Source organism: Streptomyces pseudoechinosporeus (assembly GCF_054783935.1).
In genome coordinates, this window is record NZ_BAAGPS010000003.1 from 110,325 (window position 1) to 224,665 (window position 114,341).

Consider the following 114,341-nt stretch of genomic DNA (forward strand, 5'->3'; position numbering starts at 1 on the left):
GTGACGCGTACGCGCTGCTCGCCGTCCAGGGCCCCGAGTCCCCCGGCATCCTGAAGTCCCTCACCGATGCCGACCTCGACGGCCTGAAGTACTACGCGGGCCTGCCCGGCACGGTCGCCGCTGTCCCGGCCCTGATCGCGCGCACCGGCTACACCGGCGAGGACGGCTTCGAGCTGTTCGTCGCCCCGGCCGACGCGGAGAAGCTGTGGCAGGCGCTGACCGAGGCTGGCTCCTCTGCGGGCCTCGTCCCCTGCGGACTGTCCTGCCGGGACACACTGCGCCTGGAAGCGGGCATGCCGCTGTACGGGCATGAGCTGTCGACCTCGCTCACCCCCTTCGACGCGGGGCTCGGGCGGGTCGTGAAGTTCGAGAAGGAGGGCGACTTCGTGGGGCGCGAGGCGCTCACCGAGGCCGCCGCCCATGCCGAGTCGTCGCCGCCGCGCGTCCTCGTCGGCCTGGTCGCCGAGGGCCGCCGCGTCCCGCGCGCCGGGTACGCGGTCGTCGCCGACGGCAAGGTCATCGGCGAGGTCACCTCCGGCGCGCCCTCGCCGACCCTCGGCAGGCCGATCGCGATGGCGTACGTCGACGCCGCGCACTCCGCGCCCGGCACGCCCGGTGTCGGCGTGGACATCCGGGGCAGCCACGAGCCGTACGAGGTCGTGGCGCTGCCGTTCTACAAGCGCCAGAAGTAGTCCCGCCGGCGGTTCGGCAGCGCGGCGACGTGACGTACGTTCCCGTGTGCCGTCTCGTATCCGACGTCTCTTGTCCGGCGTCTCGTAACGCAAGACCATCCGTTGATCACCACTCCCCCGTGTACAGGAGAATTCAGGCCATGAGCAACCCCCAGCAGCTGCGCTACAGCAAGGAGCACGAGTGGCTGTCGGTCGCCGAGGACGGCGTATCGACGGTCGGCATCACCGAGTTCGCGGCCAACGCGCTCGGCGATGTCGTGTACGTCCAGCTCCCCGAGGTCGGCGACACGGTGAGCGCGGGCGAGACCTGCGGCGAGCTGGAGTCGACGAAGTCGGTCAGCGATCTGTATTCGCCGGTCACCGGTGAGGTCACCGAGATCAACCAGGACGTGGTGGACGATCCTGCGCTGGTGAACACCGCCCCGTTCGAGGGCGGTTGGCTGTTCAAGGTGCGTATCGCGGAGGAGCCGAAGGACCTGCTCTCCGCGACCGAGTACACCGAATTCTCCGGCTCCGACTCCAGCTCCTGAAGGACTCCTGACTGATGTCGCTTCTGAACCAGCCCCTGCACGAACTCGACCCGGACGTCGCCGCCGCCGTCGACGCCGAGCTGAACCGTCAGCAGTCCACCCTGGAGATGATCGCCTCGGAGAACTTCGCTCCGGTCGCGGTCATGGAGGCCCAGGGCTCGATCCTCACCAACAAGTACGCCGAGGGCTACCCGGGCCGCCGCTACTACGGCGGCTGTGAGCACGTCGACGTCGTCGAGCGGATCGCCATCGAGCGGATCAAGGAGCTCTTCGGCGCCGAACACGCCAACGTCCAGCCGCACTCGGGCGCCCAGGCCAACGCCGCGGCGATGTTCGCGCTGCTCAAGCCCGGCGACACGATCATGGGCCTGAACCTCGCGCACGGCGGGCACCTGACCCACGGCATGAAGATCAACTTCTCCGGCAAGCTCTACAACGTCGTCGCGTACCACGTGGACGACGCGACCGGCCAGGTCGACATGGCCGAGGTCGAGAAGCTGGCCAAGGAGTCCAGGCCGAAGCTGATCGTGGCGGGCTGGTCCGCGTACCCGCGCCAGCTCGACTTCGCCGCCTTCCGCCGCATCGCCGACGAGGTCGGCGCGTACCTGATGGTCGACATGGCGCACTTCGCGGGCCTGGTCGCGGCGGGCCTGCACCCCAACCCCGTCCCGCACGCGCATGTCGTCACGACCACCACTCACAAGACGCTGGGCGGTCCGCGCGGTGGCGTGATCCTTTCCACGGCCGAACTCGCGAAGAAGATCAACTCTGCTGTCTTCCCAGGTCAGCAGGGCGGCCCCCTGGAGCATGTGATCGCCGCCAAGGCCGTCTCCTTCAAGGTCGCGGCCTCGGAGGAGTTCAAGGAGCGCCAGCGGCGCACGCTGGAGGGCGCGCGGATCCTCGCCGAGCGCCTGATGCGGGACGACGTCACTTCGGCCGGCGTCTCGGTGCTGTCCGGCGGCACGGACGTACACCTCGTACTCGTCGACCTGCGCCACTCCGAGCTCGATGGCCAGCAGGCCGAGGACCGCCTCCACGAGGTCGGCATCACCGTCAACCGCAACGCCGTCCCGAACGACCCTCGCCCGCCGATGGTGACGTCGGGTCTCAGGATCGGTACGCCCGCCCTCGCCACCCGTGGCTTCACGGCCGAGGACTTCGCCGAGGTCGCGGACATCATCGCCGAGGCGCTGAAGCCCGCGTACGACTCCGATTCGCTGAAGGCCCGGGTGTCCGCGCTGGCCGACAAGCACCCGTTGTACGCCGGCCTGAAGTAGGTCCGTACGTTCCGGGCGCCTTCTTCGGGCGCCTTATTCGGGGCACCGCGCACACTGGAGGTGCGTGCGCGGTGCCCCTCCCACCCGTCTCCCACCACCGCCCTGTTCGAAGCGCTACGCGCCCCTCGATCTATGTTCCACCCCTGTTGTGAGGAGTCACCGTGGCCATCTCGGTCTTCGACCTTTTCTCGATCGGCATCGGCCCGTCCAGCTCCCACACGGTCGGCCCGATGCGCGCGGCGCGGATGTTCGCCCGCCGCCTGAAAAACGAGGGCCTGCTGGCCCCGACGGCCTCGATACGCGCCGAGTTGTACGGCTCCCTGGGCGCGACCGGGCACGGCCACGGAACCCCGAAGGCGGTGCTGCTAGGCCTGGAGGGCGCTTCCCCACGGACTGTGGACGTCGAGTCGGCGGACGAGCGAGTGGACGCGATCCGCTCCGAAAAGTCCCTGAAGCTGCTCGGCAAGCATCGAATCCCCTTCTCTTTCGACGACGACCTGATCCTGCACCGCCGCAAGACGCTGCCGTACCACGCGAACGGCATGACGCTCTGGGCGTACGACGCTTCCGGCGCCGAACTCCTGACGAAGACGTACTACTCCGTGGGCGGCGGCTTCGTCGTCGACGAGGACGCGGTCGGCGCGGACCGGATCAAGCTCGACGACACGGCGCTCAAGTACCCCTTCCGCACGGGCGACGAGCTGCTGCGCCTGACGCGGGAGACGGGCCTGTCGATCTCCGCGCTGATGCTGGAGAACGAGCGGGCGTGGCGCACGGAGGAGGAGATCCGCGAGGGGCTTCTCGCCATCTGGCGGGTGATGCAGGCGTGCGTCGCACGCGGCATGTCCCGCGAGGGCATCCTGCCCGGCGGCCTGAAGGTCCGCCGCAGGGCCGCCGTCTCCGCACGCCAACTCCGGGCGGAGGGCGACCCGTTGGCCCACGCGATGGAGTGGATCACGCTGTACGCGATGGCCGTGAACGAGGAGAACGCGGCGGGCGGCCGGGTCGTGACCGCCCCGACCAACGGCGCGGCGGGCATCATCCCGGCGGTCCTGCACTACTACATCAACTTCGTGCCGGGTGCCGACGAGGACGGGGTGGTCCGCTTCCTGCTGGCCGCCGGAGCCATCGGCATGCTCTTCAAGGAGAACGCCTCCATCTCCGGCGCCGAGGTCGGCTGCCAGGGCGAGGTCGGCTCCGCCTGTTCCATGGCGGCGGGCGCACTCGCCGAGGTCCTGGGCGGCTCCCCCGAACAGGTCGAGAACGCCGCCGAGATCGGCATGGAACACAACCTCGGCCTCACCTGCGACCCCGTCGGCGGCCTCGTCCAGATCCCCTGCATCGAACGCAACGGCATGGCCGCGGTGAAGGCGGTCACGGCCGCGAAGATGGCCATGCGCGGGGACGGCTCCCACAAGGTGTCCCTCGACAAGGTCATCAAGACCATGAAGGACACGGGCGCCGACATGTCCGTGAAGTACAAGGAGACGGCGCGGGGTGGGCTGGCGGTGAACATCATCGAGTGCTGAGGTAGCGGTGCCGGCCACCTCAGCACTCGGGCCCGACCCGGCACTTCCAGCCGTCCAGGAACACCTGAGGGCCACCCTTGAGGTAGCTGTGGAGGGCGCTTGCGGTGGAGCCCACGAACTCGTCGGGGATGGCCTCGACGCCAACCCAGCGGACCTGGGCGTGCTTGCGCGGTTCTCGGTTTTCGGGTTCGCCGGACCATTCGTGGGCGGCGAAAACGACCGTGAGGAAGCCATTGGGGGCTTCGACGCCCCAGGCGCAGTGGATGATGTGGGCGACCTTCAGAGACTCCGGCTTCACGGTCAGGCCGGTTTCCTCGTAGAGCTCGCGCACGGCGGTTTCGGTGATGGGTTCGCCGGGTTCGCTCTTGCCGACGGGGAGGTCCCACATGCCCTGGGCGAACTTGGCGTTCTGGCCGCGCTGGAGGAGGACGACGCGGTTGGTGGCCTTGTCGTGGACGATGACGGCGGCGACCAGCCGGGTCATCGATTCGAGGGCGGGCTTGAGGGCAATGGGCTCGTCCTCGGTTGACCGCTGAGCCACGGTTACGTCCCTTCATCGGCCGGTGGGTGGGCAGTTTAGGCTTTGCGGCTGCGTTCGACAGAACATCCATGCGAGGGTGGGGCGACTGAAGTAAGGGAAGACGCAAGGTAGTTGCGGCTTTCCTGGCCCCCACTTCCCTCTCCCCCACCGCACGGAGGATCCCCCCATGCTGCGCGGCATCGATGTCAGTTCCTACCAGTCGTCCTCGTACGACACCGATGGCCTGTCCTTCGTCTTCGTCAAGGCGACGGAGGGCCGTTCGTACGTCAACCCGAAACTCGGCGCCCAGACGAAGACCGCGCGAGACGCCGGCTGCGTGGTCGGCTTCTACCACTTCCTCTGGCCCGGCAACCTCACGGCCCAGGCCGAGTACTTCGTCAGCAAGGCCCCGGAAAAGGCGGGCGACATCCTCGCCGTCGACTGGGAAACGACGAGCGAGGGCACCCACGCCACCAACGCCGAGAAGGACCGCTTCATCCGCAAGGTGAAGGAACTACGGCCGAATCATCGGACCATTCTCTATTGCAATCGAAATTTTTGGTTGAATGTCGATTCCACCTCGTACGCAGGTGACGGGCTCTGGATCGCCGACTACGTAACGGCGGGCAAGCCGCGCATCCAAGCGAAATGGCGCTTCCACCAGTACACCGACGACCCGCTGGACAAGAACGTGGCGGATTTCGTGAGCAAAGCCGCCCTGCGCGAGTGGGCCCAGAGCGGCTGACTTCTGCTCCCGCGAATCCCTCTCCCGACAGCCGAATCAACTGCGCGCCGCCAGAGGGTCAGACCTTGGCGGGCGTCCGCTCCTCCTCGGCGGGCGCGCCCTCGGTGAGGCCCAGCCGCCCGTGCACCGCGCGCAGCGGCTTCGGCGCGTACCAGGCCGTACGGCCGAGGAGGCGCATGGCCGCCGGTACCAGTACCCCGCGTACGGCCACCGCGTCGATCAGGATCGCCAGGCCGCTGCCGAGCCCGAACATCTGGATGAAGCTGACCTGGGCCGTGCCGAAGGCGAAGAAGCTCACCGCTAGCAGCCCGGCGGCCATGGTCACGATTCGTCCGGTGTGCGAGAGCCCGCTGGTGACGGCGGTCTCGGTGTCGGCGCCCGCGTCGTGCAGTTCCTTGATCCGGCTGGTCACGAAGACCTCGTAGTCCATGGACAGGCCGAAGGCGATGCAGAACATGAGCACCGTCATGGAGGTGTCCATGGGTTGGGGGGTGAATCCGAGTGCGGACGACAGATGGCCGTCCTGGAAGATCCACACCATCACGCCGATGGCCGCGGTGAGGCTGATGGCGTTGAGGACCAGCGCCCGCAGTGGCTGGATCACGCTGCCGGTGAAGAGGAAGAGGAGCACGAACGTGGTGACCCCGACGAGACCGATGGCGGCCGGGAGCCGGTCGGCGATCGAGTCCTTGGAGTCGACGAGGCGCGCGTCGGTGCCGCCGACCAGCGTCTCGGTACCGGCTGGCGGATCCACCGCCCGTACGTCCTTGACCAGGTCCTGGGCTTCGTCCGACTTGGGGGTGAGACCGGTGACGACCGTGATCCGCTGGGCGTCGGGGCGGCCAAGTACGGCATTCGCAGGCCCTGGCGGGGTGGCGCGGCCCTCACTGAATGTGCCGGCGGACGTCTCGACCCGTACGGCGCCGTCGAGCCGCGACAGCTCGGTCGCGTACGAGCGCAGCCCGTCCGCGGCCACCGGCCCGGTCGTGACGATCTGCACCGCCGACTCGTCGCTGCCCGTGAAGTCGCGCTGCACCGTGGTGGCGACCTGCCGGCTCTGGGCACTCTCCGGCAGCACCCGCTCGTCCGGCGTGCCGAAGGTGACACCGAGCAGCGGGCTCGCGGCGAGCAGCAGGATCCCGAGGACCGGAAGTGCGGTCAGCGCGGGCCTGCGCATGACCGTGCGGGCCAGCCGGCCCCAGAAGGGCGCCTCGGCGCTGCGTACGGTCTGCGCCCAGGGCAGGCGGCCGCTGTTGACCCGGTGGCCGAGCACGGCGAGCAGCGCCGGGACGACGAGCAGGGCGCTGACGGCGGCGATGACCACCACGCCGATGCCCGCGTAGGCGAAGGAGCGCAGGAAGAACTGCGGAAAGACCAGCAGGGCGGCCAGCGCGGCGGCGACGGTCGCCGCCGAGAAGACGATGGTCCGCCCGGCCGTTCGTACGGTGTGCCGGAGTGCCTCGGGAACGTCGGCGCCCTCCGCGAGGTGCTCGCGGAACCGGCTGATCATGAGCAGGGCGTAGTCGATGCCGAGGCCAAGACCGAGGGCGGTGGTGAGGTTGATCGAGAACACCGACACGTTGGTGATGCTGCCGAGCACATAGAGCTCGGCGAAGGTGCCGACGATCGCGATCAGCCCGATGACCAGGGGCAGTAGTGCCGCGACGAGACTGCCGAAGGCGATCACGAGCAGGATGAGGATCAGGGGCACGGCGATCGTCTCGGCCAGGGCGAGGTCCTTGGCGACCTGGGTGGGAACTTCGTCGCCGACCGCGGCCTCTCCGCCGGCCTGCACGGTCAGCCCGTTCCGGTCGCCGGTGTACGCGTCGATGAGCGCCGAGGCGTTGTCACCCTGCTCGGTGTCGTCGCCCTTGACGTGGGCCAGCACCAGCGCCGCGTCGCCGTCCCGAGAGGTCAGCGTGGCGGCGCCGGTGTCCCAGTACGAGATCACGTTCGCCACGGTGGATTCGTCCTTGAGCTCCGAGGTGAGGGTGCGGCCCGCGCGTTCGGCGGCGGCGGAACCGAGGTCGCCGTCGTCGGCCCGCACCAGCAGGACCAGATTGGTCTCGCCGCCGAAGTTCTCGTCGATGAGCTCCTGGGCGTGGGTCGAGGGCGCGTTCGGATCCTCGAAGCCGCCGCCCAGGAGCTTGCCGAACGCCCCGAAGCCGATGGCCCCCATGGCGACCACGGCCACCACGGTCAGTGTCAGTACGAGTCGGCCCCGGTGGAGGGCCAGCCCGGCAATTCGATCGAACACGGTGATCGCCTCCGGATGTTTATGCCGTTAACATCGACAGTGGCACAGGATGTTAACGGCGTCAACTTGGGGCAAGATGGAGTCATGGAACGGATCACGGACGGCAAGTCCCGCTACCACCACGGCGACCTCCGCAACGCGCTGATCGAAGCCGCCGTCCAACTCGCGGCCGAAGGAGGCCCCGAACGGGTCGTACTGCGTGAGGCGGCCCGCAGCGTCGGCGTGTCGCCCACCGCCGCGTACCGCCACTTCAGCGGCCACGGAGATCTCCTGCACGCCGTGAAGACCCGCGGCCAGCAGGCGCTCGCCGCGTCGATGACCGAGACCCTGCACGCACGACCCCGGCTCGACGACCCCGGGGAGGAGGCCGTGCGCAGGGCCGAGGCGATCGGGCGCGGGTACGTACGGTTCGCGATCGAGCACCCGGGGCTCTTCCGCACCGCCTTTTGCCGTACGGCCCCGGAGGAGCCCGATGACTTCACCGGCCTCGAAGCCCCCGACGACAGGCCGGAGTTCGCGGCGTTCGTGGAGCTCTCCGACACGCTCGACGCGCTCGTGGCCACGGGCCGGATGCGGCCGGAGAACCGGCCCGCCGCCGAGGTCGCCGCCTGGTCGACCGTCCACGGCCTCTCGCTGCTCATCCTTGACGGGCCCCTCGCCCGCCTCCCCGCCGATCAGCGCGACACGGTCGTCGAACGCACCCTCACCACGATCGTGGCGGGCCTTGTCCGCTAAGTGTCATGTCTCAGGGTGCTGGTTCCACAGCGTCGTCGAATGAGCGGGAAGGTGCCGAGCCATTCCGAGAGTTGATCGATACGGACCGGGCGACGCGCATGACGAAGGGCGCCCTCCGCATCCCGCGGTGGGCGCCCCAAGTTGCTCGGCTCACTTGTTCAGGTACGCCCAGAACTCGTCGAACGAGAGAAGCTTGTCGCCGTTGAGGTCTCGGTCGGCGATCACGGCCTCCGCCACCGCCTCGGTGACGTTCCAGTCCCCGCCCTGGGCGAGAGCGGTCTTGAACTCGGCCGCGGTGATGAACCCGTCCCCGTCCACGTCGATCCGCTCGAACGCCTTGCGTGCTTCCTCGATGTCCGCCACCGGGCCCGCCCCTTCGTGCTGTGTCGCTGTCAACCATGCCTTGCTGTCGGGGGTCAGATTAACCGCCCGGCCGGGAGCAGAGTGCGGCGACCACCCGGGCCGGAGTGGACAGCTAGCAATTACTAGGTAATGCTAGCCAGCGGCAGACCGCACACCACACCAGGGAGCAACCATGCAGGCCCAGGACACGAAACAGCTCAACGTGCGCCTCCCCGCCGAGTTGGTCGACAAGGCGAAGGCCATAGCGCACGAGCGCGGCATGATGCTCTCCGGCTATATCCGCACACTGATTGAGCGGGACCTGGAGGGCAAGGACACCCCCGACGAGAACGTGCCGCCGCATGTGCTGGCCGCCGCGAAGGCCTTCGCCGAGGCGCTGGAGGCCGGGCATAGCTGATGGAACTCAACGTAGATCTGCGCTGGGCTCTCGTCATCGCGGACCAGCTGTCCAGCGCACCGGAGGTGCAGGACATCCCCGCGCTGGAAGCGGCGATCGCCCGGCACGCCAGCAAGAACCAGCCGGAGGCGGACAACGCCTGGAGAGCGGCCACGCTTGCCGCGACCGTGGCGCAGTTGCATCCGTTCGCCTGCCGTAACGATGAGGTGGCGGCCCTCTACGCGTACACGTTCATGGTGCACGCGGGCGAGCCCCTCACCGTCGAGGCGGCGCACCTGGTCGCAACCCTGGGCAAGGTGCGCACCGGTGAGATCGGCATCGACATGCTCGCGGCATTCCTGCGCAGCGCCCGCACCGCATGACGGAGGGGCGCTCCCGTACAACCGGCGGACGCCCCATACTCAAGCCCGTGGAGGGAACCTCGTGTCTGACACTCTGCGGGACATTCTCGACGCCGCAGCCCGTGGGGAGTTCCCGCCGGCGGACGGTGGCGTCACCGTAGTGCCGCAGCATGGTCGGCGGGACGCGGGCGTCATCGCCTTCACCGCGCACTCCGTTGTCTTCACGGACGAGGATCCGGAGTGGGTGCGTGCACAGTTGAGATCCCTGGACTGCGATGCCCTCGCGGCGACCATGAATCCGCGGTTCCTGGCCGCCTTCATGGACCGTACGGGGCGTACGACGGACACCATCGATCTGCTGGCCGTCGCGACGCCCGTGCCGGGTCCGCCGTCGCTCGCGCTGTCGGAGCTGCGCGACCCCGACCATCCCCGGGTCGCCCGCGCCCGCAAGCGGCGTGACGAGGTGCGCGTATGGGCCGTCGACGGTGGCGTACTCGTCCTGGGGCGCGGGGTCGCGGGACGCCTGGAGGCCGCGGTCGAGGTGGAGGAGTCCATACGGCACCGGGGGCTGGGACGTGCGCTGGCCTCGGCGGCACGGCACCTCGGCGCGGGCGAACCCGTCTGGGCGCAGTTGGCGGCCGGGAACGCCCGTAGCGTAAGGGCCTTTCAGGCGGCCGGGTTCCGCCCGGTCGGGGCGGAGGCCCTGCTCGTCGCGCAGTGAGCGGTGCTCGTCAGCGGTCGGTGGTCACCCGGATCTCGAACCATGTCGTCTTGCCGCGGGGCAGCAGGTCGACGCCCCAGCGGTCGGAGAGTTTGTCGACGAGGTCCAGGCCTCGGCCGCTGGTGTCCATTTCCTGGACGGGCATGAGGCAGGGGAGGCCGCGGGAGGGGTCGCGGACCTCGACGCGGATCCAGCCGCGGCGGCTGCGCATACGGAGTCCGAAGACGCGGGCGCCGGTGTGGCGTACGGCGTTGCCGACAAGTTCGGAGACCAGGAGTACGGCGTCCTCGGTGATCTTCGGGGAGAGTCCCCACTCGCGCAGGACGACCACCTGGGTCAGGCGGCGCGCGGTGGCCGCCGACTCGGGGCGGGACGGCAACGGAACCTCGGCCTTTGTCGGGTTGCCGAACAACTCCAGTGCTCTCAGTGCGCGTTCGTCCTCGACACCGGGCGACCAGCGCGCCGCGGTCGCACTCGCGTGCCGCCGCGGCTGTTCCCTACCCTCCAGCCCCGCCATGACCCCATCATGGCCGCCCAGAACGCCTTTCGGGGCCGTTCCAGGGGAATACGCCCCCGGGAACCCTCCGTTCCAAGCCATCCGAACGGCATATGCCGCAGGTAGTTCGTGGGGCAGTGCAGACCGATTGACCTGCGACGACAGCACAGTTGAGGGCAATCGCCGATACCCCCCGACCAGGTGACCTCGAGTTCGACTCAAGGCTCATATAAACCGCCCCATCGGGGGACACTGACGTAAGACGCCGCGTCAACTGCCAGTTGATCAGGGCAAGTTGATCAGAGGAACTTGGCCTTCCCAGGCCCCTCCTCCACAAAGCTCCGCATCCCCCGCTCCCGGTCCTCCGTCGCGAACAGCCCCGCGAACCAGTTGCGTTCCACCGCGAGCCCGGTCTCGAGGTCCGTCTCCAGCCCCACGTCCACCGACTCCTTGGCGGCCCGCAGTGCGAGCGCCGGCCCCTGCGCGAGCTTGGCGGCCCACGTGTGCGCCTGCTCGTACACCTCGGCGGCGGGCACGACCCGGTCCACCAGGCCGAGCGTGAGTGCCTCGTCGGCCCTGACCATACGGCCGGTGAAGATGAGGTCCTTGGCGCGCGAGGGCCCGATCAGCCGGGACAGCCGCTGGGTGCCGCCCGCCCCGGGGATCAGCCCGAGCAGGATCTCCGGCTGGCCCAGCTTCGCGTTGTCTGCGGCGATCCGGTAGTCCGCGCAGAGCGCCAACTCGCAGCCCCCGCCCAGCGCGTAACCGGTGACCGCGGCCACCACCGGCTTGGGGATACGGGCCACGGCGGTGAAGGAGTCCTGCAGGGCCCGGGACCGTACGACCATCGCCGTATGGTCCATGGCCTGCATCTCCTTGATGTCCGCGCCCGCCGCGAACACCTTCTCGCCGCCGTAGAGGACCACCGCGCGCACGTCCTCGCGACGCGTGGCCTCCTCCGCGAGTTCCTTGAGCCTGTCCTGTGTGGCGACGTCCAGCGCGTTCATGGGCGGACGGTCGAGGCGAATCGTGCCGACACCTTCGGCGACTTCGAGATGCACAGTCATGAGGGAAGGTTAACGGGCACTAACGACAACAGGCCCGGTGTGCTCAGTCACAGCACACCGGGCCTGTCGCAGCACACCGGACCTTCTCGGTCTACGACCGACAGCCGCTCACCACTTGTCCCACGGCATGTTCCAGCCGTTGAGCCCGTTGTCCGGGTCGATGATCCGGTCCTTGGAGTTCTTCACGATCACCACGTCGCCGATCATCGAGCGGTCGAAGAACCAGCCCGCCGGACTCGAGGAGCTGCCGCCCTTCAGGTCGCGCAGGCCGATGCAGCCATGGCTGGCGTTGTAGTTGCCGAAGGCGTCGCCGCCCCAGTAGTTGCCGTGGATGAAGGTGCCCGAGGTCGACAGGCGCATGGCGTGCGATACGTCCTTGATGTCGTACTCGCCGCCGTAGCCGACCGTTTCGCCGTTCATACGGGTCATTTCGTGGCGCTCGGTGATGACCATCTGGCCGTTCCAGGTTTCGTAACCCGGCTTGCCCGTGGTCACCGGGATGGTCTTGATGACCTTGCCGTCGCGCTTGACGATCATCTTCTTGGACTTGACGTCCACGGTGGAGATCTGGCTGCGGCCGATGGTGAACTCCACGGTCTTGGCCTGCTCGCCGTAGACGCCGGGCCGGCCCTTCACGCCGTCGAGGTCGAGGTCGACCGTGACCTTCGTACCGGGCTTCCAGTATTTCTCCGGACGGAAGTCCAGCCGGTCGTTGCCGAACCAGTGGCCCTTGACCTCCACCGCGGGCTCCGTCTTGATACGGATGGCCTTCTCGACGTCCTCGGGGTTGGTGATGCCCCGCGTGAAGTTGAGCGAGAAGGGCATTCCGACGCCGACCTTGGAACCGTCCTCGGGTGTGAAGATGCCGACGAAGGTGTTCTTCGGGGTCAGCGTCGTGAAGCTGGACTCTTCGGTCGCCTGGCGGCCCTCGGGGTCCTGGGCCGTGGCCTGGACCTTGTACTTCGTGTCGGACGCCAGGTGGTACGTGGGCGTCCAACTCGCCCCGCCATCAGTGATGTTGCCCTCTACCGCCTTGCCCTTCGAATCTTCGACAGTGACCTTGGTCAGCTTGCCCTTGGCCGCGGATATCTTCAGGGTGCCGCTGGTGTCCACGTCGTCGGCGCCGTCCTTGGGCGCTATGGTCACGACGGCCTGTGAGGTCTTGGTCTCGGCCTGGTCGGAGCCGCCCTTGCCGTTCTTGTCGCCGTCGGAGCCCGGGTTCGAGTCGGACCCCCCTCCGCCGCCGCACGCCGTCACGGCGATCAGCAGCACGCCGAGTATCAGCGCCAGAAGCCCCGTACGCCCCGTACGTCCGCGCCCCCGTGCGCCAACCGACGCCCCCGGTATCGGTCGCCCGTTGTTCAACTTGCTTCTCCCCTCGCACGGCCCGTCAACCGGGCCCGCACTCCTGCGCGTCGCACACGCGCACCGCGCCAATTAACCATATGACCAGCAGCGGTGGCTCCTCGTAATTGTCACTTTTCAGTCGCAAGTTCAGCTGAAAGTGATCTCGTGTTCACCCCCCTCTGTCCGTGTTATGTCCTGCCCATGGCCGTCTAATTCACGGCGGAGCCCGCCTTCCACTCCTTCCATGCCATGTTCCATCCTCCGAGCCCGTTGTCGGGAGCGACCTTCTTGTCATCGCTGTGCACGACTTCGACGACGTCACCGACCAGGCTGCGGTCGAAGAACCAGCCCGCCGGGGTGGCGGAGCTGCCGCCCTTCACATCGCGCAGGCCCACACAGCCGTGGCTGACATTGGCGTTGCCGAAGACGCCCCGCGCCCAGTAGTTGCCGTGCAGGAAGGTCCCGGAGTTGGTGAGCCGCATCGCGTGCGGGACGTCCGGGATGTCGTACTCGCCCTTGCCGTCGGCGTCCTTGAAACCGACCGTGGCGCCGTTCATCCGGGTCACCTCGAGCTTCTCGGTGACCACCATCTTCCCGTTGTACGTCGTCGTCTTGGGGGCGCCCGCGGTGATCGGCACGGTGGCGAGGAGCTTGCCGTCGCGGCGTACCTTCATGGTGTGCTCGGCGGCGTCGACGAGGCTGGTCTGGCTGCGGCCGACGGTGAAGGAGTAGGTCCGGTGCTGGACCCCGTAGACGCCGGGCGCCGCCTCGACGTCCCGCAGCCGCAGGCCGACGGTGACCTTCGTACCCGGCTTCCAGTATTTCTCGGGCCGGAAGTCCAGCCGGTCCTTGCCGAACCAGTGCGGGCGGATCTCGACGGCGGGACGGGCCCGTACGTGGATCGCGCGCTCGACGGCGGCCCGGTTCTGGATCTCGCGGTTGAACTGAAGCGAGACGATCATTCCGGTGCCGACGGTCGACCGGTGCCCGGGGGCGATGTGTCCGATGAGCCGCTTGTCAGGGACGTGCGTCCGGAACGTCGTATGCCGCGCCACCCGCCGTCCGTGCCCGTCGAGGGCGACCGCGTCCACGGTGTACTTGGCGGCCGGTTCCAGCCTCCGGTCGCCGTCCGGCCGCCAGGTCATGCCGTCTGCTTCGATGCGCCCGGGGACCGGGGACTCCTGCGCGTCCTGGGACTTGACGACCTTCACGGACTCCAGGCGCCCGGACTCCACCAGTACTTTCAGCTCCTGGTCCGGGCGTACGGCCCTGCTGCCGTCGTCGGGCAGGATGCGGATCATCTCCTCGGGCGAGCGGGGCTTGCCGAGCATGCCGTCGAGCCCGTTGGGGGTGCATGCCGTGGCAGCGGCCAGCAGCCCTGCCCATGTCAGTACGGCGGCCATCACTGACCGTGCGCGCCGCGTGCGCCTGTGTGCGTCCATCACGTGCACACAACGATCTGTCCCCTCCTGGGAAACGTGAGTGCGAGCCCTGCTCTGGGCAGAACAGTGGGAAGGACGACGCGACGATGAGCCACCACGGCAGGGACGCCGTGAGCTCTTCTTGGCGCCGTTCAACCGAGCCGCTGGAGGTTGAACAGGTGTCGAGCGCACCCGAGCAGGAGATCGAGCAGCAGAAGGGGCGCGCGCCGGGCGACGGGCTGCCCGGTCAGCAGAAGCTCGCCCCGGGCAACGGGCTGCCCGCTTCCGCTCCACAGGGGCATGCCCCGTCCCCCGTGCTGAACGGCGCTGCGCGTACGGCGCCCGCCGTGCCCGTATGGCCCGGTGCCCCGACCCCGCTGGGGGTGCGCTTCCGGGTCGGTCCCGACGGTGTCGCGGGCACCAACTTCGCACTGTGGGCGGGCGGCGCGGAGTCGGTCGAGCTGTGCCTCTTCGATGACGAGGGCGCGGAGAAGCGGCTGCCGCTCACCGAACTGACCCACGAGATCTGGCACGGTTTCGTGCCGGGCGTGCGGCCGGGACAGCGGTACGGCTTCCGTGTGCACGGCCGCTGGGACCCGTGGACGGGCGCCCGCTGGAACCCGGCGAAGCTCCTCCTCGATCCGTACGCGCGTGCCGTCGACGGCGACTTCGGTCTGCCGCCCGAGGTGTACGGGCACGTCCGCGACTGGCCCCAGCAGCAGGCCGCCGACACCGTGCGCGACGACCGGGACTCGGCGCCGTACGTCCCGAAGGGTGTCGTCGTCCACGATGACGCACCCGACGACGAGTGGGCGGACGACCGCCGCCCGAAGACGCCGTGGGCGGATTCGGTGATCTACGAGGTGCATGTGCGCGGCTTCACCCGTCTGCACCCGGACATTCCCGAGGAACTGCGGGGTACGTACGCGGGGTTGGCGCACCCGGCGGCGATCGAGCACCTGGTGAAACTGGGCGTGACGGCGGTCGAACTGCTGCCGGTGCATCAGTTCGCGCACGAGGACCATCTGCTGCGGCGGGGCCTGAAGAACTACTGGGGCTACAACTCCATCGGCTACTTCGCCCCCCACGCGGCGTACGCGGCCTCCGGGACGAGGGGCCAGCAGGTCGGCGAGTTCCGGCGCATGGTGCGCGCGCTGCACGCCGCCGGTATCGAGGTCATCCTCGACGTGGTCTACAACCACACGGCCGAGGCAAGCGAGTTGGGCCCGACGCTGTCGCTCCGCGGCATCGACAACCGCGGCTACTACCGGCTCCAGCAGGACGCGCGCCGGTACGCGGACTACACGGGCTGCGGCAACACCCTGCACGTCGTCCAGCCGCACGTCCTGCGCCTGATCACGGACTCGCTCCGCTACTGGGTGACGGAGATGGGCGTGGACGGTTTCCGCTTCGACCTGGCGGCGGCGCTGGCCCGCTCGATGCACGACGTGGACATGCTGTCCCCGTTCCTGGCGGTCATCGCGCAGGACCCGGTGCTGCGCCGGGTGAAGCTGATCGCGGAACCCTGGGACGTGGGGTCGGGCGGCTATCAGGTCGGGGCGTTTCCACCCTTGTGGACGGAGTGGAACGACCGCTACCGGAACGCGGTACGCGACTTCTGGCGGGGCGCCCTGCCGGACGTACGCGACCTGGGGTACCGCCTGTCCGGCTCCAGCGACCTGTACGCCTGGGGCGGCCGTCGCCCCTACGCCTCCGTGAACTTCGTGACCGCCCACGACGGCTTCACCCTCCGCGACCTGGTGTCCTACGAGCACAAGCGCAACGCGGCGAACGGCGAGGGGAACCGGGACGGCACCGACGACAACCGTTCCTGGAACTGCGGGGCGGAGGGCGAGACGGACGACCCGTCCATACGTGCCCTGCGGCGCCGCCAACTGCGGAACCTGCTGACGACTCTGCTGCTCTCGACGGGCGTACCCATGCTGCTCGCCGGCGACGAGCTGGGGCGGACCCAGCGGGGCAACAACAACGCGTACTGCCAGGACAACGAGCTCAGTTGGGTCGACTGGTCGCTGCTGGACGACCCCGACTGGCGGCCCCTCTTCGACCTCACCTCCCGCCTGATCGCCCTCCGCCATGAGCACCCCGTGCTGCGGAGCCGGGCGTTCTTCTCGGGCAAGGCCCATTCCACGGACGGGCTGCGCGACTTGGCCTGGTTCACGGCCCACGGCAAGGAGATGACGGAACAGGACTGGTACGCCCCCACCACCACGCTCGCCATGTACCTCTCCGGCCGCGACATCCCCGGCCGGGACGCCCAGGGCACCCCGATCACGGACGACAGCTTCCTCGCGATCCTCCACGCGGGGGATCGCCCGGTGGACTTCGTCCTCCCCGGGTCGCCTTGGGCGGAGAGCTACGAGGTCGTGGTCGACACGTCGCTGGAGGAGCAGGGGGTGGCGCCGGGGGTGGTGCATCGGGCGGGGGCGGGGATTTCAGTACCGGGGCGGGCGGTTTTGCTGCTTCGGGTGGTGGGGTGAACCCAAGCGCTCACCCGCCGGACGCCTGTCCGTGCCAAGACCCCCAAAGCGCCGCATACGCCCCGCCCGCCGCCACCAAGCTCTCATGCGTGCCCACCTCCGTCAGGCACCCCGCCTCCATGACAGCCACCCGGTCCGCGTCATGGGCCGTATGCAGGCGGTGGGCGATCGCGATCACCGTGCGGCCGGTGAGCACGGCCGCCAGGGCGTGCTCCGTATGGCGAGCCGTGGACGGGTCCAACAGCGCCGTGGCCTCGTCGAGGATCAGCGTGTGCGGGTCCGCCAACACCACCCGCGCCAGGGCGAGTTGCTGAGCCTGTGAGCCGTCCGGGCGGTGCCCGGTGGGGCCCAGCTCGGTGTCCAGGCCCAAGGGCAACTCGGCCACCCAGTCCGCGCCCACCGCCGCCAGCGCCGCCCACAACTCGGCGTCTCCAGCGGACGGTTCGGCGATCAGCAGGTTGCCCCGGACCGTGCCCAGGAACACATGGTGCTCCTGGGTGACGAGCACGACCTGCCGCCGCAACTGCTCCGGACCGAGCGCAGCGATCGGCACCCGCCCCACCGTCACCGTCCCCGAACTCGGCGCATCGATCCCCGCGAGCAGCCGGCTCAGCGTGGTCTTGCCCGCACCGGACGGGCCGACGATCGCCAGCCGCTCCCCGGGCCGCACCGTCAGGTCCACTCCGCGCAGCACCTCGCCCCCACGGTCGTACGCGTACCGCACCCCCGTGACATCGATCCGGTCGTCCTCCGGCGTGGGAGAGGACACCGCCGAGGCCTGCGGTGCCCGCCCCAGCCCCTCCACGCGGGCGAACGAAGCGCCGCTGCTCTGCAACTGCTCGACCCGCATCAGAATCGTGTCGAGCGGCGACTCGAGCTGACGCAGATACAGCGCCGCCGCGATCACCGCACCCAGGCTCATCAGACCCCGCTCGTGCAGAACGCTGCCCGCCAGCAGCACGCCGACCACGGGGACGATGTACGAGACCTCCACGACCAGGAAGAACACACAGCGCAGGAACAGCGTGTACATCCGGGTGCGACGGGACGTCTCCAGCGCGTCCCGGCTCGCCGCGATCCGCCGCGCCTGCAGTCCGAAGGCCTCGACCGTACGGGCTCCCGCGGCGGTGGCCGCCACGATCTCGGCGACCTCCGACGTGGCGGCGCCCTCGGCGAGATACGCGGCGCGCGCCCGGCGCAGATACCAGCGCAGCACGAACCAGATGCCGGCCTGACCGAGCAGCGCACAGGCACCGAGCAGCGGATCGAGGACGAAGACCGCGCCGAGGATGAACAGGCACTGCACCGAGGAGATCAGCAACTCTGGACCGGCATCGCGCAGCGTGGTGCCCACCAAGGCGACATCGGCCGTGCCCCGCGCGGTCAGATCACCCGTGCCCGCCCGCTCCACGACCGAGGCGGGCAGCGACAGGGCCCGCTCGACGAACTGCTCGCGCACCCGCGCCAGCGTCCGCTCCCCGAACCGGTGTCCCACATACCGGGCCCACCGCGCCAGCAGCAACTGCGCCAGCGCGCACAGCAGAATGGCAAGCGCCAGCCGGTCCACGACGTCCACGCCGCCGCCCGCCCGGACCTCGTCGATGATGCGGCCGAGCAGCCAGGGTCCGACGAGTCCGACGGCGGCGGCCAGCGCGTTCAGGGCGAGCACGGCGGCGAAGGCGCGCCCGTCCGCCCGGATCAGCCGCCCCGCCGCCCGCCGCACATCGGCCGCTTCGGCGACGGGCAGCTGACCAGAGGACTGCTTCGTCACCGATGTCACCGAACGGCCTCCTCTGCGTCCACGTCCGCGTCGCGAGCCACGAGCGCCCGGTATCCGGGCTCCTCATCCAGGAGCCGGTGATGGCTCCCGCTTGCCGCGACCTTGCCGTCGACCAGGTAGAACACGGTGTCCGCCCGGTCCAGTACGAGCGGCGAGGTGCTGGTCACGACGGTCGTACGGCCCGCCCGCCCGGCCCGCAGCCGGTCCGCGACGGCGGCCTCGGTGTGGGCGTCGAGTGCCGAAGTGGGTTCGACGGCGAGCAGCACCTCGGCGTCGGCCAGCAGCGCCCGTACGAGCCGTACGCGCTGGCGCTGGCCGCCGGACAGGCTGCGGCCCTGTGCGTCGACGGCCGAGTCGAGTCCGTCGGGCAGGCCGAGGACGATGTCGTCGGCCACGGCCGTGTGCACGGCGCGTGCGATGTCCTCCTCGCCTGGGTCCCGGTTGCCGGACACCAGCTCCCGCAGTGTTCCCGCGAACAGGTCGGCCTCGTTGTCCGCGACCAGGATCCGCTTGCGCAGCTGCGCCAGTTCGATCTCGTCGAGGCGTACGCCGCCCCAGGTCGCCGCCGACTCGACGTACCGGCCGAGGCGGTCGATCACGGCCGCGGACTCGGCGGGGCGGGCACCGGCCAGCGCGGTCAGTCGGCCGGGCACCACCCGAACTCCGGACTCCGGGTCGTGCAGCACCGAGGGCTCCGCGGGAGCGATGGGGGTCCCCCCGCGCGAGTCGGTTCGAGCGTGGGGGAGGGTGCCGTGGTCGGCGGGCGGCTCCAGCCGCAGGAAATCTACGACGCGCCGCGCGGCCACCAGTCCGCGGCTGATCCCGTAGCCGCACTCCACGAAGAACCCCACCATCGGCACCAGGACGGCGACATAGCCGTACACCGACACCAACTCGCCCACGGTGAGCTTCCCTTGAGCGGCCTGCCGGGCCGCCAGCCAGGTCACCACGGCGAGGAACACCGTCGGCAGCCCGATACCCAGCGCCTGGAGCCAGCTGGTCACCGCCCCGACCCGGTAGCCCTGGGCCCGCAGCCGCTGTGAGTCCCGGTGGAAGGCGTCGGCTATCAGGCCTTTGCCGCCCAGGCCGTTGAGGACGCGCAGTCCGCTCGCGAGGTCGCCGATGCGTGCCGTCAGTACGCTCTGCCGTTCGCGGTAGGTGGTCTCCGCGTTCTGCAGCCGCCCCAGCAGCGGACCGGCCACGACGGCCATCGCCGGGATGCCGAGCAGAACGACTCCGGCGAGCAGGGGCGAGACCGTCAGCAGCAGCCCGGCGACGACCAGGTAGGCGACGATCGCGCCGACGCCGGGCCCGACCACGGTCAGGGACTGGCTGATCGTGTGGGCGTCGCCGACGCCGATCGTGACGACCTCCCCGGCCCCGGCTCGGCGCGACAGCGCGGCGCCCAGCCGGACCGCATGGCCGACCACGACCTTCACCGTGCGGAAGTTGGCGTCCATCCGGACCCTGGTCATCGTGCGGTGCCGCATGATGCTCAGCCAGGCGTTGAACGCCCCCATGCCGAGCAGTGCGGCGGCCCAGCCGATCAGCGCGGCCCGGTCGCCCGGCTCCAGACCGTCGTCGATCGCGCGGGCCAGCAGGTACGGCGCCAGCGCCATCAGCACCAACCACACGCTGCCCAGCAGCGCACCGGCGGCGGACCGGCCCGGCTGGACCCTGACCAGCCACCACAGATACCGGCCGCCGCTTCGACAGTCGGGCGTACCCGGATCCCCGTACGCATCGATCTGCCCCACCCGTTGACCACCCTCCCCATCGACCATCAACCGTCCGCTGACATGCCCCATCGCCAGCCCGCCGCTAGACCAGGCTTTCCCGCCACGCCTGATGCAGATCCGCGAACCTGCCGGTCGCGGCGACGAGTTCGGCGGGCGAGCCGTCCTCGACGATCCGACCGTGTTCCATCACCAGCACCCGGTCGGCGATCTCCACCGTCGACAGGCGGTGCGCGATGACGACCGCCGTGCGGCCCCGCAGGACGGTCGACATGGCGCGCTGGACGGCCCGTTCACCGGGGATGTCCAGGGAGCTGGTCGCCTCGTCGAGGATCAGGACCGCCGGGTCGGCGAGCAACGCCCGGGCGAACGCGACGAGTTGGCGCTGGCCTGCTGAGATACGGCCACCCCGTTTGCGTACGTCGGTGTCGTAGCCGTCGGGCAGGGCGCTGATGAAGTCATGGGCGCCGATGGCCTTCGCGGCGCGCTCGATCTCCTCGCGGGGGGCGTCGGGGCGGCCGATGGCGATGTTCTCGGCGACCGTGCCGGAGAAGAGGAAGGCCTCCTGCGTCACCATCACCACCCCGCGCCGGAGTTCGGGCACGGCGAGCTCGCGCAGGTCGACGCCGTCCAGGAGGATGCGGCCGGCCGTGGGGTCGTAGAAGCGGGCCAGGAGTTTGGCGAGTGTCGACTTGCCCGCGCCCGTCGAGCCGACCACGGCGACGGTCTGCCCGGCAGGGAGTGTCAGGTCGAAGCGCGGCAGCACTTCGCCGCCCGTGCGGTAGCCGAACCGCACGCCGTCGAAGACGACCTCGCGGCCCGGCTGTGCGGAGGCGAGCGCGGGCAGGGGCTTCGGCTCGGCGGGCTCCGGCACGGTGGGGGTCTGGGCGAGCAGGCCCGCGATCTTCTCCAGTGAGGCGGCGGCCGACTGGTAGGAGTTGAGGAACATGCCCAGCCGGTCGATGGGGTCGTACAGACGGCGCAGATAGAGGACCGAGGCGGCCAGTACACCGAGCGCCAGCGATTCCGATGCCACCCGGTACGCGCCCCACAGGACGATCGCCGCGACCGTCGTGTTGGCGACCAGCCGGGACTTGACGACGTAGCGGGCCATTTCCAGCAGGGCGTCGCCGTTCTTGCGCTCGTGCCGGTGGTTGAGGACCCGGAACTCCCTGTCGTTGCTCTCCTCGCGGCGAAACGCGCGCACGGGCCGGATGCCGTTCATCGTCTCGGCGAACTTCACGATCACGGCGGCGATCGCGGTCGAGCGGATGGCGTAGACGCGGCCGGCGCGGCGCCGGTACTGGCGGATGAACAGGTAGAGCGGCGCGAACGACGCCACGGCCACCGCCCCGAGGCCCAGATCGAGCCAGAGCAGCATCGCCGAGATGTAGACGAAGGAGATGATGACGGTGATGAGTTCCTGCAGGCCCTCGTCGAGCAGTTCGCGCAGGGACTCGACGTCCGTGGTGGAGCGGGAGATGAGGCGGCCCGAGGTGTAGCGCTCGTGGAAGTCGATGCTCAGCGCCTGGGCGTGGCGGAAGATCCGGCCGCGCAGGTCGAGCAGCACGTCCTGGTTGACGCGCGCGGACGCGGTGATGAACGCGTACTGGAGCCCGCCCGAGGCCAGCGCGCACAGCAGATACCCGACCGCGACCGCGATCAGCGGCCCGTGCCGGTCGTCCCGGAACGCGGGGACGGCACGGTCGATGGCGTACGCCACGAGCAGCGGGCCCGCCTGCACCGCCGCCTGCTGGAGCAGGAGCAGCAGGGAGGTGAGGGCGACGCGGGCTTTCATCGGGGCGAGCAGGGAGCGCAGCAGGGCGGCGGTCGCGCCCGGTGGGGTGGGGAGGGCGTCGCGGTCGAAGGCGTCGCCTGCCTCCGGGGGGTCGCCGACGGGCCGGTCCTTGCGCGGTTCCTGGTTCGGCGCGGTGGTCGTGGGCGCCGCGGTCATCGGTCGTCCTCCTTGTCCGCGACGGTCTCGCCGTACTCGCCGTCGGCTTCCGGGTGTTCCGTGCCGGACATCAGTCGGGCGTACTCGGCGTTCGTGCGCAGCAGCTCGTGGTGTGTGCCGGTCGCGGCGATCCGGCCGCCGGAGAGCAGGGCCACGCGGTCGGCGAGCAGGACCGTGGACGGGCGGTGCGCCACGATCAGAGCGGTCGTCTCCGCGAGTACGCGGCGCAGGGCGGCCTCGACGGCGGCCTCCGTGTGCACGTCCAGGGCGGAGAGCGGGTCGTCGAGCACGAGGAAACGGGGGCGGCCCACGACCGCCCTCGCCAGCGCGAGCCGTTGCCGCTGACCACCGGAGAGACTGAGGCCCTGCTCGCCGACCTGGGTGTCGGTGCCGTGCGGGAGGGCGTGGGTGAAGTCGGCCTGGGCGATGGCGAGGGCACGCTCCAACTCCCGTTCTCCCGCGTCCGGTGGGGCGCCCATGAGGACGTTCTCCCCGACGGACGCCGAGAACAGGGTGGGCTCCTCGAAGGCCACGGCGACCTTGGAGCGCAGCTCCTCGCGGGGCATCGCCGTGATGTCCTCGCCGTCCAGCGTGATCCGGCCCGAGGTCACCTCGTGGAGGCGGGGGACGAGGGCCGTGAGGGTGGTCTTGCCCGTGCCGGTCGCGCCGACGAGAGCCATGGACTCGCCCGGGCGGATGTGGAGGTCGATCCGGTCGAGTACGGGAGGAGCGTCCGCGGGGGCGTCGGGATAGCGGAACGATACGGAGTGGAACCGGAGACCGCCCACGCTCTGTACGGAGGCGGCGTCCTCGGGCGACACTCGGCTGCCCGTGCTCTCGGTACTCTCCGGCTCCGCGTCCATCACCTCGAAGTACCGCTCCGTCGCCGTAGCCGCCTCCTGGGTCATGGCCAGCAGGAATCCGATGGAGTCGACCGGCCAGCGCAGCGCCAGCGCGGTGGAGAGGAAGGCGACGAGTGTGCCCGCGGACAGCGCACCGTCCGCGACCTGCACCGTCCCGAGAACGAGCGCCGCCCCGATGGCCAGCTCGGGCAGCGTCATGATGACGGCCCAGATCGCGGCGAGCAGCCGGGCCTTGCGCAGCTCGGTGCCGCGCAGGGTCCGGGACAGCTTCCGGAAGGCCCGCGACTGGCTGCGGTGCCGCCCGAACCCCTTGATGATCCGGATCCCGAGGACGCTCTCCTCGACGACCGTCGTCAGATCGCCCACCTGGTCCTGCGCGAGCCGCGCCACATCGGCGTATCGCTTCTCGAAGACGGAACACACGACGATCACGGGTACGACCGGCCCCAGGATGACCAGCCCGAGCGTCCAGTCCTGCGCCAGCATGATGAGCACGCCGACGATGATGGTCACGCCGTTGACCAGCAGGAACGTCAGCGGAAAGGCCAGGAACATGCGCAGCAGCATCAGGTCGGTCGTGCCCCGCGACAGCAGTTGTCCCGAGGGCCAGCGGTCGTGGAAGGCCACCGGCAGCCGTTGCAGATGCCGGTACAGATCCGCCCTCATCGACGCTTCGACACCGGCCAGCGGCCGTGCCACCAGCCACCGCCGCAGCCCGAACAGCAGCGCTTCGGCGAGCCCGAGCAGCAGCAGATACAGCGCCCCCAGCCACACCCCGCGCGGATCCCGGTCGGCCACAGGACCGTCCACGATCCACTTCAGGACGAGCGGGATCACCAGCCCCGTACACGAGGCGAGGATCGCGACGAACGCCGCCGAGAACAGCCGCGCCCGCACGGGTCGTACGTACGGCCACAGGCGCAGCAGAATCCGTACGACGGAACGGTCGCCGTCGGGACGACCGGCCAGGTCTTTGTCCGTGAGGTCCTTGTCATCGGTGACTGCGGGTGTGGTGGCCATCAGTAGTGAGCCTACGGATCGGCACTGACACCGCCCACCGAGTTTCGGCCGGTCCTGCGCTCGTCCGATGGTCCTAGGCCCTGTCCGACCTGCGGAGTCGTACCTCCGCATCAACCGATCGGCCGATGCCCGTTCGAGCGAGACGGCCGATGTGCGCGGCCCCGGCTGCCGGGGACCCTCGATGCATGACCAGCGAACCCGTCATCGAAGTCACCGGACTGCGCAAGTCGTACGGAGGGAGGGCCGTCGTCGACGGCGTCTCCTTCGCCGTCGAGGAGGGGGAGATCTTCGGCATCCTCGGCCCGAACGGCGCCGGCAAGACGACCACCGTGGAATGCGTGGAGGGCCTGCGGATCCCGGACGCGGGCCGCGTACGCGTCACCGGCCTCGACCCCGTCGCGGACCACGACGCCGTCAGCCGCGTCCTCGGCGCCCAGCTCCAGGAGAGCGAACTCCAGGAGAAACTCACCGTCCGCGAGGCACTGGAACTGTACGCCGCCTTCTACCCGAGCCCCGCCGACTGGCGCCCGCTCGCCGAACGCCTGGGCCTCACCGGCAAGTTGGACACTCGATTCGCAAAGCTCAGCGGCGGCCAGAAGCAGCGCCTGTTCATCGCGCTCGCGCTGATCGGCGATCCGAAGGTCGTCGTGCTCGACGAGCTGACCAGCGGACTCGACCCGCGGGCCCGCCGTGACACCTGGGAGCTCATCGAGGACATCCGGGCGAACGGCGTCACCGTCCTCCTCGTCACCCACTTCATGGAGGAGGCGCAGCGCCTCTGCGACCGGATCGCGGTCATCGACCAGGGCCGGATCGCCGCGCTGGACACACCCCAAGGGCTGATCAGCCGCGCCGCGAACTCCACCGTCATCAGCTTCACGCCCTCGGCGCCGCTCGACGAACGCGAGCTGGCCGCGCTGCCCGCCGTGGCCTCCGTCGAGTACAAGGACGGCCGGATCACCCTCGGCGGCACCGACGAGACCGTCAACGCCGTCATCACACTGCTCGCCCGGCAGCACATCACGGCCCATCAACTCCGCGTCACCGACGCCACGTTGGACGACGCCTTCCTCGATCTGACGGGAGTCGCACGATGAGCAGCACCGCCGTACTGAAGGCCGAGGCCCGGCTCTTCGGCCGCGAACCCGGGGCGCACTTCTGGATCCTGGTGTTCCCCACCCTGCTCCTGGTGATCCTCGGCAGCATCCCGGCGTTCCGGACCACCCAGGACGACCTCGGCGGCATCCGGATCGTCGACACGTACGTACCGGTGACGGTGCTGCTCGGCATGATCGTGGCCGGTCTTCAGTCCCTGCCGCCGGGCATCACCGGTTACCGCGAGCGCGGCATCCTGCGCCGTATGTCGACGACTCCGGTACGCCCGAGCGCGTTGCTGTCCGCGCACATGGGGCTGCACGGCGCCGCCGCCGTACTGTCGGCGCTGCTCGCGCTGTCAGTGGGCCGGATCGTGTTCGACGTGGCCCTGCCGCGCCAGCCCTTCGGATACGTACTGGCGCTGCTGCTCGCCGTGGCGGTCGCCCTGGCCATGGGCGCCCTGGTGTCGGCGCTGGCCCGCACCTCGAAGGCGGCGACGGCCGTCGGTACCGCGGCGTTCTTCCCGAGCATGTTCTGCGCGGGTGTCTATATACCCGTCCAGACGATGCCGGATGTCCTCGCCCGCATCGTCGAGTTCACCCCGTTCGGCGCGGCGGCCCAGGCTCTGAACGAGGCGGCGGCGGGCGACTGGCCGGGCTGGGACCACCTGGGCGTGCTCGTCGCGTGGACGGTGCTGCTCACGGCGGGGGCCGCGCGCTGGTTCCGCTGGGAGTAGGCGAACCTCCGTGCAGACTGGGTGCATGACCACGGTGGACACGCAACTCGACCGGCGCTGGGAGCAGTTGCGCACCTGGGGGCCGTACGGGCTGCTCGGCGTCGGTGTCGTCCTGTCGGCCGTCACTGTCGAGCTGATGGACAGCCCCGTCGAGTGGTACGCCGCCGGGGCCCTGGTCGTCGCCGCGATCGCCCTCCAGCTGTGGTGGCAGCGTATCCGCCTCGGCCGGACGGAGCACGGCCGGACCCCGTCCCGGGCCGGGACGGCGTACTACGTCGTCCGCTGGGCGATCGCCTTCGCGCTCACCTGGATCAACCCGTTCTTCGGGTTCTATGCCGCCACCGGCCTCATGGACGCCGACGAACTCCTCCCGGTCAGGTGGCGGCGGCTGGGACTGTTCGCCAGCGCGATCTCCCTGGCCGGCTCGCAGTCCGGCGGGCTGCCGCCGAAGAGCCTGATCCAGTTCATCGCGTTCCTCGGGCTCCTGGGCGCCAACGCCGGCCTGCATATGGTGGTCGCCCACCTCATGGAGCAGGAGGACGAGCGCTCCCGCGCCAGGTCCGAGACCATCGCCGAACTCGAGCGCACCAACACCGCCTTGCAGCAAGCCCTCGACGAAAACGCCGCCCTTCACGCCCAACTCCTAGTCCAGGCAAGGGAAGCGGGCGTCGCCGACGAACGGCGCCGACTGGCCGCCGAGATCCACGACACCATCGCGCAGGGCCTGACCGGCATCATCGCCCAGCTCCAGGTCGTCGCGAACGCCCCCGACCTGCCGACCGCCCGCACCCACCTCGACCGCGCCTCCGACCTCGCCCGCCACAGCCTCGGCGAGGCCCGCCGCTCCGTGCAGAACCTCGCGCCGATCGCCCTGGAACACGACGGGCTGCCCCAGGCGCTGCGGAAGACGGTCGCCGAATGGGCCGAACGTACGGGCATACGCGCCGAGTTCACCACCACGGGCACCGCCGAGCACCTGCACGAGGAGGTCTCGGCGACCCTGCTGCGCATCGTCCAGGAGGCCCTGTCCAACGCCTCCCGGCACGCCGACGCCGGCCGCCTCGGCGTCACCCTCTCCTTCATGGGCGACGAGGTCGTCCTCGACGTACGCGACGACGGCCGCGGCTTCGACCCCCTCGCCCTCCCCTCCCGCAACGGCCACGGCGGCTTCGGCCTCGACGGCATGCGTGCCCGCGCCGAACGCATCGCGGGCTCGCTGACCGTGGAGTCCGAACCAGGGCACGGTACGGCGGTGTCGGCTCGCGTACCGTTGGTACGCCATGACCGATGACGCCATCACGCTTCTCATCGTCGACGACCACCCCGTCGTACGGGACGGTCTGCGCGGCATGTTCGAATCGGCACCGGGATTCACGGTGCTGGGCGAGGCGTCGAACGGCGTGGAGGCCGTGACGCTGGCCCAATCCCTGGACCCGGACGTCGTGTTGATGGACCTCCGCATGCCCGGCGGCAACGGCGTAGAGGCCATCGCTGAGCTGACCCGCCAAGGCGCCCGCGCCAAGATCCTGGTCCTGACGACGTACGACACGGACTCCGACACCCTCTCCGCGATCGAGGCGGGCGCGACGGGTTACCTCCTGAAGGACGCCCCGAGGGAGGAACTCTTCAGCGCGGTCCGCGCGGCGGCGGAGGGCCGTACGGTCCTGTCTCCAGCGGTGGCATCCCGCTTGGTCTCGGCGGTCCGGGCCCCCGCCAACGAGCCGCTGTCGGCCCGCGAACGCGAGGTCCTGGCGCTGGTCGCCAAGGGCACCTCGAACCGCGAGATCGCCCGAGTCCTCTTCATCAGCGAAGCCACGGTCAAGACGCATCTCACGCACCTGTACGCCAAGTTGGGAGTCAAGGACCGGGCGGCTGCGGTGGCGGTGGGGTACGACCGGGGGATTCTGGGCTGAGTTGAGCGCGTGCCGGAGGCACGCGCACCCTCCAGCCGTCGGCTGTAGGTGCCACGGACGATTTCTGGCCAACATCCGTTTGCCCCACTGACATGTACGCGTCTCACCTGGCACTCTTCACCTCACGCGGCACTCCCACATAGCTGCCGCACAGCACCCGCACGCCCCTTCCCCCGTCCGACGGGCCGCCCATGCCTGTCGAGACCCCCCACAAAGGAGCTTGTGTGACCCCCCTCTACGCGCGTCACAAGCGCACAACTCTGGCCATCGCCACCGCCGTCGCGGCCGGAGCCCTCCTCACCGCCGGTCTGACCACCGGCGCCACCGCCCAGTCCGGCGCCGAGCCCTCCGCCGACACGCAACTCGCGGGCGCTCCGGTCCAGTTGTCGGCGGCAGCCCGTACGAGCCTGATCAAGAAGGCCGACGCGGCGACCACCGAAACGGCCGACGAGATAGGCCTCGGCGCCAAGGAGAAGCTGGTCGTCAGAGACGTCATCAAGGACGCCGACGGCACCACGCACACCCGCTACGAGCGCACGTACGACGGACTCCCCGTCCTCGGCGGCGACTTGGTGATCCACGAGACCAAGTCCGGGAAGACGGAAGGCGTGACCAGGGCGACGAAGGCCGACGTCAAGGTCACCGACGTCACGCCCGACATCGCCAAGTCCACCGCGGAGAAGCAGGCGTTGAAGGCGGCGCAGGCCGAGGGCAGCAAGAAGTCCGCGGCCGACAAAGCCCCCCGCAAGGTCATCTGGGCGGCGAGCGGCAAGCCGGCCCTCGCGTACGAGACGGTCGTCGGCGGCTTCCAGCACGACGGCACCCCGCAGGAGCTGCACGTCATCACGGACGCCACCACGGGCGAGAAGCTGTACGAGTGGGAGGCGATCAAGAACGGTACGGGCCACAGCCAGTACAGCGGCGACGTCACCATCGGCACCTCGCAGTCGGGCTCGACGTACCAGCTCAACGACCCGACCCGGGGCGCCAATAAGACGTACAACCTCAACCGCGGCACCTCCGGCACCGGCACCCTCTTCACCGACGCCGACGACACCTGGGGCACGGGCGCGGCCTCCAACGCCCAGACCGCCGCCGTCGACGCGCACTTCGGCGCGCAGGTCACCTGGGACTTCTACAAGAACGTCCTCGGCCGCAGCGGCATCAGGAACGACGGCGTAGCCGCCTACTCCCGCGTCCACTACGGCAACGCGTACGTCAACGCCTTCTGGTCCGACGCTTGCTTCTGCATGACGTACGGCGACGGCGCGGGCAACGCGAAACCGCTGACGTCGATCGACGTGGCCGGCCACGAGATGACGCACGGCGTCACCTCCAACACCGCGGGCCTCAACTACAGCGGTGAATCAGGCGGGTTGAACGAGGCGACGTCCGACATCTTCGGCACGGCGGTGGAGTTCTACGCGGCGAACTCGTCGGACGTGGGCGACTACCTGATCGGCGAGAAGATCGACATCAACGGCGACGGCACGCCGCTGCGTTACATGGACAAGCCGAGCAAGGACGGCGACTCGGCCGACGCCTGGTCCTCCAGCCTCGGCGGCATGGACGTCCACCACTCCTCGGGCCCGGCGAACCACTTCTTCTACCTGCTGAGCGAGGGCAGCGGCACCAAGACGATCAACGGAGTCACCTACGACTCCCCCACCTCCAACGGCTCCACCATCACCGGCATCGGCCGCGACAAGGCGGTCCAGATCTGGTACAAGGCGCTGACCGAGTACATGACGTCGACGACGCGGTACGCGGGCGCCCGCACCGCGACACTCAGCGCGGCGAGCGACCTCTACGGCTCAACGAGCACGGAGTACAAGGCGGTTCAGGCGGCCTGGGCCGCGGTCAACGTGAACTGACGCTCAGCCAGTCACCGCACGCACATGGGCAGCCCCCGAAAAGAAGGCGCTCCGGGGGCTGCCCTACGCTGCTTCCATGCCCTCCACGGAAACGCCCTTCACGTACGACGACGTGGGCGCGACCCGCGAGAACCGCACCCCGCCCGGCTTCCACCCCCTGCACGTCAGAACGCGCATCGGCGAGGGCCGCAAAGTCTTCGAGGCATCCTCCCAGGCAGTCCTGACCTGGGAACTCCACCGAGCGGTAGGCGTAGGCATCACCACCGAAGCCCCCAAGGCCGCCCCCGGCGTCGAACTGACGGTCACCCTGGGCGGCCTCATCAAGGCCCCTTGCCGCATCGTCTGGACGGTGGAAGAACCCCGCCGAGCCGGCTGGGCCTACGGCACCCTCCCCGGCCACCCCGAATCCGGCGAGGAAGCGTTCCTGGTCGAAATGACGGGCGACGGCACGGTCTGGCTGACGGTCACGGCCTTCAGCCGCCCGGCGAAGTGGTACGCGCGGGCTGGTGGGCCGGCGACGCGGGGGTTGCAGCATGCGTATGCGCGGAGGTGCGGGACGGTTTTGCGGAGGATGTGCGCAGAGTTCGAAGAGTGACAGGTACGAGAGTCCGCACCCTGCGGCCTCTGGCTGACGTAGAAATGGGCGAACCCGACTTCGCCCACGCGCCGGAGCCCGTATGCACCACCTTCAGCCGCAAGTTCTCCGTGCCGTGGTGGGGCGAGACCGCGAGTGCGCCTCGCTCTTCGACTTCCTTGCCGACCCGTCCCCGGCCATGCGGCTCGGCGTCGTGTCCGGGCGACGGCGCCATGGGAAGTCGTACCTGCTCCGTGCACTCTGCGAATCCGTCGGCGGGCTGCGCATCACCGCGATCAGCCAGGAGGGCCGCTTCACGGCCCTGCGGCGCTTCAGAGAAGCGACCGCCGCGTACGCGGGTCTTGAGGCCAGCACCCTGAACCTACCGGATTGGCGAGAGGTGCTGACTACTGCTCTGGAGGTCACGGCGCGGCACTCCCTTTCCTCAGAGCATGTGGCGGAGGTCAAGGTGGTAGCTCGGCAAGCAAGTCATATTCCCTGGTTGTGGCGGCTTCTGTGCCCGTAGCCTGCGCCCATGGTGGAGGAAGACGAGACGAGTCCGGCCGTCCACGTGGGTGAGGGGCGCCCGCGAGCGATCAAGCTGTGCTTCCACCGGCTGACGCACTCCTTCCCGGAGGAGCAGGACGACCCGATGCGCGACTTCCTAGTGACGGCACACAGTGAAGCAGTGCAGATCGAGGTCACGGTGAGGACCTGGGGCGGTGACGGCCTTGACGTATTTCTGGCCGAGCTCGCAGAAGAGTTCCGCGGGTGGAACGGTGCTCGAATCTGGCGTTCTCTGGAACGCGACCTGACGCTCTCGGCAGAGCACGCAGGATCGCACGTTCAGTTGACGTGGGGGCTACACGACCGACTCCCCGACGACAAGTGGCATTTTGAGGCGACGACCGATCACGCCCCTGGAGAAGCCATGCGCAACCTCGCCATCGAGATGCGCACCTTCCTAAAGTCTGAACCGCTGGAGTGACTGTCCCACCACGCACTCACGGGTACTCCTCACTTCGGCAGACACAGACCGGCAGTCATGGTCCCGAGCACTCATCATTCTTCTCGCGGGACACAGCCCACCAGACACCGCTTCACGCGAGGGCGCGCACGAAGGCCTGGAACACCGACGGACCTATCAACAGCACGGGCCCGTCCGGCGCCTTGGAGTCGCGAATGGCCACGCCTGCGTAGGAGGTCGAGGTGAGGTCGGCGACCTCGACGCAGGCGTTATTGCTGTCACTGCTGTACGACGACTTGAACCAGTGCGCACCGGACAGCCGCTCCTCATTCATGGTCAACTCTCAGATCTCTCGGGTTAGTTGCTCCAGGAACCGAGGCGTCTCCTCCGGAGCGAGGGCGCCTGCCCTCATGGCCTCGAACCTACGCGAGTACTTGAGCACCTCAAAGGGCTTGTCGATCACGGATACGGCACCAGAGGCATCATCGGCCTGCACCACAGACGGGAAGCGAGTGCCGAATCCGAGGACTTGGAAAGGTCCGCGCCCATACCGATAGGAGACCGAGGCCATGGGGAAGATCTGCACGGTGATGTTGTCGCGCTCGGCAAGGTCAAGGATCTCCCGGTACTGATCCCGCATAACATCCGGACTTCCCATCACCCGCCGCAGCACGGCCTCGTCGAGGATCGCCCACAGCTCGATGGGACTCTCATCCCGAGTGACCTGCTCCTTGCGCTCCATGCGCAGAGTGATGCCGCGCTCGACATACTCCGTGGTCGTCTCCTCCACCACCTTCGCCCGCTCCAGCAGGGCCCGGGCATAGGACTCCGACTGCAGCAGCCCGAGCACGAAGTTGGGTTCCCACGCCTGGATGGCCTTGGCGTCCGTCTCCAGCCCGATGTACGTGGCCATGCCGGACGGCAGAAACGTCCGGTACGTAGACCACCACCCCCGGCTGAGCGAGTCCCGGTGCAACTCCATGAGGAAGTCGACGTCGTCAGGGTCCTCCACCCCGTACCGGTCGAGCAGCGCCCGCAGGTCCGCGGACTTCGGCAACCCGATGTCGCCCTTCTCGACCCGCGACAGCTTCGGCTGACTGAACCCCAGCCCCACCACGGCCTCCTCCATGGTGAGCCCGGCACGCTCGCGCAACCTCCGTAGCTCAATGCCCAGTTGCAGCCGCCGTACCGTCGGCCCGCGCTTCGCCGCCATCTACCGCCCTCCTGAGGGAAGTTGCCCGCACCGTACGCGGCCATGCGCAGAGTGTGACAGCCGCTGCCCACCTCACGCAGCTGTTTGCATGGATTGCGGCATATACCAGTTCCATCCAGAGGGTGAAGTTCGATTGCATATTACGATCCGCGCGGCCGACCCTGATCAGTACGCGGATCCGCTCACCGCACGCCAACTACCGCGCCGGGAGCACAAGATGAACCCCACCGACCCTGTCGTACGCCCCACTCCGGTGGCCCTCTATGCCTGCATCCACGACGAGGCCGACCCGGTAACGGTCATGCGCGCCCTACGCGAGACGGCCACCACCCACGGCTGGAAGGTCACGGCCTCCCTCTACGACACGGGCGCCCCCTGACCCGCCCGCCGGCCCAACGCCTGGCCTGGCGCACGCTCACCGAACTCCTGGCCACCCGCGACGTGCACGGCGTCGTCACCCCGGACCGCCATCACGTGGACCCGGCAACCCTCCGGTGCACGGCGGGCCAGTGGTTGGTGCCGTCGCCGATATAGCCGGAGGCGCCGTGTTTGCGGGCCAGGCCGACCAGGCTCGCGACGAAACCGTGGTCGCCCACACCGTGCACCATCGGCGGGAGGCGCACGCAGGAGGAGCGTACGCCCCGGTCCGCGAGGGCGAGCGCCGCCTGCACCGAGAGGGTGCGCCCACCGCCGGGCAAGGCGGCGTCCGGCACGTCGTCCTCCGTCGCGAGCTCGCCGGGCTGAAGCCCGGCCAGGCCGGAAGCGATGACCAGCGGCCGGCCAGAGCCCGCCAGGACCTCCCCGAACACCTCGATCGCGCGACGGTCCGCGTCCACCGCGGTCGCGAAGTCACCGGAGAACGCCTCCTCGTGCTTGAAGGCGAGGTGGATGGCGCCGTCGGACGCGGCGGCGGCGCTGCGCAGGGCGTCGAGGTCGTCGAGCGAGCCGCGGTGGATCTCGGCGCCGGCGGCCGCCAGGGCGCCGGCCGAGGCGTCGGAGCGGGCGAGTCCGACCACCTTGTGGCCCGCCTCGAGCAGCTCGGGGACGACGGCGGATCCGATCCAGCCGGACGCACCAGTCACGAAGATGCGCATGGGGGACCCCCTGTGGTCGATGGTGCGTCGATGTCATTCACTGACATTCGGGTCACCAAGGCACCTGTCCTGCGTCGTCGAAGAAGCCGCCGGTCGAGCCGTCGTCGGGCAGGGTCGCGAGTCGGATCGCGATCGCCGCGCCCTGTTCCGGGGTGCGGACGCCGCGGAAACCGTTGAGGTCGGTCGCGCAGAAGCCGGGGCAGGCGGCGTTGATCAGGATGTTCGTGTCGCGCAGCTCCTTGGCGTACTGGACGGTGACGGCGTTGAGGAACGTCTTCGACGGCGCGTAAGCGATGGCGATCGGGCCCGTTTCGGCGCCGGGGGTGGTCTGCAGGGTGAGTGAGCCGACGCTGCTGGACATGTTCACGATCCGCGGCGACGACGAGCGACGCAGCAACGGCAGCATCGCGTTGGTGACGCGGATGACGCCGATCACGTTGGTCTCCACGGCCGCCCGCACCGTCGCGACGTCGACCGTGGTAGGCATCTGTGGCGCGCTGCCGGTTATCCCGGCGTTGTTGACGAGCACGTCGAGGCGTCCGGCGCGGTCCTCGATCAGCCCGGCGGCAGCGGTCACGCTCGCGTCGTCGGTCACGTCGAGCGGTACGCCGAACGCGTCGACACCAGCCGCCCGCAGCTTCGCCACGGCGACCTCGCGACGCTCCTCATCCCGGGCACCGACCCCGACCCTCCAGCCGAGGGCGCCCAGACCGGCCGCGATCTCATACCCGATACCCTTGTTCGCGCCGGTCACCAGCGCGATCGTCTGTTCACTCATACGGCCAATCGTGTCCGGGCCCGGCAGGAGCCGGCCAACACCGATTGGGTGGGCAGCGATACCGCACGGGTATCGATCCCAGTTGGGGCCGGGTAGCATTGCGCCGTGGAGACACGGGAGTTGCGGTACTTCGTCGCCGTCGCCGAGGAGCTGCACTTCGGGCGGGCCGCACAGCGGCTCGGGATCGCGCAGCCCCCGCTGTCGCGGGCGATCCACCAGCTCGAACGGCGCCTCGGGGCGGCACTGCTGGAACGCACCAGCCGCACGGTCACCCTGACTGAGGCCGGGTCGGTGCTCCTGCGGGAGGCCCGGGCAGCGCTGGATGCCGTCGAGGCCGCCGAGCGTCGCACCCGCCGCGCTGCCCTCGCCGCGACCGGCCACGCCGGCGTGGTCCTCGCCACGAAGGCCGGCGCGTCCAGCGAACTGCTGGCGAAACTGCTCGACGCCTACGCCGCCGAACCCGATGCGGTCACCGTCGATCTGCTCCTGTGCGGGATCGGCGAGCAAGAACGACTGCTGCGCGACGGCCGGGCCGACGTGGCTCTGCTGCACCTGCCGTTCGACACCACGGTCGGCTTCGACACCGAGGAACTCTGCACAGAGGGACAGGTCGTGGTTCTGCCGGCCGGGCATCCCCTCACCGGCCGGACCCATGTGCAGATGGCCGAAGTCACCGAGCTGCCCGGCCTGCCGATGCCGCGCTGGCCCGGCCGCGACGGTACGTACCCGGACGGCCCCGGTCCGCAGGCTAGGGACCACGCGCAGTTGCTCCAGCTGATCGCGCTCGGCCGCGCTTGCTGGATCGCGCCGGAGTCGTGCGGAGCCCAACTACGCGACGATCTCGCCGCCGTGCCGGTGCTGAACGCGCCGCCGGTCACGACGGTCATCGCGTGGCCGCCCCACAGTCGGTCCCGAGCCGTCGCCGGGCTCGTCCGGGCGGCGACACGTCTCTAAAAGATCGTAAACGATCATAGGCGGGTCTTCTTGAGGTGTCTCCAGCAGATGAGGCAGCAGGCGATGGAGACGAGAGCGTCGTGCAGGTCGAGGCGTCTTTCCCAGCGGACGGCCAGGCGTTTGAACTCGAAATCGGCTACCTATATCCCGTTGAATCCTGATGACGCATATCCACTTTCCGGTCAGGCGGTCGACGTGAATCTGAACCTTCGGGGTGAAGCAGTTATCCGCGTCTGCTTCGACGCGGCTCTCACCATCCTGACCAGCGGTGAGTGCGAACTGCGCGTCGAGGGCGAGGCGGTTCTTCAAGTCCCGGACGGGGATCGCGTGTCTTTCGATCCGTGTGCCCCGGACATTGTGGCTCCGCATCTCGTCCGGCTGGCCCGTGACGTTATTTCTGAGGCAGAGGTGGGAAAAGCCGGGGAACTCGTGATCGGATTCGAGAGCGGCGTGAAACTGAGTGTCCAGCCTGATGACAATTATGAGGCGTGGGGGCTTGTCGGGCCGAAGAGAAGGCGGGTGATCTGCACGCCCGGAGGGGAGATTGCGGTGTGGAGTGGGGAGTGAAGGCACGCAGGGGCCGGGAAGCTCCCGATGCTGTCGGCGAACCCTTCCCGGCCGGCGGTTGGTCCGGGAAATGTGACAGTCGCGCCGGCAAGTGTCACATTTCCCCGACCGCCTACCTGGGTCCGGCAACGTCGGCCGCCACGCCCGCACGGCACGCCAGCCGACAGCTCAACCACAAGCCGGGCCACCCCCGCTCACCGCATCAAAACCCCCGCCGCCTCCACCAACTCCTCCGAAGGAACCGCCACCAGCCCCAACTCCGCGCTCGACGCCAGCAGTCGGTGCGTAGGCAGGATGCGGACCGTGTAGCCGAAGGGGCCTGTGCGGTCCAGGGAGAGCGGGCCCTCGTACAGCCAGCGGCCCTCCTGGTCCGGGCCGCCCGCCGGTTTCAGGGGGACCGCCGTGCCGTCGGTGATGCGGTCCTCCGAGTCGACGCGGCCCGCGACGGCCTGGACCTCGACGTCGTCGGGGACCAGGTCGCCCAGGCCCACTCGGACCCGTAGCGACATGGTCGTGCCGAGCTCCGCCGTCGTCGTGGCCGTCGACGTCTCCACGTGGTCGACCGTGACCCGTGGCCACGTCGTGCGGACGCGGGACTTCCAGGTCGCCAGTTCGCGGGCGGAGGAGGTGTCCATGGAGCGGTGGGCGCGGGCCGCGGGGGCGTAGAGGCGTTCCACGTACTCGCGGACCATGCGGCCCGCCAGGACCTTCGGGCCCAGCAGCGTCAGCGTCTGGCGGACCATCTCGATCCAGCGGTCGGGGAGGCCGGCGGGGCCGCGGTCGTAGAAGCGGGGGGCCACGCGCTGCTCCAGCAGGTCGTACAGCGCCGACGCCTCCAGGTCGTCGCGGCGGTCCTCGTCCGTCGCCGCCGTGCCGTCCGCCGTGGGGATCGCCCAGCCGAAGTCCGGCTGGAACCATTCGTCCCACCAGCCGTCCAGGACCGACAGGTTCAGGCAGCCGTTCAGCGCCGCCTTCATGCCGGATGTGCCACAGGCCTCCAGGGGGCGGAGCGGGTTGTTGAGCCAGATGTCGCAGCCGGGGTAGAGCTTCTGGGCCATTGCCATGCCGTAGTCCGGGAGGAACACGATCCGGTGGCGTACGCGCGGGTCGTCCGCGAAGCGCACCAGTTCCTGGATGAGGCGCTTGCCGCCGTCGTCCGCTGGGTGGGCCTTGCCCGCCACCACGATCTGCACCGGTCGCTCGGGATGCAGCAGCATGTCCATCAGGCGGTCGCGGTCACGCAGCATCAGTGTCAGGCGCTTGTACGAGGGGACGCGGCGGGCAAAGCCAATCGTCAGTACGTCCGGGTCCAACACGCCGTCGATCCAGCCGAGTTCGGCCGTGCCTGCGCCGCGCTGGCGCCAGGACGCGTACAGCCGCTCCCGTACCTCCGTCACCAACTGCTCGCGCAGTACCCGGCGCAGCTCCCAGATGTCCTGGTCGGGGATCTCGGCCACGGCGTCCCAGCGGTCCGAGGCGCCGACCGTCATGGCGTCCTCCGTCCGCTGCGCGCCGATCTGGCGGGCACCGAGCCGGAAGACCTCGGGTGCCACCCAGGTGGGGGCGTGCACGCCGTTCGTCACGGAGGTGATCGGCACCTCGTCGGCGTCGAAGCCCGGCCAGAGCCCGGAGAACATCTCCCGGCTGACGTGCCCGTGCAGCAACGACACCCCGTTGGCCCGCTGCCCCAGCCGCAGGCCCATCACCGCCATGTTGAAGAGGTTGGGCTCGCCGCCTGGGTACGTCTCCATCCCGAGCTGGAGGATCCGCTCCACCTCGATCCGCGGGAGTTCCGCCTCCGGGCCGAAGTGCCGGGCCACCAGCTCCCGGTCGAAGCGGTCGATTCCGGCGGGTACGGGGGTGTGGGTCGTGAAGACGGTTCCGGCGCGGACCGCCTCCAGCGCGGCGTCGAAGTCCAGGTCCTCGTAAGAGAGTTCGTGAATACGTTCGAGACCGAGGAATCCCGCATGCCCCTCGTTCGTATGGAAGACCTCCGGCCGCGCGTGCCCGGTCAGCCGGCAGTACGTACGCACCGCACGCACCCCGCCGATCCCCAGCAGCATCTCCTGGAGCAGCCGGTGCTCGCTGCCGCCCCCGTACAACCGGTCTGTCACGCCGCGCTCGCCGAGGTCGTTCTCCTCGACGTCCGAGTCGAGCAGCAGCAGCGGGACCCGGCCGACCTGTGCGAGCCAGATGCGGGCATGGAGCGACTTCTCGCCGGGCAGGGCCAGGGAGACCTGGGAGGGCGTGCCATCCTCCTCGCGCAGGAGCGAGAGCGGGAGCTCGTTCGGGTCGAGGACCGGATAGTGCTCCTGCTGCCAGCCGTCCCGCGACAGCGTCTGCCGGAAGTAACCGTGCCGGTAGAGCAGTCCGACACCGATCAGGGGTACGCCGAGATCGCTGGCCGCCTTGAGATGGTCCCCGGCGAGGATGCCGAGGCCGCCGGAGTACTGGGGCAGCGCGGCCGTGATGCCGAACTCGGGTGAGAAGTAGGCGATGGCGGCGGGCAGTTCCGAGAACTGGGACTGGGTCTGGTACCAGCGGTCGCCGGTCACGTAGTCGTTCAGGTCGTCGGCCGCCGCGGCGAGCCGCCGCAGGAAGCGCCGGTCCTCGGCCAGCTCGGTGAGCCGTCCGGGCGACACGTTCCCCAGGAGGCGAACGGGATCGGATTCGGAGGCGGCCCAGCGCTCGGGGTCCACGGACTGGAAGAGGTCACGGGTCTCGGCATGCCAGGACCAGCGCAGATTACGCGCCAGATCGCTGAGCGGGTGAAGGGCTTCGGGGAGTACGGGACGCACGGTGAACCTGCGGATGGCCTTCACGAGCTTCCACCTTCACGGGGGCATACGCGGCAGCGGCGCGCACACGCTTACGTATGCGCGACCTTTGTCACCCATGACGGTAGCGGCGACTGCCTCCGGCAACCACGGCGCGATTCGCTCCGCGGGTGGGGCGGTTCATCGTCTGCGGGTTGTTTGTGGCTGGTCGCGCCCCGCGGCGGAGCCGCAGATGTCACAGCCCCGCGCCCCTTTGGGGCGCTCCCCTGCGGCGGAGTCGCATATGTCACCGCCCCCATCTCGCCGTACAAAACCCGGCTGGAAATCGCCGCAACCTTCACACGTACACCACGCGAGATATGGCCGATTCCGCCATGCCGTGCGGCCTTGTGGGGCTTCACACCGCACGAGAGGCTGCCAACGGCGATCCGACCTGCACCTGTCAGGGCGCACGTAACTGCGGTCGGAGTACGTCGAGTTGAGGAGGGGAACTCACACCATGGCAGTGACGTACAAACGGCGTCTGTCCTGGGCGGGAGGCCTCACCGCGGTCATCACGGCCGCGGTGCTTTCGGCCACCAGCCTGCCCGCACAGGCCGCCCCACTGGGGCAGATACTCGGCGCCGACGCCCCCGGCTCCGTCAGTGACAGCTACATCGTCACGCTCAAGGGCGGAACGAAGGCCCCGTCGAACGCGGGCAAGGACCTCGTCGAAACGTACGGGGCGAAAATCAGCCACACCTACAGCACCGCGATCAATGGCTATGCGGTGAAGGTCGACGAGCAACAGGCCAAGCGCCTCGCCGCCGACTCACGCGTGGCCTCGGTCACGCAGAACACCAGAGTCACTCTCGATCACCAGCAGAAGAACCCGCCGTGGGGCCTCGACCGCATCGACCAGCCGAACCTCCCGCTGGACAAGAGCTACACGTGGCCGGAGTCCGCGGGCCAGGGCGTGACGGCGTACGTCATCGACACCGGAATCCGGATCACGCACCAGGACTTCGGCGGCCGGGCGAGCTACGGCTGGGACTTCGTCGACAACGACGCCACCGCGCAGGACGGCCAGGGCCACGGCACGCATGTGGCGGGCACCATCGCCGGCACGACGTACGGCGTGGCGAAGAAGGCCAACGTCGTCGGGGTCCGCGTACTCGACGACGAGGGTGCGGGCACCACCGCCCAGGTGATCGCGGGCATCGACTGGGTGACCAAGAACGCCCAGAAGCCCGCGGTGGCCAATATGAGCCTGGGCGGCTTCGCGAACGCGCAACTCGATGCCGCCGTCCGCAACTCCATCGCGTCCGGCGTCACGTACACGGTCGCGGCCGGCAACGACGGTCTCCCGGCGAGCCTGTACTCGCCGGCCCGGGTCGCGGAGGCGGTCACGGTCGGCGCGAGCGATGCGGCGGACGCGCGGGCGAGCTTCTCGAACTGGGGTGCCCGGCTCGATCTGTTCGCACCCGGCGTGGACGTCACCTCCGCGTCGAACGCGAGCGACACCGGAAATGCCACCTTCTCCGGTACGTCGATGGCGTCGCCCCATGCCGCAGGCGCGGCGGCGCTCTATCTGGCCGATCACGCCACGGCGAGTCCGGCCGACGTGAGCAAGGCGCTTGTCGCGCAGGCGGCGTCCGGGAAGATATCCACCGCTGGCCTCGGCTCACCGAACAAGCTCTTGCAGGTCAGCAACCCCTAAGTAGTTGCACGTTCACCGACCGGCCCCGTCCATGGAGTATCACTGGACGGGGTCGGTCTTGTGTGCGGAGATACGTGCGAGTAGTTAACAACGTGCCGGATTGCCCACCCGATTAGGGTGGGAAGGCTCCCCCGTACGCCCCGCAGGACCCACCTCCCCACACCCCCATCCGCCCGCCCACGTTGACGCGGACAGGAGCGGTCATGCCCGCCACGCACCACTCGTCATCACCTCCGACACCCAGCACCAGCACACCCCCCGCAAACGGGGCGAAAGCCGGCCCGCCGCAGCAGACGGCGGCCGGGAAGCCGGAACAGGCAGCGGCCGAAAAGCCCGCAAAGGCTGAGGCCACCCCCGCGAAGGCGGCGGAGGCCTCACCCGCGAAGAAGGCAGCGGCCAAACCGGTGAAGACGGCCAAAGCCACACCCGCGAAGAAGGCGGCAGCCAAGCGGGCGAAAGCCACACCCGCCAAAGCCACGAAAGCCGCCAAGTCCGCGAAGCCTGTGAAGGCCACGAAGACCGCGAAGACGAAGGCCAAATCGGCGAAGACCGCGCCGCCGAAACCCGAGTCGCCACAAGCCGAACCTTCGGCCCAGGCCGAACCCACAGAAGCCACGCCACTGGACACCACGGCACCGAACGCCGCGCCACCAGGCGACGCCCTCATCGGGCGTATCCCCGTCCTGGACGTCCGCCCCCTCATCGCGTGCGGGCGGCGCCCCGCCAAGGCCGTGGTGGGCGAGTCGTTCGAGATCTCGGCGACGGTGTTCCGGGAGGGCCATGACGCGGTGGCCGCCAACGTCGTACTGCGGGACCCGGAGGGCAACGCCGGTCCCTGGACCCCCATGCGGGAACTGGCCCCCGGTACGGACCGCTGGGGCGCCACCGTCTCCGTACCGCAGGAAGGCCGCTGGACCTACACCGTGGAGGCCTGGGGCGATCCGATCACCACCTGGCGCCATCACGCGCAGATCAAGATCCCGGCGGGCATGGACACCGAGCTGGTCCTGGAGGAGGGCGCGCTGCTGTACGAGCGGGCCGCGACCGGCGTGCCGAAGAGCAGGGGCCGCCGTGACACGATCCTCGCCGCCGCGGACGCCCTGCGCGACACGGCCCGCCCCGCCGCGGCCCGCCTCGCCGCCGCCCTCACCCCGGACGTGGACCACGTCCTCGCCCGCCATCCGCTGCGCGAATTCGTCTCGTCCTCCGAGCAGTTGCCGTTGTTGGTGGAGCGGGAGCGGGCGTTGTACGGCTCGTGGTACGAGTTCTTCCCGCGTTCGGAGGGCGCGGTCGTCGAGACGGGCAAGCCGACGGTCAGCGGCACCTTCCAGAGCGCCGCGCGGCGGCTGCCGGCGATCGCCGCGATGGGCTTCGACGTGGTCTACCTGCCGCCCATCCACCCGATCGGCACCACCTTCCGCAAGGGCCCCAACAACACCCTGAACGCGGGCCCGCACGACGTGGGGGTGCCCTGGGCGATCGGCTCCCCGGCCGGCGGTCACGACGCGATCCACCCGGACCTGGGCACCCTGGAGGACTTCGACGCGTTCGTGGCGAGGGCCGGCGAGCTGGGTCTGGAGATCGCGCTGGACTTCGCGCTGCAGTGCTCCCCGGATCATCCCTGGGTGGGCAAGCATCCCGAGTGGTTCCACCACCGCCCGGACGGCAGCATCGCGTACGCGGAGAACCCGCCGAAGAAGTACCAGGACATCTACCCCATCGCCTTCGACCGGGACATGCCCGGGCTGATCGCGGAGACGCTGCGGGTGCTGCGGTTCTGGATGGCGCACGGGGTGCGGATCTTCCGGGTGGACAATCCGCACACCAAGCCGGTCGTCTTCTGGGAGCGGGTGCTGGCCGACATCCGGCGCACCGACCCGGATGTGATCTTTTTGGCGGAGGCATTCACTCGGCCGCCGATGATGCACACCTTGGCCCAGATCGGCTTCCAGCAGTCGTATACGTACTTCACCTGGCGCAATACCAAGCAGGAGCTGACCGACTACCTCATCGAGCTGTCCGGCGAGGCGGCGAGCTATATGCGGCCGAACTTCTTCGTGAACACCCCGGACATCCTGCACGAGTATCTGCAGCACGGCGGCCGGCCCGCCTTCGAGGTGCGGGCGGTGCTGGCCGCCACGCTGTCGCCGGCGTGGGGGGTCTACAGCGGGTTCGAGCTGTGTGAGAACGCCCCGGTGCGGGCGGGCAGCGAAGAATACCTGAACTCGGAGAAGTACCAACTCCGACCGCGGGATTGGGAGTTGGCCGAGCGGGAGGGCCGTAGCATCTCCCCCCTCATCACCCGGCTCAACGAGATCCGGCGGCACAGCCCGGCCCTGCGCCAGCTGCGGGATCTCCACTTCCACCAAGCGGACCAGGAGGCGGTGCTGGTGTTCAGCAAACGGGCGGGGACGGACACCATGCTCGTGGTGGCCAACCTGGATCCACACCACACCCAGGAGGCCACGGTCTCGTTGGACATGCCGCGACTCGGCCTGGACTGGCACGAGACCGTGCCGGTGCGCGACGAGCTCACCGGCGCCACCTACCACTGGGGCAGGGCCAACTACGTGCGCCTCGAGCCCGGCAGGCAGCCGGCGCACATCCTGAGGGTCCTGCGACCGTCCTCACCGATCGGAGGGTCACCCACACCATGATCGTCAACGAGCCCGTTCAGGACACCTTCGAAGACACCCCCGCCAAGGACCGCGACCCGGAGTGGTTCAAACGCGCGGTGTTCTACGAAGTCCTCGTCCGCTCCTTCCAGGACAGCAACGGCGACGGCATCGGCGACCTCAAAGGCCTCACCGCCAAGCTCGACTATCTGCAGTGGCTCGGCGTCGACTGCCTATGGCTACCGCCGTTCTTCAAATCGCCGCTGCGCGACGGCGGCTACGACGTCTCCGACTACACGGCCGTGCTGCCGGACTTCGGGGACCTGGCGGACTTCGTGGAGTTCGTGGACGCGACCCATCAGCGGGGCATGCGCGTGATCATCGACTTCGTGATGAACCACACCAGCGACCAGCACCCGTGGTTCCAGGAGTCACGCAACAACCCGGACGGCCCCTACGGCGATTACTACGTGTGGGCGGACGACGACAAGCAGTACCAGGACGCCCGGATCATCTTCGTCGACACCGAGGCCTCCAACTGGACCTTCGACCCGGTCCGCAAGCAGTACTACTGGCATCGTTTCTTCTCGCACCAGCCGGACCTGAACTACGAGAACCCGGCCGTGCAGGAGGAGATGATCTCCGCGCTGCGGTTCTGGCTGGACCTGGGCATCGACGGCTTCCGCCTCGACGCGGTGCCGTACCTCTACCAGGAGGAGGGCACCAACTGCGAGAACCTCCCGCAGACCCATGAGTTCCTCAAACGGGTCCGCAAGGAGATCGACGAGCACTACCCGGACACCGTGGTGCTGGCGGAGGCCAACCAGTGGCCCGAGGACGTGGTCGACTACTTCGGCGACTTCGGCGCCGGCGGCGACGAATGCCACATGGCCTTCCACTTCCCCGTCATGCCCCGCATCTTCATGGCGGTGCGCCGCGAGTCCCGCTACCCGGTCTCCGAGATCCTCGCCAAGACCCCCGCCATCCCGTCCGGCTGCCAGTGGGGCATCTTCCTGCGCAACCACGACGAACTCACCCTGGAGATGGTCACCGACGAAGAACGCGACTACATGTGGGCCGAATACGCCAAGGACCCCCGCATGCGCGCCAACATCGGCATCCGCCGCCGCCTGGCCCCCCTGCTGGACAACGACCGCAACCAGATCGAACTGTTCACCGCGCTGCTGCTGTCGCTGCCCGGCTCGCCGATCCTGTACTACGGCGACGAGATCGGCATGGGCGACAACATCTGGCTCGGCGACCGCGACGCGGTGCGCACCCCCATGCAGTGGACCCCGGACCGCAACGCCGGCTTCTCCTCCTGCGATCCCGGCCGCCTCTACCTGCCCACGATCATGGACCCGGTCTACGGCTACCAGGTCACCAACGTCGAGGCCTCCATGAGCAGCCCCTCCAGCCTGCTGCACTGGACCCGCCGCATGATCGAGATCCGCAAACAGAACCCCGCCTTCGGCCTGGGCTCCTACACCGAATTGCCCTCCACCAACCCGGCCGTCATCGCCTTCCTGCGCGAGTACAAGGACGACCTGGTGCTGTGCGTGCACAACTTCTCCCGCTTCGCCCAGCCCACCGAACTCGACCTGAAGACCTTCAACGGCCGCCACCCCGTCGAACTCATCGGCGGCGTCCGCTTCCCCGCCATCGGCGACCTGCCCTACCTCCTCACCCTCGCGGGACACGGCTTCTATTGGTTCCGCCTGCGCAAGGACATGGCGTAGAAACGTAGGACCCGCGCCCCGCAAGGGGCGCGGGGAACTGCGCAAAAACGACAGGGCGGGGCGGTTTTCCCCGCCCCGCCCTGGGCACGCATCAGTAACACCCCGCCCACCCGCGTGAGCCGGAGCGCCCCGGAGGCGAACCGAAAAGGGGAAAGGACGCGACGCCATGTCGGAAGCCGTCACCCGCCCCGCCACCACGAGCCCGGACCTCCTCGCATCCCTCGATCCGCTGTTGCGCGAGTGGCTGCCGAGGCAGCGGTGGTTCGCGGGCAAAGGGCGACCCGTGACCGGTTTCTCGCTGGTCGCGGCGGTCGAGCTGCTGCCGTGGAACGCGAAGCTGGGGCTGCTGCATCTGCTCGTACGGGCCCATCAGCCGCTCACCCCCGCGCATGGCGCCCTGCCGCATCCCGGTGACTGCTACCAGCTGCTGATCGGCGTGCGCGAGGCGCTCCCGCCACGGCTGGCGCCCGCGCTGATCGGCCATCCCGAAGAGGGGCCACTGGCCGGGCGGACGGTGTACGAGGCGCTGCACGACCCGCGCGCCGCCGATCTGCTCCTGGAGGCGCTGCGGACGAGGACGCAGGTCGGCACGCTGCGCTTCGAGCGCGACACCCGGCAGGAACTCCGGGAGGACCTGGTGCCGCGGGTGGTGACGGCCGAGCAGTCGAACTCCTCGATCGTCTACGGAGATACGTTCATCCTAAAGCTGCTGCGCCGCATCCTGCCGGGCGTCAACCCCGATCTGGAGCTGCCGATGGCGCTGGCCCGCGAGGGCTGCCCGCGGGTTCCCGCGCCGGCCGGCTGGATGATCGGCGACCTGGACGGCGATACGTACGTCCTGGGTGTGCTGCAGCGCTTTGTGCGCGGCGCCACGGACGGCTGGGACCTGGCGCTGCGCGAGCTGGCCAAGGGCGAGGACTTCACCGGCGAGGCGCGGGCGCTGGGGCGGGCCACCGCCGAGGTGCACACGGCGCTGGCCCGGGCGCTGCCGACGGTCACGCTGGGCCACACCCAGATGGAGATGCTCGTCGACGGCATGATCGAGCGGCTGGAGGCGGCGGTCCAGGCGGTGCCCGCGCTGCGTCCGTACGCATCCGGGCTGCGGTCCGCGTTCGAGGCGCTCGCCGAGCTGGCGGCGGAGGGCGAGACCTGGACCGCGCAGCGGATACACGGCGATCTGCATCTCGGGCAGTGTCTGCGGGCCCCGGCCGGCGACTGGTCGCTGATCGACTTCGAGGGCGAGCCGTCGAAGCCGCTCACCGAGCGCCGGCTGCCCCAGCCGACCGCGCGGGACATCGCGGGCATGTTCCGGTCCTTCGACTACGCGGCGCACTCCCATGAGCCGCTCGTGTCGGGCTGGGCCGATCGCTGCCGGGCCGCGTACTGTTCCGGATACGCCGAGGTCAGCGGACGTGACCCGCGCTCCGAGCCCGTACTGCTGCGTGCGTACGAAACGGACAAGGCGATCTACGAGGTCGTGTACGAGGCCCGGCACCGGCCCGACTGGCTGCCCGTACCGTTGGCCGCGGTCCAGCGTTTGGCCGGTGGCATCGCGGCATCCTGATCCGCCCCACCTCACCCGCCCGAGGAGGCCCCACCTGTGACATCCCGCCCGAACCCAGCCGCCCAGCAGCCGAAGAGCACGAAGGCCAAGGCCATGAACGAGGTACCCAAGCCAGGTGTCACTCCGCAGTCCCGGCCCGCGGAGGCCGCGACCGAGCCGTCCGAGGCGGCGGCCACGGTGGAGCCCGGTGCACAGGTGCGCCCCCTGGCCGTACTGGATCGCGGTGAACGGGAGCGGCTGCTGGGCGGGGCGCATCATGATCCGCATTCCGTGCTCGGGGCGCATCCGGTGTCGGGCGGTGTGGTCTTCCGGGCGCTGCGTCCGTACGCGCGCTCGGTGACCGTGGTCGCGGAGGAGCTGCGGGCCGAGCTGCACGACGACGGGGACGGGTTCTTCTCGGCCGTGCTGCCGCTGCGGGAGGTGCCGGCGTACCGGCTGGTGGTGGAGTACGAGGGGAGCGTCCAGGAGGTCGAGGACGCGTACCGTTTCCTGCCCGCCATCGGCGAGCTGGATCTGCATCTGTTCGGTGAGGGGCGCCATGAGCAGTTGTGGAAGGCGCTCGGTGCGGAGCTGATGGAGCACCAGGGGGTGACCGGTACCCGTTTCACGGTCTGGGCGCCGAACGCGCGCGGGGTGCGGCTGGCCGGATCGTTCAACTTCTGGGACGGCACCGCGTATCCGATGCGGTCGCTGGGCTCCTCCGGGGTGTGGGAGCTGTTCGTGCCGGGGCTCGGCGAGGGCGAGCTCTACAAGTTCGAGATCATGCGGCCGGACGGTTCCAGGACCCAGCGGGCGGATCCGATGGCGCGGCGTACCGAGGTTCCGCCCAAGACGTCCTCCGTCGTGACCGCGTCGCACCACGAGTGGCAGGACGGCGCGTGGATGTCCCAGCGGGCGGGGCGGCCCGCCCATGAGGCGCCGATGTCGGTGTACGAGGTCCATCTCGCGTCCTGGCGCCCTGGGCTGACGTATCGCCAGCTGGCCGAGCAACTCCCCGCCTACGTATCCGACCTGGGCTTCACCCATGTCGAGCTGATGCCGGTCGCCGAGCACCCCTTCGGCGGCTCCTGGGGCTACCAGGTCACCGGCTTCTACGCCCCCACCGCCCGCCTCGGCACCCCCGACGACTTCAAGTACCTCGTCGACGCGCTGCACCGGGCCGGCATCGGCGTGATCATGGACTGGGTGCCCGCCCACTTCCCGCGCGACGACTGGGCGCTGGCCGAGTTCGACGGCCGCCCGCTGTACGAACACGAGGACCCGCTCCGCGCCGCGCACCCCGACTGGGGCACCCTGGAGTTCGACTACGGCCGCAAGGAAGTCCGCAACTTCCTCGTCGCCAACGCCGTGTACTGGTGCGAGGAGTTCCACATCGACGGGCTGCGGGTCGATGCCGTGGCCTCGATGCTCTACCTCGACTACTCCCGCGAGCCCGGCCAGTGGACCCCGAACGTGCACGGCGGACGCGAGAACCTCGACGCGGTCGCCTTCCTGCAGGAGATGAACGCCACGGTGTACCGGCGCGAGCCCGGCGTCGTCACCATCGCCGAGGAGTCCACCGCCTGGGACGGCGTCACGCGCGCCACCCACCACATCGGGCCCGGCGGCTTCGGTGGTCTCGGCTTCGGGCTGAAGTGGAACATGGGCTGGATGCACGACTCGCTCGACTACGTCTCCAAGGAGCCCGTGCACCGGAAGTACCACCACGGCGAGATGACGTTCTCGATGGTGTACGCGTACAGCGAGAACTACGTGCTGCCCATCTCGCACGACGAGGTCGTGCACGGCAAGCGGTCGCTGGTGTCGAAGATGCCGGGCGACTGGTGGCAGCAGCGGGCCAACCACCGCGCGTATCTGGGCTTCATGTGGGCGCATCCCGGTAAGCAGCTCCTCTTCATGGGGCAGGAGTTCGCGCAAGGCGCGGAGTGGTCGGAGAGCCACGGCCCGGACTGGTGGCTGCTCGACCCGGCATACGGCGCGGAGGCGGACCACCGGGGCGTACGCAACCTGGTAAGCAGCCTGAACTCCGTCTACCGGCGGACTCCGGCGCTCTGGGAGTGCGATACGGATCCCTCCGGATTTTCGTGGGTCACGGGGGACGCGGCGGACGACAATGTCTTCGCGTTCCTGCGCTTCGACGCCGCGGGCTCGCCGCTGCTGGCGGTGTCCCACTTCTCGCCGGTGGTCCGGCGCGACTACCGCCTGGGGGTCCCGGACGACATCCCCGCCTGGCACGAGGTGCTGAACACGGACTCCGCCCGCTACGGCGGCAGCGACGTCACCAACCCCGACCCCCTCAAGCCGGAAGCCCAGGGCTGGCACGGGCGTCCGGCGAGCATCCGGCTGACGCTGCCGCCGCTGGCCACGGTGTGGCTGCGGCCGGCGTAGGAGGGGTTGTTCCGCCCCCTCAACTCCCCTTTCGCGTGCCCCACATCAGATGCCGCAGCGCCGCCAGCAGACCCCTCGCATGGTGCCTGGACGCCTGCGAGGGATCCGACCGCGGGGCTCCGTTCGCGGCAGTGTGCGCCGGGCCCTGGCGGGCGGGATCGCCGATGGCGGGATGGCCGGGGCCGAGTTCGTAGCGGACGGGGAGCAGGCGCAGGCCCCGTACGACCGGGCCCGAACGCCAGGGCAACTGGTCGGCGGGAAGCGTGAGTTCGACCTTGGTGAAGTGGTCGAAGATGCGGCCCACGGCCGTGGCCACCACCGCGCCCGCCAGCTCGCGGGCAGCGGTCGGGCACTGGTGCGGCCCCGCACCCCACCCCAGATGCGCCCGCGTGCTCACCGTGGAGTCCACGAGGTGGGAGCCGATCGCCATCAGGTCCTGGTGGGCCGCCGCCGCGGACGGCGAAACCACGTCGCCCGCCCGGACCCAGAAGTTGCCAAGGCGCACATCACGCGCCGCGAAGCGGAAGCACATGTTGGCCACGGGCACGTTGGCCAGCGCGGCCCGGTTGATGGTCTCGCCGAGCTGCCCGGCCGACAGGCTCCGCCGGACGGTGGCGTTGCCGCGCAGCACCTCCAGCAGCGTGTTGCACACCATGTTGCCGGTGATGTCGTTGAGATACACCGCGTTCATGAACAGCTCCCGGCCGAGCTGCTCGTCGGACAGCGACGGATCGGCGAGGAGCATGTACGAGGTGAGGTCGTCGCCGGGCACGGCCCGCCGGTGCGCGGCCAGCCGGGTCATGGCCGCGAGCGCCCGCCCGGTGGCGGGCCCCGCGTCGGGCCCGCCGTCGAGCATCCGCCACATGTCTATGACCATCTCGTCCCCGAGTTCGACGGGGAAGCCGAACAACCGGGTCGTGACCATCAGCAGCAGGGGCCTGGTGTACTGCGCGGCCAGGTCCATGAACCCCGCGGAACCGGACTCCGCCGCCAGCATGGCGACCAGCTCGTCCGCGTACGACACGACGGCCGACCGCAGCTCCCACCCCTGCGGCGTACGGGCGTCCTGGAACGGACCGAGAGCCGAGTGGTACGTCTGCCGCGCGGCCAGATGCTCCTCGTCGTCCATGAACATCGTCTGCCGGACCTCGTAGCCCGCGAGCAGCGGCCAGTCCTGAGGCAGCCGCCCCTCGGCCCGCGCCCGCCAGTACCGGATGTCCCGCCGCCACACGCTCTCCTGGCGGAGCACGTCCAGGACCTCGCGGTAGTCGAGGACCAGCCACACCGGTACGCCCATGAGGCCGACCGGCGCCACCGGACCGTACATACGCCGCAGCTGCGCGTACACGCCGGCCGGGTCCGTGTCGAAGGCCGACGTCAGCAACGGCTCGACGCGTAACGACTCGAGTGGGGGCGCGTCGTCCGGAGCCGCGGCGAATGGTTGAGGGTTCATGCGAACACGCTTACAGCACCAGGCATGCACAAGCTGTAACCATGACGTCAACTGTTACGACTTGGTGATGCCTGCGGGAGATGTGGAGTTGTGGTGATGCACCCGTAAAGCCGGTCCGCTCAGAAGGCCGTCGCCAGCGCCTGCGGCAGCTCCCCCGTGTGCACGATGCCCAGCGTCTGCGTGGCCCGGGTCAGCGCCACGTACAGATCGCTCGTGCCGTACCGCGAGGGCTCGACCACCAGCACCGAGTCGAACTCCAGGCCCTTGGCCTGACGCGGGTCGAGGAGCACGACCGACCGCGTCAGGTCGGGTTCCTGGCCCGCCGTGACACCGTCAAGGCGGGCGGCCAGCGACCGGTGCAGATCGCGGGGCGCGATCACCGCCAACCGCCCCTCGTCCGGGGTCAGTTCCGCGACCGCCTTCGCCACAGCTCCCGGCAGATCGTCCGTGGCCCGCACCCAGGGCCGTACGCCCGTCGACCGCACCGAACTCGGCGGCTCGAAGCCGGGATGCTCGGCGCGCACCACAGCTGCCGCGACGTCCATGATCTCGGACGGGGTGCGGTAGTTGACGGCCAGGCGGGTGTGCTCCCAGCGGTCCTCGACATACGGATGGAGGATGCCCGACCAGGAGCCGACGCCCGCCGCGTCCGCCGTCTGTGCCGGATCCCCGACGAGCGTCATCGACCGCGTCGGACTGCGCCGCATCAGCAGCCGCCACGCCATCGGCGACAACTCCTGCGCCTCGTCCACGATGATGTGCCCGAACGCCCAGGTACGGTCGGCCGCGGCCCGCTCGGCGGCGCTGCGGTGGTCGTCCTCCTCGTGCCGCTCGGCCATCCGCTCGGCGTCGATGATGTCGTGCGCGGAGAGGACCTCGCCCGCCTCGGGGTCGTCCTCCTCCTTGTCCTCGAACTCGTACGTCCGTGAGGCGTACGAGATGTCCAGCACGCTCTGCGCGTACGCCACTTGCTCCTCGCGTTCCTTCTCGGCCGCGGCCCGCGCCAATCGGTCGTCCTCGCCGAGGAGTTCGGCGGCCTCGTCGAGCAGAGGGACGTCGGCGGTGGTCCAAGAGCGCGTCACCGGGCGCCGGATGGCGGCGGCGTCCGCCTCGGAGAGGTAGCCGTCGGGCTCGGCGAGGAAGTCCGCGACGAGGCGTTGCGGGGTGATCCGCGGCCACAACTGGTCGATGGCCGACCAGACTTCGGCGTTCTCGGCCAGCTCCTCGCGGATCTGCGTGATGTCACTGGCGTCGAGCAGGTTCGTACCGTCGAAGGGATCCGTGCCGATCCGCTCGGCGACCATGTCGGTGAGGGTGTTGAGGATGTGGCCCTCGAAGTGCTCGCGGGCGGCGTTGTGCGGCAGCTTCGCCTCGCGGGTGCGCTCGCGGGCGACGCGTACGAGATCGTCGTCGAGCATCAGGATGTCCCGGTCGTGCTCGATGGCGATCACCGGGTCGGGAAGGGCCTCGCGGTCGCGTACGACGGCGGCGAGGACGTCGGCCATGTCGGCGCGGCCCTTCACGGCGGCGGCCTCGGGGGTGTCGGTCGCGGTCGCCTTCACGCCGGGGTAGAGCTCGCCGACGGTCGCGAGCAGCACGCCCGTCTCGCCGAGCGAGGGCAGGACCTCGCCGATGTAGCCGAGGAACGCCGGGTTCGGGCCGACGATCAGGACAGCCCGCCTGGCGAGCAACTCCCGGTGCTCGTACAGGAGATACGCGGCGCGGTGCAGGGCGACGGCGGTCTTGCCCGTACCCGGGCCGCCCTCGACCACGAGGACCCCGCGGTGCGGGGCGCGGATGATGCGGTCCTGCTCGGCCTGGATGGTCCGCACGATGTCGCCCATACGGCCGGTGCGCGCGGAGTTGAGGGCGGCGAGCAGCACGGCGTCGCCCGTCGGGTCCTCGTGGCCGGTGCGTTCCTGGTCGCCCAGGTCGAGGATCTCGTCGTGCAGGGCGGTGACGGCGCGGCCCTCGGTGGTGATGTGCCGGCGGCGGCGCAGGCCCATGGGCGTATGGCCGGTGGCGAGGTAGAACGGGCGGGCGACCGGGGCCCGCCAGTCGATCAGGATCGGGGTGAGTTCGGTGTCGTCGGCGCGGATGCCGATCCGGCCGATGTGATGGTGGGTTCCGGTGGTGAGGTCGATGCGGCCGAAGCAGAGGGAACCGTCCACCGCGTTCAGCGCGGCGAGCAGCCCCGAGCGCTCGGCGACCAGGATGTCCCGCTCCAGGCGGGCCTGCATCGGCGTACTGCCCTGCGCGAGCGCGTCCGCCACGGAGGTCTCGGTGCCGCCGCGGAGGGCGTCGACGCGCGCGTACAACCCGTCGATGAATTCCTGCTCACGGCGGAATTCATCGTCCGGAAAATCGGTGTTTGACAATTCCACTCCCGGCCCGATATACTGTGCTTACTCAACTTCTCCGCGACCTAATCCTCATGAAGTCGCGAACCATTAAATATACGCAAAGGAATCCCCCGCAGGCAATTGCCTGCGGGGGATTCCTTTGTATGGGGAGGTGTGTGTGGAGGTCAGAGCACGTCGGACAGCTCCTCCAGCAGCCGCCGCTTCGACCTGGCTCCCACCATGGACTTCACGGGCTCGCCGTTACGGAACACCATGAGCGTGGGCATCGACAGCACCCCGTACGCGTTCGTGGTCTCCGGATTCGTGTCCACGTCCAGCTGGACCACCTTGAGCCGGTCGCCCTCCTCGGAGGCGACTGCGCTCAGTACCGGCGCGATCTGCCGGCACGGCGGGCACCAGTCGGCCGTGAACTCCACCAGCACGGGCAGTTCCGCCCCGATCACCTCCGCCTCGAAATCCGCGTCCGTCACCTCGGCCACGCCTGCCGCCTTGATCACCGCGTCCGCCCTCCCAGTTCGCATACGGGTTCCGGGCCGCCCGGAACCTCCGCCCCGGCCGCCAGCTCGTCGCGCGTCTGCTCGGCCTTCGCCAGCTGCGTACCGACCTGCGCCCGTACGGCCTGCAACTCGCCGATCAGGGCGTCCAGTTCGCCCAGCTTGCGCCGGTACACCGCCAGCGATGCCGGGCACAGGTCGCCCTCCGGGTGCCCGGCCCGCAGACACTCCACGAAGGGCCGTGTCTCCTCCAGTTCGAAGCCGAAGTCCTGCAACGTCCTGATCTGCTCCAACAGCCGCAGATCGTGCTCGTCGTAGGTCCGGTATCCGTTGGAGCCACGTCGCGCGGGCAGCAACCCCCGCGACTCGTAGTACCGGAGGGTCCGCGTGGTGGTCCCGGCCCGCGCCGCCAGCTCGCCGATTCGCATGCTGCGACGGTAATCCTTGACGCCGACGTCAAGGCAAGGCGCTCCGCTAGGGGCGGTTTGAAGCTGCGGGTGCGTTGTGGTTGCTCGCGCCGTTCCCCGCGCCCCTGGGGTGCGTGGGTGGGTCGGGGCCGTGGGCCGGTGCGTCAGCCCGTCGCAGGCCGGGCATACGGCCCTGGCCTGGTGCAGGGTCCTGGTTCTCCGAGACAGAACCTACGCGACGGGCATACGACGCACCGGCCCACGTCCCCTCCCGCCGGTGAGAGGGTGCGGGCACGTGGTGGCTGGTGAGCATGGTGGCTGGCGGCTCCGGTCGCGCCCCGTCAGGGGCGCGGGGAACTGCGCGACCAGCCACAACGAATCTGCGCCCAACAACCGCCCCCAGCGGAGCCCTTAGTTCTCCTCGACCAGCCAGTCATCGTCGGCCTCGTCCTGGTCGTCGGGGTGCTTCACCCCGAGGAGCCGGCGGGTCAGGCGGTCGCGGTCCGACAGCAGCTCGTCTACCGCCGCCCGGAGGTCCTCCGTCTCCGTGTGGTTCGCCTCGCGTTCGGCGGAGATGAGTACGGCCCGGCGTACGAGTTCCTTGGTGAAGGAGGCCGTCACGCCCTCGGTGCGGGTGACGATCTCCTCGGTGATGTCCTTGCCGAGGTCGAGTCCGGCTCCGTACAGGCTGAGGAGGCGGGCGCGGCCGTCGGCGTCCGGGAGGGGGATCTCGACGGCGAGGTCGACGCGGCCGGGGCGCTGGACGAGGGCCGGTTCGAGGAGGTCGGCGCGGTTGGTGGTGAGGAGGAAGGCAACGTCGGCGTCGTCGCCGAGGCCGTCCATCTCGTTCAGCACCTGGAAGAGCAGGGGCTGTACGCCGCCGTCGAAGTCACGGGCCTCGGCGACCAGGTCGACGTCCTCGAGGACCACGAGCGCGGGCTGGAGCATCCGGGCGAGCCGGCACGCAGGGCCGATCGCACCCATGCTCGTGCCGGAGAGGATGACGACCGTGAACGCCGGCAGGTGGGAGAGCAGGTAGCGGATGGTGTGGGTCTTGCCGGTGCCGGGCGGCCCGTACAGGAGCAGTCCGCGGCGCAGATGCTGGCCCGCCGCGCGCAGCCGCTCGCGGCGCCGGGCCACCCCGACGACCTGCCGCTCCACCCGCTCCAGAAGACCGGGCGGCAGCACGATCTCCTCGCGCGTCAGCGCGGGCCGGCGGTGGAAGCGAAACGGTCCGAGTCCATTGTCGAACTCCGAGCCGTCGAAGGAGAGGATTTGCCCGCGGTAGATGTTGTGCTCGAGCATCAGCGCGTCGATGTCGGCGAGCAGCCGGTCCGCGAACGCCTTGTCGGGGGCGAGGACTTCGAGCTCGACCTTGTTGCGTCCGTACTCGTCCGCCGGGCCCCGCAGCAGCAGCGCGAACCGCTCTTCGCCCTCCTGCCCGAGGTAGAGCCCGAAGGAGACACAGGCGAGTTCGTCGTCCGGGGAGACCGGCAGATGCGCGTAGTCGACGGCTCCGAGCACGAACCGGTCGTACAGGTTCGCCGATTCGAGGATCTCGCCCAGGGTGAGGTGGCCGCGGCTCTCCGAGCCGGTCATCCCGATCAGCTCGTGCGTCCGCCCCTCGACGGCGAACCAGCGCTCCAGGGCCAGATGGACATTCGGCAGGTCGTAGGGGGGGTAGGCGGCCTTGACCACCGGCTGGTCCCCAGGCGCCGTACCCAGGTGCGCCCGGAGCCGCTTGGTGAGATCGCGATCGCCGTCCCTGCGCTTGGGCCGGGCGACCGCCAGAAGGAACTCGTGGAAGAGACCATCGACCTCGTCCAACGAGTACGGCTCCGACATCTCCTCCGTGCCAGTGACCACCGAGTCGTCCCCCATGCGCACCTCCGTACCGTCCCGTCCCACTTACGGCTCTCCAGCCTGGGCCCTGCGCAGGGAGGGGGCAAAGGCTTTTCCGGCGGCGGGAGTTGGGACGGTGGCAGCAAAGGCTCAGCCCGGCCACCGAGCTGGTGACCGGGCTGAGCAACTGAAACCGGGCGGCTGAGCGACGGGGGAGGCACCCAGCCGCCCGGGGTCTTTCTCGGGGCGCAGCCCCGTCAGGGGCGCGGGGAACTGCGCGACCAGCCACAACGGACCCGCAGCCGGCTACCGACCCGCAGCCCTACGGCGGCCACCCGCACAGCAACTACGCCTTCGCGAGCTCCTTGTCCTCGCCCTCGCGAGAAGCCACCCCATCCCCGGCGGGAGCCACATCGTCGTCAAGAAGCGTCTTCTCGTCGAACGGCAGCTGCCCCGCCAGCACCTGATCGACCCGCTCACGGTCGATCTCCTTCGTCCACGTACCGATCAGCACCGTGGCGACCGCGTTGCCCGCGAAGTTCGTCAGGGCGCGGGCCTCGCTCATGAAGCGGTCGATGCCGACGATCAGGCCGATGCCGTCGACCAGGGCGGGCTTGTGAGACGAGAGGCCGCCCGCCAGGGTGGCGAGACCCGCCCCGGTGACACCCGCCGCGCCCTTCGAGGCGACCAGCAGGAACAGCAGCAGCGGGATCTGCTCGCCGATCGACATCGGCGTACCCATGGCGTCGGCAATGAACAGGGACGCCATGGTCATGTAGATCATGGTGCCGTCGAGGTTGAAGGAGTAGCCGGTCGGGACGGTGATGCCGACGACCGGCTTGCTGACGCCCATGTGCTCCATCTTCGCGATGAGCCGCGGCAGCGCGGACTCGGAGGAGGAGGTGGACAGGATCAGCAGGAACTCACGGCCCAGGTACTTGAAGAACGTGAGGATGTTCAGGCCCGCCACCACCCGCAGCAGCGCGGCCAGCACGATGAAGACGAAGAGGAAGCAGGTGACGTAGAAGCCGAGCATCAGCACGGCGAGACTCTTGAGCGCGTCGAGACCCGCGGAGCCGGTGACCGCGGCGATGGCACCGAAGGCACCGATCGGGGCGGCCCACATCACCATCGCGAGGATGCGGAAGACGAGGCGCTGGATGTGCTCGACACCGCGCAGGATCGGCTGGCCCGCGTCGCCCATGGCCTGCAGCGCGAAGCCGGCGAGCAGGGCGACCAGGAGAGTCTGCAGGACTTCACCGCCGGTGAACGCGGAGACGATCGTGGTCGGGATGATGCCGAGCAGGAACTCCTCGGTGCTCTTGGCCTCGGTGACCTGTGCCTGACCGGTCTCCTTGACCGAGTCGGTGACCGCGAGGCCCGTACCCGGGTCGATGATGTTGCCGACGACCAGGCCGATGCTGAGCGCGACCAGCGACATCACCGTGAAGTAGCCGAGTGCGATGCCACCCACCGCGCCGACCTTCGCGGCCTTCCGTACCGAGCCGATGCCCAGCACGATGGTGCAGAAGATGATCGGCGAGATCATCATCTTGATCAGGTTCACGAAGCCGGTGCCGATCGGCTTCAGCTCGACCGCGAAGTCGGGGGCGACCAGACCGACGGTGATGCCGAGCACCACCGCGATGATCACCGCGATGTAGAGGTAGTGGGTGCGATCCCGCTTGCCCGCGGGTGCGGTAGCTGCCGTTTTTGACGTATTCGTCACGGCTGCCTCCTTGACGTCATCGTCGCATCACCGGCGTGCGGCTCACGTCCGGGGGTTGCGGTGACTATCCCGTGGCCTGTGAGGCCGGTCACCCTTCCGTTCATTTAGTTCACGTGGATGCAACGAGGCAGACTGATTCCATGCGTATCCCCCGGCCCCGCAGCCTGGCGGGCCAGCTCTTCGCCATGCAGGCAGTTCTCGTCGCCGTCGTGGTGGCCGGGTGCGCCCTGTTCACCTACGTCAGCGACCGCAGCCAGGCCGAGGACGCGGCGGGCCGTCAGGCCATGGGCGTGGCCAGTTCCGTAGCGGACTCCCCTTCCGTACGGGAGGCCATACGGACCCCCGATCCGTCGAAGACCCTCCAGCCGTATGCGAACGAGGTGCGGCGGCACGCGGAGGTCGACTTCGTCACGATCATGAACACGAAGGCCATCCGCTGGACCCACCCCGACAAGAACCAGATAGGGCGGCCCTTCCTCGGCCACACCGAACGCGCCCTCAAGGGCCAGCCATTCACGGAGACGTACACCGGCACACTCGGCCCGTCCGTACGGGCCGTCACGCCGATCTACGACGAAGGCCGCATCGTCGGCCTGGTCAGCGCGGGCATCCGGGTCGAGGCCATAAGCGAGCGGGTGCAGGACCAGGTGACGGCGCTGTTCGGCGTCGCGGCGGGCGCGCTGGCGCTGGGCGCCGTCGGTACGTACGTGATCAACGCCCGGCTGCGTCGCTCCACCCACGGGATGAACGCAGGCGAGCTCAGCCGGATGCACGACTATCACCAGGCCGCACTGCATGCCGTACGCGAGGGGCTGCTGATGCTCGACGGCCAGTTCAAGGTGGCGTTGATCAACGACGGCGGGCGTGAGCTGCTCGGGGTGAGTGGCGATGTGGTCGGCCGCTCGGTGGCGGACTTCGGGCTGCCCGCCCCGCTGACCGGGGCGCTGCTGTCGGCGGAGCCGCGCGTGGACGAGGTGCATCTCACCGCCTCCCGGGTGCTCGTGGTGAACACCTCGCCGGTGTCGAGCGGTGAGCGCCGGGGCACGGTCGTGACCCTGCGCGACGTGACCGAACTCCAGTCCCTGATGGGCGAGTTGGACTCCGAGCGCGGCTTCACGCAGGCGCTCCGCTCGCAGGCGCACGAGGCCGCGAACCGGCTGCACACGGTGGTCTCCCTGATCGAACTGGGCCGCGCGGACGAGGCGGTCGACTTCGCCACGGCCGAACTGGAACTGGCCCAGGCGCTGACGGACCAGGTGGTCGCGGCGGTGAGCGAACCGGTGCTCGCGGCCCTGCTGCTCGGCAAGGCGGCCCAGGCCAACGAGCGGGGCGTCGAGCTGGTCGTCTCCGAGGACAGCAGCATCGACGACGGCCTGCTGCCGGACTCCCTCCCCGCACGGGACCTCGTGACGGTGCTCGGCAACCTGATCGACAACGCCGTGGACGCGGCCCAGGGCTCGGTCAGTGCCCGCGTCACGGTCACCGCACTCGCCGACGAGTCGGGCCTGGTCCTGCGGGTCACCGACACCGGGGACGGCGTGGACCCGGCCCACGCGGAGGCGGTCTTCCAGCGCGGCTGGTCGACAAAACCGTCGGGTCCGGGGGGCCGGGGGCTGGGACTGGCGCTCGTACGGCAGGCCGTCAGCCGACACGACGGGACGCTGACCGTGACGGAGGCGGCGGGGGGTGGGGCGTCGTTCGAGGCGCGGTTGCCGTTGCCGGGAGCGGGGGCCGGGGTTGGAGCTGGGCGTGCCTCCGCAGGGCAGACTTCGGCTGAGGGGACTAGGGTCCACGCCGAGCCCGAGTTCGAGCCCGATTCGGCTCCGCAGCCCACCCCGCACGGAGGCACCGTATGAGCATGCCCTCCAAGGACATCCGCGTCCTGGTCGTCGAGGACGATCCCGTCGCGGCGGACGCACATGTCATGTATGTGGGGCGCGTGCCCGGTTTCACGGCGGTGGGGAAGGCGCACACCGGGGTGGAAGCGCGGCGGGCGCTGGACCGTACGCCGGTGGATCTGCTGCTCCTCGATCTCCATCTCCCGGACGTACACGGCCTGCAGCTCGCCCGCTCCCTCCGCGCCGCCGGCTATCACGCGGACGTCATCGCGGTCACCTCCGCGCGGGACCTCACGGTCGTACGGGAGGGCGTCTCGCTGGGCGTCGTGCAATACGTCCTGAAACCGTTCACCTTCGCGACGCTGCGGGACCGGCTCGTGCGGTACGCGGAGTTCCACGCGGCGGCCGGCGAGGCCAGCGGCCAGGACGAGGTGGACCGGGCGCTGGCGACTCTTCGCGCACCGGGGCCCGCGGCACTGCCCAAAGGGCTGAGCGCGCCGACGCTGGAGCGGGTGACCCGGGCGCTCAGGGACTCCGCGGAGGGGCTGACCGCGGCGGGAGTGGCGGAGGCGGTGGGGATATCGCGGATCACTGCCCGGCGGTATCTGGAGCATCTGGTGGACGCGGGGCGGGCGGGGCGGAGTCCTCAGTACGGGCAGGTGGGGAGGCCGGAGTTGCAGTATCGGTGGATCAAGGGGTAGGCGGCGAGGGGCAGTTGGCACGGCGGCGGCCTCCGGTCCGGATCGCTCGAAGGCTACCGGCGTACCGTCAAGCAGAGGTGAACACCCCGGCGTACACCAGGAATTGGGCACCCAGCCCCGCGACAGCGAGCGCCTCCATCACGGACACCGCCAGCAGGCCCCCGGTGACCTGACCACCGGCCCAGTACACAACGAGCCCCGCCAACGGCACGACGCAGAAGGCGAGTAGATCGATCCCGCACTGGATGGCTTTGCGGGAGGCCCTTCGGGAGTCACCGCGGTGGACGATCTCCCAGCCGAAGGCGCCCTCAGTACCGGCGAGTTGGGCCAGCCGAGGCCCCAACTCGCCCCGTACGTAGGCCCCGATCGCCGAGATCTTCTCGTCGTTCACGAGGTAGGTCCACCCGAGAACGACACACACCGGCGGCAAGGCGAGCAGCATCGAGGCCTGCTTGGCCTGGGCGGCCGCGGCGATGACGGCGGCGACGACCGCGAGGGTGACGTAAAGGAGATTGTCGCGGAAGCCGATCCGCGCCTTCTGCTCGTCCTTCACGCTCTCGTACTCGGCGAGCAGCAACTGGCCTGTGGTGACGTCTTGTCCCGGCACGTCTCTGTCCCCCTTCTCGGCGCCCAACGTCCCTGCTGGTCAGGCGACTCGGCAGTACCTTAAGCGTGCGCCGCAGACTGGAGACACCGCGGGGGATGTCCTTGCCAAGCCCAAGCTCAAGCCGCTGCAAGGTCATTGACCTGACTAGACCACCGCTCTTACGTTCACGATGCAGCCAAACTCGGCCACAACGACGTCGGCCAGTAGGAGGTCGTGCCCGTGCGCCCCACAGCCGCTCCTCTTCTCCTCGCGACTCTGCTCGCCGCCACCACTCTCTCCGCTTGCGGCGGCGGCTCCGGAAGCGACCCGGACACCATCGAGGTCTCCTTCAAACAGTCCACGGACAACTCGATCAAGGTCCTGGACACCTACCTGGCCGACATGAAGAAGCAGTTCGAGAAGGCGAACCCGGGCAAGAAGGTCAAGCTCGTCCCGATCAAGGCGCCGGACTCGGAGTACTACACGAAGCTCCAGCAGATGCTCCGCTCCCCCAAGACGGCACCGGACCTGGTGTACGAGGACACGTTCCTCATCAACTCGGACATCACGAGCGGGTACTTGAAGCCCCTCGACCCGTACCTGGAGAAGTGGAAGGACTGGGACCAGTTCATCGACACGGCCAAGGCGGCGGCCAAGGCCGAGGACGGCAAGACGTACGGCGTACCGGACGGGACCGACACCCGGGGCCTCTGGTTCGACAAGGGAATCTTCAAGAAGGCGGGCCTGCCGGAGAACTGGCAACCGAAGACGTGGGACGACGTCCTCGAAGCCGCCCGGACCATCAAGCAGAAGGTCCCCGGTGTCATCCCGCTCAACGTCTACACGGGCAAACCGGCAGGCGAAGCCTCCGCCATGCAGGGCTTCGAAATGCTCCTGTACGGGACGGGCACCGGAGACGAAGACCCCCTCTACGACACCGCCTCCAAGAAGTGGATCACCGGCAGCCAGGCCTTCAAGGACGCCCTCACCTTCGTGGAGACCGTCTACAAGGAGAAGCTCGGCCCCGACGTGTCGGACGCCCTTGACCCGAACATCGCGACCAGGGTCCGCGGCGAGTTCCTCCCCGAGGGCAAGCTCGGCATCAACCTCGACGGCTCCTGGCTCCCGCAGGACTGGCTGGAGGGCAGCGGCCACGAATGGCCGGAGTGGTCGGAGAAGTTGGGCCTCGCGGCCATGCCGACCCAGCACGGCCAGGCCCCCGGCAAGGTGAGCATGTCGGGCGGCTGGACCTGGTCGATCCCGTCCGAGGCGGCCAACCCTGACCTGGCCTTCAAGTTCATCGAGACGATGCAGACGAAGGCGAACGCCCAGAAGTGGTACATCTCCAACTCCGGCATCTCGGTGCGGAAGGACGTCGCCGAGGACCCGGAGTACGTGAAGGCACAGCCCGGCATCAAGTTCTTCACGGACCTGGTGTCCAGTACGCACTACCGTCCCGCCTACCCCGCGTACCCGAAGGTCTCGACGGCGATCCAGGAGGCCATGGAGGGTGTGACGACGGGCGACAGCTCGGTCGAGGAGGCGGCGAGCGGCTACGACGAGGAACTCAAGTCGGCCACGGACAACCAAGTGATCAAGAAGTGAGCGAGAAGCGGGAGTTGAGCGAGAAGTGAGCAGCCGTTCATGACCGCCGCGCCCCCGGCCGGTCCCGGCGTCGTCAAGACCGCGCCGGGACCGGCCGCCCCACCGCCTACGCCGAAGAGCCGCTCCCTCCGCCGCACACTCACCCGTGCCCTCCCCGTCTCCCCCGCCTTCGTCCTCCTGGTCCTCTTTCTCGCGGGCCCCATCGCGTACTGCGCGTACATCGCCTTCACGGACCTCCAACTCACCGGCCAGGCCGAGTCGTCCTTCGTCGGCTTCGACAACTTCCGCGACGCTTTCCAGGACGCGGCGTTCCTCAACGCCGTATGGCTGACGCTGGTGTTCACCGTTCTCAGCTCCCTCATCGGCCAGAACACCCTGGGCCTGGCCCTCGCCTCGCTGATGCAGCGCGCGTCAAAGCCCGTTCGCACGCTCACGGGCGGCATCGTGATCACGGCCTGGGTACTACCGGAAGTCGTAGCAGGTTTCCTCCTGTACGCCTTCTTCCGCCGCGAGGGTACGTTGAACGCCATTCTGGACTGGCTGCATCTCCCGTCCCAGAACTGGCTGTTCACGCTTCCGATCCTGGCCGTCTCCTTCGCCAATGTATGGCGGGGCACGGCTTTCTCAATGCTGGTGTACTCGGCGGCGCTGAATGAAATCCCGAAGGAGATCACAGAAGCCGCGGAGGTCGACGGCGCGGGCGGTTGGCGCCGCATGTGGCACATCACGCTCCCGATGATCAGACGTTCCATCGGTACGAACCTGATGCTCAACACGCTCCAGACGCTGTCGGTCTTCGGCCTGATCTGGGTCATGACGAGAGGCGGCCCGGGAAACCGCAGCCAGACCCTCCCCCTCTTCATGTACGAACAGGCCTTCCAGAAAAGCATGATCGGGTACGGAACCGCCGTGGCCCTGCTCCTCCTCCTGGTCGGCTCGCTCTTCTCCCTCGTCTATATGCGCCTGCTGCGGACGGAGGTCTGAGATGCCCGTAGCCCCGACCTTCAAGTCCCGCCGCGCCAACCGCCGTTACGCCGCCGACGCCGGCCTCCTCGTCGTAGCGGCCGCCTTCATCCTGCCGCTGGCCTGGGTGGTCCTCTCCGCCCTGGACCCGGACGCCAACCTGCAGGTGAAGATCCCCGACGGCGTCACCCTGGACAACTTCGACGCCGTACTCGAACCCGACATCACCTTCACGCCCCTGCTCAACAGCCTGGTCCTGTGCGGCGGGGCGACCCTGCTGACGGTCGTCTGCGCGGCTCTGGCGGCCTACCCGCTGTCGCGGTTCCGGTCCCGGCTCAACCGGCCGTTCCTGCTGACGATTCTCTTCGCCACGAGTCTGCCGATCACGGCGATCATGGTTCCGGTGTACGCGTTGTTCGTGCAGGTGGACTTGATCGACACCATGCAGGGCACGATCTTCTTCTTCGCGGCTTCTCAACTGCCTTTTGCCATTTGGCTGATGAAGAATTTTATGGACGGGGTGCCGAAGGAGTTGGAAGAGGCGGCCTGGACGGACGGCGCGTCGTCGTTCCAGTCGCTGCTGCGGATCGTGCTGCCGCTGATGGGGCCGGGTGTGGGGGTGGTGACGGTCTTCTCGTTCGTGATGATGTGGGGGAACTTCTTTGTGCCGTTCATGCTGCTGCTGAGTCCGGATCAGATGCCGGCTTCGGTGAGCATCAATGACTTCTTCGGGAATCGGGGGACAGTGGTTTATGGGCAGTTGGCTGCGTTCTCGGTTATTTATTCGACGCCGGTGATTTTGTTGTATGTGCTCGTCGCGCGGAGGTTGGGTGGGGGGTTTGCTTTGGGGGGGGCGGTCAAGGGGTGAGAATTGGAGGAGGCGGGCCTGGGGTCTGTCGTCTCCGCGCGGACGCGTGCTCGGTCGGCTTCGTCCAGGGCCTCGGCCCGGGTGTAGGCGTCGGCGGCTTGGAGGTAGGCGGTGCGGACCTCGGTCGGGCGGTGAGCCGACGCGTGGGCGAGGGCAAGGTTTTCGAAGGTCTGGCCTGCCCCGTACCAGTCCTCGAACTCCCGGTGGATCTCCATGGCCTGGCCGAATGCCCTGATGGCCTCCGCCACACGCCCCGCCTCCCGCAGGGCGCAGCCGAGGTTGTTCCATGCGGCAGCCTCGCGGCGGCGGTCTTCGGCGGCCTGATACAGGTCACGGGCGCGGGTATGGGCATCAATGGCCTCCGCCACCCGGCCCGCCGCCTGCAGAGTCAGGCCGAGATTGTTCCAGGTGAACGCCTCGCCGTGGCGGTCCCCGACGGCCTCGTGCAGGTCGCGGGCGCGTGTAAGGGCGTCGATCGCCTCGGCCACCCGGCCCGCCTCCCGGAAGGCGCCGCCGAGGTTGTTCCACGCCTCGGCCTCGCGACGGCGGTCCTTGGTGGCCTGGAACAGGTCGCGAGCACACGTAAGGGCGTCAATGGCCTCCGCCACCCGGCCCGCCGCCCACAGGGCGATACCCAGGCTGTTCCACGCCACGGCCTCCCGGAGACGGTCCCCCGCACGGTGGGTGATTTCTTGACCGACACGGCCGACGGTGATCCAGTCGTCGAAGTAACGCCGCCACTCCAGGTAATTCACCAGACACTCGGCCAGCATCACGGCGGCGAACGCGTACCGCTCCTCCACCCCCCACTGCACCGCCGCAATCAACCCCGCCCGCTCCGCGTCCAGCCACGCCAACGCCTCCGTCCGCCCCGCGAAACGCCCCGGCTCCGGCATTCCCGGCAACCATCGCAGACGGTCGTCGGCGGCATCCGCACACCGCCAGTAGAACTCCAGCAACCACTCCCTCGCCGCCTCCCCCTCCTCCGTCAAATCCGGATCTCCGGCCACCACACTCGCGCCATACGCCCGCACCAGTCCGTGCAGCCGCCACCGCTGCCGACCACTTCCCCTCTCCACGAGATGCGCGCGGGCCAAGGCTTCCAGGGCGCGCGCTGGAAACGCATTCGTCGCAGCGAGAGCCGTGACCGCCTCAGCGCTCGTGTCCGGGCCCGGTGCAAGCGCCAGCAGCCGCAGCAGGCGAGCCTGATCGGGCGGCAGACGGCGATACGAGAGGTCGAAGGCCGCGCGAACACTGCGCTCGCCGTCGTCGAGGTGATCGAGTCTGTCGCGAAACTCGGTCAGTTCGGCGACGAGCTCCGCAACAGGCTTGTCCCGGTCGGCCACCAGCAGCGCGGCGGCGATCTGCAGGGCCAGCGGAAGGTGACCGCAGCGTTCGGCGAGAGTCGAGGCCGCCTCGGCTTCGTCCGCGCATCGGCTGTCGTCGGGGTCGGCGATTCGCAAGGCGAGGTCGAGTAGGTCGTACGCCTCCTTCGGCGTCAGTTGGTCCAACGGCAGGAGCCTCGCGCCCAGTTGGGGCAACCGGTCACGGGAGGTGACGAGAACGCGGTGCCGTTCGCCGCGCCCGGGGAGGAGCGGACGTATCTGCGCCGGCGAGGACGCGTTATCGGCAAGGACCAGCACGGACCCGCGCTCCTGGGCACGCTGGGCGAGCGTCGAACGATAGAGCGCAGCCCGCTCATCCGCCGTGGCCGGAATGTGCTCGGGCTCGATGCCCAGGGCCCGCAGCAAGGCCTGAAGAGCCTGATCCGCCGTGACGGGATCATCGTCGTATCCGTGCAGATCAACAAAGAGCACCCCGCCGGGAAACCATCCTCGCTCGCACCCCTCGTACGCCGCCTCCACCGCCAGCGCCGTCTTGCCGATGCCGCCGAGCCCGGACACTGCTGCGATGAGGACAGCCGCCGGACGCTCGGGCGGGGACGGGTCCAAGGCGTTGAGCAGGGAGCGCAGTTCACCTTCACGGCCAGTGAAGCCGATTGCCCTCGCGGGCAGAGCATCCAGCGCCGTGGGCGCGGGCCCAAGCTGGCGATACTCCGCCTTCGCAATGAAGGTCCCCGTGAACTCCCCGTCCCGGAAGTCGAGATGGTCCCCGCCGTACCCGTTCGTCATCGTTGCGCCGCCCCCGTACCGTCTTCGAGTCTCGGTGGCACCACGGTAAAGCGCGCGGGTTCGCGGAGTCCTGGACGGCGTCAGCCGAAAAGCCGTACACCGACGACCGCATTGTGCCGCTTCGACGGCGGCGGACGTCGGGACCGGTCCCGGGCCGGCGGGGCTATCGTCCGCCAGATGACGACCTCAGATGAGATACACAGACCGCCGGCGCCGGTCGTCGGAGCGGTTGTGATCTACGTGTTGATGGCCGCTTTCATTCTGGTCTCTGGTGTGGTCATTGCGATCACAGGCGGCGAGCCGGGTTTCGCGCTGCTCAGCCTCGTCGCACTCCTACCGGGCTCGATAGCCCTCGGCCTGTGGCAAGGCAATCGCGGCGCCCGGGTCGTGGCGATATTTTTCGGATTCCTGACCCTTCTGCTCGCAATCGTGATGATCCTTTTGCTTACGGCGCCGCAGTCATCCCGAGCTTGGTTCACCCCCGACCCTGAAATCTGAAGGCGGGCGTTCGCTCCGGGCCGTCCTCTGGGCCGTGTTGAGGGGAAGTGGCAGATTTGGGCCAACGACAGCCGAGAAAATCCCAGGTCAGGCCACGAGTGGGCAGTGATCGGGTGGCCCAAATCTGCCAGTTGGTGTCGGTACGGCGCGCGACAGGGGCCCAAAGGCCTCGCCCCATCCCGGTACCCCAACACACAGTCCGTGCAGGACACTTGCCAGTACCGTTGAGAGCGTGCCGGAGACAATGCCCACCGTAGCGATCCTCACCGCGCTGTCCCTCGAATACGAAGCCGTACTCGACCACCTCACGGATGTCGAGAAGCTCACGCATGCGCGCACCGGCACGCGGGCCAGGCGAGGGAAGCTCCCCGGCACCCCCTGGCACGTCGCCCTGGTCGACATGGGCGAGGGCACGCTCACGGCCGCCACGATCACCGAGCGGGTGATGACGTGGCTCGGCCCCGAGGCCGTGCTCTTCGTCGGCGTCGCCGGCGGGTTGAAGGACGACATCGGCATCGGCGACGTCGTGGTCGCGACCAAGGTGTACGCCATCCACGGAGGCAAGCAGACGCCCGACGGCTTCCTCGACCGGCCGGAGGCATGGCGCGCCTCCTTCCGTCTGGAGCAAGCGGCCAAGGAGGCGTTGCGCGGGAAGGCCCACTTCAAGCCGATCGCGGTCGGGGATGTCGTCCTCGCGGACAGCGACTCCGAACTCGCCCAACGCATCAGGGCGAGCTACAACGACGCCGTCGGCATCGAGATGGAGAGCTCCGGCGTCGCCCACGCGGTTCACCTCGCAGGTGAGGCGGGCGCGTTGATCATCCGGGGCATCAGCGACAAGGCCGACGCGGGCAAGTCGGATGAAGACGCCAGGGGTTCACAGCCCCGGGCCGCCGCGAACGCGGCCAGGGCGGCGGTCGCCGTACTCCGCGAGCTGGAACCGAAGCCGACTGCCCCGCAGCCTCGTGACTCCGACTCCCGGGAGGGTCCTTTTCGCAGCTCCACGGACGCCGTCACGTACAGCGGAGACCACCTCGACTTCCGGGGGAGCACCTTTCACAGCCCCTTCACCGCCAAGTCGGTCGGCCAACCACCGCACAGCGACGGACAGTAGCCCAGGCGAAGGCCCGCACCACGGAACCGGTACGCCGCAGCAGTCCCACGGCCCGGTACCTACCGCGACCACCACCCTCCCGCCCCGCCCCCTCGGCTTCACCGGCCGATCGGCGGAAATGGGCCGCCTGCTCCCCCACCTCGAACCCGCCCCGGACGAAGCCGCCGCGCTCCCTCTCCTCATCTTCGCCGTCACCGGCATGGGCGGCATCGGCAAGACGGCACTGGCGGTGGAGGCCGCCCACCAGGCCTGCGCGAAGGGCTGGTTCCCCGGCGGCACGCTCTTCGTCGACCTGCGCGGCTACGACGACGCCCCCGTCACCGCCGACCAAGCCGTCCTCGCCCTCCTCGACGCCCTCGGCATACGCGGCCCGGATCTGCCACAGACGACGGCGCGCCAGTACGACACGTACCACGCCCTCCTCGCCGAGCGACAGGATCGGACGCTGCTGATCCTGGACAACACCTCGGACCCGTCCCAGTTCCTCCCCCTGCTGCCCGGGACGGACCACCACCGGGTGTTGATCACCTCCCGAGACCGCCCGGACTCCCTCCCCCTACGCCTCATCGACCTCGAAACACTCGCCCCGGACGACTCCGCCGCCCTCGTGACCCGCGCCCTCCACGACGCCGACGAACGCGACGACCGCCCGTCCCGGGAACAGGACGCCCTCCGCGAACTGACCTCCCTCTGCGGCCACTTGCCCCTCGCCCTCCAGATCGCCGCCGCCATGCTGCGCCGGCGCCGCCATCGCGACATCGCCTCGCTGGTGACCGAGATCAAGGAAGCCGCCGACCCCACCGCCGTACTCGACAACGGCAGTCGCGGCACCGACCTGTACGGCCGTTCTCTCGTGCTCCGCCCGGTCCTGGAGACCTCGTACCACCGTCTCCCACCCGACCAGGCCCGGCTGCTGCGCCTGCTTGCCCTCGCCCCCGGTACGGAGACGGGCGCGGAGGCCGTGGCCGCCCTGGCCGACCTCGACATGGGGGCCGCCCTGGGCCTGCTGGAGGACCTCGCCGCCACCCATCTGGTCACACCGGTCCAGGGCGGCGAGGGCTCGGCTTCCGGTGTGCGGTGGCGGTTGCATGACTTGGTGCGGGCGTTCGGGGTGGGTGTGGTGGCGGGGGATGCGGGCTTCAGGGAGGAGGGGGAGGCGGCGCGGGAGCGGGTGCTGGAGTTCTACTGCCGGTGGGCGTATGCCGCCGCCGACCGGTTGCGGTGGCTGCCGGGGAGGGCGGAGCCGGAGCGGTTCGCGGACCGGGCGCAGGCGTTGGAGTGGCTGGACGGGGAGCGGGCGGGGCTGGTGGCGGCGGTGCAGTGGGCGGGGGAGGAGCGGTACGCGGACACGGCGGTGCGGCTGGCCGCATGCCTGGCGGAGTACCTGGCCTGGCGGCGGTCCTTCGACGACTGGATCACCGTTGCCCGGGCCGCCCGGGAGGCCGCCCACCGCGCCGGGGACCGCCTTGGCCAGGGCATCGCGTGGAACAACCTCGGCCTCGCCCTGCGGGAGGCGGGCCGGGCGGAGGAGGCGGTCGAGGCCCACACCCGCGCCCGCGCCCTGTATCAGGCGGCCGGGAACCGCCACCGCGAGGCCATCGCGTGGAACAACCTCGGCCTCGCCCTGCAGGAGGCGGGCCGGGTGGGGGAGGCGGTCGACGCCCACACCCGCGCCCGCGACCTGCACCGGGCGGCCGGGAACCGCCACCGCGAGAGCATGGCGTGGAACAACCTCGGCCTTGCCCTACAGGAGGCCGACCGGGCGGAGGAGGCGGTCGACGCCCACACCCGCGCCCTCGACCTGTTCCAGGAGGCCGGGGACCGCCACAGCGAGGGCAGCGCGGGGAACAACCTCGGCGCCGCCCTGCGGAAGGCGGGCCGGGTGGGGGAGGCGGTCGAGGCGCACGGCAAGGCCCTGGAGATCTTCCGGGAGTTCGAGGACTGGTACCGGGCAGGCAGAACCCTCCACAACCTGGCCCTCGCCCACCAGTCCGCCCGCCGTCCCTCCGACGCCCGTGCCTGCTACCTCCAGGCCGCCGACGCCTACACCCGCGCCAACGCCCCCGACCGAGCCACCCAAGCCCGCAACTGGGCCGAAGAACAGGAATAGCGCCCCGGCTCGCATCTCACCCCGCCTCACCCCCCACTCCCGCATAGCCCCGAGCCCCCCGCCAAGGCAGAACCGCCCACATCCGAGTCCCACCCCCAGGCTCCCGCACCTCCCCGAACCCCCACTCCCCCTCACAAGCCCGCACCACGCACCCCAACACCCGCAACGCCGCCCTCCGCCGCGCATCACAAGCCGCCGCCAGCCGAGGATGCGTATGCCGCGGATGCCCGTCGTAGAAGATCACCCGCAACGCCCCCTCCCGGCAACGCAGCGACAGATACACCTCGGCCCCCGACGTGAACCGGCAAGCACACGCGGCCAGTTCACCCACCACCTGCACCGCCGCATCCGTCACGTCCTCCAGCCGATGCAACTGGAGGACCGCCCTGGTCGTCGCCCGAGCGATGCGAGGGCTGGTCAGATCGGCGGGAAGCGTGAGGCTGTACGCGAGGGTGTCGGGCGACGGTGACGGGGTTGCCACCGACACGTCGTTGAGGACAGAGCAGACGGAGACGGCTGTCGCGGACATACGGAACTCCCTTGAGGACTCGGCGAATTGACGGACCTTGGCGTCTCGACCCGACCGGCGGCATGTCTCCCTGACGCAAGCCCGCCCCTCCCAGGGAAGGAGAACCTGGGCAGGCTCGTGCGATGCGCTTCCGACTACGTCGGGCCGTAAGCGGCGCGTCACTGACTGTAGAGCTTTCAGTGGCACGCGTGCCACCTCATTGGAATCATTGCCCCTCATGAAGTGGACCGGCGCGCAGCGCAAGGTGCAGACTGAGCCCGACCAATCGGGGAGGAAGGTGTCGATGCCGACACGGCCAGCGCCGACGGAACGCCAGAAGCGGCTGGGTGCCGAGCTGCGCAAGATGCGGCTCGCGGCCGGCCGGACCACGGAGTACGCCGCAGGGCTGCTCGGGCTGGACCGCACGAAGGTGTCCAACATGGAGTCGGGCATCCGTGCCACCTCGCCCGAACGGATCCGGATACTCGCCAGCAACTACGACTGCGCGGACGAGGGGTACGTCGACGCGCTGGTCGCCATGGCCGACGTACGCAAGCAGGGCTGGTGGGAGCAGTTCAGGGGTTCCCTGCCCCAAGGGCTGCTGGATGTCGCCGAGTTGGAGTGGTTCGCCTCGCGGCTGCGGAGCTATCAGACCGTGCACATCCCCGGGCTGCTGCAGCTCGGGGAGTACGCCCGTGCCATCTTCGCCGCCGCACTGCCGCCGCTGCCCAGGTCAGAGGTCGAGCTTCGCGTCGTACAGCGCATGCGGCGGCAGCAGGTACTCGACAACGACCGGCCCGTCCAGTACGTCGCGTACGTGCACGAGTGGGCCCTGCGCATGCAGTTCGGCGGGCGCCGCGCGACCCGCGAGCAGTTGCTGCACTTGTGCGAGGCATCCGAGCGGGAGAACGTCGAGTTGCGCGTACTTCCCGTCGAGGCCGGGGCGTTCCCCGGTGCCGGGCATGCGGTGCTGTACGCCGAGGGCGCCGTACCCCAACTGGACACCGTCCATCTGGACTCCGCGCACGGCGGCGAGTTCACCCACTCCGAGGCCCAACTCGCCAAGTACCGGGCTCACATGGACTGGTGGCACGCCCACACACTGAGCCCGAAGGACTCGCGCGACCTCATCCAGACCATCGTCCGCCAGCTCTGAGGAGAGCCACCATGCCCGAGATCACCTGGGAAGAGCCCTTCTGCGCCGAAGGAAACAACTGCTTCCGCATAGGCACCGACTCCCAAGGCAACGCCTACATAGCCCTGGCCGGCCAAGAAGACCACTACCTCACCGACACCCGCGAAGCCCTCCGCACCCTCATCCTCGAGATCAAAGCCGGAAAGGCCGACCACCTGCTGTAGCCCCTCACTTACCCCTCGCCCCTCACTCCGGCAGCACCCCAGGACGGAACTTCTCCACCCCCACCACATGCCGCACCCGAGTCGGCTCGATCAGCAGCATCACGCGCTGCTCCCCGGGAAGCAGCCACGGATACCGGTCCTCGCCGATGTACTTCTGCGTCAGCCGGTCCATGGCCCGCTCGGCCACCTCGCCCTCGACGAAACGTACGACCCGCCCCCGGATCTCCACCCGGTCGTAAGGGTTCTCGGAGTCATGGTGGGACAGCGAAACGTTCGGATTGCGCCGCAGGTTGTCGACCTTCACGCGGCCGATCGACGTGTTGACCATGACGTACTCACCTTCCATGTCCACCCACATGGGCGAAACCTGCGGTGCCCCGTCCGGCCCGACCGTGGCCAGGTGCCAGAAGTTCGGCGCCAGGAGCCGCTCGCGAATGTGGCCGTCGATGCTGCTCATAGCGGTGCCGCCCTTTCACGCTCGTGCTGCCCGCTCGCGCGGGCACGTACGGCGCCATCTTCGTGGCCGGGAGCGGGCCCACGCCAGATGATCTTCAGCCACCTCGTACGCGTATCGGACGCGATCGGACAGATATCCGAAACCGTAGAATCCGACAATCCGTGATCCTGGCCGAACAGACCGTAGTCACCGCAGCCCCGCCCCCCTACGTTGTGCACGTGCATCAATCGCCACCCCCTGCCCCTGAGCCCATCCCGCCCTTCAACGCCCCCGTCGCCCGCAGACTCCGTGCCGCGCTCGGCATGGGACCAGAACATGTCGCGTACGGGATGCGGACCTCGTACGGACTGCCCTATGTGACACCCGATCTCGTCGCCGCCTGGGAGACAGGCATCGCGGCGCCCGGCAATGCCGAACTCGTCGCGCTCGCTGGCGTGTTGTGGTGTTCGCCCGCCGAACTCATCGGCGCGCCACAGACGTTGCGGGAGTTCCGGCTCGCGCGCGGTGTCCCGGCGGAGGACGTCGCGCGGGCCGTGGGGCTCGAACTCGTCGTGTATCTGCGGATGGAGGAGAACAACGAGTGGCGCGGCAACGAGCGTCAGTCCGCGGCCCTCGCCGAGGTGCTCGGCCTCGCGCTGCCGGATCTCGTCACCGTCAGCGGGCGCCGCGAGAAGCTGGCCGAGCTGTTGCGCAACGCGTGCTCCACGCGCTGGCAGGCGTACGTGCGCCAGATCAGCAAGCTGTTGCCGCTGGACCGGTGGCTCGTGGAGGACGTGCTCGAGTCGCTGTACACGGAGTACCAGCTGCAGATGGCACCCACCCTGAGCTGGGGCAACGGGACGGTGGCCGTCGAGGCCGGTGACGCGGGCCGGGACTTCCTGGACGGGGTCGTCGACCACTTCTGGTCCAAAGTCCAGCGCCACGCCCCATGAGCAGAGCCCGCTCCAGAACCCCGCTCTAGAACACCGACTCCGCCTCGTCCATCCGGTCCTTCGGCACCGTCTTCAGCTCCGTGACCGCCTCCGCGAGCGGCACCATCTCGACGTCCGTGCCCCGCAGCGCCGTCATCCGCCCGAAGTCGCCCCGGTGGGCGGCTTCGACGGCGTGCCAGCCGAAGCGGGTGGCGAGCACGCGGTCGTACGCCGTCGGTGTGCCGCCGCGCTGGACGTGGCCGAGAATGACCGGCTTGGCCTCCTTGCCGAGCCGCCGCTCCAGTTCGTACGCGAGTGCCGTGCCGATGCCCTGGAAGCGCTCGTGGCCGAACTGGTCGATCTCGCCGTGGCCGTAGTCCATGGTGCCCTCGGCGGGGTGGGCGCCCTCGGCCACGCACAGCACCGCGAACTTCTTCCCGCGGGCGAAGCGCTCCTCGACCATCTTGACCAGGTCGCCGGGGTCGAAGGCCCGCTCGGGCAGGCAGATGCCGTGGGCGCCGGCGGCCATGCCGGACTCGAGCGCGATCCAGCCGGCGTGGCGGCCCATGACCTCGACGACCATGACGCGCTGGTGCGACTCGGCGGTGGTCTTGAGGCGGTCCATCGCCTCGGTGGCGACGCCGACCGCGGTGTCGAAGCCGAAGGTGCGGTCGGTGGACGAGATGTCGTTGTCGATCGTCTTCGGTACGCCGACGACCGGCAGGCCGACGTCCGAGAGCATCCGGGCGGCCGTGAGCGTGCCCTCGCCGCCGATCGGGATGAGCGCGTCGATGCCGAACTCGCGCATCTCGTCCTGGGCTCCCTCGCAGGCCTCGCGCAGCCGGTCGCGCTGGAGGCGGGAGGAGCCGAGGATGGTGCCGCCGCGGGCGAGGATGCCGCTGACCGCGTCCAGGTCGAGATTGCGGTAGCGGCCGTCGAGCAGTCCCGCGTAGCCGTCCTCGAAGCCGATCACCTCGTCGCCGTAGTGGGCGACGGCTCGGTGCACGACCGACCGGATCACTGCGTTCAGCCCCGGGCAGTCGCCGCCTGCGGTGAGAACTCCGATACGCATCGTGCTGTTTCTCCTGCTCGCTGCTTGGTACGTAAGGGCTGTCGGTACTTGTGAACTGCCGTCTTGTGAGCTGTCGTGAACTGTCGGTACGTGTGAGCCGGTCCGATTGTTTCACGGGGGACCTGAGCGCCTCTCGACCACCGGTCCCCGCAGCCATGTCCCCTCGCGACGAGTCGGGTGCCTTAACCATGCCCAGAGGTATTGTCAAGGGGGCACGCACGGGCCCCACGATAGCGGCTGTTTTTGACCAGTGAGGAAACGGAGAGCACGCGTGACGCGCAGCGTGTACGTGACCGGGATCGACCGGGGCGACGGTCGCCAGGTCGTCGAGCTGGGAGTCATGGAACTCCTGACCCGCCAGGTCGACCGTGTGGGCGTGTTCCGCCCGCTCATCCATGACGATCCCGACCGTCTCTTCGAGCTGCTGCGGGCCCGCTACCGGCTCGCGCAGGATCCGGCGACGGTCTACGGCATGGACTACCACGAGGCGTCCACGCTCCAGGCCGAGCAGGGCACCGACGAGCTGGTCTCGCAGCTGGTGGACCGCTTCCATCGGGTGGCGCGCGAGTACGACGTGGTTCTCGTCCTGGGCACCGACTACGCGGACACGCAGTTCCCGGACGAGCTGTCCCTCAACGCCCGGCTGGCGAACGAGTTCGGCGCCTCGGTCATCCCCGTCGTGGGCGGCCGTGAGCAGACCGCGGAGTCGGTGCAGGCGGAGACCCGCAACGCGTTCAGGGCGTACGACCATCTGGGCTGTGACGTCCTCGCGATGGTGGTGAACCGGGTGGCCCCGCTGGACCGTGCGGAGATCCACGCGGGCCTCGACTCCCGCCTCCCGGTGCCCTGTTACGTGCTGCCGGACGAGCCCGCACTGTCCGCGCCGACGGTCGCCCAGATCACCCACGCGCTCGGCGGCAAGGTCCTGCTCGGCGACGACTCGGGGCTCGCGCGCGACGCCCTGAACTTCGTGTTCGGCGGCGCGATGCTGCCGAACTTCCTCGGCGCCCTGACCCCGGGCTGCCTGGTCGTCACTCCCGGCGACCGCGCCGACCTCGTCGTCGGCGCCCTCGCCGCGCACAGCGCCGGCACCCCGCCCATCGCGGGCGTCCTGCTCACCCTGGACGAGCGCCCCAGCAACGACGTCCTCACGCTGGCCGCCCGGCTCGCCCCCGGCACCCCGGTCGTCTCGGTGGCCGGCAACAGCTTCCCGACGGCGGCCGAACTCTTCGGCATGGAAGGCAAGTTGAACGCGGCGACGCCCCGTAAGGCAGAGACCGCCCTCGGCCTCTTCGAGCGGTACGTCGACACCGGCGGCCTCCTCAGCCGGGTCTCGGCCCCGAGCAGCGACCGCGTCACGCCGATGATGTTCGAGCACAAGCTCCTGGAGCAGGCCCGCTCGGACAAGCGTCGCGTCGTGCTGCCCGAGGGCACCGAGGAGCGAGTACTGCACGCCGCCGAGGTGCTGCTGCGGCGCGGTGTCTGCGAGCTGACGCTGCTCGGCCCGGTGGACCAGATCCGCAAGAAGGCCGCGGACCTCGGCATCGACCTCGTCAAGGCCCAGCTCATCGACCCGACGACCTCCGAGCTGCGCGAGCGTTTCGCCGAGAAGTACGCCGCGCTCCGCGCCCACAGAGGCGTGTCCATGGAGCTGGCGTACGACGTGGTCTCGGACGTGAACTACTTCGGCACCCTGATGGTCGAGGAGGGGCTGGCCGACGGGATGGTGTCGGGGTCCGTGCACTCCACGGCGGCGACGATCCGCCCGGCCTTCGAGATCATCAAGACCAAGCCGGACGCTTCGATCGTGTCGTCCGTCTTCTTCATGTGCCTGGCCGACAAGGTCCTGGTGTACGGGGACTGCGCGGTCAATCCCGATCCGAACGCCGAGCAGTTGGCCGACATCGCGGTTCAATCGGCCGCCACCGCCCGGCAGTTCGGTGTCGAGCCGCGGATCGCGATGCTCTCGTACTCGACCGGGACGTCCGGCTCGGGCGCGGACGTGGACAAGGTGCGCCGGGCCACCGAGCTGGTCCGCGCGAGCAGCGACGATCTGAAGATCGAGGGCCCGATACAGTACGACGCCGCCGTGGAGCCGTCGGTCGCGGCGACCAAGCTGCCGGGTTCCGAGGTCGCCGGGCAGGCCACCGTGCTGATCTTCCCGGACCTCAACACCGGCAACAACACGTACAAGGCCGTGCAGCGTTCGGCGGGCGCGATCGCCGTCGGTCCGGTCCTGCAGGGCCTGCGCAAGCCGGTCAACGACCTGTCCCGCGGCGCGCTCGTCGGGGACATCGTGAACACCGTCGCCATCACGGCGATCCAGGCCCAGGCCCAGACCCCATCACCCTTGACCCAGAAGGCTTCCGCCCTGTGACCTCCCACCCGTCGCCCACCACCGCCCTACCCGACGAGCTGCGCTCGGCCCCCTCGTCTCGCGTCCTCGTCCTCAACTCCGGCTCCTCGTCGGTGAAGTACCAGCTGCTCGACATGCGTGACAGCAGCCGTCTGGCGGTGGGCCTCGTCGAGCGCATCGGCGAGGAGATGTCCCGGCTCAGGCACACCCCGCTCGCCACGGGCGGCGCCTCCCGCGAGTGGACCGGCCCCATCGCCGACCACGAGGCCGCCCTGAAGGCCGTCGCCGAGGAGCTGGCCAAGGACGGACTCGGCCTGGACTCCCCCGAGTTGGCGGCGATCGGTCACCGGGTCGTCCACGGCGGCCAGCAGTTCACGGAGCCGACGGTCATCGACGAGCGGGTCCTCACGGAGATCGAGCGGCTGATCCCGGTGGCACCCCTGCACAACCCGGCCAACCTGACGGGCATTCGTACGGCACAGGCACTGCGCCCGGACCTTCCGCAGGTGGCCGTCTTCGACACGGCGTTCCACACGACGATGCCGGAGTCCGCGGCCCGCTACGCGATCGACGTCGAGACCGCCGACGAGCACCGCATCCGCCGTTACGGCTTCCACGGCACCTCGCACGCGTATGTCTCGCGCGCGACGGCCCGGCTCCTCGGCAAGGATCCGTCCGAGGTGAACGTCATCGTGCTGCATCTGGGCAACGGAGCCTCGGCTTCGGCTGTCCGGGCGGGCAAGTGCGTGGACACGTCGATGGGGCTGACGCCTTTGGAGGGGCTGGTGATGGGTACGCGATCCGGAGACCTGGATCCGGCGGTCATCTTCCATTTGGCACGTGTTGGCGGGTTGTCCATGGACGAGATCGACACTTTGCTGAACAAGAAGAGCGGCCTGATCGGCCTGTGCGGCGACAACGACATGCGGGAGATCCGTCGCCGCGTCGACGAAGGGGACGAGCGGGCGCGGCTCGCCTTCGACATCTACATACACCGCCTGAGGAAATACATCGGCGCCTATTACGCGGTGCTCGGCCGGGTGGACGCGGTCGCCTTCACTGCGGGGGTCGGTGAGAACGCGGCCCCGGTGCGTGAGGCTGCGGTCGCGGGCCTGGAGGGGCTGGGCCTGGCGGTCGACGCCGAGCGCAACTCCGTACGGTCCGACGAGCCGCGACTGGTCTCGCCGGAGGGTGCGCGGGTCGCGGTGGCCGTCGTCCCGACCGACGAGGAACTGGAGATCGCCACCCAGACGTACGCACTTGTGGGCGGCCCCGAGGCGCCCGTGGGCGGCTCTTCTCAGGCCCTCAACTGAGCGGCATTCCGCCCCTTTGTAGCTTCCACCAGACGGAATATTCCGTACTGAAACAAACCGATAGGATCGCCCCCATGCGCCGTTCCAAAATCGTCTGCACACTGGGCCCAGCCGTCGACTCCCATGAGCAGCTTGTGTCGCTCATCGAGGCCGGTATGAACGTGGCCCGCTTCAACTTCAGCCATGGCACGCACGCCGAGCACCAGGGGCGGTACGACCGTGTCCGGGCCGCCGCCGAGGAGACGGGCCGCGCGATCGGCGTACTGGCCGACCTCCAGGGCCCGAAGATCCGGCTGGAGACCTTCGCCGAGGGGCCCGTCGAACTGGAGCGCGGTGACGAGTTCACCATCACCACCGAGGACGTACCGGGCGACAAGTCGGTCTGCGGCACGACCTACAAGGGCCTGCCGGGCGATGTCGCCAAGGGCGACCAGGTCCTGATCAACGACGGCAATGTCGAGCTGAAGGTCGTCGAGGTCGAGGGCCCGCGGGTCCGTACGGTCGTCATCGAGGGCGGCGTGATCTCGGACCACAAGGGCATCAACCTGCCCGGCACGGCCGTGAACGTGCCCGCGCTGTCCGAGAAGGACGTCGAGGATCTGCGCTTCGCGCTGCGCATGGGCTGCGACCTGGTCGCGCTGTCCTTCGTGCGGGACGCCGACGACGTGAACGACGTACACAAGATCATGGACGAGGAGGGCCGCCGGGTCCCCGTCATCGCCAAGGTGGAGAAGCCGCAGGCGGTGGAGAACATGGAGGCCGTCGTGGCGGCCTTCGACGGCGTCATGGTCGCGCGCGGCGACCTGGCCGTCGAGTACCCCCTCGAGAAGGTCCCGATGGTGCAGAAGCGCCTCGTGGAGCTGTGCCGCCGCAACGCCAAGCCGGTGATCGTCGCGACTCAGATGATGGAGTCGATGATCACCAACTCCCGTCCCACGCGCGCCGAGGCCTCCGATGTGGCCAACGCGATCCTGGACGGCGCGGACGCGGTCATGCTGTCCGCCGAGTCGAGTGTGGGCGCGTTCCCGATCGAGACCGTGAAGACGATGTCGAAGATCGTCCAGGCCGCCGAGGAGGAGCTGCTCTCCAAGGGCCTGCAGCCGCTCGTACCGGGCAAGAAGCCGCGTACGCAAGGCGGTTCGGTGGCCCGTGCCGCGTGTGAGATCGCAGACTTCCTCGGCAGCAGGGGCCTGGTGGCCTTCACCCAGTCCGGCGACACCGCCCGCCGGCTGTCCCGCTATCGCGCGGTCCAGCCGATCCTGGCCTTCACCCCGGACGAGTCCACTCGCAACCAGCTCACGCTGAGCTGGGGCGTCGAGCCCCACGTCGTGCCGCTGGTGAGCAGCACCGACGAAATGGTCGACCTGGTCGACCAGGAGATGGTCAGGCTGAAGCGGTTCAACGACGGCGACACGGTGATCATCACCGCCGGCTCGCCTCCCGGCGTGCCCGGCACCACGAACATGGTGCGGGTGCACCACCTGGGCGGCTGATCCGCTCCCGGTCTGATACGCCACTGAGGGCGCCCCCCGCCGCGCAGGGGGCGCCCTCTGGGGGTCCCTCCCAGGCCCTTAAGGCACTGGGGGGAGTGCGCGGCTCCCGGACCAGCCCTGAAGGACTACCCGAGCGGCGTGCTGTACTGCTGCAGGCCGGGGACGGTCAGTGTTCCGCCGAACTGAGCGGCCTGCACGACTTTCACATTGGTGAAGTAGATCAGCGGGATGTTCAGCGGCGGCGGGTGCTTCGGGTCGAACGTGACCGGGATCAGACCGAGCAGGTTGCCGGAGATGCTCTCCGTGTACATGACCGTCTTGCCGTCACGGATGGTGGACGTAGTTCCCTTGCCCGCCTGCACGTGGTGCTTGGCGCCGGCATCCTTGTCGTCGACGGTCTGGTGCAGATCACCGATGTCGGTGCCGTCAGAGATCACGTACTTGAGGACCTCCTTGACCGTGCCGTTGGCGGTCTTCACCTTGACGACGCCCTGGTAGTCGGCGCCCTTGAGCAGCAGCGAGCTGGCCTCCAGCTGCCAGGGGTCGTCGGCCAGGGCCGGGATGCCCTGCTCGACACCGCCCTCGTCGTCCGTGGCGGCCGGGCAGTCCTCCGGGTCCGTGGTGGAGCTCGCGGACGGGCTGGGGGACGGGGACGCGGTGGCCTCGTCGGCTGCTTCCTCCGCCTTCTCCGTGGTGTCCTCGGCGGTCTCCTCGGCCTTCTCGGCCGCGTCGTCCGCCGTGTCCGTGACGTCCTTGGCGGCGTCCTCGACCGTGTCGGTCGCCTTGTCCGCGGCGTCCCCAGCAGCGTCCTCGGCCTTCTCGGCCTCGTCCTCCGCCTTGTCCTCGTTCGCCGACGGGGAGGGAGTGGGCGACGGGCTGGCAGCCGCCTCCTCTTCCTCCTTCTCCTTGTCGTCGGGCGTGAAGAGGTCCTCCAGTGCCTTGCCGAGGCCCAGCGGGTCGAGCGGGTGATTGCTTTCGGACGGGGAAGGAGACGGCGCCGGCTCCTCGTCGGCCGGCTCCTCGGGAGCCGGGTCGGCGGGCTCGGGCTCGGTCTCGGTCTTGTCGTCGGAACCTGAATCCGACGAAGAGCCGTTGTCCGCGGAGTTGTCGCCCGAGGAGTTGTCGCCCGAAGCGTCCTCACCCGAGGAGCCCTGCTCCTCCTTGTCGTCCTTGTCGTCGGACGCGGGGCCGCTCGTCGAGGCGGAGGGCGAGGGCGACGCCGACGCGTCCTTGCCCTCCTCGGTCTCCTCCTCCAGCGCGTCGACGCACTCCTTGTACTCGTCGATCGTCAGGTTGTTCGCCGACGGCTTGTCGTCGGCCCGGGCGAGCGTCGGCGTGAGACCCATGCCCATGAGGATCGCGGTCGGCATCGACGCGATGGCCACCGCCTTGCCCGCGGGCATCTGCAGCCTCGTCAACAAGGGCTTCTTGGGGGCTGCATGCCGCGGCCCGGTTCTCGCCCGGGGCACTCCCGAGCCCACGCGGTGGACCTCCTCAGGCACTGTGCCTCCCGTTCGCCCCGTTGCTCGGGCTCGTTCCTGACAGATCGTTCGGCTCGCTCGCCCCGCCCGCCGCCATGGCTCCGGGGGCGCCTCCTTCGTCCGTACGGTCCGTCTTGGCCGTGTCTGTCTTGGCCGGCCCCGCCGCGGACTCCTCGCCGGGTGCCCAGGACACGGCCATCGCCCCGCCGAACAGCGCCAGCAGGAAGCCGACGAGGAAGCCCCCGAGGTTCGCCACCGGAATGGACACCAGCGCCAGCAGGATCGCCGCCACACCGGCGAAGACCCGTACATGCTTCTGGAACCACAGACTGATGCCGAGCACGATCAGCAGCACGCCGATGATCAGGGAACCCGCACCCGCGGTGGTGGCCATCGCCAGGGTCAGGTGACCGATCTGGAGATTCGCGTACGGGAAGTACATGATCGGAAGCCCACCGAGCAGGATGAACAGCCCGGCCCAGAACGGCCGGGTGCCCCTCCAAGCGCGGAACCGCAGCCGCTTGTCGGTGAACTGGCTGCGCGTGGCTGGAGTCTCGGCGCTCATGGAAAACAGCTCCCTGGAACGGCATTGCTGTGAGAGTGAAAGCTGGGTGTGGGGGGTGGCGACTGTACGGACCGGGTGGCGTCGGACGGACATCAATCACGACATCCGACGGATCTGCAGACTGACTTCAAAGACGAGAAGGAGGTGTGACGGGCGGGGCAGCGGGACTCCCCACCCGTCACGGAGTGCCTAGTAGCACTCCTTGACGCCCGCGGACAGCGACATCTTCAGCCCGCTCAGCTTGAAGGTTCCGGCAGTGGTCGCCCACGCCGTCTGCTTCACGTCCTTCAGCGTGACCGAGTCGGCCTGCTGCGCGAATCCGAACGGGTTCGCCTTGTCGCCCTTGGCAATGCCGGGACCCTTGTTGGCGTCTCCGGCGGCCACACCGATGTCGATGTTCTTGAACTCGGCATCGGCGCTCAGGTCGGCGACGTCGATGTACAGGTTCTCCGCCTCGACCGGCGTTTCACCGCCACCGGCCTTGAGGATGAGGCTGACATTGCCGAGCACCGGGATGTTCGGCGTGACAACGGACTGGCACAGGTCCTTAATCGTCGCCTGCTTGAACGCCGAGACCGCAACGGGGTGCGACGTCTTCTTGCCATCGAGGGTGTACCCCGAGTCGATGGCGCCGTACTGCGAAAAGCCCGTGCCGTCAAGCTGCTTGGTCGTCACCTTGAACGACTGGCCCGACACGCTGAACGACGCGGCAAGAGCGCTGTTGGCCAGGGCCATGCCTATCGCGGCCGTCGCGGCCACGCTGGGCACCATGACAACCGCGAACCGCTTCCATCTGGTCCCGCCACGCACCTGGGACTCCATATTTCCTCCTTCTCGGACGTACATCTCCGGCCCTGACTGCCCCCGGTCGGCGGCTCAGTCGGGCAGGGATGGGAGAAGTGCTACGTCCTCGGGAAGGAGAGCGCCCGTACTCAGAGGCGCGAAGGGCGCCCCAACACAAGCGATCACCCCCGAGCGACAACCACTGGTCGCGCCTGAACACTTCACGCACAACCTGCCGGACAGGCTCCGCTCGAAAGCAGAGACCCCCCTGTCCAAGGAGTGGCGCCACTGCCGCCGCTCCTACTCGGTGGGGACCCAGGAAAACCCGTTGACCCGATTGGCTGTCGGGGTGCGGGAATGGACCGAGCGTCGCCGATCGTGGTCCATTCACGCCGCCTTCCGCAAGGGGGTTCGTTACTGGCTAGTAACGGCCGGATAACCGAACAACGACCCCCCGGTATCGACCGACGACGGAGGGTGCCCCCGAGGTAGGCACCAAAACGATTGATCCTTGGACGGAATCCGACAGATCAACGCCCGCCTCTTACTCCAAGTAACAGCGGCCGCGTTTGCCAAGATTTGGCAAAGCGCGGCCGCAGGGTCGTTGAGTCGACAAATCTCTCACTCGAGTATCAGGGGTCACAGTGGTTGCACACTGGTCGCCCGGATGGATCAGGCTCGGTCAGAACAAGGCACGGGCCAGTGCTCTACGTGCGGCGGTCACCCGCGGATCGTCACTGCCGACCACCTCGAACAGCTCCAACAGCCGCACACGCGCGGCATCCCGGTCGTCACCGGCCGTACGCGCCACGGCGTCGACAAGCCGTCCGAACGCGTCCTCGACATGACCACCCACCAGATCCAGGTCTGCTGCGGCGATTTGAGCCTGTACGTCAGCCGGCTTGTCAGCGGCGTCCTTGCGCACCTGCTGCGGATCGACGTCCTGCACGCGCTGGAGCAACTCGGCCTGGGCAAGGCCCAGTTTGGCCTCCGTATTACCCGGGTCGTCACTCAGTACGTTCTTGTACGCCTGCACCGCACCGCCCAAGTCCCCCGCGTCCAGGGCCTGTACGGCGGCTTCGAGCAGCGCGTCGTACGGACCGGCCGGCACCTCGGGAGCCGCCTCGGCCTCACTGCCCGGCCCGGCCTCCGCGTCCGGGTCGACTGCCAGGCCGGTCAGGCCGAAGCGCTGCTCAGCGACCTGGATGAGCTGGTCGAGGGTGCCGCGGATCTGCGGCTCGGGGGCGGCACCCTGGAAGAGCGGCAGGGCCTGGCCGGCCACCACCGCGAAAACAGCCGGAATTCCCTGGATCCCGAACTGCTGCATCAACATCTGATTCGCATCGACGTCGATCTTGGCGAGGACGAACCGGCCGTTGTACTCGGCGGCGAGCCGCTCCAGGAGCGGGCTCAGCTGCTTGCACGGCTCGCACCACTCGGCCCAGAAGTCGATGACGACGGGCACCTCGGTGGAGCGCTGCAGGACGTCCCGCTCAAAACCCGCCTCGTCTACGTCGATGACAAGGCTCGCGGCGGAGACGGCACCCCCGCCGCCCTGCTTCGCTGTTTCGGCGCGCGCCTGCTCCGCCTTCGCCTTGGCCTCCTGGGCCGCCTTCACCGCGGCGAGGTCGACGACTCCGCTCATGGACATGTTCCGTGGCTGCATGCGTCTATCCTCCCCCCTCCGCGCGCGTACCGGAAAAGCACGGTGAAAGCCGGGCCTGCCGCGTGGCGTCCGACGCCGGGTCCCCACCTGGCGTCTGCGTGGTTGTCGCTGTGGTCGTCGCTCGTACGCAGGCTTTCGCTACGAGCCGTAGCGTAACTGGCCCGGGAACCGCCGCGGGACCATCTCCCGGTGACCTCCCTCACCCAGCTTTCCCCCACCGCGCCCCAGGAACCCCCGGATATGGTCAACGGATGCAGAGCCGCACTTCCGCCCCACGCGCCACAGGGGGCCGCCCCCGCAGCGCCACCGCGGACGCGGCGATCCTGGAGGCGACGCGCGAGGCCCTGGTGGAACTCGGCTGGTCCAAGCTGACGCTCGGCGATGTGGCGACGCGTGCGGGCGTCGCCAAGACGACCCTCTACCGCCGCTGGGCCGGCAAGAACGAACTGGTCGTCGACGCGGTGTCGGAGCTCTTCGACGAGTTGGAAATCCCCGACCGCGGCAGCCTCGCGGCGGATGTCGAGGGCGTGGTGCTCCAGTTCGCAGCGATCCTGACGCGACCGGAGGCGAAGAGCGGCCTGATGGCCGTCCTCGCGGAGTCGACTCGCGACGACGCCCTGCGCGCACGCATCCGCACGTCGATCGTCGACCGGCAGAAGCACCTGGTCCTGGAGGGCCGGGCCCGCGCCCAGCAGCGCGGGGAGCTGCCGGAGGAGACCGACCCCGAAGCCGCAGCCCGCACCGCGGACCTCATCTTCGACGTGATCGCGGGCGCGGTGGTGCACCGCACCTTGGTCAGCGCGGAACCGGCGGACGAGGAGTGGGTGCGCAGCTTCACCCGGATCCTGCTCCTAGGCCTGGCAACGGCAGGCGAGGACCGGGTCCGGACACGATCGGGGACCTGATCCGCGTCGGGCGACGCGGTAGGTCAGTCACCGATGAAGTACAGGTATCCGCTCCTCCGGTACACCCAGTCCGCGCTTTCCCGTAGCCGCTTCAGAAGCGGCGTCAGCTCCGCGTCGGACAACTCATCGATCTCCCGCACCAGCTGATAGGCCTGCCGGTAGTTGAAGAGCGTGTCGCGGTACTCGCTCACTCCCCACCGCACGGTGGTATCCGGCGCCATACAGAGGAACCTGAAGAGGGTCTGCTCCTCGTCGTCGACGAACACCGACTCGATGCCCCTGCCTCCGTTCAGCACGCGCACCGCTATGCCCATATCTCGCCCCTCCCAGCCGTCGGCCCGCCCCTGTGCTCCGCATTATTCAGGGCACGCGCCCAACGCGTCCCGGTCACGTCCGTCACTGTGCCGTCAACCGAAGTGGGCCCGCGGGCGGTGGAGTTGCTGATGCGGAAGCTGGACGGGAAGGACGTACCGGAGGCGACGTTGCCGGCGCCGAGGATGACGGAGAGGAGGGGGAGTACGGCGCGGCGGGCGGTTGCGTGAACAGTGGCTGATCGTGGGCTGGGTGGAGGTCTGGTGTGCTGTACTTGGATGCAGAGAAGGCACCGTCTGGGCCGTCGATACTTTGCTCAGGCGGATGCCCCGGCTCACCAGGAGCCTGTCGGATGTCCCCAGTCCGTGTGGGGACATCCGGCTAGCTGCTGAGCCACCAGAGAAGGTGGGCCCCACTCAGAGCGCCAACTCCGAGCAGGGCCCCGGCTCAACAGGAGCGTGTCGGATGTCCCCAGGAACCGTGGGGACATCCGGCTACCTGCTGAGCCACCAGAGCAGCCACCTCCTCGCGTGCTTCGCCGCACGCTCCGGCAAGAGCCGGATCAGCCGCATGACGAGAGTCGGTTTCTGCTCCTCGTGACAGCCCATGTGGGGGCGTCCTCCCTTCGACGTGAGGCGGCCAGTCACGGTCCCGGGACCGCTCTCGTCGGGCCGGGCCCCGAAGAGGAGGGGCCCGGAGTGAAGGGAGGACGCGCCCATCGGGCGCGTCGCGGCTGAAGTCTACCGGCCGAACTCACCGGCTGTGACGGATACTTCACCATCAGTGCGCGGCGTTCAGGCGGACAACGACGACGGCCCGCACCTTTACAAAGAGGTGCGGGCCGAAGTCAGGCCAACGGGCCTACGTGTCGACGAGGTAATTGCGGACAGCACCGTCGGCGCTAGAACCCCGCCGGTTCCGTATACACCCCCCACTCCTCCCGGAGGGCGTCGCAGATCTCCCCCAGCGTCGCCTCCGCCCGCACCGCGTCCAGCATCGGCTCGATCATGTTCGAGCCGTCCCGCGCGGCCGCGAGCATCGCGTCGAGCGCGGACCGTACGGCGGCTGCGTCCCGGCCCGACCGGCGGTCGGCGAGCACCCGCACCTGCTCCCGCTCCACCTCATGACTGACCCGCAGAATCTCCAGGTCACCGGTCACAGAGCCGTGGTGGACGTTCACCCCCACCACCCGCTTGTCCCCCTTCTCCAGAGCCTGCTGGTACTGGAAGGCGGACTCGGCGATCTCGCCGGTGAACCAGCCATCCTCGATGCCCCGCAGAATGCCGGAGGTGATGGGCCCGATGGGGTGCTGCCCGTCCGAGTGGGCCCTGAGCCCGCGCTCCCTGATCTGCTCGAAGATCTTCTCGGCTTCCGCCTCGATCCGGTCCGTCAACTGCTCGACAAACCACGAACCGCCAAGCGGATCCGCCACATTGGCGACCCCGGTCTCCTCCATCAGCACCTGCTGCGTACGAAGAGCGATCTCGGCCGCCTGCTCGGACGGCAGCGCCAGGGTCTCGTCCAGCGCGTTGGTGTGCAGCGAGTTGGTCCCACCCAGCACGGCCGCGAGCGCCTCGACCGCCGTACGCACCACGTTGTTGTACGGCTGCTGCGCCGTCAGCGAGACACCGGCGGTCTGCGTGTGGAAGCGCAGCCACTGCGCCTTCTCGGACCTCGCGCCGTACACCTCCCGCATCCAGCGGGCCCAGATCCGCCGCGCCGCACGGAACTTGGCGATCTCCTCGAAGAAGTCGAGATGCGCGTCGAAGAAGAAGGACAGGCCGGGTGCGAAGACATCCACGTCCAGGCCGCGGGACAGGCCCAGTTCCACGTAACCGAAGCCGTCGGCAAGCGTGTACGCCAGCTCCTGCGCGGCCGTCGAGCCGGCCTCGCGGATGTGGTAGCCGGAGACGGACAGCGGCTTGTACGCGGGGATCTTCGACGCGCAGTGCTCCATCAGGTCACCGATGAGGCGGAGATGGGGCTCCGGCTGGAAGAGCCACTCCTTCTGCGCGATGTACTCCTTGAAGATGTCCGTCTGGAGCGTGCCGTTCAGGACGGACGGGTCCACACCCTGGCGCTCGGCGGCGACCAGATACATGCAGAAGACCGGCACGGCGGGCCCGCTGATCGTCATCGACGTCGTGACATCACCCAGCGGGATGTCCTTGAACAGGACCCCCATGTCCGCGGCGGAGTCGATCGCGACCCCGCAGTGCCCGACCTCACCGAGCGAGCGCGGGTCGTCGGAGTCGCGCCCCATGAGCGTGGGCATGTCGAAGGCCACGGACAGCCCGCCGCCGCCGTTGCGGAGGATCGACTTGTAGCGCTCGTTGGTCTGCTCGGCGTTCCCGAACCCGGCGAACTGCCGGATGGTCCACGTCCGCCCTCGGTAGCCGGTCGCGTAGAGCCCGCGCGTGAAGGGGTACTCCCCCGGCCAGCCGATCCGCTCGAACCCGTCGTACGTGTCTCCGGGCCGCGGCCCGTACACCGGCTCCACAGGATCGCCGGAAAGCGTCGTGAAGTCGGCCTCACGCTTGCGTGAAGCGTCGTACCGGGCCTGCCAGCGTCGGCGGCCCTCTTCGATGGCGTCAGCGTCCATACCTTCGAATTTACTAGGACGTCCTAGTAAATGTCGATGGCAGACCGCCACGGACTACTCCATGGCGGTGAGGGGTTACGCCTTTGCGACCGCGGCCGGGTCGTCCACGACCTTGGCCTCCAGCTCGTGCGTGACCTTGCGTTCCACGAAGAAGGCGGCCGTCGGAACCGTGCCCGCGAGCAGCACCCACAGCAGCTTGGGTACCGGCCACTTCGCCTTGGAGCCCAGGTCGAAGGCGAAGATCAGGTAGACGACGTACAGCCAGCCGTGCGCGATACTGACCACGCGCGTGAAGTCCGCGGCGCCGTCCACGTCGAGCACGTACTTGCCGACCATCCCGAGGGTCAGCAGGACCAGCAGCACACCGGTGACGTAGGCCATGACGCGGTAGCGGGTCAGCACGCTTTTTTTCATGAGTACGAGCGTAACCGGGGGTTTCGTGCGATCTTCGGGCGCCCCCGGGCCCCGTACGCCCCGGTTCTACTCCTCCGCGAAGTCCTGCGCGGCGATGCGCAGGGGCCGCAGCATCGCGAAGATCTCCGCGCACTCCTCCGCGTCGTACACCCCGAGCCCGAAGTCCATCGCCATCAGGTCGCGGGTGGCCGCCTCCACGACCTCGCGGCCCTTGTCGGTGATGGAGGCGAGCGTGCCCCGCCCGTCGTTGGGATTGGGCCGCTTGTCCACCAGGCCCGACCTGACCAGCCGGTCGACGGTGTTCGTCACCGACGTCGGGTGCACCATCAGCCGCTCGCCGATCTTGGACATCGGCAGTTCGCCGGCTTTGGAGAAGTTGAGCAGCACCAGCGCCTCGTAGCGCGCGAACGTCAGGCCGTACGGCTTGACGACCGCGTCGACCTCGGCCAGCAGGATCTGGTGCGCGCGCATGATCGAGGTGATCGCGGCCATGGACGGCACGGACCCCCAGCGCTGCTTCCAGAGTTCGTCGGCGCGGGCGATGGGATCGAAAGGAAGACTGAGCGGCTTCGGCACGGCAAAGACCCTACCGGCCGGTCATATCGTGGTCAGCCCCGTCTCGCGCTTCGGTCCCCGACTTCTGCCGTACGTCCCGTACGCCGCACCTCCAGCACCAGGAGTACGCAGCAGACGGTCCCGAACACCCCGACTGAGCCCACGACCGTGCTGACCGACCAGAACTCGGCCGCGACCCCGGCCAGCGCCATCCCCACGCCCTGGATCGTCATAAGACCGGCCGTGTGCACGGTCATGGCCCGCCCGCGCAGTTCCTCGGGAACGGCGTCCACGAACCAGCGGTCGAGACCGAGGGTGTACGCGCCCGCCGACCCGGCGAGGAGCAGCGCGAGCAGGATCCAGCCGAGGCCCGGGTGGAGCGGATAGACGAGGAGCGGCAGCAGCCCGCCGGCGGCGAGGGGCAGCACGATCCGGGAGCGGGCCGCGGGCGACAGGGCGGTGCCGGCGTACAGCTCCCCCGCGATCGTGCCGACCGGCATCGCGCACATCAGCAGACCGACCCAGGCCGCGCCGACCCCGATCTCGTCCGCGTACGCGGCGGCCAGCGCCTCGGGTGCGACGACGAACATCGGCGGCGCCCACAGGAGCATCAGCAGCGCCCGGATGCGGCGGTCGCCGAGGACTTCGCGGGTGCCGGCGAGCGAGTACCGCACGAGCGATCCGCCTCCGGCGCGCGCGGGCCTGCGCCGGGTCCCGAAGCGCAGGAGGAGCGCCGAAGCCAGGAAGGTGCCCAGCGTGATGGCGAGCGCCCCGCGCGGCGACACGAAGGTGAGCAGGACTCCGCCGAGTCCGAAGCCCACGAGTACGGCGCTCTGCGACACCATCCGCAACAGCGAGCGCCCGAGCACGAACAGGTCGCCGTCCCCGAGGATCTCGGTCAGCGTGGCCATCCGCGTCCCGTTGAACACCGGCGATACGGCCGCGATGACACACCGCAGGGCGAGCAGCGCGGCCACCGGCGTCGACGGCAGCGCCATCAGTGCCGCGCACCCGGCACACACCAGATCGCACCCCACGAGCACCCGCCGCGCGGGAAACCGGTCCGCGACCCCGGCCAGGAGCGTCCCGCCCACGAGATACGGCAGGAACCCCAGCGCGAAGGCCAGCGCGCTGAGCAGCGGCGACCCCGTCAGCCCGTACACGAGCACGGTCAGCGCGATCTCGCTGACGACGACGCCGAGTAGGGAGAGGGCGTGGGCGGCGAAGACGGCACGGAACTCGCGTACGGCGAAGACGGCTCCGTAACCGGTGGTGTCAGGTGGTACAGGCAGCGTCGTTGTGCCCTTCTCTTGCACGCCTTGCAGCTCTTCCGGCATGGGCAGCAGCGTGCACGCGCCCATGCCGGCCGCCGTAGAGTTTCGGCACCAGCCGAATCTTTGGGGAGGGGTGGGATGCCGTTCCGTCTGCACTTCGGCGAGGACGACCTTCTGCGGTGCCGCTTCGCGGTGTCCCCGCTGTGGGAGACGCAGGAAGCGGTACGCACGCTCAACCGGCCCGAGCGGCACGGCTACCACGCGCGCTGGCTGCGCCGCATCCGTACGGCTGCCGTCGGGCTCGACCTCGCGCCGCTGTGGCTGCTGATGCCCCGGCGCGGGCACACCCCCGACTGGCTCGGGCCGCCGCCGATCGGCCCGGCGGCCCCGTTCGAGGAGGAGATCGCGGCGGTCCGCGCCGCCGAACCGCGGGCGGCCCGCGAGGACACGGCGCGGGCGCTCGCGGACACACCGGGAGCCGCCCAATCCCCGCTCGGGCGCGCCCTGTTGAGGGATCCCGTCCGTATGATCCAGCGGCTGGCCGACCTGCTGGAGGCGGCCTGGCACACCCTCGTCGAGCCGGACTGGCCCCGGCTGCGCGCCCTGCTGGAAGCCGACGTCACCTTCCATTCGCGCCGCCTCGCCGAAGTGGGCCTCGGCGGGCTGCTGCCCGAGCTGGACCGGCGGTTCACCTGGGACGCGGGGACGTTGACGGTGGAGTGGAAGGGCGAGCACGTACGCGAACTCGGCGGCCAGGGGCTGGTGTTGATGCCGAGTGTCTTCTCCTGGCCGGACGTGGTGAGCGGCTTCGACCCGCCGTGGCAGCCGACGCTGGTCTATCCGGCGCGCGGCATCGGCGGCCTGTGGGCCGAGCCGACCGACCGTACCCCCGACGCCCTCGTACGCCTCCTCGGCCGCGGCCGGGCCACGGTGCTGACCGCGCTCGACGAACCCGCCACCACGACAGCCCTCGCCCACCGCCTCGGCCTCGCGCCCTCCTCCGTCTCCGCACACCTGTCGGCGCTGCGGGACGCGGGCCTGCTCGTCTCGCGCCGGTACGGGCACCAGGTGCTGTACGAGCGGACGCCGCTGGGCATGGCCCTGGCGTCGGGCGGCTGAAGCCGGCCGGGGGTCCGGAGGGCCGGCCCCTGAAACCGGGGTCCGGGGCGGAGCCCCGAGGGGCGTCCAGGGGCGAAGCCCCCGGGGACGCCCGAGTCAGGAAAGGTGCCGCTCCACCGTTTCCACCTTCGACGTCAGGCCGTCCGTCACGCCGGGGCGGATGTCCGCCTTGAGGACGAGGGAGACGCGCGGTACGCGCTCCTCGACCACCGCGACGGCGCGCCTGACGACGTCCATGACCTCATCCCACTCGCCCTCGACGGACGTGAACATCGCGTCGGTACGGTTCGGCAACCCCGACTCACGCACGACACGGACCGCGTCGGCCACGTACTCGCCCACGTCCTCGCCGACGCCCAGCGGCGTCACGGAGAAGGCGACGATCATGCGCTGACGGTCCCTTCCTTGCGGGCGCGCGCCGCGATCACCGCGTCCTCCGCCTCGCGCTTGAGCTTGCGCTCGGCGAAGAAGCCGCCGGCCGGGAGGACGGAGAGGATGAAGTAGAGGGCCGAGGTCTTCAGGTCCCACTTGGTGCGGTTCCAGGCGTCGGCCCAGAAGAGCACGTACAGGATGAAGAGGACACCGTGGACCGCGCCCATCACGGGCACCGCGTTGAAGTCCGTGGTCCGCTTCAGCACCGAGCAGACGAGCAGCAGCAGGAACGAGATCGCCTCGGGGGCGGAGACCAGACGGAGGCGGCGGAGGGCGGAGGCGGTCTTGATGTCCACGAGTCACCTTCGGTGGGAGAGGTGGTTTGAGGGGCAACGCTTTGTGAACGTACGCACAAGCGGCCCCCATTGTGGCATCCGGCGCCGGTACGAACCGGCGCGGGGTGCCGAACCGCGTTCAGGTTTTCGACCATGGAACCCGCACACGTCCGCCAGCGGTGCGATCAGGGTGCGCTCAGGGTCGGATCATCCCGGAGGATCTGTCACCGGCCGCGCCCGAGGGCTACCTTCACACCGTGGCGATGTTCCGACTCCAGGGCAGCAAGGTGCTGGCCGTCGACATGACCGGCGACGCCGTGAAGGCGAAGAACGGCTCGATGGTGGCGTACGACGGGCAGATGGACTTCAAGAAGATGAGCGGCGGCGGGGAGGGGATACGGGGGATGGTGACCCGGCGCCTCACCGGCGAGCAGATGACGCTGATGGAGGTGAAGGGGCACGGGACCTGCTGGTTCGCGGACCGGGCCAGCGAGATCAATCTCGTGCGGTTGCAGGGGGACAAGCTGTACGTCGAGTCGAGCAATCTGCTCGCCACGGACGCGGGGCTGCGCACAGGCACGGAGTTCACGGGGATGCGTGGCGCCTCGCAGGGCAACGGCCTGTTCACGACGACCATCGAGGGCCACGGCCAGGCGGCGATCATGTCGGACGGGCCGGCGGTGGTGCTGCGGGTCAGTTCGCAGTACCCGCTGACGGTCGACCCGGGGGCGTACGTCGCGCACCAGGGCAATCTGCGGCAGTCGTTCCAGTCGGGTGTGACGTTCCGCACGTTCATGGGTGAGGGCGGTGGCGAGGCCTTCCAGATCCGCTTCGAGGGCGACGGGCTCGTGTACGTACAGCCCAGTGAGCGGAACACGATCGGAGGGGAGGTCTGATGCCCTTTCGGGAGGTCAACTCGAAGATGATCGAGGCCACGATCGCGCCGGGGCAGCGGCTGTTCAGCCAGCGCGGCGCGATGCTCGCGTACAGGGGCGAGGTCTCCTTCACCCCGAACATGCAGGGCGGCCAGGGCGGGGTCATGTCGATGATCGGCCGCCGGGTCGCGAACGAGGCGACGCCGCTGATGACCGTGGAGGGCTCCGGCACGGTCCTGTTCGGGCACGGCGGCCACCACATCGAGGTGATCAACCTCACAGGCGACACCTTGTATGTGGAGGCGGACCGGCTGCTGGCCTTCGACGGGACGCTGGAGCAGGGCACGATGTTCATGGGCTCGCAGGGCGGGGGCATGGGCATGGTGCGCGGGCAGGTCACCGGTCAGGGGCTGTTCACGACGACCCTCAGGGGCCACGGCGCGGTGGCCGTCATGGCGCACGGCGGGATCATCGAGGTGCCGATCACTCCGCAGCGCCCCGTTCACGTCGACCCGCAGGCGTACGTGGCGCATCACGGCGACGTACGCAACAAGCTGTCCACCGCGCTCGGCTGGCGCGACATGGTGGGCCGCGGCTCGGGCGAGGCGTTCCAGCTGGAGCTGAGCGGCAACGGCGCGGTGTTCGTGCAGGCCTCGGAGGAGAAGCTGTGACCGCCTACCCGGGTACGGGCCCCGTGATCCACGACCCGATGACCCTGCCGTCGGACGACAACGTCAACAACTACACCTTCTGCGTGGAGCTCAAGGGAAGCGAGTGGTTCCTGCAGAAGGGCAAGATGATCGCCTACTACGGCTCGATGGAGTTCAACGGCATCGGACACGGCCGCCTCGACCGTCTGGTGCGTACGTCGTTCCATTCGCCGTTGCACGCGAGCGACTGGGTGGTGGCCTCCGGCTCGGGCAAGATGCTGCTCGCCGACCGGGCCTTCGACGTGAATTCGTACGATCTGGACGAGGGCAACCTGACCATTCGCTCAGGCAACCTCCTTGCTTTTCAGCCAAGTCTCGCGCTCAAGCAGTCGATCGTGCCGGGCTTTCTGACGCTCATCGGGACGGGCAAGTTCGTGGCCGCCTCGAACGGTCCGGTGGTGTTCATGGAGCCGCCGATCCGGGTCGATCCGCAGGCCCTGGTCGGCTGGGCCGACTGCCCCTCGCCGTGTCACCACTACGACCACGGGTACATGACGGGCCTGATGGGCGGTCTACGTGCGCTTACGGGCGTGGGCGGGGCCTCCGGAGAGGAGCATCAGTTCGAGTTCGTGGGCGCCGGGACGGTGCTGTTGCAGTCCAGCGAGACGCTGATGGCCGAGCAGGCCACGGGAGCGACTCCGCACGAGCCGGGCGTGCCCGGTGGTGGCGGGGTACCCGGTGGCCGTGGACCACAGTCCGGATCACCGCGCCTTCCCGGACAGCTGGGAGATCTCCAGCGTCGCTTCGGGCTGTGAGCGGTAGTCTGCGGAGTGTGACATCGAACGCGTGCGCACCTGTCACAACAACAAAACCCTCACCAGTTCGCCTTTCAACATCTTAGGTAGAATCCATTCATGGAGACCGAAACGGCCACGCCCTGGCTGACCGATGCGGAGCAGTGCGCCTGGCGCACCCACCTGGAGGTCAACAGGCTGTTGACGTACCAGCTCGAAAGGGACCTCCAGCCGTTCGGCCTGACAATGAACGACTACGAGATCCTGGTGAACCTCTCGGAATCGGAGAGCCACCGGATGCGAATGAGCGATCTCGCGTCCGCCACCCTCCAGTCCAAGAGCCGCCTCTCGCACCAGATCACGCGCATGGAGAACGCGGACCTGGTCCGACGGGAGAACTGCGAGTCCGACCGCCGTGGGCTGTACGCCGTGCTCACGGACCACGGCATGGACACGATGAAGAAGGTCGCGCCACATCATGTGGCGTCTGTGCGGCGACACTTCATAGACCTCATCCCGCCGGAGGCACTGGAAGCGCTCCACAAGTCCCTGATGCCGATCGCGGGGCATCTGCGAGGACAGCGGGGACGCCCGTGACCTCAAAAGCCCCTTAGCTCAATGGCAGGCGGAGTTCGAAAAGAGCTCCGCCTGCTGGCGCCTCGTGGACGGTGAGTGATCCGCCGTGCCGTACGGCGACGTCGCGGGCGATGGCGAGGCCGAGTCCGGCTCCGCCGTCGTCACGGGCGCGGGCCTCGTCGAGGCGTACGAAGCGCTCGAAGACCCGCTCGCGTTCGGTGGCGGGCACGCCCTTGCCGTCGTCGGCGACCGCCAGCACCGCCTGCCCGCCTTCGCGCCGCACGGTCACCGTGACGGACGAGTTCGTGTGCCGCTGCGCGTTGTCCAGCAGGTTGCCCAGGACCCGCGCCAACTGCCCGCGGGAGCCGGCCACTTCGACGGGCTCGGCGTCGACGGTCACGGCGATCCGGTCACCGCCCCGCTGGGACACCTCCTCGCGCACGAACGCCGCCGCGTCGAACCGCGCGTCCGAGGGCCGCTCCCCCGCGTCAAGGCGAGCGAGCAGCAGCAGGTCGGCGGCCAGTCGCTGCAGCCGTACGGTGTCCTCGACGGCCCCCTCCACATCGAGCAACTCCGGGTGCGCAACGCCCACTTCGAGCTGGGTGCGCAGCGACGCGATGGGGCTGCGCAGCTCGTGCGAGGCGTCCGCGACGAACCTGCGCTGGCGCTCCACGGAGGCCTCGAGTGCGGCGAGCGTCTCATTGGTCGTACGTGCGAGGCGGGCGACCTCGTCGTGCGTGTCCGGTACGGGGACGCGCCGCGCGAGGTCCTCGGAGTGGGTGATGGCGTCCATCTCGCTGCGGATGCCCTCGACCGGACGCAGGGCCCGCCGGGTGACGAGATAGGTCACTCCGCTCACGGTCAGCAGCAGCACCGGCAGCCCGATCAGCATGGTCGTCAACGCCGTGTCGACGGCGCTCTCTTCGGCGTCCAGCGGGGCTCCCGCGTACACGGTGTACGTGACGTCCTTGGGCGTCGTCGCCTCGACCGCGACGAACCGGTAGTCCTCGGTGTCCCCGTCCACGGTGGCGCGGCCCGACCCTTTCGAAACGCCCTCGGAGATCTCCCCGACCTCGGGATCATGGTCGTCGTCGTCATCGGCCTGGCCGTCGTCCCCGTCCGCGTCCGTGTCCTGGCCCGCGCCGGAACCGCCCTGCGGCCGTACGGCCTCGACTCCCGTACCGGTGACCTGCTCCAGGTCCTCGCTGACGGCGACCAGCCGGCCGCCCTCCTCGACGATCTGCACCGGCCGCTCCTCGTCCGCGTCCGGCATCTCCACCTTCGCGTACGGGATGTCGGCGGCGAGCTCCGAGGCGACCTGCCGTGCCGCGCTGTCCGCCTGCGCGTCCGTCTGGTCGATGAGGTTGGAGCGCAGGGACAGCAGTACGGCCGCCCCCGCCGCGACCAGAGCGATGGCGACCACGACGGTCGCCGCGAGCGTGGCCCTGGCCCGTACGGATCCCAGGACGCGCCTCATCTCGCCTCCAGGCGGTAACCGGCGCCGCGTACGGTCCGGATCAGCGAGGCGCCGAGCTTGCGGCGCAGGGTGCTGATGTACACCTCGACGATGTTGGGGTCGCCCTCGTAGGCGAAGTCCCAGACGTGCTCCAGGATCTGGGCCTTGGAGACGACTTCGCCGGCGCGCACCACGAGCTGCTCCAGGACCGCGAACTCCTTGGCGGTGAGGCTGATTTCGTCCTCGCCTCGGAAGACTTGCTGGGCAGCGGTGTCGACCTTGAGCTCGCCGAGCACGTGCACGGGGGACGCGCCCGCGGACCCGCGCCGCCGGAGCAGCGCCTTCACGCGGGCCACCAGGACGACGTACGAGAACGGCTTGGTGAGGTAGTCGTCGGCGCCCGTGTCGAGGCCCTCGGCCTCGTCGTACTCGCCGTCCTTGGCGGTGAGCATGAGGATCGGCACGTCGTGACCGGCTGCGCGCAGGGCGGCGCATACCCGATACCCGTTCATGCCGGGCAGCATGATGTCGAGAATGACGAGGTCGTACGAGCCCTCGCCGACCTGGTGCAGTCCCTCCCGGCCGTCATGGACGACGTCCACGGCGAAGCCCTCGGCCGTCAGTCCCTTGGCGAGCGACAGGGCGAGCCGCTTTTCGTCTTCCACGATCAAGAATCGAAAGGGGCGGCGCGATGGGGGTCCCCCCAGGCGTTCAGCTCTGGGGGAGCCTCGAGTAGGGCGGTGGTGGGAGACGGGCGGGTGCATGTGGTCCAGCTTCGCAGGGTGAACCTGAAGCGGCTTTCAGGTGGTTTCAGGTTTGCTTCAGCGTCGATCGGCCAGATTGGTTCCCGTCGAAAGCAGACGAGGCAGACAAGCCAACTGCAACCGTCAACAACATCTGTTACTGGTTGCAACCAGTCGCATTCCGGAGGAATCCCATGCAGCGCAACGTCGTCATCGCCACCATCGCGGCCGTCGCCCTGATCGGCGGCGGCACCGCGACCGCCATCGTGGTCACGGGTGACGACGAGACGGTGGCAAAGAAGACCGCGGCGGTGTCGAACGACGACAACAACCGCGACGACGTCGACAACACCGACGACACGGCCCAGGACAGGGCCGAGGACCAGGCCGCCCGCGCCACGGACGAGGATGCCGGGGACAAGGCCGAGAACGCCGCCGACGTGATCAGGGCGGCGCTGAAGCACACGACTGGTACGGCGGTCTCGGCCGACCTGGACGACGAGGACGACGGCGGCCCGGCGGTCTGGGACGTCGACGTCCTCGCCAAGAACAGCACCTGGCACAGCATCCAGATCGACCCGGACACCGGCAAGGTCCTCGGCTCGCACGTCGAGCACGAGGACGACACCGCGCAGGTGCGCGCGGCCCTGAAGGGCACGTCGGTCTCCGCGGAGGAGGCTGCGAAGGCCGCCGCCGCGAAGGGCACGGTCACGTCCGTCGGCCTGGACGAGGACGGCCCGTCCCAGACCTGGGACGCGGAGACGCGCGCCACGGGCGGTACGGAGCGCGAGTGGAACGTTGACCTCAAGACGGCCCAGGTCACGGCGGACAAGTCCTCCGACCAGGGCTCCGCCGACGATGACGCGGACGACGACGGCTCGGACGGCTGAGCGCTCGGGGCGCGCGGGGGTTTGTTTCGCCCCCGCTGCCCCCTCAGCCCTCCGTAAGCCCCGCCACCAGCTCGTCCGCCGCCCGGTACGGGTCGAGCTCACCCGCCACTATCCGTTCCGCGAGCGCGCTCAGGCGCCGGTCCCCGTGGAGGTCGCCGATGCGTTCGCGCAGGGTGGTGACCGCGATCGTTTCGACCTCGTGGGTGGCTCGGGCCAGGCGGCGTTCGGTGAGGACGCCTCGCTCTTCCATCCAGGCCCGGTGCTTTTCCAGGGCCTCTACGACCTCGTCGATGCCCTCGCCTCGGGCGGCCACCGTCTTGACGATCGGGGGGCGCCAGTCGCCCGGGGCGCGGGACTCGCCCAGGCCGAGCATGTGGTTCAGTTCGCGGGCCGTGGCGTCCGCGCCGTCGCGGTCGGCCTTGTTGACGACGTATACGTCACCGATCTCCAGGATGCCGGCCTTCGCCGCCTGGATTCCGTCGCCCATCCCGGGGGCGAGGAGCACGACCGACGTGTCCGCCTGCGAGGCGATCTCGACCTCCGACTGGCCCACGCCCACCGTCTCGACCAGGATCACGTCGCAGCCCGCCGCGTCCAGTACGCGGATGGCCTGGGGCGCCGCCCAGGCGAGTCCGCCGAGGTGGCCGCGGGTTGCCATGGAGCGGATGTAGACGCCGGAGTCGGAGGCGTGCTCCGACATCCGTACGCGGTCGCCGAGCAGCGCGCCGCCGGAGAACGGCGAGGACGGGTCGACGGCGAGGACGCCGACCCGCTTGCCCTGCCGCCGGTACGCGGTCACGAGCGCGGACGTGGACGTGGACTTGCCCACGCCCGGCGAACCCGTGATCCCGACGACATACGCGTTTCCGGCGAGCGGTGCCAGCGCCGCCATGACCTCGCGGAGCTGCTCGGACGCCCCTTCCACCAGGGAGATCAGCCGGGCCACGGCCCGCGGCCGGCCTTCCCTGGCCTGGGCCACCAGCGTGGGGACGTCCTGCATCACAGCTCCGATCTGAGTTAGGGACAGGAAAGGCTTCAGCCCTTGGGTACCCGCACGATCAGCGCGTCACCCTGGCCACCACCGCCGCACAGCGCCGCCGCGCCCACGCCGCCGCCACGCCGCTTCAGTTCCAGGGCGAGGTGGAGTACGAGACGGGCGCCGGACATTCCGATCGGGTGGCCCAGGGCGATCGCGCCGCCGTTGACATTCACCTTTTCCGTGGACACCCCGAGGTCCTTCATTGACTGGACCGCCACGGCCGCGAAGGCTTCGTTGATCTCGATGAGGTCGAGGGCCGAGACCTCCAGGCCCTCCTTCTTGAGGGCGTGCTGGATGGCGTTCGAGGGCTGGGACTGGAGGGAGTTGTCGGGACCGGCCACGTTCCCGTGGGCGCCGATCTCCGCGAGCCACTCGAGGCCCAGCTCCTGCGCCTTGGCCTTGCTCATGACCACGACGGCCGCCGCACCGTCGGAGATCTGCGAGGCCGAACCGGCCGTGATCGTCCCGTCCTTGGTGAACGCAGGGCGCAGCTTGCCCAGCGACTCGGCGGTCGTCTCGCCGCGGATGCCCTCGTCCTTGCTGAAGACGACGGGGTCGCCCTTGCGCTGCGGAATCTCGACGGGGGTGATCTCGGCGTCGAAGACGCCGTTCTTCTGGGCGGCGGCGGCCCGCTGGTGCGAGAGGGCGGCGATCTCGTCCTGCTTCGGACGGGCGATGCCCAGGCGGGTGTTGTGCTTTTCGGTCGACTCGCCCATGGCGATGTTCTCGAAGGCGTCCGTCAGACCGTCGTACGCCATCGCGTCGAGCATCTCGATCGCGCCGTACTTGAAGCCCTCGCGGGACTTCGGCAGCAGATGCGGCGCGTTCGTCATGGACTCCTGGCCGCCGGCCACGATCACGTCGAACTCACCCGCCCGGATCAGCTGGTCCGCGAGCGCGATCGCGTCCAGGCCCGAGAGGCAGACCTTGTTGACGGTGAGCGCCGGGACGTTCATCGGAATGCCGGCCTTGACCGCGGCCTGGCGCGCCGGGATCTGCCCCGCCCCGGCCTGCAGAACCTGGCCCATGATCACGTACTGCACCTGGTCGCCACTGATCCCCGCACGGTCCAGGGCGGCCTTGATCGCGAATCCACCGAGGTCGGCTCCCGAGAAGGACTTCAGGGAGCCGAGCAGCCGTCCCATCGGGGTGCGGGCACCCGCGACGATCACGGAGGTGGTGCTGTTCGTTCCAGTCATGAGGAGCGATCCCCTTCCAGCTTGCACAGCTGAGGAGTGAACGAGGGTTTACTAAAATGTACTGAGCGGTAGCCGACCCGTCATCCGGCAGGGCGTGTGATCGCGCGCACGTTGCGTAACCGCGTGCGGCGCGCTGCACTAACAGCATGCTGACGCGAATCGACCACATCGGGATCGCCTGTTTCGACCTGGACAAGACCGTCGAGTTCTACCGTGCCACGTACGGCTTCGAGGTCTTCCACTCCGAGGTCAACGAAGAGCAGGGCGTACGCGAGGCCATGCTCAAGATCAACGAGACCTCCGACGGCGGCGCCTCCTACCTCCAGCTCCTGGAGCCGACCCGCGAGGACTCCACCGTCGCGAAGTGGCTGGCCAAGAACGGTGAGGGCGTGCATCACATCGCCTTCGGCACGGCGGACGTCGACGCGGAGGCGGCCGACATCAAGGACAAGGGCGTACGCGTGCTGTATGAGGAGCCGCGCAGGGGGTCGATGGGGTCGTGCATCACCTTCCTGCACCCCAAGGACTGCCATGGCGTACTGACGGAGCTGGTCACCTCCGCGCCCGCCGGGTCCACTGATGCGGCGGGCGTTGAGTCGACCGGGCACTGACGTCCGTACTGCATGGTCTGGGGACTTTCCGTCGGCCACTGTGCCTCGGACCCCGGACCCCCCAGCCGGAAAAGCCGGTTGGCCAGGCCCCCGGGTCGATCGGGCCCGGTAGGGTTGGGGGCGGTCGTCGCTCCGGGAGGGCGGCCGTAGCCGGGGTCCGGGTTTCGGGGGCGAGCGTCGGGGCAGCAGCCCATGCTCCGCCGTTGATCTGACACCATTCCCCGGGGGCCCCGTTCGGCGGATGGACGGTGCTCGTTTGGAGAGACTTGCGACCAGGGGACGGATGGGACCGCGCAGTGCGGGGCTACGAACGCCAGGAGCGAGAGCCGGCGGCTGACGTCGACCACCTCTCTCGGTTCGAGGCCGAGATGGAGCGGCTGAAGACCGAGCGGGAGAAGGCCGTCCAGCACGCCGAGGACCTCGGCTATCAGGTCGAGGTGCTGCGCGCCAAGCTGCACGAGGCGCGGCGCAATCTCGCGTCCCGCCCTGCCTTCGACAGCGCCGACATCGGCTACCAGGCCGAGCAGATGCTGCGTAACGCGCAGATCCAGGCCGACCAGCTGCGCATGGACGCGGAGCGGGAGCTGAGCCAGGCCCGCGCGCAGACCCAGCGGATCCTCCAGGAGCACGCCGAGCAGGCCGCCCGCCTCCAGGCGGAGCTGCACTCCGAGGCGGTGGCCCGGCGCCAGAAGCTCGACCAGGAACTGGCCGAGCGCCGCCAGACCGTCGAGACGCACGTCAACGAGAACGTCGCCTGGGCCGAGCAGCTGCGCGCCCGCAGTGAGCAGCAGGCCCGCCGGCTCCTGGACGAGTCCCGCGCCGAGGCCGAGCAGGCCCTGGCCGCCGCCCGCGCGGAGGCCGAGCGGGTCGCCGCCGAGGCCCGGCAGCGTCTGGAGGCCGATGCCGAGGCCGCCCGCGCGGAGACCGAGGCGCTGCTGCGCCGGGCCCGTACGGACGCCGAGCGCCTGCTGAACGCCGCGTCCAACCAGGCGCAGGAGGCCACCGACCACGCCGAGCAGCTGCGCAGCTCCACGACGACCGAGTCGGAGTCGGCCCGCCGTCAGGCCACCGAGCTGAGCCGGGCCGCCGAGCAGCGGATGGCGGAGGCCGAGTCGAAGCTGCGCGAGGCGCAGGCCGAGGCCGACAAGGTCCTCGCGGAGGCGAAGGAGGCCGCGGCCAAGGCCCTGGCCGGCGCCGAGTCCGCGAACGAGCAGCGCACGCGTACGGCCAAGGAGCAGGTCGCCCGGCTGGTCAGCGAGGCCACCAAGGAGGCGGAGACCACCAAGGCGGATGCCGAGCAGGTCGTCGCCGACGCCCGCCTGGAGGCGGAGAAGATCCTCGCGGAGGCCGCCGAGACGGCCCGTAGCGCCACCGCGGAGGAGACCGCCTCGCAGCTGTCGTCAGCCGCGCGTACGGCCGAGGACGTCCTGAACAAGGCGTCGGAGGATGCCAAGCAGACCACCAAGGCGGCGGCCGAGGAGGCCGAGCGGATCCGCCGCGAGGCGGAGGCCGAGGCGGACCGGCTGCGGGCCGAGGCGCACGACATCGCCGAGGAGCTCAAGGGCGCGGCGAAGGACGACACCAAGGAGTACCGCGCCAAGACGGTCGAGCTGCAGGAGGAGGCGCGCCGGCTGCGCGGCGAGGCCGAGGCCCTGCGGGCCGACGCGGTCGGCGAGGGTGAGCGGATCCGCGCCGAGGCACGGCGTGAGGCCGTCCAGCAGATCGAGGAGGCGGCCAGGACCGCCGAGGAACTGCTCTCCAAGGCGAAGGCCGACGCGGACGAGCTGCGCTCGAACGCGACGACGGAGAGCCAGCGGCTGCGTACCGAGGCCATCGAGCGCGCCACCGCGCTGCGCCGCCAGGCCGAGGACACCCTGCAACGCACCCGCGACGAGGCCGAGCGCAATCGCGCGGAGGCCGTCGAGCTGTCCGAGACCATCAAGGAGGAGGCCGAGCGGGCCGCGCTGGAACTGCGCGAGGAGACCGAGCGCGCCGTCGCCGCCCGGCAGACCGAGGCCGCCGAGGAGCTGACCCGGCTGCACACGGAGGCCGAGGAGCGTCTGGCCGCCGCCGAGGAGGCCCTGAGCGACGCCCGCGCGGAGGCGGAGCGGATCCGCCGCGAGGCCGTCGAGGAGGCGGACCGGCTGCGCGCGGTGTCCGCCGAGCGGATTCGTACGCTCCAGGCACAGGCCGAGGCCGAGGCCGAGCGGCTGCGCAACGAGGCCGCCTCCGATGCCTCCGCCTCGCGGGCCGAGGGCGAGGCCATCGCCGTACGACTGCGTTCGGAGGCCGCCACCGAGGCCGAGCGGATGAAGTCGGAGGCTCAGGACTCGGCCGACCGGGTCCGGGCGGAGGCGCAGACCGCCGCCGAGCGACTGGCGGCCGAGGGCGCCGAGACGCTGGCCGCCGCCCAGGAGGAGGCCGCCCGGCGTCGCCGCGAGGCCGACCAGTACCTCGGGACCGCGCGCGAGGAGGCCGACCAGGAGCGGGAGCGGGCCCGCGTGCAGAGCGAGGAGCTGCTGGCCTCGGCGCGCAACCGCGTGGAGGAGGCCCAGGCCGAGGCCCTGCGGCTGCTCGAGGACGCCGACCGGCGCGCCACGGAGATGGTGTCGGCCGCCGAGCAGACCGCGCAGCAGGTACGGGACTCCGTGGCCGGGCTGCACGAGCAGGCGCAGGACGAGATCGCGGGCCTGCGCAGCGCCGCCGAGCACGTGGCGGAGCGTACGCGCACGGAGGCGCAGGAGGAGGCGGACCGGGTCCGCGCCGACGCCTACGCGGAGCGGGAGCGGGCCGCCGAGGACGGCAACCGACTCAGGCGCGAGGCGCGGGAGGAGGCGGAGGCCGCCAAGTCCCTTGCGGAGCGCACGGTTTCGGAGGCGATCAGCGAGTCCGACCGGCTCCGCTCGGAGGCCCGGGAGGACGCGAACCGGCTCCGCTCGGACGCGGCGACGCAGGCGGACAACCTCATCAACGAGGCGACCTCCGAGGCGGAGCGGCTCAGCTCGGAGACGAACACGGAGGCGGAGCGAGTACGCGCCGAATCCGTGGCGAAGGCCGAGAAGCTGATCTCGGACGCGACGGGCGACGCCGAGCGACTGCGCGCCGAGGCCGCCGAGACGGTCGGCTCCGCGCGGCAGCACGCCGAGCGGATGCGCAGCGAGGCGCAGCGGTTCAGGGCCGAGGCGGAGGCGGAGGCGGAGCGGGTCACGGCTCAGGCCCGCGACGAGGCCGACCGCACGCTGGACGAGGCCCGCAAGGAGGCCAACAAGCGGCGTTCCGAGGCGGCCGAGCAGGCCGACAAGCTCATCCGGGAGTCGTCGGCCGAGGCGGAGAAGCTGACCTCCGAGGCCCGGCGGTCCGCGCAGAAGACGACGGCGGACGCCGAGACACAGGCCGACACGATGGTGGGCGCGGCCCGCAACGAAGCGGAGCGGCTGGTCTCCGAGGCGACCGTCGAGGGCAACTCGTATGTGGAGCGGGCCCGTACGGACGCGGACGAGCTGCTGGTCGGCGCCCGCCGGGACGCCACGGCGATCCGGCAGCGCGCGGAGGAGCTGCGCGACCGGATCACCGGCGAGATCGAGGAGCTGCACGAGCGGGCCCGCCGTGAGTCCGCCGAGGCGATGAGGTCGGCCGGCGAGCGGTGCGACGCGCTGGTGAAGGCCGCCGAGGACCAGCTGAAGGAGGCGGAGGCGAAGGCCAAGGACCTGGTCTCGGAGGCCAACTCCGAGGCGGGCAAGGTCCGTATCGCCGCCGTACGCAAGGCCGAGGGGCTCCTCAAGGAGGCCGAGCAGAAGAAGTCCGCGCTCATCGCCGAGGCCGAGCAGATCCGCTCCGACGCCGAGCGCGATGCGAAGCGCATGGTCGAGGAGGGCAAGCGCGAGCTCGAGGTGCTGGTCCGCCGCCGCGAGGACATCAACGCCGAGATCTCCCGTGTCCAGGACGTCCTCGAGGCGTTGGAGTCCTTCGAGGCCCCGGCGAGCGGCAAGGACACGGGCGTCAAGGCGGGCGCGGCGGCCGGTGCGACCCGTTCGGGTGGCAAGTCCTCGGAAAGCTAGCCAAAACGGCCGGTTTCGTACTCACGCGAGGGCCCTCGGTGCCGTGTCCTGGAAGCGCTCCGGCCGTTAGCCAACAAAAAGGGCGTCATTCTCCATACCAAGTCTGTCTTCTGCTCGATGACGCGCCGCCTTGACCCCTAGGATTCCACCTATCACCTCACCGGTCTCATTCGACAGGAACCCCATGAGCGACACTTCCCCCTACGGCTTCGAGCTTGTGCGGCGTGGGTACGACCGCGCTCAGGTGGACGAACGCATCTCGAAGCTCGTCTCCGACCGTGACAGCGCTCTGGCCCGTATCACCGCCCTGGAAAAGCGCATCGAGGAACTCCACCTCGAGACGCAGAACGCCCAGGCCCAGGTGAACGACGCCGAGCCGTCGTACGCGGGTCTCGGCGCGCGCGTCGAGAAGATCCTCCGCCTCGCCGAGGAGGAGGCGAAGGATCTGCGCGAGGAGGCCCGTCGCGCGGCCGAGCAGCACCGCGAGCTCGCCGAGTCCGCCGCCCAGCAGGTGCGCAACGACGCCGAGGCGTTCTCCGCCGACCGCAAGGCCAAGGCGGAGGACGAGGGCGTCCGGATCGTCGAGAAGGCCAAGAGCGACGCCTCGCAGCTGCGTGCCGACGCCCAGAAGGACGCGGCGTCCAAGCGCGAGGAGGCGGACGCCCTCTTCGAGGAGACCCGCGCCAAGGCCGCGCAGGCCGCCGCCGACTTCGAGACGAACCTCGCCAAGCGCCGCGAGCAGTCCGAGCGCGACCTGGCCTCGCGTCAGGCCAAGGCCGAGAAGCGCCTCGCGGAGATCGAGCACCGCGCGGAGCAGCTGCGCCTGGAGGCGGAGAAGCTGCGTACGGACGCGGAGCGCCGTGCCCGCCAGACGGTCGAGACGGCTCAGCGCCAGGCCGAGGACATCGTGGCCGACGCGAACGCCAAGGCGGACCGGATCCGTTCGGAATCCGAGCGGGAGCTTGCGGCTCTGACGAACCGCCGCGACTCGATCAACGCTCAGCTGACGAACGTTCGCGAGATGCTGGCGACGCTCACGGGCGCCGCAGTCGCTGCCGCGGGCTCGCCGGAGCAGGACGAGCCGATCTCTCGTGGAGTTCCGGCTCAGCAGTCTCGGTAAGTTCGGCTTACGGGGCGCACCCCCAGAGACAAAGCCCTCTGCCACTGAAGTGGCAGAGGGCTTTGTCCCGTTTTAGCGTTGCCGCATGATCGAAGTCGAAGGGCTGACCAAGCGGTACGGCGCGAAGTTGGCCGTGGATCGGCTGACGTTCAAGGTGCGGCCCGGGGTCGTCACGGGGTTTCTGGGGCCCAACGGGGCCGGGAAGTCCACGACGATGCGGATGATGCTCGGGCTCGACCGGCCGACCGCGGGGGACGTACGGATCGACGGGCGGCGTTACGAGAGCCTGCGGGACCCGCTGAAGCACATCGGCGCCCTTCTCGACGCCAAGGGCGTGCACGGCGGACGCAGCGCCTTCCATCATCTGCTGTGCCTCGCACAGAGCAACGGCATCCCCAAGAGCCGGGTGTACGAGGTCCTGCACACGGTGGGCCTGACGGCGGTGGCCCGCAAGAAGGCGAAGGGGTTCTCGCTCGGGATGGGGCAGCGGCTCGGTATCGCGGGGGCACTGCTCGGCGATCCGCGGATCCTGATGTTCGACGAGCCGGTCAACGGGCTCGATCCCGAGGGCATCCACTGGATCCGGAACCTGATGAAATCCCTTGCCGCACAGGGCCGTACGGTCTTCGTCTCCTCCCACCTGATGAGCGAGATGGCGCTGACCGCCGACCACCTCGTCGTCATCGGCCAGGGCCGGCTGCTCGCCGACACCTCCATGGCCGACTTCATCCAGCACAACTCACACTTGTACGTCCGTATCCGCACCCCACAGCCGGAACGGCTGCTCGACGTGCTCGACGAGGCCGGAATCAAGGCCTTCCGGGCGGGCGGCGGGACGCTGGAGGTGGACGGCGGCAAAGCGGAGCGCATCGGCGAGCTGGCCGCCGAGCACCAGATCGTGCTGCATGAGCTGAGTCCTCAACAGGCGTCCCTGGAGGAGGCGTTCATGCGGCTGACGGCCGGGTCGGTGGAATACCACGCGCAGGGCGGCATGCCGCACACCGGCTGGAAGAAGGGCTGAAGCATGGCCACGACCCAGGTCGTCAGGTCCGAGTGGACCAAGATCCGCTCCGTGGCGTCCACAGTGTGGACACTGAGTCTCGCCGCCGTTGTCACCGTCGCCCTAGGCATGCTGATCTCGCTCCTGTCCAGGAACGAGTGGGACTCCATGAGCACGCGGGACCAGCTCTCCTTCGACCCGACCTACACCAGCTTCGCGGGCATGAGCCTGGGCCAGCTGGCGATGATCGTGTTCGGCGTGCTCGTCGTCTCGAACGAGTACAGCACCGGCATGATCCGCACCTCGCTCGCGGCCGTCCCGCAGCGCGGCACCTTCCTGTTCGGCAAGATCGCGGTGGCGACCGGGCTCGCGTTCGTCGTCGGCCTCGCCACCAGCTTCCTCGCCTTCTTCGTCGGGCAGGCCACGCTCGGCGAGCACAGTGCGTCGATCGGCGACGAGGGCGTGCTGCGCGCGGTCATCGGCGGCGGCCTCTATATGACGCTCATCGCCGTGTTCTCGATGGCCGTCGCGACGATGCTGCGCGGCCCGATGCTGTCACTCGGCATCCTGATGCCGTTCTTCTTCCTGATCTCCGGGATCCTGACCGCCGTCTCGGCGACCGAGAAGATCGGCCAGTTCCTGCCCGACCAGGCCGGCAACAAGATCATGCAGGTGGTTCCGCCGGTCCAGGACGACACTCCGTACGGGCCCTGGGGCGGCCTTGGCATCATGGTGCTCTGGGTCGTCGCCGCGCTCCTGGGCGCGTACGCCGTGATCAAGAAGCGGGACGCGTAAGCGCTCCGCTGGAGGTGCAGTGATTCGGCTGCGGGCCGGTGGGGGCTGGTCGCGCCCACGCGGCGGAGCCGCATATCAACACCGCCCCGCGCCCCTATCGGGGCCTGCGGCCCCTCAAGTGGGCGCGGGTACCGCACCGGACTTCACCAAGGTCGCTTAGACCTCGGGAAGGCGCCCGCGGGAGCAGCGGGTTTTACTCACACTTGATGGGAACCGTCAGCTCCCCGTTATCCTCCTAACCCTTACGGGGGGCGTGCGCCCCGACGTCCTGAACCTGACGTCCTGAACCTGTCGATGGGTGCGGAGAATGATCGAGGCAGTCGGCCTGACGAAGCGCTATGGCGCCAAGACGGCCGTGTACAACCTTTCCTTCCAGGTGAGGCCAGGTGCCGTCACCGGCTTCCTCGGGCCCAACGGCTCGGGCAAGTCGACGACGATGCGGATGATCCTCGGCCTGGACAACCCCACCGCGGGGCAGGTGACGATCGGCGGCTATCCCTATCGGAGGCTGCCCAACGCCCCCCGCCAAGTCGGCGCGCTGCTCGACGCCAAGGCCGTGCACGGCGGCCGGCACGCGCGCAACCACCTGCTGTGCCTGGCGCAGCTGTCGGGCATCCCGGCCCGCCGTGTGGACGAGGTGCTCGGTGTCGTCGGTCTCCAGGACGTGGCGAAGAAGCGCTCCAAGGGCTTCTCGCTCGGCATGGGCCAGCGCCTGGGCATCGCCGCCGCGCTGCTCGGCGACCCTCAGGTGCTGCTCTTCGACGAGCCCATCAACGGCCTCGACCCCGAGGGCATCCTGTGGGTGCGCAATCTCATGAAGTCCCTTGCGGCGGAAGGCCGTACGGTCTTCGTGTCGTCCCACCTCATGAGTGAGATGGCGGTGACCGCCGACCACCTCATCGTGATCGGGCGCGGGCAACTGCTCGCCGACATGAGCATCAGGGACTTCATCTCCGCCAACTCCGCGGACTTCGCGCGCGTACGGACGCCCGACACCGAGCCGCAGCAGCGCGAGAAGCTGACGTCCGCGCTGACCGAGGCGGGCGGCCAGGTACTGCCCGAGCAGGACGGCGCGCTGCGGGTGACCGGACTGCCGCTGCCCCGCATCAGCGACCTCGCGCACGACGCCGACGTACGCCTGTGGGAGCTGTCGCCGCACCAGGCCTCGCTGGAGGAGGCGTACATGCGGATGACGCAGGGCGCCGTCGACTACCGCTCGACCAGCGACCAGCGTGCGGGCCTCCAGCAGGAGCTGCCGCCGGGTGCCATGCCGCCGGTGCAGATGCCGGTGCCCGGGCAGGGCCAGCCGGGCTGGTACGCCCCGCCGCCGCCCCAGCAGGGCGGTCAGCCGTTCGCGATGCCGCAGGGACAGCCCGCGGGCCCGTACGGGGCACCGGCCGCGCCCGGCGGCCCCGGCGAGCCCAACCCGTACGCCCAGGCCGCACCCGCGCAGCACGCCGCTCCTGACATGACCAAGCCCGAGGACGCCCGATGAGTACGCCCCAGCCCTCCATGCAGCAGGCCGCGCCCAACTGGCAGGCGGCGCCCGGCTCTTCGTACACCTCACCCATCCCGATCGTGCGCACCCACCTCGGGCACGCGCTGGCCTCCGAGTGGACGAAGATCAAGTCGGTCCGCTCGACGATGTGGACGCTGGGCGTCTTCGTCCTCCTCGTGATAGGTCTCGGCCTGCTCTTCGCCATCATCGCCGCCTCCGCGAACATGAACCTGGAGGGCGAGTCCCCGCTGAGCCTCGGCCTGTTCGGCGTGATGCTCGGCAGCGTCTGCCTCATCACGCTCGGCGTGCTGACCACCGCCTCCGAGTACGGCACGGGGATGATCCGGACCACGATGACCGCGTGCCCGAGCCGCGGCCGGGTGCTGGCCGCGAAGGCGATCGTGTTCTTCGTGCTCGCCTTCACGGTCACCCTCGTGGCCACCGCGCTCGTCGCCTTCCTTCAGGTGGCGATCCTCAGCGACAACAACGCCGCGGACCCGACCGGTGCGGAGTGGTTCAAAGCGACGGTCGGCGTCAGCCTCTTCCTCGCGCTGTTCGGACTGCTGTCACTGCTGATGGGCTCGCTGATCCGGCACTCGGCGGGCGGGATCACCATCATGCTCGGCGTGTTCCTCGCACCACTGGTCATCGCGATCTTCATGTTCGCGGAGGCGCTGAGGGACGTGCAGGAGTTCCTCCTCAACTACTCGATCCCGAGCCAGCTCGGTGTCTTCTACAGCGCGGAGCTCGGCTCCGCCGGCCCGTCCGGCTGGGACCCGCTGTGGATCATGCTGGGCCTGACGGCCGTCGCGTTCGCCGGCACCTACCTCCTGCTGGAGAAGCGCGACGTGTGAGCCGTATCAGCAAAAAACCCGAGGGGCCCAAGGGGCCTTAGAAACGTGGCGCGTTGCGGGACCGCTGCACCCGAGTGGTGCGGCGGTCCTTCGCGTTCCAGCAGGCCTTGTGCCAGTGGCGGCGGTCGTCCACGCCCGCGTGCTCCGGCCAGGCCACCACGTGCGGGACCGCTGAGGGGATCAACTGCTCGCAGCCCGGGCAGCGATAGCTCTTGCCCTCGGCACTCGCGCCCGCCACATGACGTACGCTCCATGCCTCGCCCTGCCAGCTCTCCGTGGTCTGCCAGCCGCCGTAGCGGCCGGACCGGTCGCCCTGATCCGCGGACACGTTGGGGCCGCCCTTGGGACGATTGCGGCGCGGGGACACAGGACACCTCACGGGCTTTACAGGGAACACGGGCCGCATCCAGCCTACGTGGCGCAGCCGTGGGTACATCTACCCCACAATCCCCACAGACTCCGGCGTGACCGGCTCATTCTGCAGACAATCCGCCAATCCCCCCGCCAAGCCGTGTCTTTGGCACGTGTCAGACAGTTATGCGGATCGGGGAGCCGCCTCGGCGCCAAGGAGGACAGGAGTGCGATGCGCATAGGAAGTTTTGTACTGGCGGCCCAGTTTCCGGGACAGGGCCAGGGGGAGGCGCTGCACCGCGCGGTGCGGTCGGCGGAGGTCGCCGAGGAAGCGGGGCTCGACGCGGTCTGGCTGGCCGAGCATCATTTCGTGCCGTACGGGACGTGCCCGTCGGCCATCACGCTCGCCGCGCTGCTGCTCGGCCGCACCCGCCGTATCAAGGTCGGCACGGCGGTCAGCGTGCTCCCCACCGCGCACCCCGTGGCGCTCGGCGAGCAGGCCGCGCTGCTGCATGTGACGTCCGGCGGACGCTTCATGCTCGGCGTGGGGCGCGGTGGCCCATGGGTCGATCTGGAGGTCTTCGGATCGGGTCTCGAGGCGTACGAGAAGGGGTTCCCGGAATCACTCGATCTGCTGGTGCGCTGGCTGCGCGAACCGTCCGTCTCGAGTGCGGGCGAGCGCTATGCCTTCCGTGAAGTCCCCGTCGTACCGAGGCCGTCGGAGGACCTGACGGGCGCCGAGGGTCCGGAGGTCGTCGTCGCCTGCACCTCTGCGGCGAGCGTCCGGCTGGCCGCCGAGCGCGGTCTGCCGATGCTGCTCGGGATGCATGTCGGCGACGAGGAGAAGGCGGAGATGGTCGCGCTGTGGCGTTCGTACGCCAGGGCCGCGGGCCGCTCCCCCGAGGAGATCGCGGGCGCGGCCCATGTATCGGCCGGCCTCGCGCAGATCGCGGACCGCCGCACCGACGCGGTCGAGACGCTCGTCAAGGCGATGCCGGGCTGGCTGAGGCAGGGTCTTGAGGCCCATGTGACGGTGGACGGCCGCGCCCGCGCGATGCGGGACCCGCTGGCGTACACCGAACTGCTCTGCGGTCTGCACCCGGTGGGCACGCCCCAACTGTGCGCCGACCGGCTGGCGGCGACCTCGGAGCGTACGGGCATCACCCGCTTCGCGCTCCTGGTGGAGGGCTCGGGTGACCTGGCGGCGACGGAGGAGAACGTACGGCGGCTGGGGGCAGAGGTGTTGCCACGGCTGCGGTGAGCGGGTCTGGTGCCGGGGTGAGCGGGCCGCTGGTGTGCCCGGGCCGGCGGCGGAGGAGGCGCGGTCAACGCGCCTGCCTCGCGGGGAGCTTGCCGCCCCATGCAAATGCACCTCCCGCATACGGGGCGGCAAGCCTGCGGCATCGCTGCCTCAGCAGTCCCGGAACTCCGGTGACTGGTTCAGCAGTTGACTGCGCACCGAGGTGAAGCGGGCCAGCGTGTCATCAACCGACTCGTCCAGCGGGAACACCGCCACCCGATGGCAGTTCTGGAAGGCCAGCCGCACTCCGAAGTGCCGCTGCAGAGCGCCGCGTATCGCGTCACTCGCGAGCGCTCGCAGCAACTGGCCCCGTGCCTGCTCGTCCGGCGGCGGCGTCTGGTTGTCGGCGAACTTTCCGCCGTCCACCTTCAGTTGGGCCACCAGGGAGCTGATCATCTCCCATGCGTAAGGCAGGGAAGTCCGGACGCAGTCGACGAATTCCGCTTCGTCGACCTCGCCTCGCTCGGCCTGTTCGAGTAGGGCCGGTGAGACGTCCAGCGACATGGGTTCTCCTCTCGCACCCCCTCCCGACAGAGGGGGTTGACGGACAGGGAGGGAGACCGCGACAACGGACACACCGACAACGGACACGCTGCGTACGCGCACCACGACCTCCCGTTCATACGGTAGGCAACTGTTCTTGATCGCACCAGGACATGTGGAACACAGCAGGGCACCAATGTGCACACAATCGGCCACTTTCGAACAGCATGTGCCATAGGCAAGAGTCGTTGACGATGGGCGAATCGCGTCCACCACCGCCCGTCGAGTAGCGTTGCCGACCATGCGTCTCGTCATTGCCCGCTGCTCCGTCGACTACGCCGGCCGGCTCACCGCCCACCTCCCGTCGGCGCCCCGCCTGATCCTCGTGAAGGCGGACGGCAGCGTCTCGATTCATGCGGACGACCGGGCCTACAAGCCCCTCAACTGGATGTCTCCGCCCTGCACGTTGAAAGAGGGGGCCGGAGACGCCGAGGGCACAGCTGGCGTCTGGACCGTCACCAACAAGGCGGGCGAGAAGCTCATCATCACGATGGAGGAGGTTCTCCACGACTCCTCGCACGAACTCGGCGTGGACCCGGGCCTGATCAAGGATGGCGTGGAAGCGCACCTCCAGGAACTGCTCGCCGACCGCATCGAGACCCTCGGCGAGGGCTATTCGCTGATCCGCCGCGAGTACATGACGGCCATCGGCCCGGTCGACATCCTCTGCCGGGACGCCGAGGGACAGACCGTCGCCGTGGAGATCAAGCGACGCGGCGAGATCGACGGCGTGGAGCAACTCACGCGCTATCTGGAGCTGTTGAACCGCGACCCGCATCTCGCGCCGGTACGCGGCATCTTCGCGGCCCAGGAGATCAAGCCGCAGGCCCGCGTCCTCGCGACCGACCGCGGCATCGGCTGCACGGTCCTCGACTACGACGCGCTGCGGGGCATCGAGGACGACAAGCTGCGGTTGTTCTGACAGCCGGGACGTTCTGACGGTTACGACGGCAGAGGGCCGGGTCCGTGTGAAGCGGACCCGGCCCTCTGTCGTGCCGTACAACTGCCGTGTCGTACGCGGCTGTCAGATCACCGTCTGCTCGTCGCTGTCCGCCGGAGTGCTCGCGGAGCTGGTGGTCTCGGCCGGGCTGGACACCGGTGTGCTGGGCAGGTCCGGCGCGGGGCCGCTGGCCGAGCTCGAGTCCTCCGGCGGCGGGGGGTCGTCCGTCGGGTCGTCGGTGGGCGGATCGGTCGGGTCGTCGGTCGGCGGGTCCGTCGGATCGTCCGTGGGCGGATCGGTCGGATCGTCGGTCGGCGGGTCCGTCGGATCGTCCGTGGGCGGACGGGTCGGATCGTCGGTCGGCGGCTTGGTCGTGGGCGGCTTCGTCGGAGATTTGGTCGGGTCGCTCGGGTCCTTCGACCCGGTCGGATCGTCCGACGGCTCCTTGCTCGACGTCGGCGTCGGATCGTCCGCGGTGCCCACGATGCCGTCCTCACCCGGGTCCGGGGCCGTCGGACGGCTCGTGGAGTCGGAGTCGTCGGCGTCGTCCTTCACCGGCTGGTCCGCACCGAGCCCGCCGTCGTTCTCCCCCGGACTGGCCGACGGGTTGACGCCGACCCTCTCCGACGGGGGCGGGTCCTCGCCGTCCGAGGTCGCGCCGAGCGTCACTACCGTGCCGAGCACGGCGACGAGGAGCGCGCCCGCGCTCGCGGCCACCAGATTGCGCCGGGTGCCGTGCACCAGCCGCTTGACGCCACTGGTCCTGTGCGACGCCGGGGGCCCGGTCCGGTGCGTGACGACCGTCGAGAGCTGGGGCGGCGTGGGCGGCGAGAGGGCCGAGAACGCTGCCGGTACGCCACCGGGGGGCGACGCCGACTCCTCGTGCCGCGCGTCGGGCACCTCCTCGCCCGTGGTCGCCCCGAACCCGGCCGCCGGCGTGACACCGGTACGGTCGTCGACCAGCGCGAGGGCGCGGCGGCCTGCGACCATGCCGCGCTTGTCGGCGACGGCGCCGCGCAGCCCGGTGGAGGCCTCCAGCTCGGCGCGAGCCCGGTCGTACTGTCCGCCGCAGAGCGCGAGTATGCCCAACTCATGGTGGAAATAGGCCTGTTCGGAGACCTCACCGGCGATCCTGGCCACCTCGGCGCCGGCCCTGAGGGTGCGCTCCCATGAACCCCAGTCAAGCCCCGCGGCGAACGCGGGCGCGACCGCCCGGGCCAGCCCCACGGCGGCGCTCTCCTCCTCGCCGTCCACCGGCGGCTCGGCGACCGACACCAGCGCGTTGAGCGCCGCGAGCACGGCGTCCGCCTCGGCGGCGACCCGCTCCGGGGTGACCGAAGGATGCCCGGCCCACCAGGCGTAGTGCTGGGCAGCGGTATTCGCCCGGTCCTCCGCGTCCGACGCGTACCCGACGCCCACCAGCTGGGTGTGTACGCCCGCCGCGAGCCGGTAGTGCGAGCCGACCGGCGTGACGAGCGCGCAGCCGACCAGCTCCGCGAGCGCGGCGTCCGCGTGCGTGTCCCCCACCAGCGCCGGCAGATGCGCCTGGTGCGGCACCTCGCCGCCCAGCGCGACGGCGAACCGCAGCGTGGCGCGCGCCGATTCGCTGAGCCGGGAGGCGAGCAGCGCGGCGGGCGCGGCGCCGTCGGCGAGCG

General features: G+C 69.5%; 101 protein-coding genes and 1 pseudogene (2 of these 102 cut by a window edge). 57 read left to right on the forward strand and 45 right to left on the reverse strand.

All coding sequences use genetic code 11. The features are described 5' to 3' along the window. From gcvT to ACYVO6_RS03915, 4 genes are all read left to right on the forward strand, one after another. Positions 1 to 692: the 3' portion of a glycine cleavage system aminomethyltransferase GcvT gene (gcvT, locus tag ACYVO6_RS03900; protein ID WP_461057221.1), read on the forward strand. It extends 439 nt beyond the left edge of the window; only the last 692 of its 1,131 coding nucleotides appear in the window; its start codon lies off the left edge, out of view; it ends in the stop codon at positions 690 to 692. Positions 693 to 832: 140 nt separating this feature from the next. Then, complete coding sequence (gene gcvH, locus ACYVO6_RS03905; RefSeq protein ID WP_461057223.1) at positions 833 to 1,222, forward strand: glycine cleavage system protein GcvH; 390 nt, start codon at positions 833 to 835, stop codon at positions 1,220 to 1,222. A gap of 14 nt (positions 1,223 to 1,236) precedes the next feature. Continuing rightward, the gene (gene glyA, locus ACYVO6_RS03910; RefSeq protein WP_461057225.1) at positions 1,237 to 2,499 is read left to right on the forward strand and encodes a serine hydroxymethyltransferase; all 1,263 of its coding nucleotides are present in this window, start codon (positions 1,237 to 1,239) and stop codon (positions 2,497 to 2,499) included. 161 nt (positions 2,500 to 2,660) lie between these two features. Further along, positions 2,661 to 4,028 (forward strand): L-serine ammonia-lyase, encoded by a 1,368-nt coding sequence (locus ACYVO6_RS03915; protein WP_461057227.1) that lies wholly within the window; start codon positions 2,661 to 2,663, stop codon positions 4,026 to 4,028. Positions 4,029 to 4,047: 19 nt separating this feature from the next. On the opposite strand, the gene ACYVO6_RS03920 is transcribed toward ACYVO6_RS03915, so the two are convergent. Continuing rightward, positions 4,048 to 4,569 (reverse strand): NUDIX domain-containing protein, encoded by a 522-nt coding sequence (locus ACYVO6_RS03920; protein ID WP_461057229.1) that lies wholly within the window; start codon positions 4,567 to 4,569, stop codon positions 4,048 to 4,050. A gap of 166 nt (positions 4,570 to 4,735) precedes the next feature. On the opposite strand from ACYVO6_RS03920, the gene ACYVO6_RS03925 reads away from it, so the two are divergent. Further along, positions 4,736 to 5,293: a glycoside hydrolase family 25 protein gene (locus ACYVO6_RS03925; protein ID WP_461057231.1), complete on the forward strand. Its 558-nt coding sequence runs from the start codon at positions 4,736 to 4,738 to the stop codon at positions 5,291 to 5,293. A gap of 58 nt (positions 5,294 to 5,351) precedes the next feature. On the opposite strand, the gene ACYVO6_RS03930 is transcribed toward ACYVO6_RS03925, so the two are convergent. After that, the gene (locus tag ACYVO6_RS03930) at positions 5,352 to 7,550 is read right to left on the reverse strand and encodes an MMPL family transporter (RefSeq protein ID WP_461057233.1); all 2,199 of its coding nucleotides are present in this window, start codon (positions 7,548 to 7,550) and stop codon (positions 5,352 to 5,354) included. An 84-nt stretch (positions 7,551 to 7,634) separates the two neighbouring features. On the opposite strand from ACYVO6_RS03930, the gene ACYVO6_RS03935 reads away from it, so the two are divergent. Then, entirely contained in the window at positions 7,635 to 8,285 is a 651-nt protein-coding gene (locus ACYVO6_RS03935; RefSeq protein WP_461057235.1) for a TetR/AcrR family transcriptional regulator, read from the forward strand. Positions 8,286 to 8,435: 150 nt separating this feature from the next. Here ACYVO6_RS03935 and ACYVO6_RS03940 read toward each other — a convergent pair whose 3' ends face one another. Next, the gene (locus ACYVO6_RS03940) at positions 8,436 to 8,648 is read right to left on the reverse strand and encodes an EF-hand domain-containing protein (protein WP_461057486.1); all 213 of its coding nucleotides are present in this window, start codon (positions 8,646 to 8,648) and stop codon (positions 8,436 to 8,438) included. Between the two features lie 172 nt (positions 8,649 to 8,820). Here ACYVO6_RS03940 and ACYVO6_RS03945 point away from each other — a divergent pair, with 172 nt between their 5' ends. From ACYVO6_RS03945 to ACYVO6_RS03955, 3 genes are all read left to right on the forward strand, one after another. Then, the gene (locus ACYVO6_RS03945) at positions 8,821 to 9,045 is read left to right on the forward strand and encodes a hypothetical protein (RefSeq protein WP_461057237.1); all 225 of its coding nucleotides are present in this window, start codon (positions 8,821 to 8,823) and stop codon (positions 9,043 to 9,045) included. Beyond that, positions 9,045 to 9,407, forward strand: coding sequence for a hypothetical protein (locus ACYVO6_RS03950; protein ID WP_461057239.1), 363 nt, complete (start codon positions 9,045 to 9,047; stop codon positions 9,405 to 9,407). Before ACYVO6_RS03945 ends, ACYVO6_RS03950 begins: the two co-directional genes overlap by 1 nt. 61 nt (positions 9,408 to 9,468) lie before the next feature. Then, the gene (locus tag ACYVO6_RS03955; protein ID WP_461057241.1) at positions 9,469 to 10,107 is read left to right on the forward strand and encodes a GNAT family N-acetyltransferase; all 639 of its coding nucleotides are present in this window, start codon (positions 9,469 to 9,471) and stop codon (positions 10,105 to 10,107) included. A 10-nt stretch (positions 10,108 to 10,117) separates the two neighbouring features. Here the strand turns inward: ACYVO6_RS03955 and ACYVO6_RS03960 are convergent, their stop codons facing one another. From ACYVO6_RS03960 to ACYVO6_RS03975, 4 genes are all read right to left on the reverse strand, one after another. Next, entirely contained in the window at positions 10,118 to 10,705 is a 588-nt protein-coding gene (locus tag ACYVO6_RS03960; protein WP_461057243.1) for an ATP-binding protein, read from the reverse strand. Positions 10,706 to 10,902: 197 nt separating this feature from the next. After that, positions 10,903 to 11,670: an enoyl-CoA hydratase/isomerase family protein gene (locus ACYVO6_RS03965; protein WP_461057245.1), complete on the reverse strand. Its 768-nt coding sequence runs from the start codon at positions 11,668 to 11,670 to the stop codon at positions 10,903 to 10,905. Between the two features lie 108 nt (positions 11,671 to 11,778). Continuing rightward, positions 11,779 to 13,035 (reverse strand): L,D-transpeptidase, encoded by a 1,257-nt coding sequence (locus ACYVO6_RS03970; RefSeq protein ID WP_461057247.1) that lies wholly within the window; start codon positions 13,033 to 13,035, stop codon positions 11,779 to 11,781. Between the two features lie 191 nt (positions 13,036 to 13,226). Further along, positions 13,227 to 14,420, reverse strand: coding sequence for a L,D-transpeptidase (locus ACYVO6_RS03975; protein ID WP_461057249.1), 1,194 nt, complete (start codon positions 14,418 to 14,420; stop codon positions 13,227 to 13,229). A 197-nt stretch (positions 14,421 to 14,617) separates the two neighbouring features. On the opposite strand from ACYVO6_RS03975, the gene glgX reads away from it, so the two are divergent. Continuing rightward, a complete protein-coding gene (gene glgX, locus ACYVO6_RS03980; protein WP_461057251.1) occupies positions 14,618 to 16,939 on the forward strand; it encodes a glycogen debranching protein GlgX in 2,322 nt (773 codons plus the stop codon). Between the two features lie 10 nt (positions 16,940 to 16,949). On the opposite strand, the gene ACYVO6_RS03985 is transcribed toward glgX, so the two are convergent. The 4 genes from ACYVO6_RS03985 to ACYVO6_RS04000 all read right to left on the reverse strand — a co-directional run bounded on the left by ACYVO6_RS03985 (position 16,950) and on the right by ACYVO6_RS04000 (position 24,292). Beyond that, positions 16,950 to 18,710, reverse strand: coding sequence for an ABC transporter ATP-binding protein (locus tag ACYVO6_RS03985; protein ID WP_461057488.1), 1,761 nt, complete (start codon positions 18,708 to 18,710; stop codon positions 16,950 to 16,952). A 5-nt stretch (positions 18,711 to 18,715) separates the two neighbouring features. Further along, positions 18,716 to 20,476: an ABC transporter ATP-binding protein gene (locus tag ACYVO6_RS03990; protein WP_461057254.1), complete on the reverse strand. Its 1,761-nt coding sequence runs from the start codon at positions 20,474 to 20,476 to the stop codon at positions 18,716 to 18,718. A gap of 64 nt (positions 20,477 to 20,540) precedes the next feature. After that, entirely contained in the window at positions 20,541 to 22,409 is a 1,869-nt protein-coding gene (locus ACYVO6_RS03995) for an ABC transporter ATP-binding protein (RefSeq protein WP_461057256.1), read from the reverse strand. After that, positions 22,406 to 24,292, reverse strand: a complete 1,887-nt coding sequence (locus ACYVO6_RS04000; RefSeq protein ID WP_461057258.1) for an ABC transporter ATP-binding protein — start codon at positions 24,290 to 24,292, stop codon at positions 22,406 to 22,408. Before ACYVO6_RS04000 ends, ACYVO6_RS03995 begins: the two co-directional genes overlap by 4 nt. A gap of 185 nt (positions 24,293 to 24,477) precedes the next feature. On the opposite strand from ACYVO6_RS04000, the gene ACYVO6_RS04005 reads away from it, so the two are divergent. The 8 genes from ACYVO6_RS04005 (at position 24,478) to ACYVO6_RS04040 (ending at position 31,472) form a co-directional block, all read left to right on the forward strand. After that, on the forward strand, positions 24,478 to 25,389 hold the full coding sequence (locus ACYVO6_RS04005; protein WP_461057260.1) for an ABC transporter ATP-binding protein: 912 nt from the start codon (positions 24,478 to 24,480) through the stop codon (positions 25,387 to 25,389). Next, positions 25,386 to 26,123, forward strand: coding sequence for an ABC transporter permease (locus ACYVO6_RS04010; RefSeq protein ID WP_461057262.1), 738 nt, complete (start codon positions 25,386 to 25,388; stop codon positions 26,121 to 26,123). Before ACYVO6_RS04005 ends, ACYVO6_RS04010 begins: the two co-directional genes overlap by 4 nt. A gap of 25 nt (positions 26,124 to 26,148) precedes the next feature. Then, positions 26,149 to 27,414 carry a sensor histidine kinase gene (locus ACYVO6_RS04015; RefSeq protein WP_461057264.1) on the forward strand — a complete coding sequence of 422 codons (1,266 nt, stop codon included), beginning with the start codon at positions 26,149 to 26,151 and terminating at the stop codon, positions 27,412 to 27,414. Further along, positions 27,404 to 28,036 (forward strand): response regulator, encoded by a 633-nt coding sequence (locus tag ACYVO6_RS04020; protein ID WP_461057266.1) that lies wholly within the window; start codon positions 27,404 to 27,406, stop codon positions 28,034 to 28,036. The genes ACYVO6_RS04015 and ACYVO6_RS04020 overlap by 11 nt, the downstream gene beginning before the upstream one ends. Positions 28,037 to 28,260: 224 nt before the next feature. After that, a complete protein-coding gene (locus ACYVO6_RS04025) occupies positions 28,261 to 29,910 on the forward strand; it encodes a M4 family metallopeptidase (RefSeq protein ID WP_461057268.1) in 1,650 nt (549 codons plus the stop codon). A 76-nt stretch (positions 29,911 to 29,986) separates the two neighbouring features. Next, on the forward strand, positions 29,987 to 30,505 hold the full coding sequence (locus tag ACYVO6_RS04030) for a DUF1990 family protein (RefSeq protein WP_461057270.1): 519 nt from the start codon (positions 29,987 to 29,989) through the stop codon (positions 30,503 to 30,505). Positions 30,506 to 30,587: 82 nt separating this feature from the next. Continuing rightward, positions 30,588 to 31,010, forward strand: coding sequence for a hypothetical protein (locus ACYVO6_RS04035; RefSeq protein ID WP_461057272.1), 423 nt, complete (start codon positions 30,588 to 30,590; stop codon positions 31,008 to 31,010). A gap of 9 nt (positions 31,011 to 31,019) precedes the next feature. Then, complete coding sequence (locus tag ACYVO6_RS04040; protein ID WP_461057274.1) at positions 31,020 to 31,472, forward strand: DUF6228 family protein; 453 nt, start codon at positions 31,020 to 31,022, stop codon at positions 31,470 to 31,472. A gap of 112 nt (positions 31,473 to 31,584) precedes the next feature. Here the strand turns inward: ACYVO6_RS04040 and ACYVO6_RS04045 are convergent, their stop codons facing one another. Together ACYVO6_RS04045 and ACYVO6_RS04050 are read right to left on the reverse strand one after the other, a co-directional pair. Further along, positions 31,585 to 31,785 (reverse strand): DUF397 domain-containing protein, encoded by a 201-nt coding sequence (locus ACYVO6_RS04045; protein ID WP_461057276.1) that lies wholly within the window; start codon positions 31,783 to 31,785, stop codon positions 31,585 to 31,587. Between the two features lie 9 nt (positions 31,786 to 31,794). Then, complete coding sequence (locus ACYVO6_RS04050) at positions 31,795 to 32,664, reverse strand: helix-turn-helix domain-containing protein (RefSeq protein WP_461057278.1); 870 nt, start codon at positions 32,662 to 32,664, stop codon at positions 31,795 to 31,797. Between the two features lie 133 nt (positions 32,665 to 32,797). Between ACYVO6_RS04050 and ACYVO6_RS04055 the strand changes: the two genes are divergently transcribed. Then, complete coding sequence (locus tag ACYVO6_RS04055) at positions 32,798 to 33,043, forward strand: hypothetical protein (RefSeq protein ID WP_461057280.1); 246 nt, start codon at positions 32,798 to 32,800, stop codon at positions 33,041 to 33,043. Between the two features lie 112 nt (positions 33,044 to 33,155). On the opposite strand, the pseudogene ACYVO6_RS04060 reads toward ACYVO6_RS04055, so the two are convergent. Both ACYVO6_RS04060 and ACYVO6_RS04065 read right to left on the reverse strand, forming a co-directional pair. Continuing rightward, positions 33,156 to 33,758, reverse strand: a pseudogene (locus tag ACYVO6_RS04060) (NAD-dependent epimerase/dehydratase family protein); the annotation flags it as partial. Positions 33,759 to 33,810: 52 nt separating this feature from the next. After that, on the reverse strand, positions 33,811 to 34,536 hold the full coding sequence (locus tag ACYVO6_RS04065) for an SDR family oxidoreductase (RefSeq protein WP_461057282.1): 726 nt from the start codon (positions 34,534 to 34,536) through the stop codon (positions 33,811 to 33,813). A 105-nt stretch (positions 34,537 to 34,641) separates the two neighbouring features. Here ACYVO6_RS04065 and ACYVO6_RS04070 point away from each other — a divergent pair, with 105 nt between their 5' ends. Next, positions 34,642 to 35,490: a LysR family transcriptional regulator gene (locus tag ACYVO6_RS04070; RefSeq protein WP_461057284.1), complete on the forward strand. Its 849-nt coding sequence runs from the start codon at positions 34,642 to 34,644 to the stop codon at positions 35,488 to 35,490. A gap of 120 nt (positions 35,491 to 35,610) precedes the next feature. Beyond that, a complete protein-coding gene (locus ACYVO6_RS04075) occupies positions 35,611 to 36,057 on the forward strand; it encodes a DUF6188 family protein (RefSeq protein ID WP_461057286.1) in 447 nt (148 codons plus the stop codon). A 194-nt stretch (positions 36,058 to 36,251) separates the two neighbouring features. Here the strand turns inward: ACYVO6_RS04075 and ACYVO6_RS04080 are convergent, their stop codons facing one another. Then, positions 36,252 to 38,879, reverse strand: a complete 2,628-nt coding sequence (locus ACYVO6_RS04080; protein ID WP_461057288.1) for a glycosyltransferase family 1 protein — start codon at positions 38,877 to 38,879, stop codon at positions 36,252 to 36,254. A gap of 454 nt (positions 38,880 to 39,333) precedes the next feature. Between ACYVO6_RS04080 and ACYVO6_RS04085 the strand changes: the two genes are divergently transcribed. From ACYVO6_RS04085 to glgB, 5 genes are all read left to right on the forward strand, one after another. Continuing rightward, the gene (locus tag ACYVO6_RS04085) at positions 39,334 to 40,533 is read left to right on the forward strand and encodes a S8 family peptidase (protein ID WP_461057290.1); all 1,200 of its coding nucleotides are present in this window, start codon (positions 39,334 to 39,336) and stop codon (positions 40,531 to 40,533) included. 203 nt (positions 40,534 to 40,736) lie between these two features. After that, positions 40,737 to 43,190: an alpha-1,4-glucan--maltose-1-phosphate maltosyltransferase gene (locus tag ACYVO6_RS04090; protein ID WP_461057292.1), complete on the forward strand. Its 2,454-nt coding sequence runs from the start codon at positions 40,737 to 40,739 to the stop codon at positions 43,188 to 43,190. Then, positions 43,187 to 44,887, forward strand: coding sequence for a maltose alpha-D-glucosyltransferase (treS, locus tag ACYVO6_RS04095; RefSeq protein ID WP_461057294.1), 1,701 nt, complete (start codon positions 43,187 to 43,189; stop codon positions 44,885 to 44,887). Before ACYVO6_RS04090 ends, treS begins: the two co-directional genes overlap by 4 nt. 166 nt (positions 44,888 to 45,053) lie before the next feature. Continuing rightward, positions 45,054 to 46,451: a maltokinase N-terminal cap-like domain-containing protein gene (locus ACYVO6_RS04100; protein ID WP_461057296.1), complete on the forward strand. Its 1,398-nt coding sequence runs from the start codon at positions 45,054 to 45,056 to the stop codon at positions 46,449 to 46,451. Between the two features lie 36 nt (positions 46,452 to 46,487). Next, a complete protein-coding gene (glgB, locus tag ACYVO6_RS04105; protein WP_461057298.1) occupies positions 46,488 to 48,839 on the forward strand; it encodes a 1,4-alpha-glucan branching enzyme in 2,352 nt (783 codons plus the stop codon). 19 nt (positions 48,840 to 48,858) lie between these two features. On the opposite strand, the gene ACYVO6_RS04110 is transcribed toward glgB, so the two are convergent. The 6 genes from ACYVO6_RS04110 to ACYVO6_RS04135 form a co-directional block, all read right to left on the reverse strand. Continuing rightward, a complete protein-coding gene (locus ACYVO6_RS04110; protein ID WP_461057300.1) occupies positions 48,859 to 50,292 on the reverse strand; it encodes a cytochrome P450 family protein in 1,434 nt (477 codons plus the stop codon). Between the two features lie 119 nt (positions 50,293 to 50,411). Beyond that, complete coding sequence (locus ACYVO6_RS04115) at positions 50,412 to 52,670, reverse strand: HelD family protein (protein WP_461057302.1); 2,259 nt, start codon at positions 52,668 to 52,670, stop codon at positions 50,412 to 50,414. A gap of 149 nt (positions 52,671 to 52,819) precedes the next feature. Continuing rightward, positions 52,820 to 53,176, reverse strand: a complete 357-nt coding sequence (trxA, locus tag ACYVO6_RS04120; protein WP_461057304.1) for a thioredoxin — start codon at positions 53,174 to 53,176, stop codon at positions 52,820 to 52,822. Further along, complete coding sequence (locus ACYVO6_RS04125) at positions 53,149 to 53,577, reverse strand: MerR family transcriptional regulator (protein WP_461057306.1); 429 nt, start codon at positions 53,575 to 53,577, stop codon at positions 53,149 to 53,151. Before ACYVO6_RS04125 ends, trxA begins: the two co-directional genes overlap by 28 nt. A gap of 390 nt (positions 53,578 to 53,967) precedes the next feature. Continuing rightward, on the reverse strand, positions 53,968 to 55,437 hold the full coding sequence (locus ACYVO6_RS04130) for an AAA family ATPase (RefSeq protein WP_461057308.1): 1,470 nt from the start codon (positions 55,435 to 55,437) through the stop codon (positions 53,968 to 53,970). A 307-nt stretch (positions 55,438 to 55,744) separates the two neighbouring features. Then, positions 55,745 to 57,127 (reverse strand): cation:dicarboxylate symporter family transporter, encoded by a 1,383-nt coding sequence (locus tag ACYVO6_RS04135; RefSeq protein WP_461057310.1) that lies wholly within the window; start codon positions 57,125 to 57,127, stop codon positions 55,745 to 55,747. Between the two features lie 140 nt (positions 57,128 to 57,267). Between ACYVO6_RS04135 and ACYVO6_RS04140 the strand changes: the two genes are divergently transcribed. After that, a complete protein-coding gene (locus ACYVO6_RS04140) occupies positions 57,268 to 58,983 on the forward strand; it encodes a sensor histidine kinase (protein ID WP_461057312.1) in 1,716 nt (571 codons plus the stop codon). 2 nt (positions 58,984 to 58,985) lie between these two features. Then, positions 58,986 to 59,666: a response regulator gene (locus tag ACYVO6_RS04145; RefSeq protein ID WP_461057490.1), complete on the forward strand. Its 681-nt coding sequence runs from the start codon at positions 58,986 to 58,988 to the stop codon at positions 59,664 to 59,666. Between the two features lie 67 nt (positions 59,667 to 59,733). On the opposite strand, the gene ACYVO6_RS04150 is transcribed toward ACYVO6_RS04145, so the two are convergent. After that, positions 59,734 to 60,273: a hypothetical protein gene (locus ACYVO6_RS04150; RefSeq protein WP_461057314.1), complete on the reverse strand. Its 540-nt coding sequence runs from the start codon at positions 60,271 to 60,273 to the stop codon at positions 59,734 to 59,736. A gap of 213 nt (positions 60,274 to 60,486) precedes the next feature. On the opposite strand from ACYVO6_RS04150, the gene ACYVO6_RS04155 reads away from it, so the two are divergent. Genes ACYVO6_RS04155 through ACYVO6_RS04165 form a run of 3 tightly spaced genes read left to right on the forward strand, consistent with a single transcriptional unit; the run spans position 60,487 to position 63,688 of the window. Beyond that, entirely contained in the window at positions 60,487 to 61,857 is a 1,371-nt protein-coding gene (locus ACYVO6_RS04155; RefSeq protein ID WP_461057316.1) for an extracellular solute-binding protein, read from the forward strand. Between the two features lie 39 nt (positions 61,858 to 61,896). After that, complete coding sequence (locus tag ACYVO6_RS04160; RefSeq protein WP_461057318.1) at positions 61,897 to 62,841, forward strand: carbohydrate ABC transporter permease; 945 nt, start codon at positions 61,897 to 61,899, stop codon at positions 62,839 to 62,841. Position 62,842: 1 nt separating this feature from the next. Continuing rightward, a complete protein-coding gene (locus ACYVO6_RS04165; RefSeq protein WP_461057320.1) occupies positions 62,843 to 63,688 on the forward strand; it encodes a carbohydrate ABC transporter permease in 846 nt (281 codons plus the stop codon). On the opposite strand, the gene ACYVO6_RS04170 is transcribed toward ACYVO6_RS04165, so the two are convergent. Continuing rightward, the gene (locus tag ACYVO6_RS04170; RefSeq protein WP_461057322.1) at positions 63,601 to 65,820 is read right to left on the reverse strand and encodes a tetratricopeptide repeat protein; all 2,220 of its coding nucleotides are present in this window, start codon (positions 65,818 to 65,820) and stop codon (positions 63,601 to 63,603) included. The two genes, ACYVO6_RS04165 and ACYVO6_RS04170, sit on opposite strands and share 88 nt — an antisense overlap. Positions 65,821 to 65,997: 177 nt before the next feature. On the opposite strand from ACYVO6_RS04170, the gene ACYVO6_RS04175 reads away from it, so the two are divergent. From ACYVO6_RS04175 to ACYVO6_RS04185, 3 genes are all read left to right on the forward strand, one after another. Beyond that, positions 65,998 to 66,318, forward strand: coding sequence for a hypothetical protein (locus ACYVO6_RS04175; RefSeq protein ID WP_461057324.1), 321 nt, complete (start codon positions 65,998 to 66,000; stop codon positions 66,316 to 66,318). 232 nt (positions 66,319 to 66,550) lie between these two features. Then, positions 66,551 to 67,432 carry a 5'-methylthioadenosine/S-adenosylhomocysteine nucleosidase family protein gene (locus ACYVO6_RS04180; RefSeq protein ID WP_461057326.1) on the forward strand — a complete coding sequence of 294 codons (882 nt, stop codon included), beginning with the start codon at positions 66,551 to 66,553 and terminating at the stop codon, positions 67,430 to 67,432. 118 nt (positions 67,433 to 67,550) lie between these two features. Further along, the gene (locus tag ACYVO6_RS04185; RefSeq protein ID WP_461057328.1) at positions 67,551 to 69,542 is read left to right on the forward strand and encodes a tetratricopeptide repeat protein; all 1,992 of its coding nucleotides are present in this window, start codon (positions 67,551 to 67,553) and stop codon (positions 69,540 to 69,542) included. 16 nt (positions 69,543 to 69,558) lie between these two features. Here the strand turns inward: ACYVO6_RS04185 and ACYVO6_RS04190 are convergent, their stop codons facing one another. Further along, the gene (locus tag ACYVO6_RS04190; RefSeq protein ID WP_461057330.1) at positions 69,559 to 70,071 is read right to left on the reverse strand and encodes an ATP-binding protein; all 513 of its coding nucleotides are present in this window, start codon (positions 70,069 to 70,071) and stop codon (positions 69,559 to 69,561) included. A 283-nt stretch (positions 70,072 to 70,354) separates the two neighbouring features. Here ACYVO6_RS04190 and ACYVO6_RS04195 point away from each other — a divergent pair, with 283 nt between their 5' ends. Both ACYVO6_RS04195 and ACYVO6_RS04200 read left to right on the forward strand, forming a co-directional pair. Beyond that, positions 70,355 to 71,206, forward strand: a complete 852-nt coding sequence (locus ACYVO6_RS04195; RefSeq protein WP_461057332.1) for a helix-turn-helix domain-containing protein — start codon at positions 70,355 to 70,357, stop codon at positions 71,204 to 71,206. Positions 71,207 to 71,217: 11 nt separating this feature from the next. Continuing rightward, positions 71,218 to 71,409, forward strand: coding sequence for a hypothetical protein (locus ACYVO6_RS04200; RefSeq protein WP_461057334.1), 192 nt, complete (start codon positions 71,218 to 71,220; stop codon positions 71,407 to 71,409). A gap of 22 nt (positions 71,410 to 71,431) precedes the next feature. Here ACYVO6_RS04200 and ACYVO6_RS04205 read toward each other — a convergent pair whose 3' ends face one another. Beyond that, positions 71,432 to 71,866: a PPOX class F420-dependent oxidoreductase gene (locus ACYVO6_RS04205; RefSeq protein ID WP_461057336.1), complete on the reverse strand. Its 435-nt coding sequence runs from the start codon at positions 71,864 to 71,866 to the stop codon at positions 71,432 to 71,434. 212 nt (positions 71,867 to 72,078) lie between these two features. On the opposite strand from ACYVO6_RS04205, the gene ACYVO6_RS04210 reads away from it, so the two are divergent. Then, complete coding sequence (locus tag ACYVO6_RS04210) at positions 72,079 to 72,798, forward strand: helix-turn-helix domain-containing protein (RefSeq protein WP_461057492.1); 720 nt, start codon at positions 72,079 to 72,081, stop codon at positions 72,796 to 72,798. Between the two features lie 25 nt (positions 72,799 to 72,823). Here ACYVO6_RS04210 and ACYVO6_RS04215 read toward each other — a convergent pair whose 3' ends face one another. Continuing rightward, entirely contained in the window at positions 72,824 to 73,849 is a 1,026-nt protein-coding gene (locus ACYVO6_RS04215; RefSeq protein ID WP_461057338.1) for an ATP-dependent 6-phosphofructokinase, read from the reverse strand. Between the two features lie 271 nt (positions 73,850 to 74,120). Here ACYVO6_RS04215 and pta point away from each other — a divergent pair, with 271 nt between their 5' ends. From pta to pyk, 3 genes are all read left to right on the forward strand, one after another. After that, the gene (pta, locus tag ACYVO6_RS04220) at positions 74,121 to 76,226 is read left to right on the forward strand and encodes a phosphate acetyltransferase (protein ID WP_461057340.1); all 2,106 of its coding nucleotides are present in this window, start codon (positions 74,121 to 74,123) and stop codon (positions 76,224 to 76,226) included. After that, positions 76,223 to 77,518 carry an acetate kinase gene (locus ACYVO6_RS04225; protein ID WP_461057342.1) on the forward strand — a complete coding sequence of 432 codons (1,296 nt, stop codon included), beginning with the start codon at positions 76,223 to 76,225 and terminating at the stop codon, positions 77,516 to 77,518. The genes pta and ACYVO6_RS04225 overlap by 4 nt, the downstream gene beginning before the upstream one ends. Positions 77,519 to 77,592: 74 nt before the next feature. Then, positions 77,593 to 79,011, forward strand: a complete 1,419-nt coding sequence (gene pyk / locus ACYVO6_RS04230; RefSeq protein ID WP_461057344.1) for a pyruvate kinase — start codon at positions 77,593 to 77,595, stop codon at positions 79,009 to 79,011. A gap of 125 nt (positions 79,012 to 79,136) precedes the next feature. Here pyk and ACYVO6_RS04235 read toward each other — a convergent pair whose 3' ends face one another. The 4 genes from ACYVO6_RS04235 to ACYVO6_RS04250 form a co-directional block, all read right to left on the reverse strand. Further along, the gene (locus ACYVO6_RS04235; RefSeq protein ID WP_461057494.1) at positions 79,137 to 80,414 is read right to left on the reverse strand and encodes a hypothetical protein; all 1,278 of its coding nucleotides are present in this window, start codon (positions 80,412 to 80,414) and stop codon (positions 79,137 to 79,139) included. A 91-nt stretch (positions 80,415 to 80,505) separates the two neighbouring features. Beyond that, complete coding sequence (locus ACYVO6_RS04240; RefSeq protein WP_461057346.1) at positions 80,506 to 81,057, reverse strand: DUF6114 domain-containing protein; 552 nt, start codon at positions 81,055 to 81,057, stop codon at positions 80,506 to 80,508. Positions 81,058 to 81,246: 189 nt separating this feature from the next. After that, a complete protein-coding gene (locus tag ACYVO6_RS04245) occupies positions 81,247 to 81,879 on the reverse strand; it encodes a DUF6230 family protein (RefSeq protein ID WP_461057348.1) in 633 nt (210 codons plus the stop codon). A gap of 643 nt (positions 81,880 to 82,522) precedes the next feature. Next, positions 82,523 to 83,506 (reverse strand): tetratricopeptide repeat protein, encoded by a 984-nt coding sequence (locus ACYVO6_RS04250; protein ID WP_461057350.1) that lies wholly within the window; start codon positions 83,504 to 83,506, stop codon positions 82,523 to 82,525. Positions 83,507 to 83,757: 251 nt separating this feature from the next. On the opposite strand from ACYVO6_RS04250, the gene ACYVO6_RS04255 reads away from it, so the two are divergent. After that, positions 83,758 to 84,411 carry a TetR/AcrR family transcriptional regulator gene (locus ACYVO6_RS04255; protein WP_461057352.1) on the forward strand — a complete coding sequence of 218 codons (654 nt, stop codon included), beginning with the start codon at positions 83,758 to 83,760 and terminating at the stop codon, positions 84,409 to 84,411. Positions 84,412 to 84,434: 23 nt separating this feature from the next. Here the strand turns inward: ACYVO6_RS04255 and ACYVO6_RS04260 are convergent, their stop codons facing one another. Next, positions 84,435 to 84,725 (reverse strand): hypothetical protein, encoded by a 291-nt coding sequence (locus tag ACYVO6_RS04260; protein WP_461057354.1) that lies wholly within the window; start codon positions 84,723 to 84,725, stop codon positions 84,435 to 84,437. 463 nt (positions 84,726 to 85,188) lie between these two features. On the opposite strand from ACYVO6_RS04260, the gene ACYVO6_RS04265 reads away from it, so the two are divergent. After that, on the forward strand, positions 85,189 to 85,323 hold the full coding sequence (locus ACYVO6_RS04265; protein ID WP_461057356.1) for a hypothetical protein: 135 nt from the start codon (positions 85,189 to 85,191) through the stop codon (positions 85,321 to 85,323). Positions 85,324 to 85,624: 301 nt separating this feature from the next. On the opposite strand, the gene ACYVO6_RS04270 is transcribed toward ACYVO6_RS04265, so the two are convergent. The 4 genes from ACYVO6_RS04270 to ACYVO6_RS04285 all read right to left on the reverse strand — a co-directional run bounded on the left by ACYVO6_RS04270 (position 85,625) and on the right by ACYVO6_RS04285 (position 89,655). Next, positions 85,625 to 87,325 (reverse strand): acyl-CoA mutase large subunit family protein, encoded by a 1,701-nt coding sequence (locus ACYVO6_RS04270; protein ID WP_461057358.1) that lies wholly within the window; start codon positions 87,323 to 87,325, stop codon positions 85,625 to 85,627. Positions 87,326 to 87,400: 75 nt separating this feature from the next. After that, positions 87,401 to 87,739, reverse strand: a complete 339-nt coding sequence (locus ACYVO6_RS04275) for a DUF3817 domain-containing protein (RefSeq protein WP_461057360.1) — start codon at positions 87,737 to 87,739, stop codon at positions 87,401 to 87,403. Between the two features lie 66 nt (positions 87,740 to 87,805). Beyond that, positions 87,806 to 88,315 carry a MarR family winged helix-turn-helix transcriptional regulator gene (locus ACYVO6_RS04280; RefSeq protein ID WP_461057362.1) on the reverse strand — a complete coding sequence of 170 codons (510 nt, stop codon included), beginning with the start codon at positions 88,313 to 88,315 and terminating at the stop codon, positions 87,806 to 87,808. A gap of 32 nt (positions 88,316 to 88,347) precedes the next feature. Beyond that, the gene (locus ACYVO6_RS04285) at positions 88,348 to 89,655 is read right to left on the reverse strand and encodes an MFS transporter (protein ID WP_461057364.1); all 1,308 of its coding nucleotides are present in this window, start codon (positions 89,653 to 89,655) and stop codon (positions 88,348 to 88,350) included. A 51-nt stretch (positions 89,656 to 89,706) separates the two neighbouring features. Between ACYVO6_RS04285 and ACYVO6_RS04290 the strand changes: the two genes are divergently transcribed. Beyond that, the gene (locus ACYVO6_RS04290) at positions 89,707 to 90,687 is read left to right on the forward strand and encodes an ArsR/SmtB family transcription factor (RefSeq protein ID WP_461057366.1); all 981 of its coding nucleotides are present in this window, start codon (positions 89,707 to 89,709) and stop codon (positions 90,685 to 90,687) included. 96 nt (positions 90,688 to 90,783) lie between these two features. Here ACYVO6_RS04290 and ACYVO6_RS04295 read toward each other — a convergent pair whose 3' ends face one another. Beyond that, the gene (locus ACYVO6_RS04295; RefSeq protein WP_461057368.1) at positions 90,784 to 91,074 is read right to left on the reverse strand and encodes an MTH1187 family thiamine-binding protein; all 291 of its coding nucleotides are present in this window, start codon (positions 91,072 to 91,074) and stop codon (positions 90,784 to 90,786) included. Further along, positions 91,071 to 91,415, reverse strand: coding sequence for a DUF3817 domain-containing protein (locus ACYVO6_RS04300; protein ID WP_461057370.1), 345 nt, complete (start codon positions 91,413 to 91,415; stop codon positions 91,071 to 91,073). Before ACYVO6_RS04300 ends, ACYVO6_RS04295 begins: the two co-directional genes overlap by 4 nt. A 242-nt stretch (positions 91,416 to 91,657) precedes the next feature. On the opposite strand from ACYVO6_RS04300, the gene ACYVO6_RS04305 reads away from it, so the two are divergent. The 4 genes from ACYVO6_RS04305 to ACYVO6_RS04320 all read left to right on the forward strand — a co-directional run bounded on the left by ACYVO6_RS04305 (position 91,658) and on the right by ACYVO6_RS04320 (position 94,310). Further along, positions 91,658 to 92,290, forward strand: coding sequence for an AIM24 family protein (locus ACYVO6_RS04305; RefSeq protein ID WP_461057496.1), 633 nt, complete (start codon positions 91,658 to 91,660; stop codon positions 92,288 to 92,290). Further along, entirely contained in the window at positions 92,290 to 92,940 is a 651-nt protein-coding gene (locus tag ACYVO6_RS04310) for an AIM24 family protein (protein WP_461057372.1), read from the forward strand. The genes ACYVO6_RS04305 and ACYVO6_RS04310 overlap by 1 nt, the downstream gene beginning before the upstream one ends. Further along, on the forward strand, positions 92,937 to 93,734 hold the full coding sequence (locus ACYVO6_RS04315; RefSeq protein ID WP_461057375.1) for an AIM24 family protein: 798 nt from the start codon (positions 92,937 to 92,939) through the stop codon (positions 93,732 to 93,734). The genes ACYVO6_RS04310 and ACYVO6_RS04315 overlap by 4 nt, the downstream gene beginning before the upstream one ends. 99 nt (positions 93,735 to 93,833) lie before the next feature. Continuing rightward, complete coding sequence (locus ACYVO6_RS04320) at positions 93,834 to 94,310, forward strand: MarR family winged helix-turn-helix transcriptional regulator (protein ID WP_461057376.1); 477 nt, start codon at positions 93,834 to 93,836, stop codon at positions 94,308 to 94,310. A gap of 13 nt (positions 94,311 to 94,323) precedes the next feature. On the opposite strand, the gene ACYVO6_RS04325 is transcribed toward ACYVO6_RS04320, so the two are convergent. Together ACYVO6_RS04325 and ACYVO6_RS04330 are read right to left on the reverse strand one after the other, a co-directional pair. Beyond that, on the reverse strand, positions 94,324 to 95,766 hold the full coding sequence (locus tag ACYVO6_RS04325) for a sensor histidine kinase (RefSeq protein ID WP_461057378.1): 1,443 nt from the start codon (positions 95,764 to 95,766) through the stop codon (positions 94,324 to 94,326). Beyond that, entirely contained in the window at positions 95,763 to 96,410 is a 648-nt protein-coding gene (locus ACYVO6_RS04330; RefSeq protein ID WP_461057380.1) for a response regulator transcription factor, read from the reverse strand. The genes ACYVO6_RS04325 and ACYVO6_RS04330 overlap by 4 nt, the downstream gene beginning before the upstream one ends. 272 nt (positions 96,411 to 96,682) lie before the next feature. On the opposite strand from ACYVO6_RS04330, the gene ACYVO6_RS04335 reads away from it, so the two are divergent. Next, positions 96,683 to 97,378 (forward strand): PepSY domain-containing protein, encoded by a 696-nt coding sequence (locus tag ACYVO6_RS04335; protein ID WP_461057382.1) that lies wholly within the window; start codon positions 96,683 to 96,685, stop codon positions 97,376 to 97,378. A 43-nt stretch (positions 97,379 to 97,421) separates the two neighbouring features. Here the strand turns inward: ACYVO6_RS04335 and meaB are convergent, their stop codons facing one another. Together meaB and ACYVO6_RS04345 are read right to left on the reverse strand one after the other, a co-directional pair. After that, positions 97,422 to 98,378: a methylmalonyl Co-A mutase-associated GTPase MeaB gene (gene meaB, locus ACYVO6_RS04340; RefSeq protein WP_461057384.1), complete on the reverse strand. Its 957-nt coding sequence runs from the start codon at positions 98,376 to 98,378 to the stop codon at positions 97,422 to 97,424. Positions 98,379 to 98,413: 35 nt separating this feature from the next. Further along, positions 98,414 to 99,616, reverse strand: a complete 1,203-nt coding sequence (locus ACYVO6_RS04345) for an acetyl-CoA C-acetyltransferase (protein WP_461057386.1) — start codon at positions 99,614 to 99,616, stop codon at positions 98,414 to 98,416. Positions 99,617 to 99,762: 146 nt separating this feature from the next. On the opposite strand from ACYVO6_RS04345, the gene mce reads away from it, so the two are divergent. The 7 genes from mce (at position 99,763) to ACYVO6_RS04380 (ending at position 109,552) form a co-directional block, all read left to right on the forward strand. Beyond that, positions 99,763 to 100,227 (forward strand): methylmalonyl-CoA epimerase, encoded by a 465-nt coding sequence (mce, locus tag ACYVO6_RS04350; protein WP_461057387.1) that lies wholly within the window; start codon positions 99,763 to 99,765, stop codon positions 100,225 to 100,227. Between the two features lie 296 nt (positions 100,228 to 100,523). Beyond that, a complete protein-coding gene (gene scy, locus ACYVO6_RS04355) occupies positions 100,524 to 104,285 on the forward strand; it encodes a polarized growth protein Scy (protein ID WP_461057389.1) in 3,762 nt (1,253 codons plus the stop codon). Between the two features lie 184 nt (positions 104,286 to 104,469). After that, the gene (locus ACYVO6_RS04360; protein WP_461057391.1) at positions 104,470 to 105,405 is read left to right on the forward strand and encodes a cellulose-binding protein; all 936 of its coding nucleotides are present in this window, start codon (positions 104,470 to 104,472) and stop codon (positions 105,403 to 105,405) included. 85 nt (positions 105,406 to 105,490) lie between these two features. Continuing rightward, a complete protein-coding gene (locus ACYVO6_RS04365; RefSeq protein ID WP_461057393.1) occupies positions 105,491 to 106,426 on the forward strand; it encodes an ATP-binding cassette domain-containing protein in 936 nt (311 codons plus the stop codon). A 3-nt stretch (positions 106,427 to 106,429) separates the two neighbouring features. Next, positions 106,430 to 107,200: an ABC transporter permease gene (locus tag ACYVO6_RS04370; RefSeq protein ID WP_461057395.1), complete on the forward strand. Its 771-nt coding sequence runs from the start codon at positions 106,430 to 106,432 to the stop codon at positions 107,198 to 107,200. 307 nt (positions 107,201 to 107,507) lie between these two features. Then, positions 107,508 to 108,695, forward strand: coding sequence for an ABC transporter ATP-binding protein (locus ACYVO6_RS04375; protein WP_461057397.1), 1,188 nt, complete (start codon positions 107,508 to 107,510; stop codon positions 108,693 to 108,695). Continuing rightward, a complete protein-coding gene (locus ACYVO6_RS04380) occupies positions 108,692 to 109,552 on the forward strand; it encodes an ABC transporter permease subunit (protein WP_461057399.1) in 861 nt (286 codons plus the stop codon). The genes ACYVO6_RS04375 and ACYVO6_RS04380 overlap by 4 nt, the downstream gene beginning before the upstream one ends. Before the next feature lie 37 nt (positions 109,553 to 109,589). Here the strand turns inward: ACYVO6_RS04380 and ACYVO6_RS04385 are convergent, their stop codons facing one another. Next, positions 109,590 to 109,919 (reverse strand): ATP/GTP-binding protein, encoded by a 330-nt coding sequence (locus ACYVO6_RS04385; RefSeq protein WP_461057401.1) that lies wholly within the window; start codon positions 109,917 to 109,919, stop codon positions 109,590 to 109,592. A 216-nt stretch (positions 109,920 to 110,135) separates the two neighbouring features. Here ACYVO6_RS04385 and ACYVO6_RS04390 point away from each other — a divergent pair, with 216 nt between their 5' ends. Then, positions 110,136 to 111,164, forward strand: coding sequence for an LLM class flavin-dependent oxidoreductase (locus ACYVO6_RS04390; RefSeq protein WP_461057403.1), 1,029 nt, complete (start codon positions 110,136 to 110,138; stop codon positions 111,162 to 111,164). A gap of 150 nt (positions 111,165 to 111,314) precedes the next feature. On the opposite strand, the gene ACYVO6_RS04395 is transcribed toward ACYVO6_RS04390, so the two are convergent. Beyond that, complete coding sequence (locus tag ACYVO6_RS04395) at positions 111,315 to 111,707, reverse strand: SCO5389 family protein (protein WP_461057405.1); 393 nt, start codon at positions 111,705 to 111,707, stop codon at positions 111,315 to 111,317. 280 nt (positions 111,708 to 111,987) lie between these two features. On the opposite strand from ACYVO6_RS04395, the gene nucS reads away from it, so the two are divergent. After that, positions 111,988 to 112,668 carry an endonuclease NucS gene (nucS, locus tag ACYVO6_RS04400; RefSeq protein WP_461057407.1) on the forward strand — a complete coding sequence of 227 codons (681 nt, stop codon included), beginning with the start codon at positions 111,988 to 111,990 and terminating at the stop codon, positions 112,666 to 112,668. Positions 112,669 to 112,770: 102 nt separating this feature from the next. Here the strand turns inward: nucS and ACYVO6_RS04405 are convergent, their stop codons facing one another. Then, positions 112,771 to 114,341, reverse strand: partial view of an ATP-binding protein gene (locus tag ACYVO6_RS04405; protein WP_461057409.1) — the 3' portion only. It continues 1,018 nt past the right edge of the window; only the last 1,571 of its 2,589 coding nucleotides appear in the window; the start codon falls outside the window, past its right edge — the gene reads right to left on this strand; the stop codon is at positions 112,771 to 112,773.

Coding starts and splice junctions, on each gene's coding strand:
- ACYVO6_RS04140 (WP_461057312.1), top strand. CDS start 57,268: ATGCGTATCCCCCGGCCCCGCAGCCTGGCGGGCCAGCTCTTCGCCATG.
- ACYVO6_RS04235 (WP_461057494.1), bottom strand. CDS start 80,414: ATGCCCGCGGGCAAGGCGGTGGCCATCGCGTCGATGCCGACCGCGATC.
- ACYVO6_RS04250 (WP_461057350.1), bottom strand. CDS start 83,506: ATGCAGCCACGGAACATGTCCATGAGCGGAGTCGTCGACCTCGCCGCG.
- ACYVO6_RS04260 (WP_461057354.1), bottom strand. CDS start 84,725: ATGGGCATAGCGGTGCGCGTGCTGAACGGAGGCAGGGGCATCGAGTCG.
- ACYVO6_RS04325 (WP_461057378.1), bottom strand. CDS start 95,766: ATGAGGCGCGTCCTGGGATCCGTACGGGCCAGGGCCACGCTCGCGGCG.
- treS (WP_461057294.1), top strand. CDS start 43,187: ATGATCGTCAACGAGCCCGTTCAGGACACCTTCGAAGACACCCCCGCC.
- ACYVO6_RS03925 (WP_461057231.1), top strand. CDS start 4,736: ATGCTGCGCGGCATCGATGTCAGTTCCTACCAGTCGTCCTCGTACGAC.
- ACYVO6_RS04310 (WP_461057372.1), top strand. CDS start 92,290: ATGCCCTTTCGGGAGGTCAACTCGAAGATGATCGAGGCCACGATCGCG.
- ACYVO6_RS04240 (WP_461057346.1), bottom strand. CDS start 81,057: ATGAGCGCCGAGACTCCAGCCACGCGCAGCCAGTTCACCGACAAGCGG.
- ACYVO6_RS04010 (WP_461057262.1), top strand. CDS start 25,386: ATGAGCAGCACCGCCGTACTGAAGGCCGAGGCCCGGCTCTTCGGCCGC.
- ACYVO6_RS03950 (WP_461057239.1), top strand. CDS start 9,045: ATGGAACTCAACGTAGATCTGCGCTGGGCTCTCGTCATCGCGGACCAG.
- ACYVO6_RS04390 (WP_461057403.1), top strand. CDS start 110,136: ATGCGCATAGGAAGTTTTGTACTGGCGGCCCAGTTTCCGGGACAGGGC.
- ACYVO6_RS04015 (WP_461057264.1), top strand. CDS start 26,149: ATGACCACGGTGGACACGCAACTCGACCGGCGCTGGGAGCAGTTGCGC.
- ACYVO6_RS04290 (WP_461057366.1), top strand. CDS start 89,707: ATGCCGTTCCGTCTGCACTTCGGCGAGGACGACCTTCTGCGGTGCCGC.
- ACYVO6_RS04270 (WP_461057358.1), bottom strand. CDS start 87,325: ATGGACGCTGACGCCATCGAAGAGGGCCGCCGACGCTGGCAGGCCCGG.
- ACYVO6_RS04005 (WP_461057260.1), top strand. CDS start 24,478: ATGACCAGCGAACCCGTCATCGAAGTCACCGGACTGCGCAAGTCGTAC.
- ACYVO6_RS04125 (WP_461057306.1), bottom strand. CDS start 53,577: ATGCGAATCGGCGAGCTGGCGGCGCGGGCCGGGACCACCACGCGGACC.
- ACYVO6_RS04365 (WP_461057393.1), top strand. CDS start 105,491: ATGATCGAAGTCGAAGGGCTGACCAAGCGGTACGGCGCGAAGTTGGCC.
- ACYVO6_RS04040 (WP_461057274.1), top strand. CDS start 31,020: ATGGTGGAGGAAGACGAGACGAGTCCGGCCGTCCACGTGGGTGAGGGG.
- ACYVO6_RS04085 (WP_461057290.1), top strand. CDS start 39,334: ATGGCAGTGACGTACAAACGGCGTCTGTCCTGGGCGGGAGGCCTCACC.
- ACYVO6_RS04285 (WP_461057364.1), bottom strand. CDS start 89,655: ATGGGCGCGTGCACGCTGCTGCCCATGCCGGAAGAGCTGCAAGGCGTG.
- meaB (WP_461057384.1), bottom strand. CDS start 98,378: ATGCAGGACGTCCCCACGCTGGTGGCCCAGGCCAGGGAAGGCCGGCCG.
- ACYVO6_RS04000 (WP_461057258.1), bottom strand. CDS start 24,292: ATGGCCACCACACCCGCAGTCACCGATGACAAGGACCTCACGGACAAA.
- ACYVO6_RS04170 (WP_461057322.1), bottom strand. CDS start 65,820: ATGACGAACGGGTACGGCGGGGACCATCTCGACTTCCGGGACGGGGAG.
- ACYVO6_RS04190 (WP_461057330.1), bottom strand. CDS start 70,071: ATGTCCGCGACAGCCGTCTCCGTCTGCTCTGTCCTCAACGACGTGTCG.
- ACYVO6_RS04205 (WP_461057336.1), bottom strand. CDS start 71,866: ATGAGCAGCATCGACGGCCACATTCGCGAGCGGCTCCTGGCGCCGAAC.
- ACYVO6_RS04165 (WP_461057320.1), top strand. CDS start 62,843: ATGCCCGTAGCCCCGACCTTCAAGTCCCGCCGCGCCAACCGCCGTTAC.
- ACYVO6_RS04275 (WP_461057360.1), bottom strand. CDS start 87,739: ATGAAAAAAAGCGTGCTGACCCGCTACCGCGTCATGGCCTACGTCACC.
- ACYVO6_RS03935 (WP_461057235.1), top strand. CDS start 7,635: ATGGAACGGATCACGGACGGCAAGTCCCGCTACCACCACGGCGACCTC.
- ACYVO6_RS04395 (WP_461057405.1), bottom strand. CDS start 111,707: ATGTCGCTGGACGTCTCACCGGCCCTACTCGAACAGGCCGAGCGAGGC.
- ACYVO6_RS04100 (WP_461057296.1), top strand. CDS start 45,054: ATGTCGGAAGCCGTCACCCGCCCCGCCACCACGAGCCCGGACCTCCTC.
- ACYVO6_RS04375 (WP_461057397.1), top strand. CDS start 107,508: ATGATCGAGGCAGTCGGCCTGACGAAGCGCTATGGCGCCAAGACGGCC.
- ACYVO6_RS04335 (WP_461057382.1), top strand. CDS start 96,683: ATGCAGCGCAACGTCGTCATCGCCACCATCGCGGCCGTCGCCCTGATC.
- glyA (WP_461057225.1), top strand. CDS start 1,237: ATGTCGCTTCTGAACCAGCCCCTGCACGAACTCGACCCGGACGTCGCC.
- ACYVO6_RS04380 (WP_461057399.1), top strand. CDS start 108,692: ATGAGTACGCCCCAGCCCTCCATGCAGCAGGCCGCGCCCAACTGGCAG.
- ACYVO6_RS04030 (WP_461057270.1), top strand. CDS start 29,987: ATGCCCTCCACGGAAACGCCCTTCACGTACGACGACGTGGGCGCGACC.
- ACYVO6_RS04295 (WP_461057368.1), bottom strand. CDS start 91,074: ATGATCGTCGCCTTCTCCGTGACGCCGCTGGGCGTCGGCGAGGACGTG.
- ACYVO6_RS04065 (WP_461057282.1), bottom strand. CDS start 34,536: ATGAGTGAACAGACGATCGCGCTGGTGACCGGCGCGAACAAGGGTATC.
- ACYVO6_RS04185 (WP_461057328.1), top strand. CDS start 67,551: ATGGGCCGCCTGCTCCCCCACCTCGAACCCGCCCCGGACGAAGCCGCC.
- gcvH (WP_461057223.1), top strand. CDS start 833: ATGAGCAACCCCCAGCAGCTGCGCTACAGCAAGGAGCACGAGTGGCTG.
- ACYVO6_RS04305 (WP_461057496.1), top strand. CDS start 91,658: ATGTTCCGACTCCAGGGCAGCAAGGTGCTGGCCGTCGACATGACCGGC.
- ACYVO6_RS04345 (WP_461057386.1), bottom strand. CDS start 99,616: ATGACTGGAACGAACAGCACCACCTCCGTGATCGTCGCGGGTGCCCGC.
- ACYVO6_RS04160 (WP_461057318.1), top strand. CDS start 61,897: ATGACCGCCGCGCCCCCGGCCGGTCCCGGCGTCGTCAAGACCGCGCCG.
- ACYVO6_RS03975 (WP_461057249.1), bottom strand. CDS start 14,420: ATGGCCGCCGTACTGACATGGGCAGGGCTGCTGGCCGCTGCCACGGCA.
- ACYVO6_RS04145 (WP_461057490.1), top strand. CDS start 58,986: ATGCCCTCCAAGGACATCCGCGTCCTGGTCGTCGAGGACGATCCCGTC.
- ACYVO6_RS04130 (WP_461057308.1), bottom strand. CDS start 55,437: ATGGGGGACGACTCGGTGGTCACTGGCACGGAGGAGATGTCGGAGCCG.
- trxA (WP_461057304.1), bottom strand. CDS start 53,176: ATGCGAACTGGGAGGGCGGACGCGGTGATCAAGGCGGCAGGCGTGGCC.
- ACYVO6_RS03965 (WP_461057245.1), bottom strand. CDS start 11,670: ATGACTGTGCATCTCGAAGTCGCCGAAGGTGTCGGCACGATTCGCCTC.
- ACYVO6_RS04255 (WP_461057352.1), top strand. CDS start 83,758: ATGCAGAGCCGCACTTCCGCCCCACGCGCCACAGGGGGCCGCCCCCGC.
- ACYVO6_RS04320 (WP_461057376.1), top strand. CDS start 93,834: ATGGAGACCGAAACGGCCACGCCCTGGCTGACCGATGCGGAGCAGTGC.
- ACYVO6_RS04245 (WP_461057348.1), bottom strand. CDS start 81,879: ATGGAGTCCCAGGTGCGTGGCGGGACCAGATGGAAGCGGTTCGCGGTT.
- ACYVO6_RS04020 (WP_461057266.1), top strand. CDS start 27,404: ATGACCGATGACGCCATCACGCTTCTCATCGTCGACGACCACCCCGTC.
- nucS (WP_461057407.1), top strand. CDS start 111,988: ATGCGTCTCGTCATTGCCCGCTGCTCCGTCGACTACGCCGGCCGGCTC.
- ACYVO6_RS03960 (WP_461057243.1), bottom strand. CDS start 10,705: ATGGCTTGGAACGGAGGGTTCCCGGGGGCGTATTCCCCTGGAACGGCC.
- ACYVO6_RS03945 (WP_461057237.1), top strand. CDS start 8,821: ATGCAGGCCCAGGACACGAAACAGCTCAACGTGCGCCTCCCCGCCGAG.
- ACYVO6_RS04370 (WP_461057395.1), top strand. CDS start 106,430: ATGGCCACGACCCAGGTCGTCAGGTCCGAGTGGACCAAGATCCGCTCC.
- ACYVO6_RS04265 (WP_461057356.1), top strand. CDS start 85,189: ATGTCCCCAGGAACCGTGGGGACATCCGGCTACCTGCTGAGCCACCAG.
- mce (WP_461057387.1), top strand. CDS start 99,763: ATGCTGACGCGAATCGACCACATCGGGATCGCCTGTTTCGACCTGGAC.
- ACYVO6_RS04045 (WP_461057276.1), bottom strand. CDS start 31,785: ATGAATGAGGAGCGGCTGTCCGGTGCGCACTGGTTCAAGTCGTCGTAC.
- ACYVO6_RS04090 (WP_461057292.1), top strand. CDS start 40,737: ATGCCCGCCACGCACCACTCGTCATCACCTCCGACACCCAGCACCAGC.
- ACYVO6_RS04175 (WP_461057324.1), top strand. CDS start 65,998: ATGACGACCTCAGATGAGATACACAGACCGCCGGCGCCGGTCGTCGGA.
- ACYVO6_RS03995 (WP_461057256.1), bottom strand. CDS start 22,409: ATGACCGCGGCGCCCACGACCACCGCGCCGAACCAGGAACCGCGCAAG.
- ACYVO6_RS04035 (WP_461057272.1), top strand. CDS start 30,588: ATGCACCACCTTCAGCCGCAAGTTCTCCGTGCCGTGGTGGGGCGAGAC.
- pyk (WP_461057344.1), top strand. CDS start 77,593: ATGCGCCGTTCCAAAATCGTCTGCACACTGGGCCCAGCCGTCGACTCC.
- ACYVO6_RS04200 (WP_461057334.1), top strand. CDS start 71,218: ATGCCCGAGATCACCTGGGAAGAGCCCTTCTGCGCCGAAGGAAACAAC.
- ACYVO6_RS04110 (WP_461057300.1), bottom strand. CDS start 50,292: ATGAACCCTCAACCATTCGCCGCGGCTCCGGACGACGCGCCCCCACTC.
- ACYVO6_RS04215 (WP_461057338.1), bottom strand. CDS start 73,849: ATGCGTATCGGAGTTCTCACCGCAGGCGGCGACTGCCCGGGGCTGAAC.
- ACYVO6_RS04360 (WP_461057391.1), top strand. CDS start 104,470: ATGAGCGACACTTCCCCCTACGGCTTCGAGCTTGTGCGGCGTGGGTAC.
- ACYVO6_RS04050 (WP_461057278.1), bottom strand. CDS start 32,664: ATGGCGGCGAAGCGCGGGCCGACGGTACGGCGGCTGCAACTGGGCATT.
- ACYVO6_RS04195 (WP_461057332.1), top strand. CDS start 70,355: ATGCCGACACGGCCAGCGCCGACGGAACGCCAGAAGCGGCTGGGTGCC.